This is a genomic window from Aminobacter ciceronei, assembly GCF_014138625.1.
Classification (GTDB): Bacteria; Pseudomonadota; Alphaproteobacteria; order Rhizobiales; family Rhizobiaceae; genus Aminobacter; species Aminobacter ciceronei.
Genome location: NZ_JACJHY010000002.1, coordinates 277,957 through 362,742, shown reverse-complemented (window position 1 = coordinate 362,742; position 84,786 = coordinate 277,957). Strand labels below are relative to the sequence as shown.

Here is an 84,786-nt window from a genome sequence, read left to right as displayed (position 1 = left end):
AGAGCCTAGGCTATGCCGATCCTGCTACCGCTACGTTACTGAAAGCATTGGTAAAAACTTGCTCACTCGGCATAGTTCGACGGTCGGCATAAACCTGCAAGCTCAATGGTGTCGAACCGCTCGGCTATCTCGCTGATGTCCTCACCAGGATCGTCAACGGCCACCCCAACAGCCAGATCGACGATCTCCTGCCTTGGGTCTACATCAACAAGCTCGAGCTCAAGGCCGTGGCCTGAGAACACCGCTTACGTCATGGCCACAGAACATGCGGAAGATTTGTCAGATCGCCCCTCGACGGCACGAAGGAAACGGTGCAAAAAGGCATCGCGGCCGGACAATTGTTTCTGGGAACATGTGCATGGCGGCGTACGAAGCGACCGCATCTTCCTCGAAATATCCGCGTCTCAGCGAACGCGTATGACAGAGGCATAGATGGGGTGACAGCTAAGGCACCCTCCCTCAAGCACGCATTCAAGAACATCCGTTTGGTCGTTTTCTCCGGCCACCCTTGCGGTCCGCTTTCGGGTGGCGACTGTCAGACGCATCGCAGACAATGCGGTAGGCCTCGTCAAGACATCCTCCCCCGAGATCACTGCACAGGCATTCAAGCGCGTGGAGCAGATGGTCGGCGATGTCGAGCCGACCAGTGTCATTGGCAATCTTGAAGGCCTTAAGTATGGCTTGGTCGAGGTCTTGCCTGTGGGCGATCATCGCATCGCTCCCTAGCTAGCTATCATCACTCTCCCAGCGACAGGAAGGTCAAGGTGATTGCTTGCAATTGCCGATGTCTGCGAGCTTGGCGCAGGCAGGCATGTATTCAACTCCATGGGCGGCCGAAAATCTTCCTCAGGCATTGCAACCCTCCCCGGGGAAGTCGCTCTTCCCAGGCTCCTGCACCGGAGGGCAAGGGACCGAACCGTAGGAGCAGTACACGCAACAGTCTCCCGATATTGGACGCAGCATTGTTCCGCAGCCCTTGCAGTCATAGAAGAACTGGCAGGCGTCGGTCGGCATCACTTCGGTTTCCTTATGCCCGCATTTGGGACAAGTGATTGTGCTGGTCAGGACGGTCATGTGCGATGTTTCCGAACGTCTGCGCTGTATTGGTCAAGCTTAACTCGGCGTTGATCAGCCAATCCGGATCCTGCTGTCGTCCAGAAAGACATAAGGTGGCACGTGAAGGTTGCGAGGCGCTGGTCCGCGTCTGACGCGCCCGGAAACGTCATATGCCGATCCATGACAGGGGCAGAACCAGCCTTTGTATGGACCGTGCGGCTCGTCCGGCCGCTGGCCGAGCGGAATGCATCCCAGATGCGTGCACACGCCAACGACCACCAGCCATTCCGGTCGTTGGACACGTTCGGCATCCGCCTGAGGGTCGAGCAGTCCGGAATTGAGATCGTCCGCGACGGCGGCCGCAACCATTTCCGGCGTGCGCCTGACCACGAAAAGCGGTTGGCTTCGCCATTTAACGGTCACCCGCTGGCCAGGCTCGATTGAAGACAGATCGACCTCGATCGTTGCCAGCGCGGTCACATCGGCCGACGGTCTCATGTTATCGATGAACGGCCAGAAGGTCGCGGCAGTACCGACGACGGCGGCCATTCCCGTTGCCACAAAGAGGAAATCGCGGCGGGTCTCTGTCGGCCCAGCCGGATGAATGGTTTCGAGTCCGTTGTCTTGCATCGCATCACTCCTCCCCCACCCGCGGCGGCTCACCCGATCCGCGTCAGGACGGGGAAATTCTCGAGAAGCCAGAACGAGAAGGCCGACAGGTAACCGACGATCATCGCAACCCCCATCATCACCATGACGCCACCCGCCGCTGTTTGCAGGACCATGCCCGCCCTGCCAATAGTCCGCAGCCGTTTGGTCAGCGCGTGCGTGAATAGGGCAGCACACAGGAAGGGGATGCCCAAACCCAACGAGTAGACCGCCAGCAGCGCTACGCCTTGAACGACCGTCGCCGACGCCGCGCCCACGGTCAGGATCGCTCCGAGGATCGGCCCGATGCATGGTGTCCAACCGAAACCGAACGCCAATCCAAGCAGATAGGCAGACATGGGGCGACCGCCTGGGAGATCAGTGTGAAATCGCAGGTCGCGCATGCCCCACATCGGGCGAATGGTTCCAATCATGAACAGCCCGAAGAGGATCACGACTGCGCCGCCTACGATATTCAGTTCGTAGCGGTAGGCGATCAGCAACTGGCCGAGGGCGGTAGCGCTGGCACCAAGCACGATGAAGACCGTCGAGAAGCCAACGACGAAACAGAGGCTTAGGCCGACTGCTGGCAATCGCTGCGAGACCGCATCGCCAGCCGCCCCGGAAATTGCCGTCCTCCCAGCCACGTAGGAAACGTAGCCGGGCACGAGGGGGAGCACGCAGGGCGACAAAAACGAGACGATCCCCGCGACAAAGGCGGACAGCAACCCACTGCTGGAAATTCCCGACATCGTTCAGTTCTTCCCTTCTTGCGCCAATGGCGTGTCCGTTGTGGCCCGCGCCTGTGCGATCAGGGTCTTCATTGTTGCGAGGTCGGTCGCGCCGCGCAAAACCTGGTCGCCGATAACGAAACCAGGCGTTCCATTGATGCGCAGGGACTGAGCCAATCCGACGTTGCGGTCGATGGCCGCTTGAACCTTCGGATCGTCCATATCCTTCCTGAGGCGATCGACGTCCAGGCCGACTTCCGCCGCGGCCTGAAGAACCGTAGCTTCCCCAACCTTGCCCTTGGCCTGCATCAAGGCGATGTGGAACGCCGTGTATTGCCCCTGGCGATGGGCGGCCAGCGCGGCCTTGGCGGCAAATACCGAGCCGGGGCCAAGGATCGGAAACTCCTTGTAAACGATGCGCAACTGCGGATCGCCGGATTCCGCTTCACGCATCACGGGCGCGACCTGGCGGCAATAGGGGCAATTATAGTCGAAGAACTCCACCATCGTGACATCGCCTTGCGGATTGCCGCCGACCGGACTGTCCGGGTCACGGAACACTTCGTTGGCGCGCGCCGACAGTGCGGCTTGGGCCTCTGTCGCTTCGGCTTCGCGTTGGCGCGCTTCGAGGCCCTGCATCGACTGGACAATGACTTCGGGATTGGCCAGCAAATAGTCTCGCAGTCGCTGGTCGAAGGCGGCCTGGGATACGATATTGTCTGCTGCCGACTCCTGCGGACTTCTGAACCCGGGATCGAGCGCGAACCAAGCCCAAGCGGCACCAACCACTGCTATCGTGAACAACAACCACGTCACTGTCGAAGAACGCTGTCGGTTTTCCGTCATGGCCGTTTCCGATCTTCTTTTAAAAAAGCTCCCACCAGTTCTTCTTGATGTGTTCGTGAGGACGACTGGTTCCGTTGGTAAGCGCGTTAACGAACGTCACGAGGTTGACTGAATCAAATTTCAGCCCGTGGAAGTTCGCCTTCCAGGTTCCATCCCTGTCGATCACATGCGTGACGATGCCGTGCATCTGAAAGCCGTCATCTGTTTTGGTGAACTTGTGGCCGAAGCCCTCCGCAAGCTTGCGGGTCGTGTCCTCGGGTTCGTCCTGGGTGGTGGTGAGGAAGAGCCAGTTCACGGGATCAAGACCATGCGCCGGGCCGTAGGCGCGCATCACCTCGGCCGTGTCCCTGGACGGATCGGTGGTGACGGTCACGAAGGTGATGAGTTCCTTCATCGGCGTGTCGTTCACCAGTTTCTGGACCTCGGCGATCTTTTCCGCGTGGAGAGGGCAGACGTCCGGACAGGAGGTGTAGATGAAGTGGAGGATGACAATCTTTCCGTGGAGGTCGGCAAGGCGCACCGTGCGACCACGCGCCAACCGCAGAGCGAAATCAGGAGTGGGCTTGTCGATCGGCTGGAAATACTTCTCCGTGCCGCCGATCATGGCCTCGACTTCATCGAGCGAGTGCGCATCGACAGTTGTCGCAATCGCTATGACCAGCACCAGGGCGGCGGCAACGCGTGCGAGCAAACGCATGGTCTTTCTGGCAACGAATCCGTCGGACAGTCCGTGGAAAAGGGCACTTAAGCTAGAGGTCGTCATTGCTCCTGCCTTTCGCCCTCTGATTTGCCGGATGGCTCATCAGCCACCGCATCGGAGTGGCACGAATTGCCCTTCATCCGGCTCATGCATAGGCCGAGGGCGCACATCGCAACGCACGGCAGCCCGGACAACAGCAGCGGCGTGATCCCAGCCGCTACCAGCCAGTTCCAGTTGGAAACGATGCCAACCGTCACCGCTGCGGCTGCCACCAAGACAAGACCACCTCGCCCATTGAAGAAGCGCTGCAAGGCGTCGGTCCTCGCAGCACTCCCAGATGCATCTGAGAGTTCGGATGCTTGGATGTTCGTCATGGGCGTTCCTTTCTCAGTCATTGTCAAAACGGTCGCGCAGGAAGGCGACCATTGCGGGAGAGTCCCATTCGGCCGGACCGATCAGCCGCCCGACTTCCCGGCCTTCACGGTCGATCAAGATCGTTGCCGGCAGGCCGATAATCCCAAGGGCGAACATCGCCTTGCCGGAAGCGTCGATGTTGAGGGCGAGATGTTGAATGCCGATCTCGGCGAAGAATTTGCGCACTGCATCCGGCCCTGCCCGATCGATCGACAGGGCCACGACCTCGAAGTCCGGTCCGCCAAGCTCGGTCTGCAATTGGTCGAGTGCCGGCATTTCTTTCCGGCAAGGGATGCAGCAGGCCGCCCAGACGTTGAGCAGCACGACTTTGCCGAGATGGTCCGCGAGTGTTCTCGGCTGGCCTTCGCCGTTCTCGAAATGGATTTCTGGCACAGGCTTCGGCGTTTCGTGCATCGCGAAGTTCGGCGGCGTTTCCGCAGCCAGAACCGGGTGCGCAAATATGAGCAGGACAAAGGCGAACATCCTCATGGCTGCCGCTCCTTCGCCTCGGCTCGAAGGCGTTCGACAAGCGGAAGGATCGTGCCGTTGAGGGCCGCCTCCGTCACCGGACCGATGTGCTTGTAGGCAATGCGCCCATCAACGCTAACGACGAAGGTTTCCGGCACGCCATAGACACCCCAGTCGATGGCGACGCGGCCATTCAGATCGGCCCCGGTGCGCGTGTACGGGTCGCCCAGCGTGTTGAGCCATTTCGCGGCGTCTTCTGGCCTGTCCTTGTAGTTGAGGCCGTGAAGCGGCACCCGCTTATCCAATGCGAGTCGCATGAACACGGGATGCTCCTCGCGGCAGGCGACGCACCATGAAGCGAAGACATTGACCAACGAGATCTCGCCAACGAGGTTGGTGCTCGACAGACCGAGCTTCCGCCCTTCAACAGGGGACAGGCTAAACTCAGGAACTGGTTTGCCGATCAATGCCGAAGGGATGTCCGCCGCGTTCCGGTTCAGCCCCCAGGCAAGCACGAAGGCGAGCCCGGCAAACACCGCGACAGGCAGAATAACCATCAGCCGCCGACTGACGGGATAAGCCGCATCGGTCTTGGGCTTTGTGGAGGCCATGTTATTGACCATCATGATACGCCTCGGCTGTCTGTCCGGAGGCCACCGCCTGACGGCCAACAGGTGGCAGGAGTTCGCGAGGTCCTCCCGCTAAGATGAAAGCCATGGCGGACGATGTTCCCGATCCTCTATTCGCATGCCATCCGACATGCCGTCACTCCGTCGTGTAGACAGTTGGCTGTTTGCCGTCCTTGGTGATGGCGTAAACCGTGAAGGGTTCAGTCTTGTCGCCGACCATCCCGGGTGAACCCATTGGCATGCCCGGGAGCGAAATTCCGGCAATAGCGGGCCGCTCTGTGAGAAGCTTTTCGACAGCCTTCACGGGCACGTGCCCGTCGATTACATAGCCATCGATGAACATGGTGTGGCAGCCTTGGAAATCTCCGGGCACCCCGGCCTTCCGACTGATCTCGCCCAAGTCATTCGTAGGCTTGACCTCGACTTCGAAACCATTCTTGCGCAGATAGTCCGCGTAGCCTTCGCAGCAGCCGCATTGTGGGTTCTTGTAAAGTACAGCCTTGTGCGCCTCACCTGCATGAACAGGGGGTAGGCTGGTTGCGAGAAGTACAGCGAAAGCGAGAATCCGAAGCATTGGTATTTTCCTTTCCAGGTTGTCGGCGGAATTGGCGAGTTGGTTCAATCTGGCTGTCACGTCGCGCGTCTCCATTCATGCCACCCTAATCACTGTCATCAGTCCGGCCGTCTGGTGATCGGTGACGTGGCAGTGAAGCATCCAGTCGCCGGGATTGTCGGCAACGAAGGCAATGTCGACAGTGTCCTTGGGAGCGAGCAGGACGGTATCGGCCCATTGGTTATGGGGGACTGGGGCTCCATTGCGATTGATCACGCGAAAGCTGAACCCATGCAGATGCATCGGGTGCCACCAGGCGGTCTCGTTGCGCATCGTTATGAAGTGACTACGACCCTGTTTAAGCGTGATGAGCGGGGGTATTTCGGCGTCGTGTCCGTCGCCTGTCATCGACGTACCGTTGATCGACCAGATGGCGGGGCCGTGTCCCGCCATGCCGCCTGACATTCGGCTCATTCCTTGCATCTTGCCGCCGCCCATCATGTCCCTCATGCTCGGCATGCCCCCTTGGAGGACCATTTCGTGACGTTCGGCGTTCGGAAGGTCCGGCACCGGGAGTGGATTGCGCGGCAGGCGCAGCGGAGCATTGAGCGGGTTTTTCCGCAGCGGCGATTGGCTCGCATAGGCGAGATTGGTCAGCTCATAGGCGAGCCCGTCATAGAAATCGTCGATGACAGCGTAGCGTTTGCCTGACTCGCCCTGCATGTCGATGACAAGATCGAGGCGCATTGCGGGGCCTAGTAGGAGGCGACCGCCCTTTGGCTCGTGAGGATCGCAGGGCTGGCCGTCCACAGCAACAATGACAGGCGTGTGCCCCTCAAAACGCAGCGCCATGATGCGGGCCAACGAGACGTTGATCAGGCGCAGGCGGACGCGCTCTCCAGCCCGTACACTCTGGTCCTCAGGCACCGAGCCATTGAGGGTCACCGAATTACCGACGCGACCTGACATGGCCGCTTCCATAGGGTTACCAAATCCAGGCGCGATCTTGCCGTCTGAATCCAATCGCCAGTCGGCGAGCACCCACAGGACGTCGCGGTCGACATGAACGGGCTCGGGTTCCTCGATAATCAGGGCCCCGGCAAGACCTCGGCCGAGCTGCTGCAGGCTGTTGGCGTGAGGATGGTACCAAAATGTGCCAGCATCGGGAGGCGTGAACTTGTAGACAAAGCGTTCGCCAGGCTTGATTGGTGGCTGCGTAAGCCCTGGCACGCCGTCCATGGCATTCGGCAGCCGGATGCCGTGCCAGTGTACGGTCGTGTCCTCCTCGAGGCGGTTTTCGACGACGATGCGGACGGGCTGTCCTTGGCGGATTCGAACCTCTGGTCCAGGAATGCGGGTGTTATATGCCCATACGCTGGTGGACTGACCTTGCTCCCCTTTCAGAAAGGCGCGACCTGGACCGGGCGCGATTTCGTAGTCGCTGGCAGCCGCAGCGAGAGAGAGCCGCGGCCATAGCATTGCCGATGCGACAGCAAGGCCTGTGCCTGCGCGGAGAAGCTCCCGGCGGGACACGGAGCAATTAGAATTGACGGACACTTCCAAATCCTTCGGCCGTAATCGCGGATGGCCGACACCGCAGGCACGGAGGCCCGCATATCGCCATCGGCACCCGACAGAGCGGGTAGATGCACACAGACACCGGGATTAGCCCAAAAGCGGATCCACTGTGTCAGGCAGCGCGGCTGGGTCTTGGAGGATAAGGGTCTGGCACGGCTGAGCGTCCGTGCAGATACGCAGACGGCATGGGTGTCAGGTGAGGCGTCAGAGCAACGACAACAGCGGCCAAGCCTTGCGGAACGATGGCAAGTACCGGAGCAATGCAGACCTGAGGACAAACTGTCATCTTGCCATCAGTGCCCACGTCGGGACAACCTGTGCAGCCGCCGTCGGCAGGCATGCCTATGTCGGAAGCCATGGTCATTTTGACCGCCATGTCGCTGGCTTGAACGGACGACAAGCTAAGCCCCGTGGCCACGAAGGCAGCGAGCAGCAAGGCGAAAACATGTCTGATCGACCAGCGCATTGACGCGCAATCTACAGCGCCGACGAGGCCTTCTCAATATGAGCGCGCCCTAATTGATGCGACGAAGCGGCGCGCCTCGATCACGGTTAGGTGTAGACCTCATGCCTAAAGGACTCGATTAGGAGAGCGGACTGCGGTTTACCGCGCCTTCACGCTTACGTCGTGCCACCATCGGCAGGAAAATGCAGACTGCGGCGGCAACGGTGGGCTAGGACTGCGGCGTCGGACTTGGGGGATTGCTCTGCATGCGCGCATCTCGCTGCAGTGTGCAAGGAACCGAAAAAAGACTTTGTGGGCTCGCCGCGGATTCGTCCAAAGAGTGTAACAGTCAGGATGAGAGCTAGCCTTTGATCGCCGTTCGTATGCTGGAGGCGGCCGGGAGGGTCAGCGTATGAGGTTGTGCACCAATGTGATCATGTGAAAGGCATCTAACCGCAGAAGTAAGGACGCGATGAACGGCCAATGGAGCTCCCGGCGGGTCAAGCCAAGCCCTCGATCAACTAGAATACCTCAGAGATCGGCCAAGCCAGACATGCCCAAGATCGCAGTGCGAATCTCAGGCAATGGCGCTGGCTGCTCCCTATTGTTGACCAACACGATTGGTTCCTTGGCCTGAACATCGGCAATCGGCAATCGGACGAGAGGCTTTCCATCGTAGCTTAGAGTCCCAGTTGGGTTGGTATAGCTGATGCCTACGCCCTCGCCGTTGGCCGCAAGACTACGCAGCACCTCAACAGAGGCAGCCCTATGAGCGACTTGTGGCGTTGCCCCAATCGATCGGAAGAGCCCGAGCATGTGCCGTATCGACAAACCTTGATCTGACAGGATCAAAGGTCGCTGGGCGAGATCAGAAAGGGAGATCTGATCGCGCTTCGCCAGCGGATCCGTAGGCTGAAGCCAAGCCTGCGGCGACACCTCCGCATAAAGCTCCCGCTGAAAACTGGCATCGAGCCCCAGATCATACGTTAAGGCCAAGTCTATATCGCCTGAGAGGACAGCTTGCGCGAGCACTTCAAAGGTGGCCACCCTTGTCCGGATTTCCAGCTCAGGAAACCGCGCCCGCAACAGCCTCAGCAATGGGGCGAGGTGACTTGGCGCCAGATCGTCGAACACGCCAAATACGATGCGACCAAGCCGCCGTTGGCTTAGCCCTCCAGGACTTTCAAGTCGAGCTGCCTCGGCCAAGAGTGCCTCTGCATCTGCGAGAAAGAGCCGACCGTACCCAGTGAGCGTCACGGGTGTGCCTTTCCGGCGATGGAACAGCTTCTGTTTCAGGTGCTCCTCGACCTGGGTGATGGCTACCGATAGCGCCGGCTGCGAAACGTTAACCTGCTGGGCCGCCACAGTCAGGCTGCCTGCGCGAGCTACGGCCACGACATATTCCAGCTGCCTCAACGAGATATATAACATGAACCTATATTATTGTTTTCAACATATTATTGGAACTTAAAAAGAGGCCCCGGCATGCTCCATCAATCAACAGGGAGACCGCCATGCCTCACCCACTTATCACTCAGGAACACATCGACAGCTATCAGCGCGACGGGGTCGTGCTCGTCAAAGGCCTTTTCCGAGACCATGTAGACGCTCTCCGACGGGGCGTCGAAACCAACATGGCCGAACCGGGGGAATACGCCGCAGAGAACCTCAAGGCTGGCGAAGGAGGACGTTTCTTTGATGACTATTGCAACTGGCAGCGGATTCCCGAGTTCGAGGAAGTGATCCGCGCCTCGCCCGCAGCCTTGGTCGCTGCCGATTTGATGCAGTCAAACACGGTACAGGTCTTCCACGACCACGTTCTGGTCAAGGAACCAGGCACATCGAAGCCGACCCCTTGGCATCAGGACTCGCCCTATTACTTCGTCGAAGGTCGGCAGACCGTCAGTTTCTGGTCACCGCTCGATCCGGTGCGGGAAGCCTCACTTCGCTGCGTCGCTCGATCTCATCTGTGGGAGAAGCCAGTCCTGCCGACGCGCTGGCTATCCGAGCAGAATTTCTATCCCGACGCGCAGGCCTACATGCCCGTGCCGGATCCGGACGCTGAAGGGATGACTATCCTGGAATGGGAGATGGAGCCGGGCGACGCGGTAGCGTTCAACTACAAGACCCTTCACGGCGCCCGCGGCAACCAGACCCAGTCACGCCGCCGCGCCTTCTCGCTTCGATTGCTTGGCGATGATGCACGCTACGTGGAACGGCCTGGTCGCACCTCGCCGCCCTTCCCCGGCCATGGAATGCGGCCAGGCGACAGGCTTCGCGAGGACTGGTTTCCTGTGATCTTGCGGCGCTAAAGCGCAGATTACAGCGTCGCGGACTGCGGGACCTTGAGTCAGCAGTTCGCGACTTCCCCTGCCCGAGAGGGAACCGCCAACTCAATCTCGGCTTGCCACGGGGTTTGCGGTTCCTGGGTGGCAGGTCAGGTACTGGTCCCTCATCGTGATCCAAGAACCTTGACCTGCCATCCAAGGACATTGGCTAGGCCCTCGGCCAGGCCTGATGTCTGTCATCGATAACGTAGCTATGCGAATGCTCGCATCCCCTGTGGTCCACATGGCATCGGCAAGATGCTCGTGATCAATCGAGGCCATCGCGGGCTTTGTGCTGTCGCGATAGCCTTTCACGAAATCCTGCTCACCTGATTGCGGAGAAAGGATATGTCCCCAAAACAGGAAACGCGTACTGCCCAATTGGCAATTCGTGTCCTTCCATCATTGAAGGAAGCGCTTGATCAGGCAGCGCACGCCGAAATGAGGTCTCCTAGCTCCATGGCTCAGCTCATCCTCACGCGCTGGTTAACAGAGAAGGGTTTCTTGAAAACCGACGATCAGCACACGGTGGCCACTGGCCCAGAGGACCCGACGGTCTCGTCGTAGGCCCTCTGGGTCAGACAGGCAGCCATCCGGTGCTCGCCAGGAAACTGACTGGGGGGCACGGCAGCCGGGCAGCTGCCGGAAGGGTCGACTTCCTGGGTCGTCGCACCGGATGGCTTCGTGGGTCCTGGTCAGGAGGGAACCAGGGCCCCAACACGCTCCGCATTCGCGTCCGCCTCCAGCAGGGCCGACCGCTTGCCGCGGTGCAGGTCCTTGGCGAACACGCATGCCGCATCGTGTCCTGGGGACAGCTTGAGGGCTGGCGGCACCTGCTGCCTGCAGTCGTCGACCGCCATGGGGCAGCGGGTTCGGAACCTGCAGCCTGACGGTGGATTCGTCGGGCTCGGCACCTCCCCCACCATCAGCGGGACCTTGCGCTGCCTCTCGGCGATCGGGTTGGCTTCTGGAACAGAGGCCAGCAGCATCTGCGAGTATGGATGGCTGGGATGGTCGTAGAGCTCCTGCGACGGGCCATGCTCCACGATCTTGCCGAGATACATGACATAGACGCGCGAGGCCGCCTGCCTGACGAGTTCGAGGTCATGGGCGATGAACAGGCAGGCCACGCCCAAGTCCTTCTGCAATCGCAGGAACAGGTTCATCACCTGGGCACGGATCGAAAGGTCCAGCGCGCTGACCGGCTCATCGCAGATCAACACCCGTGGATTGACCGCAAGCGAACGAGCAATGGCAACGCGCTGGCGTTGACCACCGGAGAGCTCGCGCGTATGGCGGTCCTTCACGACATCGGCCAGGCCGACCTGGTCGAGAAGCTCCTTGGTACGGCGGTCGCGGTCGGCCCTGGACCTGATCCCGTCGATCTGCAGGGCTTCGTCGAGGGCCTCCCCGACCGTCTGGCGATCGTTGAGGGACGAATAGGGATCCTGGAACACGTATTGCAGTGCCCTGCGGCTGTCGCGCAACGCCGCGCCCGAAAGCGTGCTGAGGTCGACGCCATCGAGCAGCACCCGTCCGGAGGTTGCCTTCTCGAGCCCGACGATCGTGCGCCCGAGCGTCGACTTCCCGCAACCAGACTCGCCGACCAGGCCAACGATTTCACCCGGATAGAGTTCGATGGAAACGTCGTCGACCGCATGCACAAACTTGCCGCGCTGGACGCTCTTGAACCTGGTTTGCAGGTTTTCGACTTTAAGAACGGGTCTGTGTGTCATGCTGCTGCCCTTCCTTCATTGACGACGGGACAAGCGACAAAGACCGAACCGTCCGCCGAAGGCACCAAGGGAGGCCGGCTGGCCGTGCATGTGGGGACTGCAAAGTCGCAGCGCGGCGCAAAGGCACAACCCTTGAACGGAGCTCCGAGCGTCGGCGGAATGCCAGGCAGTCCACGGAACTGCGAACCGATCGGGTCTTCCCGTTTCGGAATCGCGTTGATGAGGCCCCGTGTGTATGGGTGACGCGGTGTGACCAGGACCTTGTCCACCGGACCGCGTTCTGCCGCCCGTGCCGCATACATGACGACGATATTGTCGGCGGCACCTGCAACGACGCCCATGTCGTGGGTGATCAGCACCATGGCCATGTTGAGCCGGCGCTGCAGGTCCTTGAGCAGGCGAAGAATCTGCGCCTGAACCGTCACATCGAGAGCAGTCGTCGGCTCGTCGGCGATAAGGAGCTTGGGTTCGCCCGCCAGGGCCGTGGCAATGACGATGCGTTGCCTGAGGCCACCCGACAACTCGTGAGGATACTGGCGCAGCCGGGCAACTGGATCGGAGATGCCAACGAGCTTGACGAGTTCCAGCGCGCGCGCCTCTGCCGCACGCGGTGTCATGTCGAGGTGAAGCTCCGCCATCTCGGCAATCTGGCGACCGATGCGCCGCACGGGATTGAGGGCGCTCATCGGATCCTGGAAGATGAAGCCGATGGACTTGCCGCGTATCTTGCGGATCTCGGGCTCTGGCAATCCGATCAGTTCACGCCCGCCGAAGCGCACCGACCCGGACAGGCTCGTCGTTACGCCAGTCGGCATGAGACCTAGGGGGGCGAAATTCATCACGGTCTTGCCGCTGCCGCTTTCGCCGACGATGGCAAGGCACTCGCCCTGGCGGACGGTGTAGCTTACCCCGTCAACGGGACGGATAGCGGATTTGGCCGTCAGCAGATCGACAGTCAGATTGCTGACGCTCAGAAGCGGTTCGTCATGCATCGGAATTCTCCTTGCCCCAGCCGGCAACTTCGATCCGCCGCATGGCCAGCATGCGCCGCGTCAGTGGCTTCGGGATGCGATTGAGCGCTATGGCTTCGCCGAGCGTGTTGAAGCCAATGACTGCAGCCGTCAGAGCCAGACCGGGCAGGATGACCTGTCGCGGATCGGACTCGAGATAAGGCAATGCGTCGACAAGCATCTGTCCCCATTCCGGCGTCGGCGGCTGAATGCCCAGACCGAGGAAGCTGAGCGTCGCGACGGCAAGGGCTGCCGTGCCGGCGTCCGCCGTTGCATAGACCATCACCGCGCCGATGGTGCCGGGCAGCAGGTGGCCGAAGTAGATTCGCCAGGGGCTGGCGCCAAGCACACGCAGCGCTTCGATATGCGGCTTGCTCATGATGCTGACCGCAACCGCACGGCTGATGCGACCGCTCATCGGCCACCATGCCAGCGCAAGTGCCAGCACCATGGTCCAGTAGCCGGGGCCGACAATACCAATGACCGCCAGCGCAACAATCAGGCTGGGGACCGACAGGCCCACGTCAACGACACGCATCAGCAGGTCGTCGACCCAGCCACGGTGATAGCCGGCGATCGTGCCCATCAGGATGCCGATCGTCATCGCGATGATGAGGACCGAGCCGACGCTGACCAGCGAGGTGTTGGCGGCAATGATCAGGCGACTGAGGGTGTCGCGCCCGAGATGGTCGGTACCCAGCCAGTGGGCGACACTTGGTCCGGCGCCTCCTTGTAGCAGGTTCTGCGCGCTGGGATCCTGAGGCGCGAGCCAGGGGGCAAAGGTGCCCAGCGCAACGAACAGTCCGATGACGACCAGGGCCACGCGGGGGAACTTGTTCAGCCGGGCGAAAATAGGCTTGAGTTTGTCCATGATCAGCTCCATTGGCGCCGGATGCGGGGATCAGTCATCAAGACCGCAAGATCGACGATCAGGTTCACCACGATGAAGAAGGTGAGGAAGATCAGCAGGCATGCCTGCACGACCATGAAGTCGCGGAAGCGCACGCCGGCGAGGAAGTAGTCGCCAACACCCTGCCAGGCGAAGAGCGGCTCGACGATGATCCCCGTGGCCGTCATCAATCCCACCTGGGTGCCAAGTGCATTGATGAATACAGGTGTGATGTTTGGCAGCGCTTCGCGGAACAGGATGGCGGTGCGCCCCAGTCCCTTGCTCTTGGCTGTCAGCACGTAGGGGCTGGTCATAGCCTCCTCCAGTCCGACACGCACGACACGGCTGAGCACTGCTGCCGGCAGGACCGCAACGGTGAGCCATGGCAGCACCCAGCTTACGGGACCGTTGAAACCGAAGGACGGGAACAGTTGGAAGGTGACGGAGAAGCCGTAGATCATCAGCGCCCCGACGAAGAAAGTCGGTGTCGATGCTCCGATGAGGGCCAGACCGCGCGAAACGCGGTCTGGCAGTTTGTAGGGCCAGAAGGCACCCAGGAACCCGAGAAGCAGGCTGAGCAGAGTCGCAATCACGGCGCTGCCTGCGATAAGTGTTCCGGTGACCATCATACGATGCGGCAGGTCCGCACTGACCGCCTGGCCCGTTCTGTAGGAGATGCCGAAATCTCCGCGGGCTGCATCACCTAGCCAATCCACGTAGCGCATCAGCAGTGGCTTGTTCAGTCCTATCTCTTCTTCGACCTGAGCGACGTATCCTGGCACGGCAACTGCGCCGCGCAGTTCGGCAATCAGGACGGCAACATTGCCCGGAGCCGAAACGACGAGCGTGAAGCAGACCACGGAAGCCAGCAACAACAGTGCCAGGGAATGCTTCAGCCGCTTGCTGATGAAGTGGATCAAAGCACCCTCCCTTAGTCGGCCAGCACGATTTTTTCGTACGGCATGTCGTATTCGGTGACCGGGCTGGTGAAGCCCTGGACGCGCTTGGAGTGCGCCCAGATGGTCGGCACGTAGACCAGCGGCGCGATCGCGTCGTTGTCATAGAGCCAGTCGTAGACCTTCTGGATCGTCGGCTCGATCTGGTCCCCCGTCGCCGCCGTCGCCGCATTGATCAGCGGGTCCAGATTTGCAGCGTCAGTGACCAGCTTGCCTTCGACGTCGTTCTTGAAGGTCGACAGGCAGAGCTGCACAACGGATCCGAAAGGATCATAAGGAGCGCCATAGGTGAGGAAGAAACCGAGATCGTACTTCTTCTCGAGCATGTCGGTGTGCTTGGACGCGTGGTCGACCGTGCGGATCACCAGATCGATGCCGATCTCCTTCATCTCGGACTGGATCACTTCGGCGATCACGCGCGAGCCTGGAATGGCCTCCGGGCTGACGACCATCTCGAGCGTCAGCGGCTTGCCATCCTTGGAACGGATGGGACTGCCCGTCCAACCCGCCTTCTCCAGCAGCGCCGAAGCAGCAGCCACATCGAGGACAGGAGCGTCATGCTGCTTGCCGGCATATGGCAGCGCCGACGAAAACAGGTTGCCAGCCGGCTTGGCATAGCCAAGGTAAAGCGCCTGGGAGATTGCCGCGCGGTCAATGCCGATGCTGATCGCCTTGCGAACCTGCTGGTCCTTCAGCGCATCCGCACGGTCGGGGTTGAAGGCCATCACCAGTGAGACGTTGCCCGGATCGATGGCGACATTGAATCCCGCCGTCTCGAGCTGCTTGGCTTCTTCCGGGGTCAGCGCGGCAACCCAGAAACCACCGATCAGGTCGATCTCGCCGGCACGCAAGGCCGCAACCCGCGAACGTGGATCCGAGATAACCTTGGCTTCGAGCCGTTCATAAGACGGCTTGTCACCCCAGTAGCCGTTGTACCGCTCGAAGACACTCTGGGTGTCGTCGGCGCTGACCTGTTGCCACGGTCCCGTACCCACGGGCTCGATGAACTTGCCGTCGGCGCCGACAGACTTCGGACTCAGGAAGCGAACGGGGCGGGTGTAGGAGAGCTCCTGCATGAGCGCGAGCGGCGCTTCCTTGAAACGCAGGGTGATGTGATAGTCGTCGACCACATCAAGGGATTCGAAATACTTGGAGCAGTTCATCCAGCTGTACTGATCCTTGCCCATCCAGCGGGCGAGATTCCACTTGCACGAAGTCGCATCGAAGGCTGTGCCGTCCTGGAAGGTGACACCCTGGCGCAACGTCAGCTGGAGCGTCTTGCCGCCGTCTTCGATCTTCCAGTCCGTCGCAAGGCAGGGCTCGATCTGACCGCCCTTGCCGTACTTCACCAGCGGCTCGAACATCAGATCCTGGATCGCCCAGATGGCGTAATGGCTCTGTGGATCGAGATTGCCCGCCGGCTTGGCAATGGCGACGCGTAACGTGCCTGCCGCCCCTTGGGCATAGGCAATCCTGACAAAGGCGGCTTCGGCCGCGGCCAGCCCCACGGCCACCGACGATGCCTGCAAAAATGAACGCCTGTTGAGTGTCATTGGGTAGCTCCTCTCTTTGATGGTCGTTCCCTGGCGCCTTGAAACTTCCGTTACGGAAATAAGCGCTCTCTTGTATAGACATATCATTCTAGGCATGTATACAATCTTTCGTCAATATCGTATTTTTTGAAAGGAAGTTGCGCGGGCGGTCAGATCGCATGGCACGTTTGGTGGAGGAGGACGAACTCGTCACTGAGGCGTCTCGAGCGGAACCTGGAGGCTTGGCACCCTCCAGATTGACGGTGAAACTTGGCCAAAAACAGTTGCAGACGCTCTGCTGGCCGAAGCAAACGGTAGCCACGCAAGCATTCGGAGACGAGCTATCGCGCTCCGCAATGAATCCAAATCTTGTAAATAATTGTATACTCCAATGGAGGAACTAGTGCGAATTAAGCTGATAAACCCCAATACCACTGCTTCGATGACCGAGCTTATGGGCGAAGCCGCGCGTGCGGTTGCAGCACCCGGCACTGAAGTTGTTCTTGCAACATCTCGGTCTGGCGCAGCATCGATCGAAGGGCATTACGACGAAGCCTTGAGCGTCCTGGGCACCATCGATGAGATACTCGAAGGGGATGCCGCCGACGCATATGTGATCGGCTGCTTCGGCGATCCGGGGCTGCTCGCCGCTAGAGAGATCACCGCTGCTCCCGTCATTGGCATTGCGGAAGCGGCCATGTATGCGGCGGCATTTGTCGCCACCAGCTTCTCCATCGTCACGACACTCGAACGCACCCGCGTCATCTCCGAACATCTGGTTCGGAACTACGGCATGCAGGACCATTGTCGGCGCGTGCGGGCCACCGATGTCCCCGTGCTGGAGCTTGAAAAGCCGGGTTCCAGCGCTCGCGCCATCATCCTGGGCGAGTGCGAGGAAGCGCTGCGTCATGATCGTTCGGAAGCAATCATTCTCGGCTGCGCCGGCATGGCGGACCTGGCAAAGTATCTGGAGGAACGACTCGGCGTTCCGGTGATCGACGGCGTGGCCGCAGCCGTAAAATTTGCCGAAGCCATCGTCGGGATGGGCTTGCGCACGTCCAAGGCTGGCGACCTGGCGTACCCATTGCCGAAACCTTATGTCGGCAAGCTCTCCAGCTATGCTCCCACTAAGTTGTTTCCGACGACCAAGCGTCAATCAGCCGAACGCTTCGCGATTTCAGGGTAAGACCATGGATTTCGATTTCGCCGAACTGCCCGAAAATGACCGCTACCGGCTGCTCTCCAACTTCGTCGGGCCGCGCCCCATCGCGCTGGTCACCACCATCGACGAGCACGGCTGCAACAATGCCGCGCCGATGAGCTTCTTCAACGTCTTCTCGCATGAGCCGCCGCTGCTCATCCTCGGCATGCAGACCCGACGGCACCGCCAAGGACACCGTCGCCAACATCAGGCGTTCGGGTGAGTTCGTCGTCCACGGTCGCCGGCATCAACTTCCCCAGCGATGTCGACGAGATCGAGTTCGCGGGGCTCACCAGTACGCCGTCGGTCAAGCTCGCCGCCCCCCGCATCGAGGAAGCGCCTTGCGCCATGGAATGCCGGGTGTCGCAGATCCTCGACTATGGCCGCCGCACCATCGTCATCGGCGAGGTCGTGCAGATGTATGTGCGCGATGAATACCTCGACCGTGGCCGCTACGTCCGGCCGGAGGTCTACCAGCCGATCGCGCGTTTGCATGCCGACAACTATATCGTCGCCGACAACCAGTTTACCCTGAAGAAGCCTCATGAGCTTCTCCATCATGAGAGGTCAGCGGGCAGCGAAACAAAGGCCTAACTGCCGCCGCTGGCTATCTACCCATTGAGCAACCGATCGTGGATGGGCGATTTTAGGGGCCGCCCATCCACGATGGTTAGTTCAGCTCTAACCCTCATTCTAAGATCGACAAAGCAATCCTCTACCCGACCAGCGATCTGCGCTTTGAGACAAATCGATACTCGTTGTTTACAGGTCCACAGCCACACTGCGGCTCGAACAGGTGTCTCCGCCTGCAGCCGTTCAACCGATCTGAGGGCGCCAGCGAGAAAGATGAGCGCGAAATCCGTGCTCGACCTCGGTCGACTTGGGATAGGTCGCGAACTTCTTTGTCTCCGGATCGAAGGCGTGGACGGCGTTCCCCCCGAAATCGGAAAGCTAGACCGTGTCACTTTCGTCCACATAGACCGCATAGACGCGGGGATCGTCGCCGGGCACCCGCCACGCGTCCCAGCTTCCAACCTGCGGATCGTGCATCGACACCTGCCCCGAATTCCATTCCCAAATCCAGAGCCTTCCCCCGCTGTCCGACCAGACGCGGCGCGCGCCCTGTTCGCTGGTCGGGGGCTCGATCACCTGGGCCTCACCGCTTTCGCGGTCGATTCTTGCGAGATAGCTGCCGGCCAGCGACACGAAATAGACGTCTCCGCCAGGGGTTGCGGTAATGCCGTAGGGGCCGCGCCCCTCGGGAGCCTGGAAAACCTTCACGTCGCCCTTCGCGGGATCGAACCTCCCATAGATTCCGTTCTGCCCGGTGAACCAGAGGACGCCGTCGCCGTCGAAAGCTCCGGTATTGAGATTGGCGTGCCGATGTCCTCCGGAAGCGCCCAAACTTTTGTTTTCTCAGTCTTCGGGTCGAAGCGCACGATGGCGTTGAGCCCGCCGTCGGTGATCCAGGCTCCGCCATCCGGGCCCTGGATGACGCCATGCGGCCTGGAGCCTTCCCCAAGCGGGACCTGGCGGACTTTGCCCGTCTCGGGATCAAGGATGCCGAGCGCGCCTTGATGCTGGACCGTGTCCCAGACGTTTCCATCCGGCGCCGGCGCAACACCGTGCGGGTGTGCGCCTTGCGGAAGGTCGTAAACCTGACGTTCCTGTGCGGTGGCCGAAAAGGCTGCAAGGCTGGCGGCGAGAGCGACAAAGCGGACGAGGCGGTACATGAGAACCTCCGGGCTGCTGCGGCGCTGGCCAATACACTACCCGACTGCGCCGCAGTGATGACAGACCCCACAATCAGTCGATCACGATCGCGCGACTATCGCTTTTTGGCCATATCCATGCCGCTGATTGCCGTGACGTGATCGACCCTTGCTAAGGTAAAATATTGGTGACGTTGTGCAGCGTGAAGCCTAGAGCGATGAAGGAACCCAGCCCTGCCACGCCAGCTGGGAACGCAGCGTGCGCCGCGCATTTGGATTCCGAGCCTGTTCTTGGCTTCGTTGAGCGCCGTTTCTGATCCAGCTGATCAGCGGCGGCATGCAATTGTCCCCCTTTTGCTACATGCCAGGTCTGCGCGAGAGACGACCTACAGTCAGATCGTCCGAAGTTGATCAGCCGACGTTTTGCCGGACCTCTTGTCTTGTACGATCTCGTAGCTGACCTTCTGGCAATCGCTAAGAGAACGGAGTCCTGCCCTTTCAACGGCGCTGATATGGACAAAGACGTCCTGCCCACCATCATCAGGTTGGATGAAGCCGAACCCTTTCTGTGAAGCGAACCACTTCACCGTACCGGTGCTCATAACGAAGGCACTTCCCTGACAAATCCAAATCGGCGACCGTACGCTTGCACGCAGGTCCCCGAATAGGAAGCCTCATTCCGCTGCCGCAGCCCACTTCCAGTTGCGGATTTCGGGTATGTCTTCACCATGCTGCCTGATGTAACTGAAATGCTCGGCTAGCTTGTCGCGCATGATCTGGCCGAAATGCCCGGCGCGCGCGCCAAGGCGTGGGACGCGGGCAACGGCATCCGCCGCAAGGTGAAACCTGTCGATCTCGTTCAGTACCGCCATGTCGAACGGCGTCGTGGTCGTGCCCTCTTCCTTGTAGCCGTGGACATGAAAATTCTGATGATTGGCGCGCCGATAGGTCAGCCGATGGATCAGCGTCGGATAGCCGTGATAGGCAAAGATCACCGGCCTTTCCGTGGTGAACATCGCGTCGAAGTCGCCGTCGCTCAGGCCATGCGGGTGTTGGCTGGGCGGTTGCAGCGCCATCAGGTCGACGACGTTCACGACGCGGACCTTGAGATCAGGAACATGGCGCCGAAGCAGGTCAGCCGCGGCCAACGTCTCGAGCGTTGGCACATCGCCGGCGCAGGCCAGCACAACATCGGCCTCGCCATGGCCGTCATTGCTTGCCCATTTCCATACGCCGGCGCCTTTGGCGCAGTGTCCCGCCGCGGCGGCGACATCCAGCCACTGCAATGCCGGCGCCTTGCCCGCAACGATGACGTTGACGTAGTCGCGGCTGCGCAGGCAGTGGTCGGTGACCGAGAGCAGCGTGTTGGCGTCGGGCGGCAGATAGACCCGGATCGTGTCGGCCTTCTTGTTGGCGACATGATCGATGAAGCCGGGATCCTGGTGGCTGAAGCCATTGTGATCCTGCTGCCAAACGTGCGATGTGAGCAGATAGGTGAGCGAGGCGATCGGCTTGCGCCAGGGGACCTCGCGCGACACCTTCAGCCATTTGGCATGCTGGTTGAACATCGAATCGACGATGTGGATGAAGGCTTCATAGCAGGAAAAGAACCCGTGCCGCCCCGTGAGCAGGTACCCCTCCAGCCAGCCCTGGCAGAGATGCTCGCTTAGGACTTCCATGACGCGGCCGTCAGGAGCGAGTTGCGTATCGCCCTCGACGATCTCGCCGGTGAAGGCGCGGCTGGTGACCTCGAACAGGGCCGATAGCCGGTTGGATTCCGTTTCGTCGGGTCCGAACACGCGGAAATTGCGTTCCGCCATGTTGAGCTTCATGACATCGCGCAGAAAGGTCCCCGCAACACGGGTCGCTTGGCCGATGACCGTGCCGGGAGCAGGCACGTCGACCGCATAGTCGTGGAAATCTGGCAGTTGCAGATCGCGCAGGAGTAGACCGCCATTGGCATGCGGGTTCGCACCCATGCGGCGATCGCCTTGGGGCGCGAGTTCCCTCAGCTCGGCCAGCAGCCTGCCCGTCTCGTCGAACAGTTCTTGCGGCCGGTAGCTGCGCAGCCAGTCTTCCAGCACGGCAAGATGACCGGGGTCGCCGGCCAGACCGGCCAGCGGGACCTGGTGCGAGCGCCAAGAGCCTTCGGTCTTCTTGCCGTCGACCTGCTTGGGGCCGGTCCATCCCTTCGGCGTGCGCAGCACGATCATCGGCCAGGCGGGCCGGCCGGAAAAACCATTTGTCCGCGCGTCCGACTGGATCTGGCGGATTTCCGCGACAATCTGGTCGAGCGTTGCAGCCATGACCTGATGAAGCACGTCCGGGTCGTCACCTTCGACGAAATACGGCTTGTATCCATAGCCATGAAACAGCGCCTCGACTTCCTCATGGCTGATCCGGGCAAGGATTGTCGGGCTGGCGATCTTGTAGCCGTTGAGGTGGAGGATCGGCAGAACCGCGCCGTCTCGCGCCGGATTGAGGAACTTGTTCGAATGCCAGCTGGTGGCGAGCGGCGCGGTTTCGGCTTCGCCGTCGCCCACCACACAGGCGACCATAAGGTCCGGATTGTCGAAGGCGGCGCCATAGGCATGCATCAGCGAATAGCCGAGTTCGCCGCCCTCGTTGATCGAACCCGGAGTCTCCGCCGCGACATGGCTGGAAATGCCGCCTGGAAAGGAAAACTGGGTGAACAGTTTTTTCAGGCCGTCTTCGTCCTCGGAAATATCGGGATAGAATTCGCTGTACGTACCTTCGAGATAGGTGTTGGCCACCAAGCCAGGACCGCCGTGTCCGGGTCCCGCGACATAAATCATGTCGAGATCAAACTGTTTTATGATCCGGTTGAGATGGACGTAGATGAAGTTCAGCCCCGGCGTCGTGCCCCAATGGCCAAGCAGCCGCGGCTTCACGTGCGTTAACTGCAGCGGCTCGTCGAGCAGCGGATTGTCGCGGAGGTAGATCTGGCCGACCGACAAAAAATTGGCAGCCCGCCAGTAGGCGTGCACCTTACGGAGGAGGTCTGGCGAGAGCGGCTCGTTCATGTGCGTAGTTCCTTGTGAGAAGTGTGGTCCAGGACGCGGCCGACCGCCTTGGCGATTATCATTTCTTCATCGGTCGCGATAACGCGGACGCTGACGTGGTCCGCATCCATTGAAATGACCGCCTCGTTGTTATCGTTCCGCCTCGCGTCGAGATTAATGCCGAGGAAATCGAGATCGGTACAAATGCGCGCCCGGACAACCGGGGAATTCTCGCCGATGCCGCCCGTGAAGACCAGCGTATCGACGCCGCCAAGCGCCGCGGCCAATGCGCCAATGCTCTTCCTGAGCTGGTAGCAGAAGAGATCGACGGCTTCGGAAGCGCGCACGTCGCTCGCTTCGCGGTCCAGAAGATCGCGCAGATCCGAACTCGTTTCCGAAACGCCAAGCAATCCGGACTCGTGATTGACCATGCGGTGAAATCGATCGACCGTCATGCCCTCTGTGCGGACCAAAAACATAAGCAGCCCCGGATCGAGATCGCCGGCCCGCGTGCCCATGGGCACGCCGGCGGCGGGCGTGAATCCCATGGTCGTGTCGATGCCCTTGCCGTTCCGAACCGCCGACAGGCTGACGCCGTTGCCGAGGTGAGCCAGGATCAAGCGGCCCGAGGCTGCCTCTTCGCCCGCGACGCGCGTCAGTTCCTCGACGAGAAATTCATAGGAAAGGCCGTGGAAGCCAAGGCGTTCGACGCCCAACGGTCCGTAGCGCCGCGGAATCGGCAGGATTTTTGCCACCCGCGGCATGTTCTGGTGAAAGGCGGTGTCGAAGCAGGCGACCTGCGACAACGTCGGGGCGCGATTGCTGAACAGTTCGATCAGCGCTATCTCGGACGGCAGATGCTCGGCCGCATAGGCGCTGATGCGCCGCAATTCGCCCATCAATTCGTTTGTCACAGGTTGCGGTGCCTTGTAGCGCGCCCCGCCGTTTACTACACGGTGGCCGATCGCCTTCAACGAAGCCAGTCTGATGCGCTGGTCGAGCCAATCGAGAAGGAAGCTCGCGGCCGCCCGGTAATCCATCTCGCCGATTGGCTGGCTCTCCTTCTCGCCGCCGGCCAGATCCGTGAAGCTGAGCGTCGTCTCCCGCCCGCCGATCCGATCTATCTTGCCGTGCAGCCGCCGGGTGGTGGCCGCGCCTGTCTCGAACACAGCGAACTTGATGCTCGACGAGCCGCCATTGATCGTCAGCACCCATGGTTCGGGCATGCTCAGAGTACCAACACGGGGGCAAAGCCCCCGCCCGGCGTCCTGAAATTCGTGGTCTGGCCCTGATAGAGCCGCGCGGCCGCGAGCAGCACCCGGCCACTATACGTATAAAGCCGCACGTCCATTTTGCGCGGTGCGGGTGCGCCATCGATCTCGATCATGCGCTGCCCGGGTGCGGCGAAGGCTTGGGCCACGAAGCCACCCCGGGCGATCTCGGTCCATACTCCTTTCGTTACCTTGTCGCCGCGGTAGACCGCCTTGCTGCCATGGCCGGAGAGCGGCTTGAAGAACATGTCCTTACGGGAGTGCCAGAGTGCGTCCGCATTGTCGGGCGTGACTAGAACGGTCCGCGGAACACCGGCAAGCCGCAAGCGCATATCTGCAGAAAGGCCAAAGGCTTCCAGCGCGGCCGGATCGGACAGCAGCGTCAGATTGCGTTTGCTTGCAAAAAGCGCATGGTTGTGCGGATTGGGCGTGACCACCACCGCGCCGTCCCGATACGCCGCTCTGAGTACTGCATGCTCCGGGCGATCCAGCGCGAAATCGACCAGGCGATTGTAGACAAGGTCGATCTCGTGGCCGGCGAGCCGGAGCCTGCCGCTTTCATATTGCAGCTCGCTCGCGTCGCCAACCACGGCGTCGATGCCGTGCTTCAGCAACATCCACCTGGCGAGCACGAACTCAGGATAGAGATACTGATCCTCGGGCCGATCGTCGATGATCGCGATTCGTCGCGGCGAACTGGCGCCGCGCTGGCGTTGCCATTCGTCCCTGAACATTGCGACAACGCGGGTTTCGAAATCATCGTCTCTGGTGCCGATCAGCCCCTGCTCGACTTGCGCACAGCAAGCCTTCTGGGCTTTGGCCAGCAGCGCATTGAGGAACGCACCGCCGGCGTTGGTGTTCACTTCGATCAGCTTGGGGCCATCGTCACCGAGATGGAAATCGTAACCCATCAGCGCGCCGGCCGGACCGAAATCCCGCTGCGCGATTTCGGGGGCCCAGGAGAGGACGGCGTCGCGGTAGCCTGGCAATTTCGTCGCCGCCTCGATGGCATCGACGATCCCGCGCATCTCCTCGATGACGGATTTGGAGAGGAAGACCGGGACATTGGAAAACAGATGCGGCCGCGACTCGATGAAAGCTTCGTAGAAGCCGGTGACGCCGGCCTCGTGATCCAGCGCCGCCCACAACGCTGCGCGGTCGAGCGTAATGCAGAAGCAATTCCGGTTAAGCCGCTCTGTCACGGAACGGCTGGCCTCTGCCAGGCCGGGATCCTCGAGCACATTCATCTCGTCCTCGCCTTCGGGTGGTCGCTTTCCCAAGATAGGGCCGTGGTAGTTTGCGGCATTAACCAGCTTGCTATCGACACTGCGTGCCATCCAGCCGCATGAAACTCGTGACCCATTTTCGAAGCTTCCACGACTTCAGACCGACAATAGAGACATCCCATCAGCGTCCAATGATTGCCTAGCCACTTACGGCGCTTAACATGTTCTGACTTTGATTTGAGTCAAAGCGGTGATCGTGATGGGCTCTAGACTACAACAATGAAACTCACGCTGACCCACTTCCACGTCCTGCTCGCCGCGATCATCCTGATCGCCGGCAGCGCGATGGTGAGCAGTGCACCGGGACTTGCCGGAGAAGCTTGGGATACCGCTGTCGAATTCGGCGTTGCCGGTGACAGTACGGCTCTCCCCGCCAACGGTTTAGACCCAGTGACAAGTCACAATGCGGCAACAGCCCAGGACAGCCACCACAACGGTTGCAGGCAAGATTGCAGCACGAATTGCATGTCCTCGACCGGATCGGGTTGTTGCGGTGCCGCCGTTCCCGTGACAAGTGGGTGCGAGACTCTCGATCGTGCCTCAATCGCCGCATACGGCATGGATGCCGGGTTTCTGGGAACAGGCATCCATCCCGAGGCTCTCCTGCAACCTCCCCGTTTCTTCGCCTGACACCGCGATCCCGCGCCGCCGCGGGTATCTGAGGCTGTTCAAAGCTGCAGCACTCATCGACCCGCTGTCCCGCGAGCAATCCCGAAATCCAACTGTACCGGCGATTCTGGTTGCCTTTTCGCACCCAATGAGAGTTCGCCAGTCAGGTCACTTCGACAACAAGGAAACAGCCATGAAAACCCACCTTCGATTGATTCTACTTGCCGCATTCGTGGCCGCGGCCGGCGCGGCGTTCGCTCAGACGGATGAGCACCACCCAGACGCCGACGCGACACGTCCTCCGCTGGCGGCGCCGGCCCAGGAATCGACCCCGGGCAGCATGCCAGAGCAATGTACGGCGATGATGTCGATGATGCAGAAGATGATGCCGATGATGCAGGGCGGCATGATGCAAGGCATGCCGATGGACACCGCCAACATGTCCGATGCCACAAAGGCATACATGGAGGCCATGAAGAAAATGGACGGCCCGATGATGCAGGGCGTCCAGACCACCGACCCCGATGTCGCCTTCGTCCAAGCGATGATCCCGCACCATCAGGGCGCGATCGACATGGCCCGAGCCGTCCTGCAGTTCGGCAAGGATGACGAGGTCAAGGCTTGGGCCAATGAGATCATCACCGCCCAGGAATCCGAAATCGCCAAAATGCAGGAATGGCTCAAGCAGCACGCCAAATAGATGGAGAAGCCCAATGAACAGACTTAGCACTCTGTCGGTTGGCGTCGCGCTGGGCGCCACACTCGCCCTGATGAGCATGCTCTGTGCCCTGGCTTTTGCGCTCTGGCCGGACGCAACACTCGACTTCTTCGGCGCTTTCACCCACGGGCTTGATCTTGGCGCGGTCAAATCAACTGCTCCGATGAGCGCCGGTCGTAGTCTCTACGGTGTTGTCGGCTTGGGAATCGTCGGGCTCGTCGCGGGTGTCGTGTACGCCTCCATCTACAATGTCGTCGCGACCGGGAGCCGATAGATCCAAATGATTGAAGGTAAGCACCATTCTCTATCAAGCTACCAGTGGAAGGAGCCCAACGCATGAACACGCAAACACAATATCCGGCTGATCACCCGGTCGGGCACGGACCTGAACCCGAGTTCGAGCCAAGACCGCGTGGATTTTGGACTTCGAAGACCGGTCTGGTCACGATTGCGTTCCTGCTGATTGCCGCCTTTTTCCTTCTTTCCGAGCACCGGGCGCATGCCCTCGGCGTCCTTCCCTTCCTGCTGCTTTTGGCCTGCCCTCTGCTGCACATGTTCATGCACGGCGGGCATGGCGGCCACGGGGGGCACGGCGGTCACGGGCGGCATAGCCAGCAGAAGGAAATTGAGCCGAGCGCGCAAAAAGGTTCGACGCGCGGAAAAGGAGCATGACCATGGTCGCGCAATCTCAAGCCTATGGCCTTTGGGGTCTTGTCATCGTCAATTCGGCGGTCTTCATCCTGTTCGCCTTCAGCTTTTTCAAGCCGCGGACGGGCCGTGACTGGCGCTCCTTCGGTGCGTTCAGCGCCTTCCTGGTGGCGCTGTTCGCAGAGATGTACGGGTTCCCTTTGACCATCTACCTTCTCTCAGGTTGGCTGCAATCGTGGTACCCCGGCATTGACTGGTTCTCGCATGACGCGGGTCATCTCCTGGAGATGATGTTCGGTTGGCGGCTAAACCCGCACTTCGGCCCGTTCCACATTGTCAGCTTCATCCTGATTGGTGGCGGATTCGTGCTGATCTCGGCCGCCTGGCGCGTGCTCTTCGAAGCACAGCGCAAAGGCCGCCTCGCCACGAGTGGCCCGTACGCCTATGTCCGCCATCCGCAATATGTCGGCTTTGTCCTCGTTATGGCGGGTTTCCTCGTCCAGTGGCCGACGCTGCTGACGCTGGCGATGTTCCCGATCCTGGTAGCGATGTATGTGCGGCTTTCCTTCGTGGAGGAGCGCGAGGCGAGGAAGGAGTTCGGCGAGGCATACGACCGCTATGCAGCCAGCGTGCCCGCCTTCTTCCCGCACTTAGGTACGTTGTTTCGTTCTGCCGACGAGCGTCGCACGCGTTGATCGCCGCCGCTGCGTCATTGCTGGCCAAATGTGAGTCTTGTTGTCCCATCTAAACCCTGAGTTCCGAGATTTCGGAGTTCAAAACCGGAGGCGATCATGAAGCGCCGAGATTTCCTTAAAAGTGCACTTGCCGGCGCCGCAATTCTTGCGGCGCCATCGTTCCCGCTCAGGCCGGCCTTCGCCGGTCAGTCGGGCGGCCAGACGGCGCTTGGCATTGTCCGCCGCACGATCGAGGTGAACGGCAAGGCTGCCAGCGTATTCGGCCTCCAGCGGGCCGACGGTGCGCCGGGCCTCCGCTTGCGGGCCGGAGATGCCTTCAATGTCCTGCTTCGCAACGAGACCGCCGAGTCGACCATCATCCACTGGCATGGCCTGACGCCGCCCTGGCCAAGCGACGGCGTCGCCGATGCGCCGCTCCCGCTCATCGCCGCTGGAACGGATCGCGCCTACGATTTTCCGGTCGGCACGCCGGGCACGCATTGGATGCATGCCCACACCTTGCAGGAGCAGGCGCTTCTTGCCGCGCCGTTGATCGTCGCCGATCCCAACGCTGATGGACGGGACGAACAGGAGATCGTCATCCTGTTGCACGACTTCTCCTTCTCATCGCCGGAGGAGTTGCTGGCAGGGCTGCAGGGCAAAAATATCGCCCCCGCCATGCCGATGGACCACAGCGGCATGGACATGGCGGGGGCGCAAACGATGGCTCATGGCAACGAAGCCATGGCGATGGACATCAACGACATCGAATACGACGCCTATCTGGCCAATGATCGTACGCTGGACGATCCCGAAGTCTTCTCGATGGAAGCCGGCGGCCGCGCGCGGGTGCGCATCATCAACGGCGCTACCGCGACGGCATTCACGATCGACTTTGGCGAACTCGATGGAGAACTGATCGCTGTCGACGGTCAGGACATAGAGCCGCTCAAAGGCCGGCGATTTCCGATGACGATGGGACAGCGCATCGACGTCCGTGTGCAGTTGCCGCGCGAACCCCGCTCCTTCCCGATCCTGGCGCTGCGCGAGGGAAGCGGGGAGCGAACCGGATTCATCCTGCGTCCGACCGGAGCAGAAGTGGTGAAGATCGCTACGGAAGCGGACGACGCGGCTCCCGTCCTCGACCTCGCTCTGGAAGCTCAACTCCGAGCCATTGCACCACTGGCATCGCGCCCAGCGGACAAGACGTTCGACATGGCGCTCACCGGTGACATGGCCGCCTACCGCTGGGGCCTGCAGACGAACCCGCCGCTCGTCGTGGATCCGGGCGACCGTGTGGAAGTAACGCTGCGCAACACCAGCATGATGGCGCATCCAATGCACCTGCACGGCCATCATTTCCAGGTGGTTGCGATCGATGGGCAGCGCCTTGCAGGAGCGGTGAGGGACACGGTCCTGCTGCCGCCCGGTCGCTCGGTGACAATCGCCGTCGATGCCGGCAATCCCGGCCAGTGGGCCTTCCACTGCCACCATCTCTACCACATGGCGACCGGGATGATGTCGACGTTCGCCTATCGAGCCTAGGGCATCTGCAGGCCGCGGTGATTGTCCGCGGCCTGCACAACCAAACCGCAGCCATCTTGCTGCTAAAAAATAGGATCTGACCATGAAGAAGGCGACCCTGGAAGTACGCGACCTTGTCGGCATAATGGATTTCGCGGCAGTCGAAAAACGTCTCGCCGCTTTGCCCGGCGTTGCTAGCGTCGCCATGAATGCTGGCTCGACCAGCGCCACCGTCGAATTCGACGAGGCGCTGACGAATCCCCAGACTCTGGCGCGCGAGATCGAAACCTGCGGCTTTCATTGCCGGGGCGAGACCGTGCCACGGCACCTCTGCGTGCCGGGCGGCACAACCGTCCCGCCGGGGCATGCCCCGGCGCCCTCGGAACAGATGCATGGACACGCGGAGCACGCCACCGCGGTCGACGCGGCGCCCGGCAAGCGGGAAGGAACCGCCGCAGCCAAGGTGCCGCATGACGCAATGGCCCATGAGATGGGACACGGCGCCGGCAAGGACATGCAGGACATGGTCAGGGACATGCGCAATCGCTTCCTCGTCAGCCTGGTCTTCACGCTACCCATCTTCGCAATGGAGCCCATGGGCATGGGCGAGCCATGGCTCCTCCCGCCTTTCGGGCTCAGCGAAAACATTGCGATGTTCTTCCTTGCGAGCGCCGCGATCCTCTATCCGGTCTGGCCGTTCGTCGTCGCCGCCTGGCGCGCCCTGCGAAACGGCGTGCTCAACATGGCGGTACTGGTGGTGCTGAGCGTCGGCACCGGCTACCTCTTCAGTATAGGCGCGACATTCTTCTTCGAAGGCGAGCAGTTTTATGAAGCCGCGAGCGTGCTGCTGGTCTTCATCCTGCTCGGCCATTGGCTGGAGATGCGCGCGCGGGCTGGCGCGTCCGCCGCCATCCGTGCGCTGCTCAATCTCGCGCCGCCCAAGGCCAACGTCTTCCGCGATGGCAAGGAGGTTGAGGTTGCGACCGCTGACGTCGTTCTCGGCGACATCGTTGTCCTGCGGCCCGGCAACAAGCTTCCTGTCGACGGCGAAGTGATCGAGGGCGAGTCGACCATCGACGAATCGATGCTCACCGGCGAATCCATGCCGGTGACCAAGAAAGTCGGCGATGCCGTGATCGGCGCTACAATCAATAAGAGCGGCACGCTGCGCTATTGCTCGACAAAGGTGGGCGCCGACACTGCCTTGGCCCAGATCGTCAAACTGGTCCAGGAAGCACAGAATTCCAAGGCGCCGGCGCAACTGCTTGCCGACCGCGCCTCGCAATGGCTGGTGCTGGCTGCGATCGTCATTGGCCTCGTGACCTTTGCCGTCTGGTTCTGGTGGATTGGCCAGCCGCTGCTCTTTGCGATGACCCTGACCATCACGGTATTCGTCATCGCCTGTCCCGATGCTTTGGGCCTCGCCACGCCGATGGCGGTGATGGTCGGTACCGGTCTCGGAGCAGCCAACGGTATCCTGTTCAAGAATGCGTCCGCTCTCGAGGACGCGACAAAACTGAATGTGATCGTCTTCGACAAGACCGGCACGCTGACCAGGGGTCAGCCCAAGGTCGTCGAAATCGTTGCCGCGCCCGGTGTTTCGCCCGACGAAGTTCTGCAAATCGCGGCTGCGGTGGATCAGGGATCGGATCACCCGCTGGCCGTCGCCATCGTCGAGCGGGCCAAGGACCTGAAGCTTCCCAAGGTTTCGGGCTTTCTGAACATCGAAGGCAAGGGCGCCAGCGCCGCTATCGGTGGAGATCAGGTGTTCCTCGGCAACCGGCGTCTCATGGACGAGCAGAAGATCGACCTCTTGGCGCTCGGCGAGAAGGCTGAAGCGCTCAAGGGCGAAGGCCGCACCGTCATTCATGTGGCGCGATCGGGAAAACTTCTTGGACTGATCGCCATCGCCGATGCGCCGCGCCCGACCGCCATCGCGACCATCAAGAAGCTCCACGAGCAGGGCGTCCGCGTCGCCATGCTCACCGGCGACAATGCCGGCACCGCCAAGCGTATCGCCGGCATTCTCGGCATCGACATCGTCCTGGCCGATGTTCTGCCCGGCCAGAAAGCTGAAAAGATCAAGGAGTTGCAGGGACAGGGCCTCAAGGTCGGCATGGTCGGCGACGGTGTCAACGACGCGCCAGCCCTGACGCAGGCCGATGTCGGCTTCGCGATCGGTGCAGGCACCGACGTGGCGATCGAAAGCGCCGATATCGTGCTGATGAAGAGCGATCCCTATGACGTCGTCGGGGCGATGACCTTGTCACGGGCCACCCTTCGCAAGATGCATCAGAACCTGTGGTGGGCTGTCGGCTATAATGTCATCGCCTTCCCGCTCGCGGCCGGCGTGTTATATCCCTTCCTTTTAAGCCCCGAGATCGCCGCGCTGGCAATGTCGGGCAGCTCGGCGCTGGTCGCTGTTAATGCGCTTCTGCTCAAACGAACCAGGCTCGAGGGCATCCGTCCGGCCGCATCGACTGCCGCAAGCGCCGCTCATGAGCAGCCGACCGGCGCCCCGGCATGAGCGGGACCGCAAAACCTCCCCTGCCTTTGTCGTCGAGGGTTCTGGGCGCACTTCTGGCTTCGTCCTTCATCGTCGCGCTCGGCTATGGGATTGTCCTGCCGGTCCTGCCAACAATGGTCGAACGGCTCGCAGGCTCCGCAGATCCGACATTCGCTGCACGGCACATTGGCTTTCTGACTGCTGCCTATGTCGCCGCACCACTGGCTGTCGCGTTCCTCTGGGGACGGGTGTCGGATTTGATCGGGCGTCGACCCGTCCTTGTCGTTGGCCTGATCGGCTTCGCCGTCACCTTGGCGGCTTCGGCGCTCGCGCCGAACTTGCTGCTTCTTTATGTCGGACGAATCCTGAACGGCGGCTTCGCCGCCGCCGTAGTTCCCACAGCCCTTGCGTTCATTGCCGACACGGAAGGTGACGATGATCGGCGGGCCAGAACCTTTGGTTGGGTCAGCATGGCATCGATTGCAGGCTTCCTGCTCGGTCCCATGCTCGGTGGCCTCGCTGCCGGATGGGCTTTTGACTCGGGTAAGGCGGTGCCCCTCTTGCAGGCCGCCCCTTTTCTTCTTGCATCGGGCCTCGCCTTGGCCGCGGCAGGCGGCGTGAGGTTGATCCTGCCTGGAGGCCGAGTGACCGGCCAACCGGTAGACACGAAGAACCGCAAAACGTCGACTTTCGTGCCCGGGGAGATACGGCTGCTCGCCCTTGCCTCTGTAGCCGCGGCGGGACTTGGCGCATTCGAGGTCGGGCTCACGCTACGCAACGATGAGCTCGCAATGAGTCCCGCCGAACTGGGCTTTACGTTCGCGACCTGCAGCGTGGTGATGTTTGCGGTGCAGGGGCTTGTCTTTTCGCCGCTCGTCAAGCCGGCGGCGACGAAAGTCCTTGTCGCGCCCGCCTTCCTGGTGATGGCGATCGGTCTGGCGGTAATTCCATCAATCACCGCCTTCAGCGAGATGCTGTTCGCTGTGTCCGTCGTCGCGGCCTCCGCCGGGGTGATCAGTCCGCTGCTCGCCTTCTGGGTGTCGCGGATCACCGCGCGAAGTCAGGGCGTCGAACTCGGCATTCAGGCGGCAGCAGTGAGCCTTGGGCTGTCGGTGGGCTCCGCGGGCGCTGGTCTGCTGTTCGGCTTCAACGGCCTGCAAGGCGCAGGCTTCCTTACCGCAGCCCTGGTGATGGCACTCGCTGCGACGGCAAGCCTGAAGCTGCCGCGTCTAATTGCGCCTGTAACGGCTGATCCTCGTACCGTTCCCGCCGGGAGAATCCCGGAATGATCATTTTGCCAACTGTTCGGAGAGCCCCATGAACTCCCCAGCTTCCCTTCAATTTCTCGGCGCCGCGGGAACCGTGACCGGATCGCGGTACCTGCTCGAAACGAATGGGCGCCGCGTCCTCATCGATTGCGGCCTCTTCCAGGGTTACAAGCAGCTCCGCGATCGCAATCGCGCGGCGTTCCCGGTGCCGCCTGAAACGATCGACACGGTGCTGCTGACACACGCGCATCTGGATCATTCCGGCTACATTCCCGCGCTCGTGCGCAATGGCTTTCGCGGCAAGGTGATATGCACTCCCGCCACCGCGGAACTGTGCTCGCTTTTGCTTCCGGACAGCGGCCACCTTCAGGAAGAGGAAGCACGATTTGCCAAGAAGCGGGGCTATTCCAAGCATGCCGACCCTCAGCCGCTTTACACTCTCGAAGATGCCAAGGCCTCACTCGAACACATCGCGACCCAGGACTTCGACAAGGAATTTGAAGTCGGGCGCGGCATTCGCGCCCGCTTCCTTCACGCGGGGCATCTGCTTGGCGCCGCACAGATCAGAGTCGACATCGCCGGAACGACTGTGCATTTCAGCGGCGACATCGGACGCGCGCAAGACCCGCTGATGCGGCCACCACTACCGCTGGCTGAGGCGGACATACTGGTTTGCGAGTCCACCTACGGCAACCGCAAACACCGACGGATCGACGCGGAAGCGGAGCTTGCCCCGGTGATCCGGCGTGTCGCCGGTCGAGGCGGCGTGATCGTCATTCCGGCTTTCGCAGTGGGCCGCGCACAGGGCATTATGCTGCAAATTGCACGGCTTCGACAGCGCGATGAGATTCCGGCCGTACCCGTTTTCCTCAACAGCCCGATGGCAATCAACGCCACGGATATCTATCACCGCTTTCATGACGAGCACCACGTCAGCGTGGAAGAGTGCCGCGCAATGTACTCGATCGCGACGCTGGTGCGATCGGTCGAGGAATCGAAAGCGCTGAACCTCAGGCGGGGGCCGATGATCATCGTTTCGGCAAGCGGCATGCTCACGGGCGGGCGCGTGCTGCACCATCTTCAAGCCTTCGGATCAGATGCACGCAATGCGATCCTGCTCTCCGGCTTCCAGGCTGGCGGCACGCGAGGTGCTGCCCTGGCGGCCGGCGCCGACCACCTGCGGATGTTTGGACAAGACGTGCCTATCCGCGCGGAAGTCGTTCAGCTAGAGAGCTTTTCCGGTCACGCGGATGCAGACGAGATTCTCGACTGGATGCGGAATGCCCGCCGCGCACCGGCAATGACCTACCTCACGCACGGCGAACTGGATTCCGCCGATACGCTGCGCGGGCGCATCAATCGCGAACTCAAATGGCAAGCGCGTGTGCCGGAACACCTCGAGCGGATCGATCTGGAGCAGCCGGCATGAGTGACGCCCATAGCCGGCTACGCCTCGTCCGAGCCGGCATCGACACATACCAGCAACCGGTCGTCTATATGCATCGCGATTGCCACGTCTGCCGGTCCGAAGGCTTCACGGCGCTCACCCGGGTTCTGGCGCGTAGCGGCGATCGCGAACTGGTTGCCACACTCAACGTCGTTGTCGACAATCGCCTCGACCTGGACGTCGCTGCCTTGTCCGAAGCCGCCTGGGCATTGCTCCAGCCAAGCCCCGATGCATGGGCCCTCTTCAGTCACCCCGAACCGCCCGCGTCGGCGCCGGCTTTGCGGGCGAAGGTCTTCGGCCAGCGGCTCGGCGAGACGGATTTCCTCGCCATCATGCGCGACACCGTCAACAACCGTTTGTCAGACATCGAACTGACCGCGTTCGTCACGGCATGTGCCGGCGAGCGGCTCGATAATGAGGAGACGATTGCACTGACGAAGGCAATGCTCGCGGTTGGAGAGCGTATCGATTGGGGCAGCGGCGCGGTGCTGGACAAGCATTGTGTCGGCGGCCTTCCGGGGAATCGCACCACGCCCATCGTCGTTGCAATCGTTGCCGCCGCCGGCCACCGGATTCCAAAAACGTCCTCACGTGCCATCACATCTCCTGCCGGCACCGCCGACGCGATGGAGGTGATGGCGCCGGTAGCGCTCGATCTCGATGCCATGCGAAACGTGGTCGAGCGCGAAGGGGGTTGCATCGTCTGGGGCGGAAACGTCCGGCTCAGCCCAGCCGACGACATACTGATCCGCATCGAGCGTCCACTCGACTTCGACAGCGACGGACAACTCGTCGCTAGCGTGCTTTCGAAGAAGGCCGCCGCCGGCTCCACCCACGTGCTTATCGACATTCCCGTCGGGCCGACCGCCAAGGTGCGTTCCGTCGCGGCGGCAGCTTCTCTTGAAGCACGCCTGCGTGAGACGGCACAGGCGCTCGGACTTAACCTCTCTGTGCTGCGAACCGATGGAAGCCAACCTGTTGGCTACGGCATCGGTCCGGCTCTCGAGGCGCGAGACGTGCTGAGCGTGCTGCGCAATGACGTTGACGCCCCCCGGGATCTCCGAAGCCGTGCGCTCGACCTTGCCGCCGCCTTGCTCGATGCCGCACCCGGAGCCGTCCCCGGCAAAGGGCGGACCATTGCTCGCACTCTGCTCGACGGCGGCGCTGCGCTCACAAAGTTTCTCGCGATCTGCGAGGCGCAGGGCGGCTTTACCGAGCCGGGCGCGGCCCCTCACGCCAGGCCGGTTCTCGCCAACCGAACCGGCCAGATCCAGGCAATCGACAACCGTCGACTTGCCAAGGTAGCCAAGCTCGCCGGCGCTCCAGGCAGCGCCACAGCTGGAATCTACACCCGTGTTAGGATTGGCGACAGCATCCAGGCCGGTGAGCCGCTGTTTCACATCCATGCCCACTCGCCTGGAGAACTGGAATACGCGTTAGCGTATGCCGCGGCTCATCCGGACATATTCGGGATCGGAGCCGCCGAATGACCCGCATGCTGCTTCCTTTCCCACTGCAGCGTAGGCTGACAGAGGCGATGGCTCCAATGCTGGCCGCGCGAAATGGACGGCTCGACTGGCGTCATTTTCCCGATGGCGAATCCCTCGTCACGATCGAGGAAGACCTGGACGGCATTGATGTCGCTCTCGTCGCCAGCTTGCGCAATCCCGACGAACTTGCGCTTCCGCTACGGTTCGCCGCGGCGACAGCGCGCGAGTTCGGCGCCCGCTCCGTCGGACTGATCGCGCCCTATCTGGCTTACATGCGCCAGGATAAGCGGTTCAATCCCGGCGAAGCCGTCAGCGCGCCATTGTTCGCGCGATTTCTCGAAGAGAGTTTCGATTGGCTGGTGACGGCGGATCCCCATCTACACAGAAATCCCGAGCTTTCCGGGCTGTACCGCATCCCGGTCCGTCGTGTGGCGACAGCACCTCTGATCGCCGACTGGCTGCGAGACAATCTTCCCAACGCGATCCTCATAGGCCCAGACAGCGAAAGCGAACAATGGGTGTCCGACATCGCCAAGCGAGCCGGTTTTCCCTATCAGGTATTGACGAAAACCCGCCGGGGTGACCGTGACGTCGAGGTGAGCCTTCCCTCGATCGATGCCGCTGTCAGCCGAACACCCGTCATTGTCGACGACATCGTCTCGTCGGGACGGACCTCGATCGAAACCCTCGGTCACCTGAGGCGGCTGGGTCTTCCTCCAGCCGTATGCGTCGTCATCCACCCCGTATTCGCTCAGAACGCCTACGAGCAACTGCTCGCGGCCGGGCCTGCCCGGGTCGTAAGCACGGACTCAATTCCCCACCCATCAAATGCGATTTCCCTAGCCGGACTTCTGGCCCAGGCCGGCATCGAAATGTTCAAAGACGCTTCGCCAAAGGAAAGATCGTGACCATAATGCCCGCAGACCTGCATGTATCCAGATGGATCGACGTTGCACCAGGCGAGAACGGATAACGGCCATGTCCGACACCGTGTTCACCGCGAAAGCACTGACCAAAACCTATGTTTCCGGCGAAACGCAGGTGCTTGCCCTGCGCACAGTGGACCTGGAAATCTTTGCTGGAGAAGTGGTCGTTCTGCTCGGCCCGTCGGGCAGCGGGAAGTCGACCCTCTTCAACATCATGGGTGGGCTTGATCATGCCACCAGCGGCCAATTGTTCTTCAGGGATCTCGAGCTGACCAACCTCGATGATCGAAGCCTTACAGCCTATCGTCGCCAGCACGTCGGGTTCGTGTTCCAGTTCTACAATCTGATTCCCAGCCTCACAGCCTATGAAAACGTCGCACTGGTGACCGAGATCTCCGATCACCCGATGCGTCCCGACGAAGCCCTCGCGCTCGTCGGGCTCGAGGCGCGCATGCACCACTTCCCGGCACAGCTCTCGGGCGGCGAACAGCAACGCGTGGCCATTGCCCGGGCGATAGCCAAACGGCCTGAGGTGCTGCTCTGCGACGAGCCGACAGGCGCCCTGGATTCGAAGACAGGCATTCGGGTGATCGAGGCGCTGCTGGGCATCAATGCACAGCTCGGCACCACGGTCCTCATCATAACGCACAACGCCAGCATCCAGGATGTCGCCGACCGCGTCTTGTTCTTCGCCGACGGTCAAATCTCGAGAATTCACAAGAACGAGGCGCGCCGAACTGCCGCCGAGCTTGTCTGGTGATCCGATGCGCACACTGGATATAAAGCTCTTTCGGGATCTTGTACGGCTGTGGGCCCAGGCGCTTGCGATCGCTCTCGTCATTGCCGGCGGAGTGGCGACCCTCATTCTGGCTGTCGGCTCCTACCGGTCCCTCGACGAAACGCGTGCCGCCTACTACGAACGCTACAGGTTTGCGGACGTCTTTGCCGCGGCGCGGCGCGCGCCGAGGACCCTTGTCGACCAGATCGCGGAAATTTCAGGCGTTGCCAGCGTCGACGCGCGCATCGTCAAGCTCGCCCTGCTCGACATACCGAACTATTCCGAGCCCGCCACCGGACAAGTCATTTCGCTGCCAGAGCTCGGCGAGCCCGCGCTCAACCAGCTCTATATGAGAGAAGGTCGCGCGCCGGAACCGGGACGGGCCGACGAGGCCGTTGTCAATGAGGGCTTTGCCAAAGCCCATGGCTTCACGCCGGGATCCCGCTTCTCGGCAATATTGAACGGCCGCAAGCGCGAACTGGTGGTTGTTGGCATCGCCTTGTCACCCGAGTTCATCTACGCGGTCGGGCCGGGCGACATCATGCCGGACGACCGCCGCTTCGGCATCATCTGGATGTCGGAGAGGGCACTTGCCAGCGTCTACGACCTCGATGACGCGTTTTCGTCCGTGGCGGTGAAGCTGTTGCGGGGCGCTTCCGAGCGCGATGTTATCATGCGCCTCGACGCGATACTCGACCGCTACGGCGGACGGGCAGCCCACGGACGGAAGGACCAGACCTCCCATGCGTGGCTCGACCACGAACTCGACATGCTCAGCAATATGAGCCGGACGCTGCCGCCAATTTTCCTTCTGGTATCGGCATTCCTGGTCAATCTCACTCTCACTCGACTCGTGGCGCTGGAGCGCGAGCAGATCGGGCTCATGAAAGCGTTGGGATACCGCAACGCCAGCATCGTCACGCATTACCTCAAGTTCGTCATGGTCATCGCAGCCATCGGCATAGTGATCGGCGCCGCAACGGGCACGTGGCTGGGGATACGGATTACCAATCTATTCGGAGACTTTTTCCATTTTCCGTTTCTCGTGTTCACCAGAAGCCCGGATCTCTACGTCGTCGCCGCGGCGCTGAGCCTCATTGCCGCGGCAATAGGCGCTCTGCGCGCCCTTCGTGATGTCGTGAGGCTGGCGCCGGCCGTCGCGATGCAACCACCCGCGCCGCCGCGCTTTCGGCGGCTGCTGCCCGCCAATTTCACGCTCGACAAGTTCGTCTCGCAACCGACCATGATGATGTTGCGCAACATCACGCGCCATCCGGTCAGGTCTTCATTCACGATGCTCGGAATGGCGCTCGCGACGGCGATCCTCGTTGTTTCGCTTTTTACTCGCGATACGATGGAGGAACTCATCGATGTGACATTCTTCCTGGCCGATCGGCAGGACGCCACCGTCAGCTTCGTGGAAAAACGCCCGCAGGACGTTATCATGCAGATCGCGCGGCTTCCGGGTGTTCTCGCAGTTGAGCCCTCGCGGGAGGTCCCGGTCCGCATACGGAACGGAACTATCGAGCGTCGAATCGTGATCAGCGGCAGGCCGCTCAACGCTGATCTCAATCGCATTATCGACGCTGACCTGCGACCCGTCGTGCTGCCGGACATGGGTTTGGCGCTTTCCAGCATGCTCGCTCAGGTCCTCGGGGTCGAGCTTGGCGAGTCGGTCGAGATCGACCTGCTCGAAGGGACGCGGCGGACCGTCTCTCTTCGTGTGACCGCACTAATCGAGGACTATTTCGGCATCCGGGGCATGATGGACGCCGACGCGCTCGCCCGCCTCATGCGCGAAGCACCGACGGTGAACAGCGTCAATGTGAGCCTCGACGCAAGCGCACACGACATGTTCTATGCCGCCGTCAAAGGTATGCCGGTCGTCAGCGGTTTGGCTTTGCAGCGGGTCTCGCTGGCGAATTTCCGCGAGGCGATCGCCTTGCTCATCACAACTATGGCAGGCATCTACACGGGCCTTGCAGCCGTCATCGCTTTCGGCGTCGTCTACAATAGCGCGCGTATTTCGCTTTCGGAACGCGCGCGCGAGTTGGCCAGCCTGCGTGTCCTCGGCTTCACCCGGGGAGAAGTGTTGCGCATCCTGCTTCTCGAACTGGCCCTGCTGACATTGCTCGCGCAGCCACCGGGCTGGGTCATGGGTTACGGCCTTGCCTGGATCATGCAAACCAACCTGGCCGGCGAATTGATGAGGGTGCGCCTGGTCGTTGAGCAGCCCACTTATGTCTTCGCCAGCGCGATCGTGATTGCCGCAGCCGTGCTTTCCGCACTCGTCGTACGCCGGCGCATCAACAGACTGGACCTTGTCACCGTTCTCAAGACGCGAGATTGAACCATGCGCACGATTTCGATGAAGCGAACCGTAGGGGCTGTGGCCCTTGCGGTGTTGGCCGCCGGCGCGGTCTGGTTCGCGTGGCCACGGCCCGTCGCAGTGGATCTGGCAACGGTGGCGAAAGGTCCCATGGAGGTCACGATCGACGACGAGGCCAAGACACGCGTACGCCACGTGTATGTTGTGTCTGCGCCAATCGCCGGAAAGGTCCTCAGAATCTCTCCGCCTCGCCATGTCGGGGACCAGGTCGCCGTCGACGAAACGATGGCGGTGATGCAACCGTCTGTGCCAAGCTTTCACGATGCCCGCACGCACGAAGAGCTGCAGGCGGCGCTGGCGGCTACCGAAGCGACAATTACGCTCGCCGAAGCCGAAGCGCGCCGGATCGAGGCGGCGCTCAAATTTTCGCGCACGGAACTGCAGAGGGCGGAAGCGCTCGCGCGGACCGAGGCGATCTCTCTCAAGGTCCTGGACAAGGCGAGATTCGACGTCGAAATCAATCAAGCTGCTTTGGCGAGCGCGAAGGCGCAGGTCGAAGTCCGGCGCAACGAACGTGCCAGCGTCGCGGCGCGACTCGGCGAACCGTCCGGAGCCTTAGTTGAATCAGATCCTGCCTGCTGCATCCAGCTGCGCACTCCTGTTACCGGCCGTATCCTGAAGATCATTCAGGAGAGCGAAGCGGTGGTGCAAGCAGGCGCCCCGCTGATCGAGATCGGCGATCCGCGCGACCTCGAGATCGTCGCCGACCTTCTGTCGACCGACGCTGTCCGGATCAAGCCCGGCGCACCTGTCCGGATCGATGGCTGGGGCGGATCATCCATCCGTGGCCAGGTGACACGGGTGGACCCGGCGGGGTTCGTCAAGGTCTCCGCGCTCGGCATCGAGGAGCAAAGGGTCCGCACGATCATCGATTTCGTCGATCCTCCCGAAGCATGGTCGCCGCTTGGTCACGATTACCGGGTGATCGTGCATGTCACGACCTGGAGAGCCGAGGACGTCCTGACCGTACCGGTCGCGGCTCTCTTTCGAAAAGGCGAGGACTGGGCTGTCTTCGCAGTGAAAGACGGCGCCGCACGCGCCATTGCCATCAAGATCGGACAGCGCAACGGCCGAATGGCCGAGGTGCAGTCCGGCATCACCGCCGGGGACCATGTCGTGCTGCACCCAAGCGACAGGGTCAAGGACGGCGTGATCGTGACCGAGCGCGATACGTTAGATTGAAAAGCAAACATGGCGGCGCCTTCCGATGAGGCCTTCAGCCGGTATCGTTTTTCGCCGGGATTCGGTGCTGACTTTGATCTTGGACAACGCAGGACGGTCCCCATTGCGCCGGCCCGCGACCGGTGGATGGATTCAAACCGGTTGGCTCGAAACCTGCGGGAACTCCGTCAGCCAGCCGCCCTCGAACCCCGCCCTTTGCAAGCCGCTGCGGATGTGCGGGCATGAGCGCATCAATCGCCACAACAGGCTGCTGCGTTCGTTCTCGATCATCAGGACGATGGGGCCTTCGTTTAGGCCGAAGTGCCAAGGCGAGATCCACCAACCAAAGTTGTTATCCGGCGATCCCGGGTGCGTCGGATTGAAGGCTGCCTTGAAGCCATAGGCGTTGGCCGCCTTGAGCTTGGCCTGATGGATGCAGAAAGCGATCGCCGGTCGGACGATTTCCGGAGCGAACGGCAAAGAGGCTACGATGGCCCAGGGAGCCAGCGTGCCGTCGTCGGGACCATACGGGACGCCGCGCCCGACATAGTCCTCGAACCGGCGCTCGATACCGTTCAGCTTGAGTGTGGAGGGACCCGGTCCCTCGCTCGCGGTAAGGCCCCAGCAATGTTCGCCATAGCCGTCGAAACCACGCGGGTTTTCGATAGCGTAGCGTTGCTGGACGTGGGTGGCGCGCCGGCTGTTCTCGAAATAATCGCTTCCCTTGCTGCGCATGAAGGGATCCTGGAGACCGCGAAAGTCGATCCACACATGCGAGAGCTGATGGACGAACAGCGGTCCCGCATAGAGGTAGTCGTAGCCGTAGCAGTGCTCCCAGCGGAAGGTGGCCGTCCAGGCCGCGTAGCTGGTCGAGGGTAGAGGATGCGTCGGCGAGCCGAGCCCCAGGACATAGAGCAAAAGTGCCTCATCATATCCTTCCCAGCGGTACTTCAGGAATCCGCGCTCGGGTGTCCATCCGTGGCTGACGGTTTCTCCCCCGTCCTGCGCCCAGCGCCAATCGGCTCGGCGATAGAGCGCATCGGCCAATGTGCGGATCTCGGCTTCGGCTTGCGTGTTCGCATCGAAAAACGCCGCCGCGGCCAGCGCGCCGGCCAACAAAAAGGTGCTGTCAATGGTCGACAGCTCGCACTGCCAGGCTCGCCGGCCGGTCTGCATATCCAGGAAGTGATAGTAAAAACCGCGATGTCCCGTGGCGTCCGGCGCCGGCCCATGCGGGCTGTTCCAGAAGAAGCGCAGCGTTGCCAAAGTGCGTTCCGTGGCGGCGCTCCGGCTCATGAATCCGCGTTCGACGCCCACCGGATAGCAGGCCAGCGCAAGGCCGGTGGCGGCGATGCTTGCGGGCCAGTTCGTTTCGGTTTTATCGCGAATGAGGCCGTTGGCGGGGTTCGCTTCATGGATGAAGTAGTCGAACGTCTCCCGCTGTAGCGTTGCCAGGTCGTCTTGTATGGCGGAGTTGCTCACGATGTCACCTGGCAGGTTTTCGAAGGATGCTTTCGCCTAGCATCGGCCGCCTGTGTGGAGCTAGGCAAGGGACAGGTGGTCGAAGACACCCTTGACGCCCCTTACGCCCTCGGCAACCACGCGGACGGCATCTCGCTCACTTTGCGAGGAGACCGCTCCCGATACATGCACCAGGCCGTCGGCGACGGTAAGGTCCAACTCACCTCCTTTGATGCCTGCGTCTTCTCGCAGCCGTGTAAGGATGCTGCGACGGATCGCGTCATCACCGGGCGCCGTAGCGTCGAATGTCGCTGTGATGAGAATACGCAGGAGGTCGGTTCGGCTGACGATCCCAACCAGGTGCTCCTCTTTCATCATCGGTACGCGCTTGATGCCGCGCTCCACCATAAGCGCAGCGATTCGAGGCAGCGGCGTTTCCTCGTCGACCTTGGCTGGATCGGAGGTCATCACATCCGCCACTTTCCAGCTGTGGCTTTTCACGTAAGCGCCCGCGTGGTTCTCCTCCGTGCTGAACTGCCGATCGACCGGCGCCAGCGCCTGGGCACCAAGTTCTGATCTGCGCATCAGATCGCCCTCGGTGATGATGCCGACCACGCGGCCGGCATCATCAATCACGGGCAGACCGCTGATACGGTGGTTCAGCATTATCCGCGCTGCATGCCTGACACTGTGGTCGGTCGAAACGCTGACTACGTCCACGGTCATCACGTCTTTTGCCTTCATCTGCCTGATCCCTAAGCGTATGGAATTTGCTCTCGGCGTCGCGTAACCGACGTTGCCACTCACCGTTTCAAGCCGCGCCCCCGGTAAGAGGCAGACTAGCTCGGGATCGCGGAAGGTTTCTTGATACACGTCAAGGAAACGCGGCTGATTTACCAGCAGCTAGGGCGATTGCGGCTGAGAGAGAGCATAGAAAGCGGGAAGGACAACGGCGATGGTGTTCATTGGGGGCGAAGCCTGGGCGATCGCCTACCTGGCGGTTGAATGGTCGATCCGCCGCGTGATGATTGTGGTCGTGCCCTTGCGGCGTTCTCCCGACGCCTCGCGGAGTTGGCTTCTGCTGGTATTTTTCCTGCCGATTCCGGCGCTTGTCATCTACCTTCTCATCGGAAGACCTACTTACCCGCGCTGGCGTCGCCAACGCTTTGTCAGATTGCCGGCCGTCCTCGCGGCTGCGTCCAGGGAGATTGCCCATTCCCGCTTCTGCCGCCGTCCCGACCTGCCGGGCACACTGGCAGGGCCAGCTCTTCTGATCGAAAAGCTCGGGCAATTCCCGGCACTCGCCGGAAACGACGTCAAGCTTCTCTCCGAATATGAGGACGTGATCGACCGAATCGTCGCCGACGTCGACCAGGCACAACAAACAGTCCATCTTCTGTTCTACATCTTTGCCGACGACGAGACCGGCCGGCGCGTAATGGACTCGCTGGACCGGGCCGCGAGACGAGGTGTCAGGTGCCGGGTTCTGATCGATGCCATCGGGTCGCGGCAATGGGCGCAGCGGGTGTCGAAGCTGCTCGCCCCGGCTGGCGTTGAGGTTCGTCTCGCACTTCGGGTCGGCCTTTTCCGGCGCAGGTCGGCACGCGCCGATCTGCGCAATCACCGGAAGATTGCCATCATCGACAGCCGTGTCGGCTATGTTGGCTCGCAGAACATCACCAATGCCGTGTCTAGCTGGAACATCGCCAATGAAGAACTGGTCGCGCAAGTGGTCGGTCCGATAACGGCGGAACTCCAAGCCGTTTTTATCGCCGACTGGTTCATGGAAACTGACGAGGAACTGGCCATGCCCGCCTTGTTTCCGCACCATCATCCCGACGCCGGGGTCGTCGCGCAGGTTCTGCCAAGCGGCCCCGACTACCCGGATGCCGGCGTTGGACACCTCATGGCCGCGCTGGTTCACGGCGCGCGCGAGCGTGTCGTCATCACGACCCCGTACTTCGTCCCCGACGAGGCCTTCCTGCAGGCGCTCAAGACCGCGGTGTTGCGTGGAGTCGAAGTCCACCTGGTGGTTTCGTACCTGACGGATCACATTCTGGTGAAATTCGCGCAGCGATCCTATTATTCCGAACTTCTCCGGGCCGGTATCCAAGTGCATCTCTATAAGGGCCGCTTCCTGCACGCCAAGCATGTCACATTTGATGACGAGATCGCACTGCTTGGATCCAGCAACATCGACATCCGCTCCTTTGTCCTAAACGCTGAAATAAGCTTTGTTGCTTTTGACCGTGGCGTCACGGCTCAACTGCGGCGCGAACAAATCCGCTGCTTCGGCGCCAGCGAGACGCTAACGTTCGACGGTTGGGAAAAGCGCACGATCGCCCACAAGATCGGCGAGAACTTGGCGCGGCTGGCAGGTCCTCTTCTGTAAATCAGAGTTGGGGTTGATCGCTGCGTCTTTCCGTCACCAGTTGCGTCCTGCCGCCACCCTGTTTTTTCGGGATTCGGTTCTCTCTTTGACCTTGGACAAACTGGACCCTTGGCGTTCCTTCTATGATGTCGACGTATAACTTGCACATCCCGAGGACGGAATCAGGTGAGATCCGGTGCGATCCCTTTGGGGCAGTCCAGTGAGCGAGCTGGAACGCGGGCACTCGATGCGTCGCGATGGCTCGCCCTTGCCATGGCCATCCTCATGGCCGTTTCGACCATGTTTCACGACCGACACGCCCAAGCGGCTACCGCTGATGAGATTCGCTATGTCGTAGAGACCATTCACGCCGAGCCTGCGACCGGACACAGCCATGTCGGGTCCTGCGGAGAAGACCGAGCGCGGGACGACGGCAGTTGCCATGTTTCGCCATCCGGATGCGCCATCTGCGTCCCGGTATCCGCGCAGATCGTCATCGGCACAACGCTAAACGAGCCGCCGGCCTTTGCCCCATCTTCCATCTCATTGCCGGGTGACGTGCTGCTCCGGCTGCGGCCCCCCAAGGTCTCCGCGATCGCCTAAGCGCGCGCTGCCGTTCTGGTTCGTGCGCTCCACCATCAGCAATCCACGGAGTCACGGACATGAGAACCAAAGAGCACAAGGCATCTATCGCCATGCCAGTTTCTGGCACCCACCGGGCTCGGTGCGGCCACCGGCCCCGCCCCACCCCTGGTCACTTTAGCGGCGACAAGGAGAAAGCCATGAGAACTACTGCCGCATCGGTTTCGCGAAATGCCTCTCGCGTGACCCTCAGCGCCCTGGCGGCATCCATTGGCCTGGCGATTGCGATGTCCTTCGCACGTCCGGCTGTGGCGGAGCCCACACCTTCAGGCTTCGTCTACACGGCCGACGAATATGGCAAAACAGTCAGCCGTATCGATCTGAAGAGCGGAAAGGTCGACATCATTCCTGTCGATTTGACACCCCACAATGTGCAGTTCGTCCCGCGAGGAGGCCGCTTGCTTGCGGTAGGCATCTCCGCATCGGGTGGAGGGACCGAAAGTCATGATGGTGGTGGCCATGGTGGCAGCGAGGACGGCGACGGAGATAAGGGCGCAGCCGGTGGCGGCAAGCTGATAGTCCTCGACACGGCCGACATCGCCTCCGCCCAGACAGTTTCGATCGACGTTGGCACCCACCCGGCCCATGTCATCGCCGATGCCGAAGGCAACCGCGCATACGTGTCCAATTCCGAAGACGACACTCTTTCGGTGGTCGATCTGCAAAAGGGCGAAGCCGTCGCGACAATCGCCACGGGCGACTATCCGCACGGCCTGCGAATGAGTCCTGACGGCAAGTCGATCTACGTCGCCAATGTCGAGGACGGCACTGTCTCGGTGATCGATATCGCCACGCTTGCAGAAACAGCCAGGATCGCGGTCGGGGTCGCTCCGGTTCAGGTGGGATTCGTCCCGGATGGCAGCCGTGTCTACGTTTCGCTTCGCGATGCGAACCAGGTGGCAGTCATTGACACTGTCACGCGGGAGTTGACGGCGCGGATCGATGTCGGAAGGTCACCTATCCAGGTCCATGCAACGCCCGACGGCCGTTTCGTTTATGTCGCCAACCAGGGAACGGAAGCGAAACCGGACGACACGGTTTCGGTCATCGATACCGCCATCAACACGGTCGTCAAGACAATTCGGACCGGCCGGGGAGCGCACGGGGTGACCGTCAGCAGCGACGGGGACTTTGCTTTCGTGACCAATATCATCGACGGCACGGTTTCGCGGATATCAGTCGCAAGCCAGTCGGTCGTCGGCACCTACACAGTCGGCAAGGGACCGAACGGTATTACTTTTCAGACCCCTTGATACGCGACCGCAGGTGCCGAGACCGTCTCGGCGCCCGCGGGCATAACTAAAGCCAGAATTGAAGAACACAGCCGTAACTGCCTTTCGCAGGGGACCTTTCTTGTCGGGGTTCTACTCTGGACGTCCCTGCCCTGCTTTTCGGAGGACGCCACCATCCAATGAGCAGCGTACCGGAATACACCTCCGGCGGTCTTGAGCCTCGCATCACCTTGTTGAGGCGGCGGCCGAATTTCGGGCTCGAAACGGACAGCTGCCGCCGTGTTGCTACTCGCCGAGATCGGCGGGCCTGCCTGTCAGATAGCCGCGACCGCCTCGGCCAGCAGGTCGCGTACCTGACCCGCGACGGCATGCAGTGCAGGATTATCGATCGCCTGCATCGAGGCCACCGGGTCAATCGCGCTGACCTCGCCCCCCCTGCAACCTCGCGCAGGATCACATTGCAGGGCAGCATCGCGCCAACGCGCGGCTCGATGCCGATGGCCTGATGCGCCATCTTAGGATTGCAGGCTCCAAGGATTCGATAGGGTGGCATGTCCACGTCGAGCTTCTTCTTCATAGTCGCCTTGACGTCGATTTCGGTCAGGACGCCAAAGCCTTTGTCCGCAAGCGCTTTCCGGGTGCGGGCGTCGACCTCGTCAAAGTTCGCCCCGGTTACCAACCGATTGAACGTATAATTCATGGCGATTTCTCCCGTAGGTCATTTTCGTAAATACTTAATCAGGGCGGCGATTGTTAGACCCACAAGAACCAGAATGACGATTCGTCCCAAGCCAGCCGAACCCCATCCCCAAGCCCATACCGTAGTCGTTCATCATGATGGTTCTGCCCCCGACAACAGACCTGCGTCATAGCGGCGGGGGCAGCAGCACTCATGTCAGGTTCTTGTTCATCATGCCTTTGCCCGTTCCCGGCATTCCGCCTTGTTGCCCGGCCATGTGGCTCTGCATCATTTCAGCCATGGCCGCCATTTCAGCCTCGGTCACTTGCGCATCACCATCGGCGTCGTGAATCTGGAAGGCGCGCACCGTCATCGGCCGGGTGTGGGCCGCATGCATCACCGCGAATTCCTCCAACGACAGCTTGCCATTGGCATCGGTGTCAGCGGTCTTGAGTTCTGACTGAGCGCCTGCCGTCAGTTCTTCGGGGCTGAGCGTACCGTCCTTGTTGGTATCAAAGGCGGCCATGGCATAGCTCTGGTGCCCACCCATCATCATGCCCATACCGCCGCCCATCATGCCGTGATGGCCGGCATCCCGCATGCCGCCGTGCCCACGCATCATACCCATGCCATCGCCCATCATACCGCCATGCTGCATCTGCGCCTGCTGGGCAATGACGGGCACTGCAACCGCCGCAAGACCAAGGGCGGCAACGATTGAGAGGGTCAGCTTCGTTGAACGTTTCATGATCATCACTCCTGAATTGATCTGCGATGAGTTCAATCTGGGGTGCAGGTGTCCCACAGGTTTGTCAGGCGGGTCGGCCATTTGTATCAAACTGTCGCAAACACCGTTCCGGTGAAGGTTTGCGACAATCTTCCGCCCGCGTAACCCCCAGGATTGGCTAGGGTCAGGTGCGGGAGATATGATGATGACCGGTTCGCCCCATATCCTGATCGTCGATGACCACCGCGAGATCCGCGATGCCTTGGCGAAGTATCTGGAAAAGAACGGTATGCGTGCGACGGACGCGGCAAATGCCCTGTTGAAGGTGGGGCAGTTCGATCTGATCGTGCTGGATGTGATGATGCCGGGCGAAGACGGCCTGTCGGTCTGCCGCCGTTTACGCGCCCAGGGTGGCATACCGATCCTGATGCTGACCGCACTGGGGATGATACCGACCGCATCGTTGGACTTGAGGTTGGGGCCGATGACTATCTGCCGAAACCATTCAATCCGCGCGAGCTCCTGGCCCGGATCAAGGCAATCCTGCGGCGGTCCGAACGGGCGCGGATGCCGGGCGGCAACATTGCCGGGCACAGGCTGGCGTTCGACCGATGGGTTCTGGATACCGACCGGCGACTGATCGATACCGAAGGTGCCGAAGTCGCGCTGACCACATCCGAATTCCGCCTTCTGACGGTGTTTCTGGCCCGCCCACGCTTCGTGCTCAGCCGCGATCAACTACTCGATCTGACCTCTGGCCGGGCGGCACAGGTGTTTGATCGCACCATCGACAACCAGATCAGCCGAACGGGAGGATTCGGTGGCACGTCGAATTCCGTGGGCATCGCATCGAACTGACGACGGGCCAGATCAAGAAGCAGCCTACCTTCCGAAAGAAGATACTCGAACAGGCTGGTGTGCTGCCCCCCAGCGTGCCGGGGCCAACTACCGGCGATGGGCTATCGACCTGAGGAAGAATGCCATCGAGCTTCCCTGGCGGGACAGGCCGGTCGATGCCGGTTTCGCCATTGATAGGCTCGCCAGGCATGGGGATGGGCGCTGGACGATTGAATACCAAGGCAAGGCGATCAAGTTCACGACGACGAAACTTCGCAGGCAAGTCAGTTTCCGCAAACGCATGCTGGCCAAGGCCAAGGTGCTGCCGCCCCAACTGGACCCGGCTGCCTATCGGAAGTGGATGGACTGGCTCATGCAAAACGCCATAGAGGCTGCACCGCAGACCGGTGATGCCTCGATGGCAGAGAAAAGCTGGCTTAATGACCTACCAGAGCTAGCCGGCTGGCAAAATGAAGCACCGCCCCAAGCGACCAGCTAGGGCGGCGGTCCAGCGGACGGTACTTGCTCGATGCAAGTACGATCCGCTCAGATTGATATGTCTTGGGATTCGCCGTTGCTAGTTTCATTGTTTCTTCGAAACTTCGCCGGGGGATGCGCCGCAGCACAACAGTGCCGGTCAATTCATTCGAGCATTTGACCGGAAATTCTGTCTCCGTTGATCCTGGCTCGAATCCAGTTTCCCTAGGCAAACTGGACGCCGCGGCAGATAAATAGGAACGGATATCACGGCGGACATCCGCGTTGGAGCGGTCACAGCCTTCGGCAGAAGTGCGCCCGAAAAGGGCTGTCGGCGGGTCCCTCGTGGGAACGAAAAAAGAAGAGAAGCAGAACTTTCGCGTGCAATTTTTGCACACGAACACTCGTAACCAATTGATATTACTTACCTATCTTCCCCATCCATCATCGGTGCGACGGCGACGATTTTCGTGCCGTCGGCGTAGAGCTTGGTCATAAGGTCTCGAATGTATGTGGGGCGGCAATCGCCCTCTAGATAAGGCCGCTCCCTACCACAACAAGGCACGGAAGGCCAAATCCGACCGGTCCCGCCCAAAAGGCGGCGCGACAGCCTCGGACGTCAGCCGTCCGCTTGGCTTGGTTTGGGCTCGGGCCGCGTGCCGACATAAACGGCGCCTGCGACAAAGATCAGTGACACGCCGACCGCCACCCACGGACCAGGCTTGCTCAACCAGAACAGGCCGTAGCCGAGGGCCATGCCTGTCCAGGCCATGATCTTGGCCCGGCGCGGGATGGCACCCTGTTCGCGCCAGGCGCGTAAGGGCGGGCCGAAAGTCGCATGGCCGAGCAGCCATCCCTCGAAGCGCGGCGACGAGCGACCAAAGCACCAGGCAGCCAGGATAATGAAGATCGTGGTCGGCATGACGGGCAAGAAGGCGCCGACAATGCCGAGCGCCAGCATCAGCAGACCGAGCGCGAAATAGACGCCGCGCTTGGCGCTCGAACTCATCGCACCAGCGCGTCGCAAAAGCTGCTTCATCGCGTCGCCGCCAGCCCAGCCGAACCCTCAGCGCCGGACGATGATACGGCTGTCGACGTCCTTGATGTCGCGCAGGCCGCAGAAGGCCATGGTGATATCGAGCTCCTTGCGGATAATGTCGAGGCACGCGGTCACGCCCGCCTCGCCGCCGGCGCCGAGGCCATAGAGGAACGAGCGGCCGATGAACACGCCCTTGGCGCCAAGGGCCACGGCCTTGAGCACGTCCTGGCCGGAGCGGATGCCGCCATCCATCAGCACCTCGATGCGGTCGCCGACAGAGTCGACGATGCCGGGCAGCGCCGAGATCGAGGAAACCGCGCCGTCGAGCTGGCGGCCGCCATGGTTGGAGACGATCAGCGCGTCGGCGCCGCTTGCCACGGCCTTCTCGGCGTCTTCGGCATCGAGGATTCCCTTGAGGATCAGCTTGCCGCCCCACTGCTCCTTGATCCACTTCACGTCGTCCCAACTGAGCGCCGGGTCGAACTGTTCGGCGGTCCATGACGACAGCGACCGCAGATCGGTGACGCCCTTGGCGTGACCGGCGATATTGCGGAAGGTGCGCCGGTTGGTGCGCAGCATGTTGAGGCACCAGCGCGGCTTGGTCGCCAGATTGATGATGTTGGCAACCGTCATGCGCGGCGGCGTCGACAGGCCGTTGACGATGTCCTTGTGGCGCTGGCCGAGAATCTGCAGGTCGAGCGTCAGCACCAGGGCCGAGCATCTGGCAGCCTTGGCGCGACGGATCAGGTTCGAGACGAATTCGCGGTCGCGCATCACATAGAGCTGGAACCAGAATGGCTTCGACGTATTTTCGGCGATGTCTTCGATGGAGCAGATGCTCATCGTCGACAGCGTGAACGGAATGCCGGCCTTCTCTGCAGCGCGTGCGCCATGAATCTCACCGTCGGCATGCTGCATGCCGGTTAGGCCGGTCGGCGCGATCGCCACCGGCATCGACACCGTCTCGCCGGCCATCGTCGTTTCAAGCGTACGGTCGCGCATGTCGACGGCAACGCGCTGGCGCAGCTTGATCGGCACGAAGTCGCTCTCATTCTCGCGATAGGTGCTCTCGGTCCAAGAGCCGGAATCGCAATAGTCGTAGAACATGCGCGGCACCCGGCGCTTGGCGATGGCTCGAAGATCGGCGATCGAGGTAATCGGACGCGCCATTCCACTATGCTCCAGGATGCTGATGACCGGCGGCATGTAAGCCGCCTTCGCGACCGATGCCAAGGCCTGACCGGCAAGATGTCTGTCCGGAAATCGCAGACTTTCGTTCTATGCCCGGTGTTCGAGGATGTTGACGATGTTGCCGAACGGGTCGCGGACAAAAAACCGCCTGACGCCCCAGGGCTCATCGGCAAGATCGTAGACGATCTCAAGGCGCGCGGCCTTCACCCTGTCATAGAGCTCATCGACATTGTCGACCTCGATCGAAAGCAGCGGTACAGGCGTACCCGCCCCACCTTCGCTGGCAACGCCGAGCTGCGGTGTCATCGTGCCGCCGGTGCCGAAGGTCAGGATCCAGCCGTGATCCATGAGAATGTCGAGCCCGAGCAGGTCGCCGTAGAATGCTTGTGCCGCCCTGGGCTCCGCTGCGTGTAGATTGGCGACGATGCGACGAACGGCCATGTCGTGTTTCCTTTCTGACGTCAAAAGGGGCCCGGAGGCCCCTCTCGGCATTTTTTGCGTTTGCTGGCCCTCAGGCGTTGGCGGCCATGACCGCACGTTTGGCCATCACCACCACCAGGTTGGCGCGATACTCCGGTGTGGCATGGATGTCACCCATCAGGCTGCCTGACGGAACCGTCACCCCCTCCAGCGCCGATGCCTCGAACTTCCTGGTCAGCGCCGCCTCGATCTCCTTGGAGCGGAACACGCCATCGTCGCCTGCCCCGGTGACTGCCGCACGCACGCCATCCTTGCCCTTGGTTACGAACACGCCGGTCATGGCATAACGCGACGCCGGGTTCGGGAACTTGGCGTAGCCCGACCTGGCCGGCGCGGTGAAGGTGACGGCGGTGACGATCTCGTCGTCCTTGAGCGCTGTTTCGAACAGGCCCTTGAAGAATTTGTCGGCGGCGATCTGGCGCTTGTTGGTGACGATGGTCGCGCCCAGCGCCAGCAGCGCCGAGGGGTAGTCGGCCGCCGGATCGTTGTTGGCGACCGACCCGCCGATGGTGCCGCGATGCCGGACGGCGGGATCGCCGATGTGGCTGGCGAGATGCGACAAGGCCGGGCAGACCTTTTTCAGCTTCTCGTCATTGGCGACGTCGAAATGCGTCGTCGCCGCACCGATGGTGACGTTCTTGCCCGAGACCTTGATGCCCTTGAGGTCGGCGATGTGGTTCAGGTCGACCAAGTCCGAGGGGGCTGCGAGCCGTGTCTTCATCGCCGGGATCAGCGTCATGCCGCCGGCGAGATATTTGGCGTCACCGCTCTTGATCTTCTTGGCGGCGTCCGCGACCGAGGTGGCGCGATGATAGTTGACGGAATACATGGTGCGTCCTCCTCAGTGCTTCGTGCCGGCGCGCAATGCGGCCCAGACCTTGCCCGGCGTCGCCGGCATGGTCAGGTTGTCGTGGCCGAGCGCATCGGTGATGGCGTTGATGACCGCCGGCGGCGAACCGATGGCGCCGGCCTCGCCGCAGCCCTTGATGCCGAGCGGATTGCTCGGACAGGGCGTGTTCGACGTCGATATCTGGAACGACGGCAGATCGTCGGCACGCGGCATGGTGTAGTCCATGTAGCTTGCCGTCAGAAGCTGGCCGCTGGCGTCATAGACAGCGCCTTCCAGCAGCGCCTGGCCGACGCCCTGGGCGATGCCGCCATGCACCTGCCCTTCGACGATCATCGGATTGATGATGTTGCCGAAATCGTCGGCAGCGACGAACTGGACGATATCGGTCTTGCCGGTCTCGGGATCGATCTCGACCTCGCAGATGTAGCAGCCGGCCGGGAAGGTGAAGTTCGACGGATCGTAGAATGCCGTCTCCTTCAGGCCGGGCTCCATGCCTTGCGGCAGGTTGTGTGCGGTATAGGCGGCAAGCGCCATCTGGAACCACGGCACATTCTTGTCGGTGCCGGCGACCTTGAGCTGGCCGTTCTCGATGACGATGTCACCCTCGTCGGCCTCGAGCAGATGTGCTGCGATCTTCTTGGCCTTGGCCTCGACCTTGTCGAGCGCCTTGACGATCGCCGACATGCCGACTGCGCCCGAGCGCGAGCCATAGGTGCCCATGCCCATCTGCACCTTGTCAGTGTCGCCATGGACGATGGAGACACTGTCGAGCGGCACGCCGAAGCGTGAGTTGACGAGCTGGGCGAAGGTCGTCTCATGGCCCTGGCCGTGGCTGTGCGAGCCGGTCAGAACCTCGATGGTCCCGACGGCATTGACCCGCACCTCGGCGGATTCCCACAGGCCGACACCTGCGCCGAGCGACCCCACCGCCGCCGACGGCGCAATGCCGCAGGCCTCGATGTAGCAGCTCATGCCGATGCCGCGCAGCTTGCCTTTCTTGGCCGCCGCAGCCTTGCGCTTGGCAAAGCCGGCATAGTCGGCCTGCTTCATCGCAGCGTCGAGCGAGGCGCCATAATTGCCGGCGTCGTAGCACATGATGACGGGCGTCTGGTGCGGGAACTGGGTGATGAAGTTGGTTCGCCTGAGTTCGGCCGGCGACACGCCGAGCTCGCGCGCGGCAATCTCCATGGTGCGCTCGAGCACGAAGGTGGCTTCAGGCCGGCCTGCCCCGCGATAGGCATCGACCGGTGCGGTGTTGGTATAGACGGTGCGCACATTGCCGTAGATCGCCGGGATGTTGTACTGGCCCGACAGCAGCGTGGCGTAGAGATAGGTCGGCGTCGCCGAGGAAAATAGCGACATGTAGGCGCCGAGATTGGCGACCGTGTCGACTTTCAGCCCAACGATCCTGTTGTTCTTGTCGAAACCCATCTCGACAGTGGTGTGATGGTCGCGGCCATGGGCGTCGGTGAGGAAACTCTCGGTGCGATCGGCCACCCACTTGACCGGCACGCCGGTCCGCTTCGAGGCCCACAGGCAGACGATTTCCTCGGGATAGATGTAGATCTTCGAGCCGAAGCCGCCGCCGACGTCGGGTGCGATGACACGCAGCTTGTTTTCCGGCGCGACGTTGTAGAACGCGCTCATTACCAGTCGGGCGACATGCGGGTTCTGCGAGGTCGTCCAGCAGGTGTAGTGATCCTCGGCCTTGTCGTAGTGGCCAAGGGCCGCGCGCGGCTCCATCGCATTCGGAACCAGCCGGTTGTTGACGATGTTGAGCCGGGTGATGTGGGCAGCCGACTTGAGGGCGGCGTCGGTCGCAGCTTCGTCGCCGATGCCCCAGTCGAAGATCAGGTTGCCGTCGGCTTCGGGATGAAGCTGCGGCGCGCCCTTGGCGAGCGCATCGACCGCATCGGCAACCGATTTGCGTTCCTTGTAGGTGATCTCGACAGCTTCGGCGGCGTCGCGCGCCTGGCCCTTGGTGTCGGCCACCACCACCACGACGGCATCACCGACATAGCGCACCCGGTCGACCGCCAGCGGCGACCACGCACCCATCTTCATCGGCGAACCATCTTTGGAATGGATCATCCAACCACAGATCAGGTTGCCGATGCCGTCGGCCTTGAGCTGCTTGCCGGTCAGCACGCCGATGACACCCGGCATCGCCTCGGCCTTTTTGGTGTCGATCTTCTTGATGTCGGCATGGGCGTGCGGGCTGCGCACGAATGCCGCGTGTTTCATGCCCGGCACGACCATGTCGTCGACATAACGTCCGGCGCCTGTGATGAATCTCTTGTCTTCCTTGCGCGCAACCCGCGCGCCGATGCCTTCGATTCCCATTTCAGTTCCTCCCGAACTCAAAAAGCAGATGGCGAATGGTGGCTATGGAAGGAGATCGCGAAGGCGTAAGGGACCATGTCCCTGCGCCCTTCGCTCCCCGCCCCTATGCCGCCTTTTTCGCCTTGCTCTTGGACGCCTTCGACATCGTTTTCGAAGCGGCGAGGATCGCCTTGACGATGTTGTGGTAACCTGTGCAGCGGCAGATGTTGCCTTCGAGCTCCGCGCGCACGGTCGCCTCGTCGAGGCCTTCGGGATGCCTGCGGATCATGTCGGTCGCCGTCATGATCATGCCCGGCGTGCAAAAGCCGCACTGCAGGCCATGATGTTCCTTGAACGCCGCCTGGACGGGATGAAGGTCGGCGCCATTGGCGAGGCCTTCGATGGTGGTAACGGTCGAACCCGAGGCCTGTACCGCAAGCATCGAGCAGGACTTCATCGCCTTGCCGTCAACGTGGACGACGCAGGCACCGCATTGCGACGTATCGCAACCGACATGCGTTCCGGTCAGCCCCAAATGCTCACGCAGGAAATGAACGAGAAGCGTGCGGTCCTCCACCGCGCCGCTGACCTTTCGGCCATTCACGACCAAAGATACCTCCGACATGAAACCTCCCATGTTGCCGCGACCGGCTAGGCAGACCCCGCACCAGTCAGGTGAGCAAATCCTATCTGTGCAAATGCAGGCTGCAAGCGCCTTTTTGGATCCAGACACGCAATGCGTGCATGCCAGCGCAGAAAAGACGCCTGATCGCGGCCGCTTCGACTTCAGCCAACTTGCAGCCCAGCCAGCAACGGCCACTTCCCAGGCTGCAGATTGCAAGTGGCCAGACTGCAGATTGCAAGTGGAATGCGCGCGCGGATCGTGCCAAAAGCCGTCATCACGTTTGCGGGAGGCCCTGCTTGGTCAACTTCGTCATCTCTCCGCCCGAGCCAGCTTCGGTCGCCATTTCAGGATCTTCGCACCGGTTTCCGGTACGGCGCATCTTCTGCGTCGGCCGCAACTACGCAGCGCATGCCCGCGAAATGGGCAAGGATCCCGATCGCGAGCCGCCGTTCTTCTTCGGCAAGCCGGCAGATTCTGTCGTCGACAGCGGCACGACGATCCCCTATCCGCCGCTGACCGGCGACCTGCACCACGAGATCGAGCTTGTCGTCGCCATCGCCAAGGGCGGATCGAACATCGCCGCGGCCGACGCGCTCGACCACGTCTGGGGCTACGGCGTCGGCATCGACTTGACCCGCCGCGACCTGCAGGACGCAGCCAAGAAACTCGGTCGCCCCTGGGACTGGGGCAAGGGTTTCGACCGCGCGGCACCATGCGGACCGCTGGTGTCGGTGTCCGACATCGGCCACCCCGACAAAGGCCGGGTGTGGCTCGCCGTCAATGGCGAAACCAGGCAGCAAGGCGACCTCTCCGAACTGATCTGGTCGATCCCCGAAGTGATCGCCATCTGCAGTGAATCGATGGAACTGAAGGCCGGCGACCTAATCTACACCGGCACGCCGGCGGGCGTCGGCGCAGTCAAGCCAGGAGACCGCATGACAGGCGGTGTCGACGGCGTCGGCGAGATCGAGATTTCGATCGCTGCACGGTAACTGGCGGGCGGCGGCTCAGGCCGTCGCCTTCTTGCGCTTTTCGTAGAGCATGACGAGCGTTTCGGCGACGAGCGCCGGCTTGTCCTCGCCTTCGATCTCGATGGTGTTTTCGGCCTTGAGCAGATATTGGCCCGGGCCCTTGTCGTCCATCGACATCAGCACGGTGCGCAGGCGCACCCGCGAGCCGACCTTCACCGGCGAGATGAAACGCACCTTGTCGAGGCCATAGTTGAAGGCAGCAAGCGTATTCTCGGGCACCACGCCGATTTCCTGGACCAGCGCGCCAATCAGCGACAATGTCAGGAAGCCATGCGCCACCGTGGTGCGGAACGGACTGCGCCGTTTCGCCCTTTCGGGATCGACGTGGATCCACTGGCGGTCGCCGGTGCAGTCGGCAAAGGCATCGATGCGGCTCTGGTCGACAAGCACCCAATCGGAAACGCCGAGTTCCTGCCCGATATTTTCGCGCAATTCCTCATAGGTCTCGATGGGCTTCCGCACGCTTCCCTCTCCTCACATAAGCTGGCCAAGTGGGCGTTGGGGACCATAAACGAGGCGCGTTTGTCAACCTCCAAGCGCAGCGGAAAGGGCTATTCCGCAGCCTCGCGCTCTGGCAGATCGTCGGTTCTCTCGGGGTCGCCGGGGGCTGTTTCGCAGCCGAGTTCGGGGAACGCCACCGAGCGCTTGCCGTGGAAATCGGTGCGCACGACAACCAGCCCCTGCTCCTCGAAATAGGTCAGCAGCCGCCGTGCCCGGCGCGCCGAATGGCTGCCATAGGCATGCGCGATCGCAGCGTCGGATGGGCAAGGCGCGCCTTTGACCGCTGCCTGGGCAACGATCAGGAACACCGCCTGCAGATCCTCGGGAAGTGTCACGGACATGCCGAGGGCCTGTTGCCAGGTATCGCTCGACGCGGTTTCTTCATCGATGCCCGAACGCGCCACCGCGTAGCGGCGGCGGAACATCGACAGCGGCGGCGGCTCGCCCTGCATCCGCTTGATGCGGCAGCGGACGAGAAAATCCTGGTACAGCACGGCGTCCGTACGGAACGCCGCGTCGGGATCCTCGACCATCTCGCGCACGATGGTATCGATCAGGGCCTCGCGCTCGGCTTCATCGAACAGCGGGAAGATCGGCTCGGCAACGGGCGCCGAGGCCTCGGTGCGCACCTGGGAAAGCTGGGCGATGATGTCGGCCGTGGGCGTCGGCGCAGGCGGCGCCGTGCGCCGGACCGTCTGGCGCGTTTCCAGCGGCGCCGGCGCAAAGATCAGGTCGCGCGTGTCTTCGCTGGCGTCGGGCAGTGGCATCAGCTTGGGGCTGACCGAACGTGCCGAGGTCTCGACCGGGCCGATGGCGACCGGCAGCGGCCGGCGCGACATCGCCGGTCCGAGCGCGATGAAATTGCCGCGCGCCAGATCGCGGAACATTTCGGCCTGGCGCCGCTCCATGCCGAGCAGGTCGGCGGCGCGCGCCATGTCGATGTCGAGGAAGGTGCGGCCCATCAGGAAGTTGGACGCCTCGGCGGCGACGTTCTTGGCGAGCTTGGCCAGGCGCTGGGTGGCGATGACGCCGGCCAGGCCGCGCTTGCGGCCGCGGCACATCAGGTTGGTCATCGCGCCAAGTGAGATCTTGCGGGCTTCGTCGGAGACCTCGCCGGCGATGGCCGGCGCAAACAGCTGCGCCTCGTCGACCACGACCAGAACCGGGTACCAGAAATCACGCTCGGCATCGAACATGCCGTTCAGGAACGCTGCGGCACCACGCATCTGCTGCTCGACGTCGAGGCCCTCGAGATTGAGCACGACCGATACGCGATGCTGGCGGATTCGGCCGGCAATGCGGGTCAGTTCGGCTTCGGTGCGCTGGGCATCGACGACGACATGTCCGAACTTGTCGGCGAGCGTGACGAAATCACCCTCGGGGTCGATGACGCACTGCTGCACCCACGGCGCGCTCTGTTCGAGCAGGCGACGCAACAGATGCGACTTTCCCGAGCCCGAATTGCCTTGAACCAGCAAACGGGTCGCCAACAGTTCTTCGAGATCAACCTGAGCCTTCGTCCCCCCGGACGCCGCCCCCATCTCGATGCCTACCTTCATCCTCTACCCCAGTTGAACCCTGCTGCGCCGGTCCGCGAGTCCGTATCGATTCGCGGAAGCCACAATAGCCGGATTCAAAGTGTTAAAGCGTCTTTGTGCGCCCGGACGGACGCACCACGCTCCGATGGTGATCGCCCTTCAATAGCATCCGATCGCGGGCAATGCGCGAGCCCTCTCGCGAAACCCACAAGAGAGCTGAGGTCAGGACTGGATCGGCACGGCTACTTCTTCTTGTCGAAGCTGTCGCGGATTTCCTCGATCGATTCATGGATGCGGCTGCGCAGGATATCGACGGATTCCGTGCCCGACTTGCGTACGATGGAGGCTACCTCGCCGGCATTCTTGACGGCAGCCTCGAATGAGCGCTTGGCGAAGTCGGCCTGCCTGGAAATCAGCTCCTGCGGGTTGCCTGGCGCCCGAAGCCCCTGGGCGGCCTCGGTGATCTCATGCAAGGCTTCCTGCAGCATCTCGCGCTGCTTCGCCACCAGCGACGAGGCTCCGGAGGCCGTCGCCTTGACCGATTGTTCCAGCGCTTCGAGATTCTTGCGGTGATGGCCGATGATCGTGTCGACATCGACCGCGGGCATCTTCAGGTCGCGCCCGAATTTCGAAAACATGTCCATGAAGGATTCCGGTTCCGGCTTCTTCGCCATGGCTCGCTCCCGTTTGGCTCCGGGCGTCCCCCGGAGGTCGCCAGGTCAGCATAGACGAGCAAGGCGGCCGGTCAATTCGCAAGTACCAGCAACTCGAGTGAATACAGCGCGAGGCCGGCAAGACCACCGATCAGCATGCCGTTGAAGCGGATATATTGCAGGTCGCGGCCGATGTTGATCTCGATCAGCCGGGTCAGCTGGCCGAGATCCCAGCGCTTGACCTGTTCGGAGATGAAACCGGAAACACCGCTTTTCTGGCTTTCGACGAACGAGGCGAGTGCCACGACGAAACCGGCATTCATGTCGGCGCGGATATCGGGGTCGCGCGCCAGGTTCTGGCCGACTTCGACGAACAGGCTGGTCAGGTGCCTTCGCGTCATCGAATTGGGCGACGCGACATCCTGCTCGATGAAGCCGCGCATGCTTTTCCAGACATCCTGCGCCAGCCCGCGCAATTCCGGTCGGGCGAGGAAGTTGCGCTTCAGCTGCTCGGCCCGCCTGGCATAGTCAGGCGAATGGCGAAGCTGGTCGATGAAACCGTGGACGAACTGGTCGAACTCGCCGCGCAGCGGATGGTCGGGATCGCCCCTGACATCTTCAAGCAGCGTCGCTGCCGACGCCACGATCCGCTTGAGCAGATAGGCATCGGCCCGGAACAGATTGAACACCGACGGCAGCTCTTCCCTGATCTTCTCGCGCAGCACGGCCAGAGCCTGCTCGTCGCTGAGGAAATTGCCGATGATCTTGGTGAACTCGTCGAGCAGGCGCTGGTGGCGGCGGTCTTCGGTGAAGGCTGTCAACAGCTCCGCCACCAGCGGTGCGACCTCGACCTTGCCGATGCGCTCCAACATACGCCGCGTCGCGAAATCCCGCAGGCCCGAGCCTTCGATCGCCTGCAGCATCTGCGGCACCAGCCGGCCGACAAAAACCGACAGCCCCTCCGCTCTTTGGCGGTCCGACAGCCAATCGGCGACGAGCGCTGCGAAATCCACTTCCTTGAGCTTCTGCCGCACCGGCTCCGGCGCCAGGAAGTTGGATTCGATGAAACGGCCGAGATTGTCGGCGATCCGGTTTTGATTGGATGGAATGATTGCCGTATGCGGGATCGGCAGGCCGAGCGGCCGCTGGAACAGCGCCACCACGGCATACCAGTCGGCGAGGCCGCCGATCGTCGCCGCCTCGGCAAAGGCGGCGACAAAACCGAGCCACGGCCAGCGCCCCTGCAGCGACTTGGCGAGGGTAAAGATGGCAACGCAGACAACCAGTGCGCCGGTTGCGATGAACTTTGTCCGCCGCAGGGCGGACAGTTTTGCCGCCTCGTCGGCACTCAAGGCGCGCAAGGCCGTGGGCATGGCGTCGCCGTTTGCTGCAACCATTCCAGGTCCGTCCTTGCTCATATTCTACCCTCGCATGCGGCGGCGGGTCGACGCGACAAACATGTCTCATGCCGGTCAGATATCGAGACGGCGCGCCCGATTACAACCCTTCCGGCAAATCAGATGTCCTTCTCTTGAATAAACAGAGCACGCGGTTTATTATTAACCAATGCGCCCGATCCCGATTGCCCGACGCACCAACGCCATACGCCTCAAGGCCAGGCTGGTAGCTTTCGCCCGGCGTCATCCGTGGCTCCACGCGTCACGCCACGTGATACTGGCCACGACAGAAGTGCTGGCCGGCATGTTGGGCGTCGGTGCGATTTTCGCCTTGCTGATCCCGAACATCGACTGGTCGTGGATCCCCTGGCCAAGCCTCGACCTGTCGTGGATGCGCGGCTTCTGGCCGGAGTGGCTGACTTTGCGCAGGCTTTGGCCCTCATGGCTGCATGTCGATCTGCCGGACTGGCTTAAGCCCGTGCTTGCCTGCATGAAGTGGGTCGTCCCGATTATGGCAGCGATTGTCGTAAGCTTCACTGAAATCAAGCGCCGGCGCCGCCGCAAGACCTCACGCCAGTGGCAGTCGCAGGATGAATGAGCCGATGAACAAAAGCATCCGCATCTCGCTCACGGGAGCTGCCCATGCGCACGGTTGACCCCGCAAAGCACGAGGCGAAGCGCCGCCATATCCTTGCCGCAGCCGCCGAGTGCTTCGCCACCAAGGGGTTTGAAAGCACGCGCACTGCCGACATCTGCGCTTCGGCAGGCATGAGTTCGGGCAACCTGTTTCACTACTTCCCCTCCAAGCAGGCGATCTTCTTGGCGATCTTCGAACAGGACGGGCGCGACAATGCCGCCCTGTTCGAGCAGGCAGCGACCGCCCACGATGCGCTCGAGGCGCTTTTGGGTTTCGCCGAATTCATGGTCGCGCAGACAGATTACCCGCATCTGGCAGGACTGATGCTCGAGGTGATCGCCAACGCAAAACGCGACGCGGAGTTCGCCGCCCTGCTCGACCGCAACGACCGCGCAAACCGCGACGGCGTGACGATGCTACTGAGACGGGCAGCTGAGGCCGGCCAGATCGACCCGACGCTCGATCCAGTGGCGACCGCCAACTGGATCATGGTGCTGATCGAGGGGGCATTCGTGCGCTCCTCGGCCGACGCCGGCTTCCAGCCCTACAGAGAAAAAGCCAGCTTGCGGCGCATCATCATCCGCTTCCTGGCACCTGGAGCCGACACCGCGAGCTGACTGGGAGCCGACCAGGGATCGGCGACACAGGCTGAACAATGATGGAGATTGAATATGGCGAACGAAACCGTTCCGGCCAACAGGACAACTGCATCTGGACGCCGGCAGATCATCAAGGGCGGCGCAGCGATCACCGCCGGCCTGGCGCTGGTTTCTGTCGGCCTGAGCCGGGCCAAGGCGACCGGGACTTCAAGAGCTACGGCACCAGACAGCCGCAAGCCTTTGAGCCTATGCGGCATAGTCTACGACACTGGCACCAACTACTGGCCGGGCCAGCTGTCGCGGCAGATCTGGAACCGGGCAGTGGTGCAGGAGGAAATGCGCGTCATTCGCGCCCAGCTTCTCTGCAACGCGATCAGTATTTCTGGCACCAACATCCAGCGGCTCGAACAGGCTGCGACGGCAGCTTTCGGCCAGGGGCTTCAGGTATGGATGCAGCCGCGGCTGTTCGACGCCAGCAGGCAGGACATGCTGACCTATCTCGGCGAGATCGCAACGATGGCCGAGACACTTGGGCAGCGCCACGGAAAACTCGTCCTCAATGTCGGCTGCGAGCTTTCAATGTTCACCCAAGGCTTCGTCGAGGGCGGCAACTTCCAGGAGCGCATGGCGACGCTGCAAGCCTCTCCGGTTCCGCTGTTTCCTGACATCAACAAGGCGCTCGGCGAGCACCTGGCTCAGGCAAGTGAGATTGCCCGCAAGCACTTCAAGGGTGAGATCACCTACAAGCCCGATCCCCTGGGAGGACGTCGACTGGAAGCTGTTCGACATCGTATCGGCCAACTACTACCGCGACGCCGACAACCGCTCGACCTATGTGGAGGGCCTGCGCGAGCTGCGGCGCCACGGCAAGCCGGTGGTCATCACCGAATTCGGCTGCAGCACCTTCGAAGGGGCCGAACAGCGTGGCGGAATGGGTTTCGACATCATCGACTTTGAGCAGGACCCGCCACGGATCAAGGACGGTCATGTCAGGAGCGAGCAAACGCAGGCAACCGAGATAGGCAACCTGCTGCGCCTCTATAAGGAAGAAGAGATCGACGGGGCCTTCGTCTACCAATTCCTGTCGGAGGGTGAAGTGCATTCGCCCGATGCGCGCTACGACCTCGACATGGCCAGCCACGCCATCGTCAAATGTCACGGCATCGATCTCGCCAGAGGCAAGATCCGCTGGGAGCCAAAGCTGGCCTTCCACGACATCGCAAGGATTTATGGGCAGTCGTGAGCAGATCTTCTGACCCGCTCGGATGCAGTCAGGTAAGTGACGCTGCTCACCGAGACATGTGTCAGGCAGCAATGGCCTTGCCGGCACCGCGCCTGCCGAGAACGGCGGACGCGCGCCAATCGGCATCAAGGCCTGCCGCGCCGTCGAGTTCGATGATGCCGTTGGTTTCGCCCTGCTGGAAGCTGAGCTTGGCATCGAAACGCCGGGCCAGGGCCTTCATGGCGCTGTTGTTGGCGTGCGTCGTCACCTGCAGCCTGAGGTAGCCGAGCCCCCTCGCCTGGGCAACGAGGCGCTGGAACAACCGTCCGCCGATGCCCCGGTTCTGGATCTTGTGCTCGACACTGAAGGCAATTTCGGCCGTCGGCTCGCTCTCTTCGGCGCGTTCGTGCAGCTCGGCGGCGGCAAGTACCTTGTCGCCCTCGACATAGCCGATGACCGTCGCCCCCTCGCGGAAGCTGCGCTCGGCATAGGCTTGGAGAAAGCCGTCATGGGTCAGGCCGTTGAAGCGGTCGCGCCGGCTCTGGTCGTCAAGTCTCAGCAGATGTTCGGCAAAGCGGGGCAGATCGGACGGCCGCAACTGACGGATGACGCCCGTCAATGGCCTTTGTGTGCGTATGATCTGTTCCATGTCGCAGTCCTCATGGGTTCCTCCCTGAGTCTCCAACTCCCGACATCGCTAATATTGTGCAGCGCAGCATCAAAATCAACCGTTTTGACCTTTACGTAAATGCAAGGCTGCTATGCGCCACAAATATGACTATCTCCGTCATATATAATTTGAAACCCTGTCTGGAATTGTTCTAAGGTATGGGCCATATTAGCCGGACTCGCGGACTCAACGCAGAGCAAGGAACACGCAATGCGCCTCACACGCCAGACCAACTACGCCATGCGCATCCTGATGTATTGCGCGGCCAATGAAGGACGGCTGAGCCGCGTTCCTGAAATCGCCGCTGCCTATACGGTGTCGGAACTGTTCCTGTTCAAAATCCTGCAGCCGCTGGTCGAAGCCAAGCTGGTCGAGACGGTGCGTGGCCGCAACGGCGGCGTGCGCCTTGCCAAGCCGGCCGACCAGATCTCGCTCTTCGACGTCGTCCGCGTCACCGAAGAGAGCTTCGCCATGGCCGAGTGCTTCGAGAACGATGCCGCCGAGTGCCCGCTTGTCGACAGCTGCGGCCTGAATTCCGCCCTGCGCGAAGCGCTCAACGCCTTCTTCGAAGTGCTGGCGCGCTACACCATCGCCGATCTGGTCGCTGCACGTCCCAACATGCGCGACCTGCTCGGGCTGCACTTCCCCGAGCCCAGCGCCCTGGCCAGCTGACACGCCCTGGCCAAGTGCAAAGGCTTCAGGCCACGGCCGATTGCGGCAGCACGAACGGGATATCCCCCTGAGGCAGCGCACCGACGCGCAGCCGGCAGCCGAACACCTTTTCGATCAGACCATCGGTGAGCACGACCTGCGGGGCACCCGCGGCCGCAAGCTTGCCGCGATGCATGACGCAGATCTGGTCGGCATACATCGCCGTCAGATTGAGGTCGTGCAGGATCGCGACAACGCCGCCGCCGCGCCGCGCGAAATCGCGGGCGATGTTCATGATGATCAGCTGGTGCTTGATGTCGAGGCTCGACACCGGCTCGTCGAGGAACAGATAGCGCGGCTGCCCGTCCAGCACCGGCGCCCACACCTGGCACAAGACGCGGGCAAGCTGCACGCGCTGCTGTTCGCCGCCTGAAAGCTCCTGATAGAAGCGTCCGGCAAAGCCTTCGAGATCGACCCGGGCCAGCGCCCGCTCCGGCAGCCGGTCGTCCTCGCCCGCCAATGCGCCTGAGCGGCCGCCCGTCACGCCAAGCTTGACGATCTCGCGCACCGTGAAGGGAAATGACAGCGCCGTCGACTGCGGCAGCACCGCACGGATGCTTGCCGCTTCCCATGGCTTCAGCTTCACTGCGTCGCGCCCATTGAGCGATACCTGGCCCGAATAGGCCAGTTCGCCCGTCAGCGCTCTCAGGAAGGTCGTCTTGCCGGAACCATTGGGTCCGACGATCGCTGCCAGTTCACCCGGACGTACGGTGAAATCCACATCGCTGACGATGCGCGTGCTGCCGATCGACACCGAAACCTGGCGTGCTTCGATCATGAGTACCTCACAGTTCGCCGCATCAAAGATCGACGACGCCGCGCTTGCGCAGCAATATCCACAGGAAGAACGGGCCACCGACGGCGGCGGTGACGATGCCGATCGGCAACTCGGCGGGTGCTACGATGGTGCGGCTCACCGCGTCCGCCAGCAACAGCAGGCATGCGCCCAGAAGCGCCGACGCCGGCAAGAGGTAGCGGTTGTCGGGTCCGATCGCCAGGCGCAGCAGATGCGGCACGACGATGCCGACAAAGCCGATGCCGCCGCTGACCGCCACCGATGCGCCGATCGCCGCCGAAACTGCAACGATCGCCACGTATTTCAGCCGCTGGACCGGAACGCCGAGATGGCTTGCCGTCGCCTCGCCCAAGGCAAGTGCATTCAGCCCCTTGGCCATGAAAGGCGTCGTCGCCAGGGCCAGGACGATGATCGGGCCGGCACCCGCGATCTTCAGCCAGGTCGCGCCGGCCAGCGAGCCGAGCTGCCAGAATGTCAGGTCGCGCAATTGCCTGTCGTCGGCGATGTAGACCAGCACCCCGGTCAGGGCCATGGCCATCGCGCCCAGCGCGATGCCGGCCAAAAGCATGGTGGCGATCGAGGTGCGCCCCTGCCGCGTGGCGACATTGTAGAGGATGATGGTGGTGAGCAGGCCACCGCCAAATGCCGCGAATGGCAGCGCGTAGCTGCCGAGCAGCGCCGTGAACGGTGCAAGCACGGTCGCGCCCAGCACGATCACCGAGACGGCGCCAAGGCCCGCGCCTGCCGATACACCGACCAGGCCGGGATCGGCCAGCGGATTGCGGAACAGGCCCTGCATGACCGCGCCCGATATGGCAAGCGCTGCGCCCACCAGCATGCCCAGCACGATGCGCGGCAGGCGAATGTCGTAGACGATGACGCTGTCGCGCATCGACAACGCCTCATTGCCCGGCGTCGCGCCGAACAGCCAGCTGCGAACGAGCCCAAGCGCCGAGGCGTCGGATGCGCCCCATGTCAGGCTGAACAGCGCCGTTGCGGCCAGCGCCAGGGCAAGCAGGCCGATGACCAGCAAAGCACGAGCGGAGCGGTCGCCGTCGACACGGCGACCTCTCTCCTGCACGCCGGCGCCGCCGGCGATCGTTTCATCCACCACTGTCCTGGCCTTACTTCTTGACGGCGTCGCCATAGAGCGCAACGGCGAGGTCCTTGATCGCAGCTGCCGTGCGCGGGCCGAAGCCGAGCAGATAGGCGCCGTCCATGCGGATAACTCGCCTGGCCTGACCGGCCGGCGTCGAGGCGATAGCTGGATGGGCGAACAGCTCGTCGTCGGGGACTGCGGTGCCGCCGCCACGATCCATCATCAGGATCACATCGGGCCTGGCGGTGATCGCCGCCTCGTCGGTGAGCTGCTTGTAGCCAGGGTAGCCTTCGACCGCATTGACGGCACCGGCCAGCGCGATGATGCCGTCGGCAGCGGTATGGTTGCCGGACGCCAGGATTTTGCCGCCCTGCATGCTGAGGATGAACAGCACGCGTTTGCGCTCGCCTTGCGCAATGTTCTTGGTCAGCGCCTCGGCTTCCGACAGCTGCTTGCCGACGTCGGCGGCGAGCGCCTCGGCCTTGGCGTCGGCGCCGAGCGCTTTGCCGACGACACGGATCTTCTGGAGGATGCCGTCGTGGCTGAAGCCTTCAGGCACCTGGATGTAGGGAACGCTCGCCTTCTTGAGGACGTCGATCGCTTCCTTCGGCCCACTGCCTTCGAGCGCCAGGATGCCGGTCGGATTGACCGACAAGACGCCTTCTGGCGACAGCGCCCTCATGTAGCCGACGTCGGGCAGCTTGAAGACTGCTTCCGGATAGACGCTGGTCGAGTCGCGGGCAACCAGTGCCTTCTCTTCGCCGAGCGCATAGACGATCTCGGTGATCGAACCGCCGACGGAGGCGACGCGGGCGCGGTCAGGGAAAACAGTGGCGCCCTCGACCGCCAAGGCGGCGGTCCCGGTTGCCAGAAGCAACGACAGGCCTAGTGCGGCTGAGCGAAGCAGCCGTTGGGGTGTCGACATCATCATGCTCCTCAGGCCGCGTTCTGCTGCGCAACAGGCAGCGCTTCGACCAGCTCGCGCCAATCCCCGCGCTCGTCGTGGCCTTCCTTACGCTTGCCGAAGAACTGGATGATCATCTCGCCATTGGCGTCATAGGCCTCGACCGAGGTGACATGGCCATCCTTGGTCGGCTTGCGAACCGCCCAGAGTTCCTGGACGTGATCGGTTCGGAGATGCAGGTGGAACGTCTCGTCCATCACGTTGAGCCACGGGCCCATCGGCTTGATGTTCTGCACCGAGCCGGAATGGATCTGGATGCAGCCATGGTTGCCGACGAAGCACATGATCAGCTGGCCGCTTGCCGCAGCCTTGTCGAAGACGGCCGGCAGCGCGCCATGTTCCAGCTTCCAGGCATAGTCCTGGCCGACCATGCGCATGGCCTGCTGGCGGCCGAGCTTGAGCGACTTCAGCATGCCGAAGAACTCATGCGTGTCGGTCAGCTTGCTCCAGCGGTCGCGCAACTCCTCAACACCGGTCGACGTCTCCTCGTCCGGCGACTTCACCACTGAAGGAACCGTCACGATCGACGGGTCTTGATTGTCGCTGATCAAGGTTTCGACCAGCTTCTGATATGCGTAGAGGTTAGAAGCCGGACGCAGGTGGATCTTGTGCACCGCCGTGCCGGCGGCGTCGAAGAACTGCAGGCTGCGGCGGATGTCGTCGCCGTCGCGCTTTTCGACGGCGAAGCCGTGAACCCAGGCCCTCGGAAAGATCCTGAGGTCGATCTGTTCACCGAGCACCATTGCGGCCTGGGTGCCGGGCACGACCTTGTCGTAGATGCCGATCTTTTCATGGACCGCGCTTTCGTTGCGGGTCAGGGCCATGACCTCGCCGACGGCCTCGATGCCGGCGAGCAGATCATTGACGCGCGGTTCGATGCGAACGACACCCTCGCCGCAATGCGCGGCCACCAGCTCAGCCTCGGAAATGCCGAGCTGGCTGGCGAGATCGCGCTCGCGCATCTTGGGGTTGTCAGTTCGCGCCCGCCTGATTTCGTGTGGGTTGGGCCTTACGCGCTGGTCCATTTGAAAACACCTACTTGTTGAGAATGAGCTTGCCCTGACGGGTAATCTTCAGGCGGTAGAGAGCGCCGCCATGGTCGATGCCGATCTCGAAATCACCGAGAAACAGCGACTCGCTGGTCAATGTTCTGACAGCGAGGGAACCGGCGATCGGACGCGCCGCAACCTGGCCTTCAGGCCGGCGGTATCCGTGCCGGAATTGGCCAGAACGGAAATGGTTCGGATTGTGCGAATTCATCTCATTCCACTCCTTCATCCGTCCGCCGCGCCGGAAAAGCCCGGACGAGGCCCTCATGCTTGAATCTATTAGTTGACTCGAACATTCATGTTTATTAGTCAATGCAATACCGGAGTGATCAAGTCAAGATTTAAGACGCAGCCGGCGAGCGAAAAATTGCTAGCGAGCGAAAAGCAAGCCAGCACGAGACATTTTTGGAGTGGGACATGGGGCTAGTTGGTCGGAATAAGGCCGCTCTGCTGGGCGGAGCGGCAATGGCGGTGTTCGTGGGCGCGCATGCGGCTCACGCGCAGGAAGCCAAAACCACTGAGCAGGACAGGAAGCCGCGAGTCACAGTCCTGCAACGTCTCGTCGTCAGCGCCGGCGTCGCCAAGGTCGCCATCGATACGCCGCAGGCGGTGACCGTCGTGGAGCAGGAAGATATTGACCGCCTTCAGCCCGAGACGATCGGCGAAATCATCCGGGCGACGCCCGGCGTCAACGTGACGGGCTCCGACAGACTGCTTGGCCAGAGCTTCAACATCCGCGGCATCGGCGCGCCGGAAAACACCGGCGACGGCGGCCGCATCATCGTCAACGTCGATGGCGCGCAGAAGTTCTACGAGCAATATCGCCTGGGATCGTTCTTCTCGGACCCGGAACTCTACAAGCGCGTCGCAGTGCTCCGCGGGCCGGCCTCCTCGACGCTCTACGGTTCGGGCGCCCTCGGCGGCGTCATCAATTTCGAGACCAAGGATGCCTCCGATTTCATCGCCGAGGGACAGACCGGTGCCCTGCGCCTGAAGAGCTCTTGGAACAGTAACGGCAATGGCTACCTGGTGAATTCCGTGCTTGCCCAGCGGCTTGGCGACAACGCCGAGTTCCTTTTGACCGGCAACTACCGCGCTTCCGACCCTTACGAATCCGGCAACGGCAAGGAAGTCATCGGCACCAATTTCAAGGCCTGGTCCGGGCTCGCCAAGGGCACGTTCAATGTCGGCGACGAGGGCAAGCTTCGGCTTTCCTACCAGCAGTGGGATTCCGAGCTCGAAGATCAGCAGCTGTCGCAGACGAGCGGCGATGCGGGCTTCGGCCTGGTCGACCGCCACGTCGTCGACCGCACTGCTGCCGTGTCCTATGAAAATCCGTTCGCCGATAACGACGTGCTCGACCTGAAGGTGTCGGCGTCCTACTCCAACACCACCAACAAACAGCGCAATGCCAGCCTGCGGTCGTTTTGCAGCGCCGGCACGTTCGCGGTGGTCTGCGACTCGAACTATGGCTACGAGACCTGGCAGTTCAATGCCCAGAACACGATGGACTGGACTGGCGACGACTGGGCCAACCACCTGACCATCGGTTCCCAGTCGAGCTACCAGACCCGCAAGGCCGAGGCGTTCTTCAACAACGGCAACCTGTTTCCAGTCACCTTCCACCCGGAAGGCACCGACGTAAAAACCGGCGTCTTCGTCCAGAACGAGTTCATCTGGGACGAGCGGTTGACGATCACGCCCGGCATGCGCCTTGACTGGCACAAGCTGACGCCAGATGGCGCGCTGAACGCCCCTTCCAGCGACGACACGGCCTTCTCGCCGAAGATTGCAGCCCTTTACAAGTTCAACGATAGCGTATCGGTCTTCGGATCCATCGCGCACACGGAACGTTTTCCGACCATCGACGAGGTCTTTTCAACAACCAGTTCCTCTTCGCAGTTCAAACCAAGCCTCAGCCTGAAGAAGGAACAGTCGAACAACTTCGAAGCAGGCTTCGCCCTCTCCGGCTATGATCTGGTTCAGGACGGCGACGCGGCCCAGTTGAAGTTCACGGGCTTTTATAACGACATAACGAACCTGATTGCGCTGAACAGCGAGCTTGTCCCGGGCTTCAATCCCACGCGCGAAGGCTATGTCAACCTGAACAAGGCGAACATCTACGGCTTCGAAATCGAAACTGCCTACGATTCCGACTACGTTTTTGCCAACGCCGCATATTCATTCGTCGTCGGCAAGGACAAGTCGACCAACAGCTATCTGACCACAATCGCGCCGCACGAACTTGCACTGACTCTTGGCGGCAAGCTGTCGGACTACGATCTCAAGTTCGGCTGGAAGGCCCGCTTCGCCGCCGCTCCGCAGGATGCAAGCAGGCGGTCTTCGGCCCCCGTCGTGATCCCGCCAAGCACACGTCCGTCGTCGCGTTATGCGCAGGCCTTCGACGTCCACGACATCTTCGTCACCTGGAAGCCGCAGGACGGCCAGCTCGCCGGCTGGGAAGCCAATTTCGGCGTCGATAACATCTTCAACAAGCAGTACAAGGAGTTCCTGATGAACGACGATGCCAAGGGCCGGACGTTCAAGGTCTCCCTGTCCAAGCAGTTCGGGTGGTAATCGTGCGCTTTGGCGTGAACGCGTTGTCACCCCTGGTCACGGCAGCACTGCTTGCCGCCACGGCCATGGCGGGCGCCCAGAGCGCCCCGTCGGCCCCGGCACTTGTGCTCGAGCTCAACGCAGCCCAACCCTCCGACAAGGGCTGCCGCTTCACCTTCGTCGTCACCAACAATCTCGGCGCCGCGCTGTCCAAGGCGGCGTTCGAGATTGTGCTGTTCAACGAGGCGGGCGTCGCCGACAGGCTGACGGTGCTCGATTTCAAGGACCTGCCGGCCGGCAAGACCAAGGTCACGCGCTTCGACCTGTCGGGCACCGACTGCACCAAGGTCAGTCGTGTCCTGATCAACCAGGCCACCGATTGCACCGGCGGCGGGATCGACGCGACGGCCTGCCTCAAGGCGCTGCGGACCGAAACCAGATCCGGCATCGCCTTCGGCATCTGAGACCAGCCTTGCCCAGACTCCTGTCCCCCGGCGCGCGGCGCATCGAAAGGCATAAACGCATGTTCGGACTGAACAAATTCGATCAGATGGTGAAACGCCAGGGCGACGGCCTGCTGCCCGAGATGCGCGAGCTGTTCGACCGCCTGGCAGCGATAAGGACGAGCGAAAACGTGACCGACCTTGCCAGCTACCGTGCGCAGTCGACGACCCAGGCTGGCCCGAATCCAAGAGCCGCCGGTGACGGTACCGGCGCCAATGTTGTGTCGCTACGCAGCGCTCAAAGGACTACAACAGCGCAACGCAAGGCCCGTTGAAAGGAAGACAATGTACATCGCAATGAACCGCTTCAAGGTGCAGAACGGCTCCGAGACCGCCTTTGAAGACGTCTGGAAGAACCGCGACTCATCGCTGAACGAAATGAAGGGTTTTCGCGAATTCCACCTGCTGCGCGGCCCGGTGAACGAAGCCGAAGGCTATACGCTCTACGCGTCGCACACGATCTGGGCGAGCCAGGACGACTTCGTCGCCTGGACCAAGTCGGAAAACTTCCGCAACGCCCACAAGAACGCCGGTTCGTCCAAGGCATCCTATGTCGGCCATCCGCAGTTCGAGGGCTTCTCGGTCGTCGAAGGCGCCTGACGATTGACCGACCTCGCCCGCAGCATTCCGGTCTTGCCCTCGCCTGACATCGGCGAGAGCCGCGATTTCTATCGCGACAGGCTTGGTTTCGAGGGCATCGGTCCCGAAATGGACGACTATCTGATCGTGCGGCGCGGCGAGATCGAGATCCATTTCGGGAGGTCGGACGACCGCAAACTGCCGGTGGTGACATCCTGCCACATCAGGGGTGGCGAGGTTCCCGCCCTTCACGCCGAGTTTTCGGCGCGCGGCGTGGAACGACTCAGCCCGTTCACCGTGCGGCCATGGAACATGAAGGAATTCTACGTCCACGACCCGCATCGCAATCTGCTGCGCTTCGGCTGCGCGCAGGAAGAAAGTTGAAAGGGGCAGGCCCACGCCTGCCCCTTTCGTATTGTGCGAGCGTGATCCTGCTCGGCTTTAGGCCGAGGCCAGCAGGCTAGCGTTGCCGCCGGCGGCCGTGGTGTCGACGCAGACAGCGCGTTCATGTGCGTAAGCCGCCGGATAGATCACCTCGCTGATCAGCGGAACGATCGGCCCCTTGCGCTCGGCGATGACCTTGCGGACGATGCGCATGCTCTCTTCCGTGCCCGAATAAGCCACGACATCGACGGCCAATGCGCGCGCTTCCACCGGGTCGGGGCGACCGTCGATCGCGGCGATCGGCAGATCCTTGCCCATCAGGGCATGGACGGCGGCCGGCGCACCGGGCGCAACGGCCAGGACCGCATTGCCGGCGGCCAGCGCCTGGATCGCCTGGGCAAGCAGGGTCTCGGCGTCAGGGCCAAGGCACAGAACGCGCCCGCGCGGGTTGAGCGACAGCGTGTTCGCCTCGCCCGTCGGTCCGGGCAGGTCGACCTGGCCGAAGTCGATGCTCGCCGCTGCCGCGATGGCCGCGGCACCCTTGCCGCGCAGATGCTTGCGCAGCATGGCGATGCGATCGGTCCGCGTCGCCCACTCCCCGGCATCGACGAGATTGTCGACCAGCTCGGTCGCCGTGACCTTGCGGCCTTCCGGCAGCACTGCGCCCGCCTCGGGCGACTTGCGGAAACGACGGAGATAGTGCGGTCCGCCGGCCTTGGGCCCGGTGCCCGACAGCCCCTCGCCGCCAAAAGGCTGCGAGCCGACGACGGCGCCGATCTGGTTGCGGTTGACATAGATGTTGCCGGCGTGGATGCCGTCGACCATGTGCTGGACGCGGCCCTCGATGCGGGTGTGCAGGCCGAAGGTCAGGCCGTAACCCTTGCGGTTGATCGCCGAAATGATGTCGTCGATCTCATCGGCCTCGAAGGTCGCGACATGCAGCACCGGTCCGAAGACCTCGCGCTCCATCTCCTCGATGCCTTTGACCTTGAAGACATGCGGCGCGACGAAGCGGCCATCGGCCGGCGCGTCGAGCTTGGCGATCAGCTTGCCCTTGGCTTCCATCGCAGCGCAATAGTCGCGGATCGAGCTCTGCGCTTCCTCGTCGATAACCGGGCCGACGTCGGTCGACAACTGCCACGGATCGCCGATGGTCAAGGCATCCATCGCGCCCTTCAGCATCTCGACCATCTTCTTTTCGACGTCGGTCTGGACGTAGAGCACGCGCAAGGCCGAGCAGCGCTGGCCAGCACTCTGGAACGACGAGGCCAGCACGTCGCGGATCGCCTGCTCGGGCAATGCGGTGGAATCGACGACCATCGCGTTGAGGCCGCCGGTCTCGGCGATCAGCATCGCGTCGGGCGCCGCCGTCTCGGCCAGCTGCTTTTCGATCAGCTTGGCAACGTCCGTCGAGCCGGTGAAGCAGACACCGGCGATGCGCGGATCGGCCGTCAGCGGTGCGCCGACGGTCGGGCCGTCGCCCGGCAGGAGCTGGATCACGTCTTCCGGCACGCCGGCCTCGCGCATCAGGGCCACCGCACGCGCGGCAATCAGCGGCGTCTGCTCGGCCGGCTTGGCAATGACCGAATTGCCGGTGACCAGGGCCGCCGCGATCTGGCCGGTGAAGATGGCGAGCGGGAAATTCCACGGCGAAATGCAGACGATGGCACCGCGCGCCTCGGTGCCGGCCTCGGTCTTCTCAGCCTCGGCAGCGTAGTAGCGCAGGAAGTCGACCGCCTCGCGCACCTCGGCGACGCCGTCCGACAGCGACTTGCCGGCCTCGCGTGTGGCGAGCGCAAAGAACTCGGCGGCATTGGCCTCGTAGAGATCGGCTGTGCGGCGCAGGATGGCGGCGCGTTCGGCAACGGGCTTCTTCGCCCAGGCCGGCTGTGCTTCGATGGCAAAACGCACTGCCGTCGGCACCTGCTTGGCCGCAGCCTCGGTCACCGTGCCGACGATGTCGGCGGGCTTGGCCGGATTGGTCACCTTGCGCGACGCGCCGTAGCCGGCGGCGCGGGTAACCGGCTTGGCGCTCCAGCGGTCCGGCCCCCTGAATTCCGCCTTGGCCTTGTCGAGCGCTGCCAGCGTCACCGGGTCGGTGATGTCCCAGCCCTTGGCGTTGACGCGGCCAGCGCCGAAGATCGCCGAAGGCGTCGGGATCGACGGATTGGATGCCGTCCCTTGCGTCTCCACCGTGTCGAGCGGGTCGCGGGCGATGTCCTCGGGGGCGACGTCCTCGTCGGTCAGTTGGTGGACGAAGGACGAGTTGGCACCGTTCTCCAGCAGGCGGCGGACCAGATAGGCAAGCAGGTCGGAATGCGCACCGACCGGCGCATAGATGCGGCAGCGCGTGCCCTCTGCCTTGCGCACCGTCTCGTGCAGCGCCTCGCCCATGCCGTGCAGGCGCTGGAACTCGAATGAGGTGCGGTCCGTGGCCATCGACAGGATGGCGGCGACGGTGTGGGCGTTGTGGGTGGCGAATTGCGGGTAGATGCGGTCCGTCATCGACAACAGCTTGCGGGCGCAGGCCATGTAGGAGACGTCGGTGTTGGCCTTGCGGGTGAACACCGGATAGCCCGGCAAACCCATCGTCTGGGCGCGCTTGATCTCGGTGTCCCAATAGGCGCCCTTGACCAGGCGCACCATGATGTTGCGGTCGAGCTTGTTGGCGAGCGCATAGAGCCAGTCGATGACAAAGGCCGTGCGCGGGCCGTAGGCCTGGACGACGACGCCGAAACCATTCCAGCCTTCGAGCTGCGGACTGGCCAGCACGCCCGCAATGACGTCGAGCGACAGGTCGAGCCGGTCAGCTTCCTCGGCATCGATGTTGAGGCCCATGCGCGCATGCTTGGCGGCGAGGCACAGCGACAGCAGGCGCTCGGTCATGACAGGCAGCATCTCGTCCTTGTGCGAGACCTCGTAGCGCGGATGCAGCGCCGACAGCTTGACCGAAATGCCGTGATTGTAGCGGATGTCGGGGCCGTTGGTGCCATTGTCGAGCGACGAGATCGCCTCGGCATAAGCGCGGTGGTACCGCAGCGCGTCGGTCTCGGTGCGGGCGGCCTCGCCCAGCATGTCGAAAGAATAGAGATAGCCCTTCTGGATCATCGAGCGGCCGCGCTTGACGGCCTCGGTGATGGTGCGGCCGAGGACGAATTGTTCGCCCATCTCGCGCATGGCAGCCGCGACCGCGGTGCGGATCACCGGCTCGCCGAGGCGGCGGACCATGGAGCGCAAGGTGCGCTCGATCGAACCCTCGCCTTCGTCGAGCACGCGACCGGTCAGCATCAGCGCCCATGTCGACGCATTGACGAAGATCGAGCTAGAACCGCCCGAATGCGACGACCAGTCATGCGGCGCGATCTTGTCCTTGATCAGGTCGTCCATCGTCTCGGTGTCGGGCACGCGCAGCAGCGCCTCGGCCAGACACATCAACGCCACGCCTTCCTTGGTCGACAAGCCGTAGGCAGAGAGGAAAACCTCCATCAGCCTGGGATCGGTCGAGCCGCGCACGGCACGCACGAGATCGGCGGCACGGGCCGAGATCGCCTTGCGGTCGTCCTGGGAAAGGTTGGCGAGAGCTGCCAGCCGCTTCACAGCGGCGGCTTCGTCGGGGAGATAGTTGGCGCGGATTTCCTGGCGGATGGCGTCGAGCGCGGGCATGGCGATCCTGTAGAGCTGTTGCGGCTGCGCCGGGCGAACCATCGCTCCCGGCATTTGGTCGAAAACTACCACATCGTCGTGAAACCAGCCGGTCCAAACAATTCGACTCTGCAGACCAAAACGCCTAGTGTTGGCGCAATTCATTCGCCAAACGAGCCGCTACTTTCATGCCTGAAGACCAATTGGACCGCATCGACCGCAACATCATGTTCGCCCTTTCGCGCGACGGCCGCTTGTCGATGGCAGAGCTTGCCACAAAAGTGGGACTTTCCAAGACCCCCGTACAGGCGCGCGTCAAGCGGCTGGAGAAAGAGGGCTTCATCCGGGGCTACCAGGCGGTCATCGACAGCGAACGCATGGGCGAAGGCCACGTCGCATTTGTCCAGGTCAAGCTGTCCGACACCCGCTCGGCTGCCCTCGACGATTTTAACCGCGCCGTGCATGCGGTGCGCGAGATCGAGCAGTGCCACATGATGGCGGCAAGCTTCGACTATCTGCTCAAGGTGCGAACTCGCGACATCGCTGCCTACAGGCGCGTGCTCGGCGAGCGCATATCGGCCCTGCCCCATGTCGCCCAGACATCGACCTTCGTTGCCATGGAAACGGTCAAGGACCGCTGACTAGTCACTGAGCGTCTTCAGGAACGCCACGAGTGCCGCCCGCTCCCCCTCGGACAGCGCCACGGCATGTATCTCGCTCTCGCCTTCTACCGATTTCGGCGCTGTCGCGTAGTGGTTCACGACCTGCTCCAAAGTGGCGAACTGCCCCGCATGCATATAGGGCGGACGCCCGGCGACATTGCGCAGCGATGGGGTCTTGTAGGCGCGGACGAGCTCGGGCGAACTCTTCTGCATGAAGCGCAGCTCACCGCAGGCCTCCTCGCCGCCGTCGCGAAATTTTCCCACGCAATTGAACGGATCGGCCAGAACCTCGTCGACAACTGCGATGCGTCCACGATCGGCGGGCAATCCGGCGACCGGCGGCACAGCGGTGTTGTGGAAGTGATTGTCGGTGAAACGTGGCCCGGTATGGCAGGTCGAGCAATTGGCCTTGCCGATGAAAAGCCTGAGGCCTTGCCCTTCCTCGGCCGACAGAGCGTCTTCCGCGGACGGCGCCCGTCCCTGCGCCACGGCATCGGCGAAGCGGTCGAAGCGGGTCTTGCCGTGGACCAGCGAGCGCTCGAAGGCAGCGATGGCCTTGCCGATGTCGGAAAAGATGCGGTCGACACCCTCGCGCTGCGCATCGCTCATCCCGGCCCAGGCGGCCTTCTCCGCCGGCGTGCCGAACGGCCCGGCACTGGCCGGCAATGTCGACAGGTCGGGCAGAGGCCGGAAAATGCGTTCGTAGCGCTCGCCGAAGCGGCGCTTGAGATAATGCGCATAGGCGGTGCGCGTGCCGGCATGCTCGAGCACATTTTCCAGCGGCACCAGCGCCTGTGACCACAGGCTGTCGCGCCGGCCGTCCCAGAAAAAGAACGGATCGCGCGCCACGCCGGCCAGCGGCATGGTCCTTCGATTTGTCTCGCCGACTCCGACACCGCGCGGCAGGTCGTCCTGGAACTGTCTGTCGATCTTGTGGCAGGTGCCGCAGGCGACATTGCCGTCGCGGCTCATGCCGGTGTCGAAGAACAGCGTTGCACCAAGTGCTGCAGCCCCGGGATCGTCGGCGAAGCTGTTGGTCGGATCCGACGCCAGGGGGGCAAGTGCCGACAGCGACATCGATACGATGGTGCGCTTTTCGGCGTCGGTGAAATCGGCTTCGCTGCAGCCTGCCAGCGCTGCCGTTATCGTCGCAGCGGCGATCAGATTGGTGAGCAGGCCGCCCGCCATCGCCTCACAGCACCAGGTTGAATGTGGCTTCGTCGGTGCCGGCAGGCGCGCTGACGCCAAGTTTCAGCTGCCACCAGCCGGGCATGGAAAACTTCATCCCTTCGATGCGGTAGCGGCCATCGCCGAGATAGGCCGTCGCTTCAGGGCTCGTCGGCAGGCCATGCGCATGCTCGGGCATGCCGCCGCCGACGCTGATCGCAGCCCCCTCCACCGGCGCCCCTTGCCGCGTCTTCACCGTCACCACCCACGCATGCAGCTCGCCTTGCCTGGGCTCACCGGCCTCTGGCGCGATGGACAATGCATAGAGGCCCTTGGCCGAATTCTTGGAACGCGCGAGGTCGGGCCCCGGCGCCGCAGGCGCTGTCAGGAAAACGACCGAAAGAAAGCCGATGGCCAGCGCCACCAGCCCGAACGCCCCGACGACCATGCGCCACGCTGAAGTCATTCCTGTTCCTCCCGCCTGCCGACAACGTTTTTCCGACAGCGCGCTTTCCCGGCGACATCAGATTAGCGGCACCGCAAGATGGCCCGTTCTCGAGCACTTGGCCATTCCAAACGCGACACCGAAACAGAACCAGCCGAACATAACGATTGCAGCACGTTATGCCGATTTCCGGATTCTTCCTGTCAAAGATCCAAGAGAAAACGCGCGCGCCCTTCGGAGCGCGCGTTCGATCATTCCAGCGGCCAGATGGATCCGGAGCCCCTTAGAGGCCCAGCCCGCCGATGCAGACATATTTGGTGTCGAGATAGTCCTCGATGCCCTGATGCCCGCCTTCGCGGCCGAGGCCGGACTCCTTGACGCCGCCGAACGGCGCTTCCGGCGTGGTGATAAGGCCTTCATTGACCCCGACCATGCCGTATTTCAGCCCTTCCATGACCCGGAAGGCACGACCGAGATCGCCGGTGTAGAAGTAGCTGGCGAGGCCGAACTCGGTGTCATTGGCGAGCGCAATCGCCTCCTCTTCGGTCTCGAATTTGAAGACCGGAGCGACCGGGCCGAAGATCTCGTCCTTCATGAACAGCATGGCAGGCGTCGCGCCCGAAATGACCGTCGGCTCGAAGAACGAGCCGCCGAGCGCGTGGCGCTTGCCGCCGGCAACCACCTTGCCGCCCTTGGCGGTGGCGTCGGCGATGAATTCCTCGACCTTTTCGACGGCCTTTTCGTCGATCAGCGGGCCCTGCTGCACGCCGGCGTCGAGACCCGAGCCGACCTTGAGCTTGCTGGACGCCTCGGCCAGCTTGGCCACGAACCTGTCGTAGATGCCGGCCTGCACGAAGAAGCGGTTGGTGCAGACACAGGTCTGGCCGGAATTGCGGAATTTTGCGGTGATCGCGCCTTCGACGGCACGATCGATGTCGGCGTCATCGAAGACCAGGAACGGCGCGTTGCCGCCCAGTTCCATCGAAACCTTCTTCACCGTCGAGGCCGACTTGGCGATCAGCATCTTGCCGACTTCGGTCGAGCCGGTGAATGTGATCTTCTTGACCAGCGGGTTGGCGCAGATTTCGTCGCCGATCTCGCCGGCCGACCCCGTCAGGACGTTGACCACGCCCTTGGGGAAGCCGACTTCCTCGCACAGCGCACCCCAGGCCAGGCCCGAATAGGGCGTCTGCGACGCCGGCTTGACCACGGCGGTGCAGCCCGCGGCAAGGGCCGGTCCAAGCTTGCGCGACAGCATAGAGGACGGGAAATTCCACGGCGTGATGGCAGCAATGACGCCCACCGGTTCCTTCGTGACGAGGACACGGCGATCCGCCCAAGGCGATGGCACGACGTCGCCATAGGTGCGGCGCGCCTCTTCGGCAAACCACAGCACATAGGCGGCCGACGAGCCGATCTCGCCCTTGGCTTCGGTCAGCGACTTGCCCTGCTCGATGGTGAGCAGTTCGGCCAGCGCGTCCTGATTGTCCATGATGGCGTCGTGCAGCTTGCGCAGCAGCTTCGAGCGCTCGAGCGCCGAGGTCTTGCGGAAGGTCTTGAACGCCTCGTTGGCCGCTTCGATGGCGCGACGCGTCTCGGCCGCACCCGAACGCGGCACGGTGCCGATCTTGAGACCCGTCGCCGGATTGGTGACGTCGATGGTCTTGCCGGAATCGGCCTGGACCCATTCGCCGTTGATGAGATTGGCCTGCCGCATGAAATGACTGGTTTTCTGAAGCATGGCTTCACCTCCTGAAATGGCGTCCGTTGCGACGCAGGCTACTCTGAAAATCGTCGAAAAGCGCGCGTCCGGGATAGCTGACGGCCCGATGCGCCAGGCAGTTTAGTAGCGTGCCGCCGGGTCGGCGATCAACCGCATTATGGCACAGATGCGTTGGTCCAGCCTAACCGCATACCCGGCTGCCCTTCTACCCGAACACCGCCCATCTACCCGAAGACCATCGTCGCAATCGTCAGCCAGAATGCGGTCGTGACCACGGCACAGGCGGTGGCGATCGTCATCTGGTTGGAGGCCAGGGCCTGGCCGGTGCCGAACTGCGTGGCGATGAGATAGGAATTGACGCCCGAAGGCAGGCTGGCTGCCGCCACGGCCACCTTCGCCGACAAGGGCGGCAGACCGAACAGCCAGGCAAACAGCAACGCTACGGCCGGCATCAGCATCAGCTTGAGCACCGACAGCGCCAATGCCGGCTTGATGTTGCCCGAAATGCCGAACTTCTTGAGCCCGAGCCCCATCGCAAACAATGCGACCGGCCCGGCGATGTTGGCAAGCGCGTCGACAAAGCGGGTGGCAAGGCCCGGCAATGGCACCCCGGTCGCCCGCCAGGCAAGCCCGGCCACGATGCCGACGATCAGCGGATTGGTCAGGATCTTGCGCAGGAAATCACGAATGATCACAACAGGATGCATCGGCTCGCTGCGTCGTGGCCCGAATATTTCGAACAGGATGATCGACGCCATCATCATGGTCGGCAGGTGCACCGAGACGATCAGCGACAGGATCTCGAACCCCTCCTGGCCGAAGACGCCGAGCATGAAGGGAATGCCGAGCAGCACGAGATTGGAAAAGGCCGAGGACACGCCGCCGACCACGCCGGCCTGCCCGTCGCGGCCGAACATGCGCGTCGTCACCAGATGTCCCGCTGTCCAGGCGACCGTAACCGCAATGAAATAGGTCGCCCATAGCAACCAGGGCGCCGAACCGTGGAAATCGGCGCCAATCATGGTCCTAAACAGCAAGAGCGGCAGCGCCACGCCGATGGCGAACTCGGAAAGCGCGTCCCCGGTTTCGCTGCGCAGATAGCCGCTGGCACCCGCGAGATAGCCCAGCGCCACCAGGCCGAAGACGAAGAGCACGGTTTCTACGAGAGGTGACATCGGCACTCGGCAAATGGGAATCGGCTTATCCGAGCATTGCCCCGCGGTCACGTTCGATCAAGGCACGACACGAGTTCAGCAGTCGGCGCACGGTATTTGGCGTCACCTTGCCTTTCAATCCACTTTGGCCTCCCTATATCCGCATCGCCTGTTCGGGATCACTCATGCTCAGATTCATCATTGCGATCATGCTGTTGCTCGGCGCCCTGCCCGCCCAGGCCACGGAAGCCGGCTGGGCGCTGCTGCGAAATGGCGGCCATGTCGTGCTGCTGCGCAACGCCATGACAACCGGCACGGTCGAGCCGCCCAATTTCGACATCGAGAAATGCGCCTCCCAGCTCAACCTGTCCGACCGCGGCCGCCAGCAGGCGCGCAAGATCGGCGCGCTGTTCGACGCCCGCGCCGCGCCGGTCGAGCGCATCCTGGCCAGCCGCTATTGCCGGACGCTGGAAACCGCCCGCCTCGCCTTCGACGACCGCAAGGTCGAGCCGACTGCGGCCCTCGACAAGCCGACGGATGCCACCCGCGAGGCCGACGTCGCCGCCGTGCTGGACATCATCCGCAACTATTCCGGCTCCGACAACATCGTGCTCGTTACCCATCTCGAGAACATCCAGGCATTGACCGGTGCGGCCGCACGCGAAGGCGAAGCGCTGATCGTCGGCCTGCAAGGAGAAAAGCTGCATGTGCTTGGCCGCATCGTCTTCTAGAGCTTCAGGCGGCCTGCCTTCCCTTGCGTTCGGGGCCGGACGCCTTAACGAAAGCGCAGGATTTGGCCTTTTCCTGTCCGGAAAAACCGATTAGACAGCCCCTCAAAACTATGCGCGTAGAATCTGTCCCGGGTTCATGATCGCCCTCACCAAAGGAAAAACCGTGTCCACGACCTTCGACAAAGTCGCCAAGATCATTGCCGAGACCAGCGAGATCGACATCGACACCATCACGCCCGAGAGCCACACCATCGACGACCTGGGCATCGACAGCCTCGACTTCCTCGACATTGTCTTTGCGATCGACAAGGAATTCGGCATCAAGGTGCCGCTCGAGAAGTGGACGCAGGAAGTCAACGATGGCAAGGCTTCGACCGACGAGTACTTCGTCATGAAGAACCTCTGCGCCAAGATCGACGCGCTCGTCGCTGCGAAGAACGCCTGAGCACGCTGAAGCCGCCCATGGCCAATCGCAACGTCGTCATCACAGGCATCGGCCTCGTCTCCTCGCTCGGAGAAGGCGGTGCAGCCCACTGGGACAAGCTGACAAAAGCGGGCACCGCCCCGGTGATCGACGCCGAGCGCTTCCAGCCCTATGCCATCCATCCGCTTCCCGAGATCGACTGGGGCCTGCAGATCGCCAAGCGCGGCGACCAGCGCCAGATGGAAACCTGGCAGCGGCTTGGCACCTATACGGCCGGCATGGCGCTGGATGATGCCGGCATCAAGGGCAATGACGAACTCAGCGCGACCATGGACATGGTGGTGGCTGCAGGTGGCGGCGAACGCGACGAAGTGGTCGACGCCGGCGTGCTTGCAGCATCCGAAAATCGCACCGACCGCGATGTGCTGATCAATGAGAAGCTGACGACGGAACTCCGCCCGACGCTGTTTCTGGCCCAGCTTTCCAACCTGCTCGCCGGCAACATCTCGATCGTCCACAAGGTCACCGGCTCTTCGCGCACCTTCATGGGCGAGGAAGGTGCCGGCGTTTCGGCGATCGAGACGGCAGCGGCCCGCATCCGCTCGGGCCAGTCGACGCATGTGCTGGTCGGCGGCGCCTTCCAGACCGAACATTCCGACATGCTGCTTGGCTACGAACTGGCCGGTTATCTCCATCGCGGCCCGTGGAAGCCGGTATGGCAGCGCCAGGGCTCGGAAGGCGGCGGCGTCATCACCGGCTCCGGCGGCGCGTTCCTGGTGCTTGAATCGCGCGATCATGCCGAAGCACGCGGCCAGAAGATCTATGCCGAGCTCGGCCCGGTCCTTTCCGGTCGCAGCAGGCGTCGGAATGGTGGCCTCGCTGAGAACATTGCCGAACTGTTGGCCAAAGCCGAGTTGCCGGAGGGCGACCTGCTCGCGATTTCGGGTGCATCGGGCGCACATGCCGCAACGGCTGCCGAAAAATCGGCACTCGACGGCAATCCGGCGATTGCGGCACGCGCCCTTTCGTCGCTGACCGGCCACATGAAGGAAGCACAGTTTCCGTTCGCGGTGGCGCTTGCCGCCCTGGCCGTCGACCGTGGCGCCGGCTATCCGGCGTTCGAGGTGGGCGAAAGAGATTTCTCCGGCCAGCCACGCAATGTTCTCGCAACGGCGATCGGCTATCACCAGTTTGAAGGCATGGCGCTCGTCTCCGCGCCGCGCTGAAGGGTGTCAGGACAAAACATGGCCAATCTGAAGGATCACCTCGGCAGACCCGTCGTCGCCGTCACCGGCATCGGCGTCGTCACCTCGCTTGGCGTCGGCAAGGCCGACAACTGGGCCGCGCTGACCGCTGGCAAGTCGGGTATTCATCCGATCACCCGCTTCCCCACCGATCTGCTCAACACCCAGATTTCCGGCATGGTCGACTTCCTGCCGTCGAGCACCAAGGGTGCCAGCGCGCTGACTTATGAGCTGGCCGAGACGGCCGCACTCGAAGCCGTCGAGGAGGCCGGTTTTGCCGGCGCCGACTTCGACGGGCCGCTGTTCCTCGCCTCGCCGCCGGTCGAGCTCGACTGGCGAGACCGCTTCACGCTCTATGCCGGCGACGATGAAGGCTCGGCCTCCGAGCGCCTGCTCAAGGTGGCGCGCAGCCAGAACTCGCTCGACATGTTCGACACCTCTCAATTCGGCTCGATCGCCGATCGCCTCGCCGACCGGTTCGGCACGCGCGGCCTGCCGATCACCACCTCGACCGCCTGTGCATCGGGTGCCACCGCCATCCAGCTCGGCGTCGAGGCCATTCGTCGCGGCGAATGCGACCGCGCATTGTCGGTCGGCGCGGACGGTTCGGCGACGGCCGAAGC

General features: G+C 62.3%; 84 protein-coding genes and 4 pseudogenes (1 of these 88 only partly in view). 42 read left to right on the top strand and 46 right to left on the bottom strand.

Features of this window, described 5'->3' with window-relative positions; genetic code table 11:
- Positions 1–92 precede the first annotated feature (92 nt).
- Together HNQ95_RS03910 and HNQ95_RS33375 are read left to right on the top strand one after the other, a co-directional pair.
- Positions 93–236 (top strand): annotated as a pseudogene (locus HNQ95_RS03910) (transposase domain-containing protein); the annotation flags it as partial.
- Positions 237–525: 289 nt separating this feature from the next.
- The gene (locus HNQ95_RS33375) at positions 526–726 is read left to right on the top strand and encodes a hypothetical protein (RefSeq protein WP_210289144.1); all 201 of its coding nucleotides are present in this window, start codon (positions 526–528) and stop codon (positions 724–726) included.
- Between the two features lie 120 nt (positions 727–846).
- Here the strand turns inward: HNQ95_RS33375 and HNQ95_RS33535 are convergent, their stop codons facing one another.
- The 11 genes from HNQ95_RS33535 to HNQ95_RS03855 form a co-directional block, all read right to left on the bottom strand.
- Positions 847–1,074 (bottom strand): GDCCVxC domain-containing (seleno)protein, encoded by a 228-nt coding sequence (locus HNQ95_RS33535; protein WP_246340530.1) that lies wholly within the window; start codon positions 1,072–1,074, stop codon positions 847–849.
- 54 nt (positions 1,075–1,128) lie between these two features.
- Positions 1,129–1,686 carry a ubiquinol-cytochrome c reductase iron-sulfur subunit gene (gene petA / locus HNQ95_RS03900; RefSeq protein ID WP_182573349.1) on the bottom strand — a complete coding sequence of 186 codons (558 nt, stop codon included), beginning with the start codon at positions 1,684–1,686 and terminating at the stop codon, positions 1,129–1,131.
- A 29-nt stretch (positions 1,687–1,715) separates the two neighbouring features.
- Entirely contained in the window at positions 1,716–2,456 is a 741-nt protein-coding gene (locus HNQ95_RS03895) for a cytochrome c biogenesis CcdA family protein (protein WP_182573350.1), read from the bottom strand.
- Between the two features lie 3 nt (positions 2,457–2,459).
- Positions 2,460–3,281 carry a DsbA family protein gene (locus tag HNQ95_RS03890; protein WP_182573351.1) on the bottom strand — a complete coding sequence of 274 codons (822 nt, stop codon included), beginning with the start codon at positions 3,279–3,281 and terminating at the stop codon, positions 2,460–2,462.
- A 19-nt stretch (positions 3,282–3,300) separates the two neighbouring features.
- Entirely contained in the window at positions 3,301–3,978 is a 678-nt protein-coding gene (locus HNQ95_RS03885) for an SCO family protein (protein WP_182573508.1), read from the bottom strand.
- Positions 3,979–4,040: 62 nt separating this feature from the next.
- On the bottom strand, positions 4,041–4,292 hold the full coding sequence (locus HNQ95_RS03880; protein ID WP_182573352.1) for a hypothetical protein: 252 nt from the start codon (positions 4,290–4,292) through the stop codon (positions 4,041–4,043).
- A 76-nt stretch (positions 4,293–4,368) separates the two neighbouring features.
- A complete protein-coding gene (locus HNQ95_RS03875) occupies positions 4,369–4,884 on the bottom strand; it encodes a TlpA family protein disulfide reductase (protein WP_182573353.1) in 516 nt (171 codons plus the stop codon).
- Positions 4,881–5,486: a DsbE family thiol:disulfide interchange protein gene (locus HNQ95_RS03870; protein ID WP_376769245.1), complete on the bottom strand. Its 606-nt coding sequence runs from the start codon at positions 5,484–5,486 to the stop codon at positions 4,881–4,883. Before HNQ95_RS03870 ends, HNQ95_RS03875 begins: the two co-directional genes overlap by 4 nt.
- A 142-nt stretch (positions 5,487–5,628) precedes the next feature.
- Positions 5,629–6,066, bottom strand: a complete 438-nt coding sequence (locus tag HNQ95_RS03865) for a DUF411 domain-containing protein (protein ID WP_182573510.1) — start codon at positions 6,064–6,066, stop codon at positions 5,629–5,631.
- Positions 6,067–6,141: 75 nt separating this feature from the next.
- Complete coding sequence (locus HNQ95_RS03860) at positions 6,142–7,602, bottom strand: multicopper oxidase family protein (RefSeq protein ID WP_312870903.1); 1,461 nt, start codon at positions 7,600–7,602, stop codon at positions 6,142–6,144.
- Positions 7,603–8,599: 997 nt separating this feature from the next.
- A complete protein-coding gene (locus HNQ95_RS03855; protein WP_182573354.1) occupies positions 8,600–9,499 on the bottom strand; it encodes a LysR family transcriptional regulator in 900 nt (299 codons plus the stop codon).
- 83 nt (positions 9,500–9,582) lie between these two features.
- Between HNQ95_RS03855 and HNQ95_RS03850 the strand changes: the two genes are divergently transcribed.
- Entirely contained in the window at positions 9,583–10,380 is a 798-nt protein-coding gene (locus HNQ95_RS03850) for a phytanoyl-CoA dioxygenase family protein (RefSeq protein WP_182573512.1), read from the top strand.
- A gap of 710 nt (positions 10,381–11,090) precedes the next feature.
- Here HNQ95_RS03850 and HNQ95_RS03845 read toward each other — a convergent pair.
- Genes HNQ95_RS03845 through HNQ95_RS03825 form a run of 5 tightly spaced genes read right to left on the bottom strand, consistent with a single transcriptional unit; the run spans position 11,091 to position 16,539 of the window.
- Positions 11,091–12,131, bottom strand: a complete 1,041-nt coding sequence (locus HNQ95_RS03845) for an ABC transporter ATP-binding protein (RefSeq protein ID WP_182573355.1) — start codon at positions 12,129–12,131, stop codon at positions 11,091–11,093.
- Positions 12,128–13,123 (bottom strand): ABC transporter ATP-binding protein, encoded by a 996-nt coding sequence (locus tag HNQ95_RS03840; RefSeq protein ID WP_182573356.1) that lies wholly within the window; start codon positions 13,121–13,123, stop codon positions 12,128–12,130. Before HNQ95_RS03840 ends, HNQ95_RS03845 begins: the two co-directional genes overlap by 4 nt.
- The gene (locus HNQ95_RS03835) at positions 13,116–14,024 is read right to left on the bottom strand and encodes an ABC transporter permease (RefSeq protein WP_182573357.1); all 909 of its coding nucleotides are present in this window, start codon (positions 14,022–14,024) and stop codon (positions 13,116–13,118) included. Before HNQ95_RS03835 ends, HNQ95_RS03840 begins: the two co-directional genes overlap by 8 nt.
- Entirely contained in the window at positions 14,015–14,950 is a 936-nt protein-coding gene (locus HNQ95_RS03830; protein ID WP_182573358.1) for an ABC transporter permease, read from the bottom strand. The genes HNQ95_RS03835 and HNQ95_RS03830 overlap by 10 nt, the downstream gene beginning before the upstream one ends.
- Before the next feature lie 11 nt (positions 14,951–14,961).
- Positions 14,962–16,539 carry a nickel ABC transporter substrate-binding protein gene (locus HNQ95_RS03825; RefSeq protein ID WP_182573359.1) on the bottom strand — a complete coding sequence of 526 codons (1,578 nt, stop codon included), beginning with the start codon at positions 16,537–16,539 and terminating at the stop codon, positions 14,962–14,964.
- 382 nt (positions 16,540–16,921) lie between these two features.
- Here HNQ95_RS03825 and HNQ95_RS03820 point away from each other — a divergent pair, with 382 nt between their 5' ends.
- Positions 16,922–17,704 (top strand): aspartate/glutamate racemase family protein, encoded by a 783-nt coding sequence (locus HNQ95_RS03820; RefSeq protein ID WP_312870904.1) that lies wholly within the window; start codon positions 16,922–16,924, stop codon positions 17,702–17,704.
- 4 nt (positions 17,705–17,708) lie between these two features.
- Positions 17,709–18,313 (top strand): annotated as a pseudogene (locus tag HNQ95_RS03815) (flavin reductase family protein).
- A 357-nt stretch (positions 18,314–18,670) separates the two neighbouring features.
- Here HNQ95_RS03815 and HNQ95_RS03810 read toward each other — a convergent pair.
- Positions 18,671–19,123: a Vgb family protein gene (locus HNQ95_RS03810; RefSeq protein ID WP_182573361.1), complete on the bottom strand. Its 453-nt coding sequence runs from the start codon at positions 19,121–19,123 to the stop codon at positions 18,671–18,673.
- A 95-nt stretch (positions 19,124–19,218) separates the two neighbouring features.
- On the opposite strand from HNQ95_RS03810, the gene HNQ95_RS03805 reads away from it, so the two are divergent.
- Complete coding sequence (locus HNQ95_RS03805) at positions 19,219–19,593, top strand: hypothetical protein (RefSeq protein ID WP_182573362.1); 375 nt, start codon at positions 19,219–19,221, stop codon at positions 19,591–19,593.
- Positions 19,594–19,823: 230 nt separating this feature from the next.
- On the opposite strand, the gene HNQ95_RS03800 is transcribed toward HNQ95_RS03805, so the two are convergent.
- The 4 genes from HNQ95_RS03800 to HNQ95_RS03785 form a co-directional block, all read right to left on the bottom strand.
- Positions 19,824–20,033 (bottom strand): cold-shock protein, encoded by a 210-nt coding sequence (locus HNQ95_RS03800; protein ID WP_182573363.1) that lies wholly within the window; start codon positions 20,031–20,033, stop codon positions 19,824–19,826.
- Between the two features lie 72 nt (positions 20,034–20,105).
- A complete protein-coding gene (locus HNQ95_RS03795; RefSeq protein ID WP_182573364.1) occupies positions 20,106–22,475 on the bottom strand; it encodes a phosphoketolase family protein in 2,370 nt (789 codons plus the stop codon).
- On the bottom strand, positions 22,472–23,665 hold the full coding sequence (locus HNQ95_RS03790) for an acetate/propionate family kinase (protein ID WP_312870905.1): 1,194 nt from the start codon (positions 23,663–23,665) through the stop codon (positions 22,472–22,474). The genes HNQ95_RS03795 and HNQ95_RS03790 overlap by 4 nt, the downstream gene beginning before the upstream one ends.
- A gap of 17 nt (positions 23,666–23,682) precedes the next feature.
- On the bottom strand, positions 23,683–24,972 hold the full coding sequence (locus HNQ95_RS03785; protein WP_182573513.1) for an ATP-grasp domain-containing protein: 1,290 nt from the start codon (positions 24,970–24,972) through the stop codon (positions 23,683–23,685).
- A gap of 258 nt (positions 24,973–25,230) precedes the next feature.
- Here HNQ95_RS03785 and HNQ95_RS03780 point away from each other — a divergent pair, with 258 nt between their 5' ends.
- The 14 genes from HNQ95_RS03780 (at position 25,231) to HNQ95_RS03715 (ending at position 41,170) form a co-directional block, all read left to right on the top strand.
- On the top strand, positions 25,231–25,641 hold the full coding sequence (locus tag HNQ95_RS03780; RefSeq protein WP_182573366.1) for a hypothetical protein: 411 nt from the start codon (positions 25,231–25,233) through the stop codon (positions 25,639–25,641).
- A complete protein-coding gene (copM, locus tag HNQ95_RS03775) occupies positions 25,574–26,320 on the top strand; it encodes a CopM family metallochaperone (RefSeq protein ID WP_246340533.1) in 747 nt (248 codons plus the stop codon). The genes HNQ95_RS03780 and copM overlap by 68 nt, the downstream gene beginning before the upstream one ends.
- A gap of 13 nt (positions 26,321–26,333) precedes the next feature.
- Complete coding sequence (locus tag HNQ95_RS03770; protein WP_182573367.1) at positions 26,334–26,612, top strand: DUF5676 family membrane protein; 279 nt, start codon at positions 26,334–26,336, stop codon at positions 26,610–26,612.
- A gap of 62 nt (positions 26,613–26,674) precedes the next feature.
- Positions 26,675–27,010: a DUF2933 domain-containing protein gene (locus HNQ95_RS03765; RefSeq protein ID WP_182573368.1), complete on the top strand. Its 336-nt coding sequence runs from the start codon at positions 26,675–26,677 to the stop codon at positions 27,008–27,010.
- A gap of 2 nt (positions 27,011–27,012) precedes the next feature.
- Positions 27,013–27,681, top strand: a complete 669-nt coding sequence (locus HNQ95_RS03760) for a methyltransferase family protein (protein ID WP_182573515.1) — start codon at positions 27,013–27,015, stop codon at positions 27,679–27,681.
- A gap of 96 nt (positions 27,682–27,777) precedes the next feature.
- A complete protein-coding gene (locus tag HNQ95_RS03755; RefSeq protein WP_182573369.1) occupies positions 27,778–29,205 on the top strand; it encodes a multicopper oxidase family protein in 1,428 nt (475 codons plus the stop codon).
- A gap of 82 nt (positions 29,206–29,287) precedes the next feature.
- Positions 29,288–31,711 (top strand): heavy metal translocating P-type ATPase, encoded by a 2,424-nt coding sequence (locus HNQ95_RS03750; RefSeq protein WP_182573370.1) that lies wholly within the window; start codon positions 29,288–29,290, stop codon positions 31,709–31,711.
- The gene (locus HNQ95_RS03745) at positions 31,708–32,979 is read left to right on the top strand and encodes an MFS transporter (RefSeq protein ID WP_246340534.1); all 1,272 of its coding nucleotides are present in this window, start codon (positions 31,708–31,710) and stop codon (positions 32,977–32,979) included. The genes HNQ95_RS03750 and HNQ95_RS03745 overlap by 4 nt, the downstream gene beginning before the upstream one ends.
- Positions 32,980–33,007: 28 nt before the next feature.
- Positions 33,008–34,387, top strand: a complete 1,380-nt coding sequence (locus HNQ95_RS03740) for an MBL fold metallo-hydrolase RNA specificity domain-containing protein (RefSeq protein WP_182573371.1) — start codon at positions 33,008–33,010, stop codon at positions 34,385–34,387.
- A complete protein-coding gene (locus tag HNQ95_RS03735) occupies positions 34,330–35,895 on the top strand; it encodes a thymidine phosphorylase family protein (RefSeq protein ID WP_446680308.1) in 1,566 nt (521 codons plus the stop codon). Before HNQ95_RS03740 ends, HNQ95_RS03735 begins: the two co-directional genes overlap by 58 nt.
- Entirely contained in the window at positions 35,892–36,803 is a 912-nt protein-coding gene (locus tag HNQ95_RS03730; RefSeq protein ID WP_182573373.1) for a ribose-phosphate pyrophosphokinase, read from the top strand. The genes HNQ95_RS03735 and HNQ95_RS03730 overlap by 4 nt, the downstream gene beginning before the upstream one ends.
- A 70-nt stretch (positions 36,804–36,873) precedes the next feature.
- Positions 36,874–37,581 (top strand): ABC transporter ATP-binding protein, encoded by a 708-nt coding sequence (locus HNQ95_RS03725; RefSeq protein ID WP_182573374.1) that lies wholly within the window; start codon positions 36,874–36,876, stop codon positions 37,579–37,581.
- Positions 37,582–37,585: 4 nt separating this feature from the next.
- Positions 37,586–39,949 carry an ABC transporter permease gene (locus HNQ95_RS03720; protein WP_182573375.1) on the top strand — a complete coding sequence of 788 codons (2,364 nt, stop codon included), beginning with the start codon at positions 37,586–37,588 and terminating at the stop codon, positions 39,947–39,949.
- Between the two features lie 3 nt (positions 39,950–39,952).
- Positions 39,953–41,170, top strand: a complete 1,218-nt coding sequence (locus HNQ95_RS03715; RefSeq protein WP_182573376.1) for an efflux RND transporter periplasmic adaptor subunit — start codon at positions 39,953–39,955, stop codon at positions 41,168–41,170.
- 132 nt (positions 41,171–41,302) lie between these two features.
- On the opposite strand, the gene HNQ95_RS03710 is transcribed toward HNQ95_RS03715, so the two are convergent.
- The gene (locus tag HNQ95_RS03710; RefSeq protein ID WP_182573377.1) at positions 41,303–42,631 is read right to left on the bottom strand and encodes a glucoamylase family protein; all 1,329 of its coding nucleotides are present in this window, start codon (positions 42,629–42,631) and stop codon (positions 41,303–41,305) included.
- Between the two features lie 60 nt (positions 42,632–42,691).
- The gene (locus HNQ95_RS03705; protein ID WP_182573378.1) at positions 42,692–43,354 is read right to left on the bottom strand and encodes a CBS domain-containing protein; all 663 of its coding nucleotides are present in this window, start codon (positions 43,352–43,354) and stop codon (positions 42,692–42,694) included.
- A gap of 211 nt (positions 43,355–43,565) precedes the next feature.
- On the opposite strand from HNQ95_RS03705, the gene cls reads away from it, so the two are divergent.
- The 3 genes from cls (at position 43,566) to HNQ95_RS03690 (ending at position 46,876) form a co-directional block, all read left to right on the top strand.
- Entirely contained in the window at positions 43,566–45,002 is a 1,437-nt protein-coding gene (gene cls / locus HNQ95_RS03700) for a cardiolipin synthase (protein ID WP_182573379.1), read from the top strand.
- 252 nt (positions 45,003–45,254) lie between these two features.
- Positions 45,255–45,584 (top strand): hypothetical protein, encoded by a 330-nt coding sequence (locus HNQ95_RS03695; protein WP_182585760.1) that lies wholly within the window; start codon positions 45,255–45,257, stop codon positions 45,582–45,584.
- A 179-nt stretch (positions 45,585–45,763) separates the two neighbouring features.
- Positions 45,764–46,876, top strand: coding sequence for a YncE family protein (locus HNQ95_RS03690; protein WP_182573517.1), 1,113 nt, complete (start codon positions 45,764–45,766; stop codon positions 46,874–46,876).
- A 293-nt stretch (positions 46,877–47,169) separates the two neighbouring features.
- On the opposite strand, the pseudogene HNQ95_RS03685 reads toward HNQ95_RS03690, so the two are convergent.
- Both HNQ95_RS03685 and HNQ95_RS03680 read right to left on the bottom strand, forming a co-directional pair.
- A pseudogene (locus HNQ95_RS03685) lies at positions 47,170–47,555 on the bottom strand (DUF302 domain-containing protein).
- A 190-nt stretch (positions 47,556–47,745) separates the two neighbouring features.
- Complete coding sequence (locus HNQ95_RS03680; RefSeq protein WP_246719223.1) at positions 47,746–48,363, bottom strand: EF-hand domain-containing protein; 618 nt, start codon at positions 48,361–48,363, stop codon at positions 47,746–47,748.
- A 103-nt stretch (positions 48,364–48,466) separates the two neighbouring features.
- Between HNQ95_RS03680 and HNQ95_RS03675 the strand changes: the two genes are divergently transcribed.
- From HNQ95_RS03675 to HNQ95_RS03670, 3 genes and pseudogenes are all read left to right on the top strand, one after another.
- On the top strand, positions 48,467–48,901 hold the full coding sequence (locus HNQ95_RS03675; protein ID WP_446680307.1) for a response regulator: 435 nt from the start codon (positions 48,467–48,469) through the stop codon (positions 48,899–48,901).
- On the top strand, positions 48,829–49,119 hold the full coding sequence (locus HNQ95_RS34280; protein ID WP_446680306.1) for a winged helix-turn-helix domain-containing protein: 291 nt from the start codon (positions 48,829–48,831) through the stop codon (positions 49,117–49,119). Before HNQ95_RS03675 ends, HNQ95_RS34280 begins: the two co-directional genes overlap by 73 nt.
- Positions 49,068–49,597: pseudogene (locus tag HNQ95_RS03670) on the top strand (hypothetical protein); the annotation flags it as partial. The gene HNQ95_RS34280 and the pseudogene HNQ95_RS03670, both read left to right, overlap by 52 nt.
- A 597-nt stretch (positions 49,598–50,194) precedes the next feature.
- On the opposite strand, the gene HNQ95_RS03665 reads toward HNQ95_RS03670, so the two are convergent.
- The 6 genes from HNQ95_RS03665 to HNQ95_RS03640 form a co-directional block, all read right to left on the bottom strand.
- Positions 50,195–50,614, bottom strand: coding sequence for a YbaN family protein (locus tag HNQ95_RS03665; RefSeq protein ID WP_067961175.1), 420 nt, complete (start codon positions 50,612–50,614; stop codon positions 50,195–50,197).
- A gap of 27 nt (positions 50,615–50,641) precedes the next feature.
- Positions 50,642–51,784 carry an alpha-hydroxy acid oxidase gene (locus HNQ95_RS03660; RefSeq protein WP_067966396.1) on the bottom strand — a complete coding sequence of 381 codons (1,143 nt, stop codon included), beginning with the start codon at positions 51,782–51,784 and terminating at the stop codon, positions 50,642–50,644.
- Between the two features lie 108 nt (positions 51,785–51,892).
- On the bottom strand, positions 51,893–52,246 hold the full coding sequence (locus HNQ95_RS03655) for a VOC family protein (RefSeq protein WP_067961170.1): 354 nt from the start codon (positions 52,244–52,246) through the stop codon (positions 51,893–51,895).
- A gap of 70 nt (positions 52,247–52,316) precedes the next feature.
- Complete coding sequence (locus tag HNQ95_RS03650; protein ID WP_067961167.1) at positions 52,317–53,114, bottom strand: FAD binding domain-containing protein; 798 nt, start codon at positions 53,112–53,114, stop codon at positions 52,317–52,319.
- Between the two features lie 12 nt (positions 53,115–53,126).
- Positions 53,127–55,478: a xanthine dehydrogenase family protein molybdopterin-binding subunit gene (locus HNQ95_RS03645; protein ID WP_067961162.1), complete on the bottom strand. Its 2,352-nt coding sequence runs from the start codon at positions 55,476–55,478 to the stop codon at positions 53,127–53,129.
- A gap of 103 nt (positions 55,479–55,581) precedes the next feature.
- Positions 55,582–56,082, bottom strand: a complete 501-nt coding sequence (locus HNQ95_RS03640) for a (2Fe-2S)-binding protein (RefSeq protein ID WP_067961159.1) — start codon at positions 56,080–56,082, stop codon at positions 55,582–55,584.
- A gap of 296 nt (positions 56,083–56,378) precedes the next feature.
- Between HNQ95_RS03640 and HNQ95_RS03635 the strand changes: the two genes are divergently transcribed.
- Positions 56,379–57,074 (top strand): fumarylacetoacetate hydrolase family protein, encoded by a 696-nt coding sequence (locus HNQ95_RS03635; RefSeq protein WP_067961157.1) that lies wholly within the window; start codon positions 56,379–56,381, stop codon positions 57,072–57,074.
- A gap of 15 nt (positions 57,075–57,089) precedes the next feature.
- Here HNQ95_RS03635 and HNQ95_RS03630 read toward each other — a convergent pair whose 3' ends face one another.
- From HNQ95_RS03630 to HNQ95_RS03615, 4 genes are all read right to left on the bottom strand, one after another.
- A complete protein-coding gene (locus HNQ95_RS03630; protein WP_067961154.1) occupies positions 57,090–57,575 on the bottom strand; it encodes a MaoC family dehydratase in 486 nt (161 codons plus the stop codon).
- Positions 57,576–57,664: 89 nt separating this feature from the next.
- Positions 57,665–59,173 carry a helicase HerA domain-containing protein gene (locus HNQ95_RS03625; RefSeq protein WP_182573380.1) on the bottom strand — a complete coding sequence of 503 codons (1,509 nt, stop codon included), beginning with the start codon at positions 59,171–59,173 and terminating at the stop codon, positions 57,665–57,667.
- Between the two features lie 221 nt (positions 59,174–59,394).
- A complete protein-coding gene (locus HNQ95_RS03620) occupies positions 59,395–59,826 on the bottom strand; it encodes a phasin family protein (protein WP_067961147.1) in 432 nt (143 codons plus the stop codon).
- A gap of 71 nt (positions 59,827–59,897) precedes the next feature.
- Positions 59,898–61,202: a DUF445 domain-containing protein gene (locus HNQ95_RS03615; RefSeq protein ID WP_376769243.1), complete on the bottom strand. Its 1,305-nt coding sequence runs from the start codon at positions 61,200–61,202 to the stop codon at positions 59,898–59,900.
- 169 nt (positions 61,203–61,371) lie between these two features.
- Here HNQ95_RS03615 and HNQ95_RS03610 point away from each other — a divergent pair, with 169 nt between their 5' ends.
- Genes HNQ95_RS03610 through HNQ95_RS33365 form a run of 4 tightly spaced genes read left to right on the top strand, consistent with a single transcriptional unit; the run spans position 61,372 to position 63,681 of the window.
- On the top strand, positions 61,372–61,800 hold the full coding sequence (locus HNQ95_RS03610) for a hypothetical protein (protein WP_067961144.1): 429 nt from the start codon (positions 61,372–61,374) through the stop codon (positions 61,798–61,800).
- A gap of 44 nt (positions 61,801–61,844) precedes the next feature.
- Positions 61,845–62,456 carry a TetR/AcrR family transcriptional regulator gene (locus HNQ95_RS03605; RefSeq protein ID WP_067961142.1) on the top strand — a complete coding sequence of 204 codons (612 nt, stop codon included), beginning with the start codon at positions 61,845–61,847 and terminating at the stop codon, positions 62,454–62,456.
- 54 nt (positions 62,457–62,510) lie between these two features.
- Positions 62,511–63,395: a plant Invertase/pectin methylesterase inhibitor family protein gene (locus tag HNQ95_RS33370; RefSeq protein ID WP_210289143.1), complete on the top strand. Its 885-nt coding sequence runs from the start codon at positions 62,511–62,513 to the stop codon at positions 63,393–63,395.
- Entirely contained in the window at positions 63,370–63,681 is a 312-nt protein-coding gene (locus HNQ95_RS33365) for a hypothetical protein (RefSeq protein ID WP_210289142.1), read from the top strand. Before HNQ95_RS33370 ends, HNQ95_RS33365 begins: the two co-directional genes overlap by 26 nt.
- Positions 63,682–63,742: 61 nt before the next feature.
- Here HNQ95_RS33365 and HNQ95_RS03590 read toward each other — a convergent pair whose 3' ends face one another.
- A complete protein-coding gene (locus HNQ95_RS03590; RefSeq protein WP_067961137.1) occupies positions 63,743–64,309 on the bottom strand; it encodes a GNAT family N-acetyltransferase in 567 nt (188 codons plus the stop codon).
- A gap of 231 nt (positions 64,310–64,540) precedes the next feature.
- Between HNQ95_RS03590 and rirA the strand changes: the two genes are divergently transcribed.
- Positions 64,541–65,002 carry an iron-responsive transcriptional regulator RirA gene (gene rirA, locus HNQ95_RS03585; RefSeq protein WP_067961133.1) on the top strand — a complete coding sequence of 154 codons (462 nt, stop codon included), beginning with the start codon at positions 64,541–64,543 and terminating at the stop codon, positions 65,000–65,002.
- Between the two features lie 25 nt (positions 65,003–65,027).
- On the opposite strand, the gene HNQ95_RS03580 is transcribed toward rirA, so the two are convergent.
- Genes HNQ95_RS03580 through hemP form a run of 5 tightly spaced genes read right to left on the bottom strand, consistent with a single transcriptional unit; the run spans position 65,028 to position 69,160 of the window.
- A complete protein-coding gene (locus HNQ95_RS03580) occupies positions 65,028–65,819 on the bottom strand; it encodes a heme ABC transporter ATP-binding protein (RefSeq protein ID WP_067961130.1) in 792 nt (263 codons plus the stop codon).
- A 22-nt stretch (positions 65,820–65,841) separates the two neighbouring features.
- The gene (locus HNQ95_RS03575) at positions 65,842–66,951 is read right to left on the bottom strand and encodes a FecCD family ABC transporter permease (RefSeq protein WP_182573383.1); all 1,110 of its coding nucleotides are present in this window, start codon (positions 66,949–66,951) and stop codon (positions 65,842–65,844) included.
- Between the two features lie 10 nt (positions 66,952–66,961).
- Positions 66,962–67,864, bottom strand: a complete 903-nt coding sequence (locus HNQ95_RS03570) for a heme/hemin ABC transporter substrate-binding protein (protein ID WP_376769242.1) — start codon at positions 67,862–67,864, stop codon at positions 66,962–66,964.
- Positions 67,865–67,872: 8 nt separating this feature from the next.
- Positions 67,873–68,925, bottom strand: coding sequence for a hemin-degrading factor (locus HNQ95_RS03565; RefSeq protein WP_182573385.1), 1,053 nt, complete (start codon positions 68,923–68,925; stop codon positions 67,873–67,875).
- A gap of 10 nt (positions 68,926–68,935) precedes the next feature.
- Entirely contained in the window at positions 68,936–69,160 is a 225-nt protein-coding gene (gene hemP, locus HNQ95_RS03560) for a hemin uptake protein HemP (RefSeq protein WP_067966393.1), read from the bottom strand.
- A gap of 254 nt (positions 69,161–69,414) precedes the next feature.
- Here hemP and HNQ95_RS03555 point away from each other — a divergent pair, with 254 nt between their 5' ends.
- The 5 genes from HNQ95_RS03555 to HNQ95_RS03535 all read left to right on the top strand — a co-directional run bounded on the left by HNQ95_RS03555 (position 69,415) and on the right by HNQ95_RS03535 (position 72,971).
- Positions 69,415–71,526 (top strand): TonB-dependent receptor domain-containing protein, encoded by a 2,112-nt coding sequence (locus tag HNQ95_RS03555; RefSeq protein WP_210283702.1) that lies wholly within the window; start codon positions 69,415–69,417, stop codon positions 71,524–71,526.
- A gap of 65 nt (positions 71,527–71,591) precedes the next feature.
- Positions 71,592–71,969 carry a hypothetical protein gene (locus tag HNQ95_RS03550; RefSeq protein WP_182573521.1) on the top strand — a complete coding sequence of 126 codons (378 nt, stop codon included), beginning with the start codon at positions 71,592–71,594 and terminating at the stop codon, positions 71,967–71,969.
- A gap of 59 nt (positions 71,970–72,028) precedes the next feature.
- Complete coding sequence (locus tag HNQ95_RS03545; protein WP_154383944.1) at positions 72,029–72,283, top strand: hypothetical protein; 255 nt, start codon at positions 72,029–72,031, stop codon at positions 72,281–72,283.
- Between the two features lie 10 nt (positions 72,284–72,293).
- Positions 72,294–72,608: a heme-degrading protein HmuQ gene (gene hmuQ / locus HNQ95_RS03540; RefSeq protein WP_067961110.1), complete on the top strand. Its 315-nt coding sequence runs from the start codon at positions 72,294–72,296 to the stop codon at positions 72,606–72,608.
- A 3-nt stretch (positions 72,609–72,611) separates the two neighbouring features.
- Positions 72,612–72,971, top strand: coding sequence for a bleomycin resistance protein (locus HNQ95_RS03535; protein WP_182573387.1), 360 nt, complete (start codon positions 72,612–72,614; stop codon positions 72,969–72,971).
- A gap of 57 nt (positions 72,972–73,028) precedes the next feature.
- On the opposite strand, the gene putA is transcribed toward HNQ95_RS03535, so the two are convergent.
- Entirely contained in the window at positions 73,029–76,634 is a 3,606-nt protein-coding gene (putA, locus tag HNQ95_RS03530; protein ID WP_182573522.1) for a bifunctional proline dehydrogenase/L-glutamate gamma-semialdehyde dehydrogenase PutA, read from the bottom strand.
- Between the two features lie 167 nt (positions 76,635–76,801).
- Between putA and HNQ95_RS03525 the strand changes: the two genes are divergently transcribed.
- Positions 76,802–77,254, top strand: coding sequence for an Lrp/AsnC ligand binding domain-containing protein (locus HNQ95_RS03525; protein ID WP_067961104.1), 453 nt, complete (start codon positions 76,802–76,804; stop codon positions 77,252–77,254).
- On the opposite strand, the gene HNQ95_RS03520 is transcribed toward HNQ95_RS03525, so the two are convergent.
- The 4 genes from HNQ95_RS03520 to HNQ95_RS03505 all read right to left on the bottom strand — a co-directional run bounded on the left by HNQ95_RS03520 (position 77,255) and on the right by HNQ95_RS03505 (position 81,785).
- Complete coding sequence (locus tag HNQ95_RS03520; protein ID WP_182573388.1) at positions 77,255–78,463, bottom strand: cytochrome-c peroxidase; 1,209 nt, start codon at positions 78,461–78,463, stop codon at positions 77,255–77,257.
- A gap of 4 nt (positions 78,464–78,467) precedes the next feature.
- Positions 78,468–78,908, bottom strand: coding sequence for a FixH family protein (locus HNQ95_RS03515; RefSeq protein ID WP_182573389.1), 441 nt, complete (start codon positions 78,906–78,908; stop codon positions 78,468–78,470).
- A 262-nt stretch (positions 78,909–79,170) separates the two neighbouring features.
- The gene (locus HNQ95_RS03510; protein WP_154383941.1) at positions 79,171–80,628 is read right to left on the bottom strand and encodes an NAD-dependent succinate-semialdehyde dehydrogenase; all 1,458 of its coding nucleotides are present in this window, start codon (positions 80,626–80,628) and stop codon (positions 79,171–79,173) included.
- A 206-nt stretch (positions 80,629–80,834) separates the two neighbouring features.
- Positions 80,835–81,785 (bottom strand): AEC family transporter, encoded by a 951-nt coding sequence (locus tag HNQ95_RS03505; RefSeq protein ID WP_154383940.1) that lies wholly within the window; start codon positions 81,783–81,785, stop codon positions 80,835–80,837.
- 164 nt (positions 81,786–81,949) lie between these two features.
- Here HNQ95_RS03505 and HNQ95_RS03500 point away from each other — a divergent pair, with 164 nt between their 5' ends.
- The 4 genes from HNQ95_RS03500 to HNQ95_RS03485 all read left to right on the top strand — a co-directional run.
- On the top strand, positions 81,950–82,495 hold the full coding sequence (locus HNQ95_RS03500) for a histidine phosphatase family protein (RefSeq protein WP_154383939.1): 546 nt from the start codon (positions 81,950–81,952) through the stop codon (positions 82,493–82,495).
- Positions 82,496–82,631: 136 nt separating this feature from the next.
- Positions 82,632–82,940, top strand: a complete 309-nt coding sequence (locus tag HNQ95_RS03495) for an acyl carrier protein (RefSeq protein ID WP_154383938.1) — start codon at positions 82,632–82,634, stop codon at positions 82,938–82,940.
- A gap of 17 nt (positions 82,941–82,957) precedes the next feature.
- Complete coding sequence (locus HNQ95_RS03490; RefSeq protein ID WP_182573390.1) at positions 82,958–84,145, top strand: beta-ketoacyl-ACP synthase; 1,188 nt, start codon at positions 82,958–82,960, stop codon at positions 84,143–84,145.
- An 18-nt stretch (positions 84,146–84,163) separates the two neighbouring features.
- Positions 84,164–84,786, top strand: partial view of a beta-ketoacyl-ACP synthase gene (locus tag HNQ95_RS03485; protein ID WP_154383936.1) — the start only. 649 nt of this gene lie beyond the right edge of the window; 623 of the gene's 1,272 nt are visible here — the first part of the coding sequence; its start codon is at positions 84,164–84,166; its stop codon lies off the right edge, out of view.

Bases quoted from the DNA above. Each gene is read 5' to 3' on its own strand.
- HNQ95_RS33535 (WP_246340530.1), bottom strand. From the start codon at position 1,074: ATGACCGTCCTGACCAGCACAATCACTTGTCCCAAATGCGGGCATAAG.
- petA (WP_182573349.1), bottom strand. From the start codon at position 1,686: ATGCAAGACAACGGACTCGAAACCATTCATCCGGCTGGGCCGACAGAG.
- HNQ95_RS03895 (WP_182573350.1), bottom strand. From the start codon at position 2,456: ATGTCGGGAATTTCCAGCAGTGGGTTGCTGTCCGCCTTTGTCGCGGGG.
- HNQ95_RS03890 (WP_182573351.1), bottom strand. From the start codon at position 3,281: ATGACGGAAAACCGACAGCGTTCTTCGACAGTGACGTGGTTGTTGTTC.
- HNQ95_RS03885 (WP_182573508.1), bottom strand. From the start codon at position 3,978: ATGCGTTTGCTCGCACGCGTTGCCGCCGCCCTGGTGCTGGTCATAGCG.
- HNQ95_RS03875 (WP_182573353.1), bottom strand. From the start codon at position 4,884: ATGAGGATGTTCGCCTTTGTCCTGCTCATATTTGCGCACCCGGTTCTG.
- HNQ95_RS03870 (WP_376769245.1), bottom strand. From the start codon at position 5,486: ATGGTCAATAACATGGCCTCCACAAAGCCCAAGACCGATGCGGCTTAT.
- HNQ95_RS03865 (WP_182573510.1), bottom strand. From the start codon at position 6,066: ATGCTTCGGATTCTCGCTTTCGCTGTACTTCTCGCAACCAGCCTACCC.
- HNQ95_RS03855 (WP_182573354.1), bottom strand. From the start codon at position 9,499: ATGTTATATATCTCGTTGAGGCAGCTGGAATATGTCGTGGCCGTAGCT.
- HNQ95_RS03850 (WP_182573512.1), top strand. From the start codon at position 9,583: ATGCCTCACCCACTTATCACTCAGGAACACATCGACAGCTATCAGCGC.
- HNQ95_RS03845 (WP_182573355.1), bottom strand. From the start codon at position 12,131: ATGACACACAGACCCGTTCTTAAAGTCGAAAACCTGCAAACCAGGTTC.
- HNQ95_RS03840 (WP_182573356.1), bottom strand. From the start codon at position 13,123: ATGCATGACGAACCGCTTCTGAGCGTCAGCAATCTGACTGTCGATCTG.
- HNQ95_RS03835 (WP_182573357.1), bottom strand. From the start codon at position 14,024: ATGGAGCTGATCATGGACAAACTCAAGCCTATTTTCGCCCGGCTGAAC.
- HNQ95_RS03825 (WP_182573359.1), bottom strand. From the start codon at position 16,539: ATGACACTCAACAGGCGTTCATTTTTGCAGGCATCGTCGGTGGCCGTG.
- HNQ95_RS03805 (WP_182573362.1), top strand. From the start codon at position 19,219: ATGCGGCCTGGAGCCTTCCCCAAGCGGGACCTGGCGGACTTTGCCCGT.
- HNQ95_RS03800 (WP_182573363.1), bottom strand. From the start codon at position 20,033: ATGAGCACCGGTACGGTGAAGTGGTTCGCTTCACAGAAAGGGTTCGGC.
- HNQ95_RS03795 (WP_182573364.1), bottom strand. From the start codon at position 22,475: ATGAACGAGCCGCTCTCGCCAGACCTCCTCCGTAAGGTGCACGCCTAC.
- HNQ95_RS03785 (WP_182573513.1), bottom strand. From the start codon at position 24,972: ATGAATGTGCTCGAGGATCCCGGCCTGGCAGAGGCCAGCCGTTCCGTG.
- HNQ95_RS03780 (WP_182573366.1), top strand. From the start codon at position 25,231: ATGAAACTCACGCTGACCCACTTCCACGTCCTGCTCGCCGCGATCATC.
- copM (WP_246340533.1), top strand. From the start codon at position 25,574: ATGCCGGGTTTCTGGGAACAGGCATCCATCCCGAGGCTCTCCTGCAAC.
- HNQ95_RS03770 (WP_182573367.1), top strand. From the start codon at position 26,334: ATGAACAGACTTAGCACTCTGTCGGTTGGCGTCGCGCTGGGCGCCACA.
- HNQ95_RS03765 (WP_182573368.1), top strand. From the start codon at position 26,675: ATGAACACGCAAACACAATATCCGGCTGATCACCCGGTCGGGCACGGA.
- HNQ95_RS03760 (WP_182573515.1), top strand. From the start codon at position 27,013: ATGGTCGCGCAATCTCAAGCCTATGGCCTTTGGGGTCTTGTCATCGTC.
- HNQ95_RS03755 (WP_182573369.1), top strand. From the start codon at position 27,778: ATGAAGCGCCGAGATTTCCTTAAAAGTGCACTTGCCGGCGCCGCAATT.
- HNQ95_RS03750 (WP_182573370.1), top strand. From the start codon at position 29,288: ATGAAGAAGGCGACCCTGGAAGTACGCGACCTTGTCGGCATAATGGAT.
- HNQ95_RS03745 (WP_246340534.1), top strand. From the start codon at position 31,708: ATGAGCGGGACCGCAAAACCTCCCCTGCCTTTGTCGTCGAGGGTTCTG.
- HNQ95_RS03740 (WP_182573371.1), top strand. From the start codon at position 33,008: ATGAACTCCCCAGCTTCCCTTCAATTTCTCGGCGCCGCGGGAACCGTG.
- HNQ95_RS03735 (WP_446680308.1), top strand. From the start codon at position 34,330: ATGGCAAGCGCGTGTGCCGGAACACCTCGAGCGGATCGATCTGGAGCA.
- HNQ95_RS03730 (WP_182573373.1), top strand. From the start codon at position 35,892: ATGACCCGCATGCTGCTTCCTTTCCCACTGCAGCGTAGGCTGACAGAG.
- HNQ95_RS03725 (WP_182573374.1), top strand. From the start codon at position 36,874: ATGTCCGACACCGTGTTCACCGCGAAAGCACTGACCAAAACCTATGTT.
- HNQ95_RS03720 (WP_182573375.1), top strand. From the start codon at position 37,586: ATGCGCACACTGGATATAAAGCTCTTTCGGGATCTTGTACGGCTGTGG.
- HNQ95_RS03715 (WP_182573376.1), top strand. From the start codon at position 39,953: ATGCGCACGATTTCGATGAAGCGAACCGTAGGGGCTGTGGCCCTTGCG.
- HNQ95_RS03705 (WP_182573378.1), bottom strand. From the start codon at position 43,354: ATGAAGGCAAAAGACGTGATGACCGTGGACGTAGTCAGCGTTTCGACC.
- cls (WP_182573379.1), top strand. From the start codon at position 43,566: ATGGTGTTCATTGGGGGCGAAGCCTGGGCGATCGCCTACCTGGCGGTT.
- HNQ95_RS03695 (WP_182585760.1), top strand. From the start codon at position 45,255: ATGGCCATCCTCATGGCCGTTTCGACCATGTTTCACGACCGACACGCC.
- HNQ95_RS03690 (WP_182573517.1), top strand. From the start codon at position 45,764: ATGAGAACTACTGCCGCATCGGTTTCGCGAAATGCCTCTCGCGTGACC.
- HNQ95_RS03680 (WP_246719223.1), bottom strand. From the start codon at position 48,363: ATGGCCGACCCGCCTGACAAACCTGTGGGACACCTGCACCCCAGATTG.
- HNQ95_RS03675 (WP_446680307.1), top strand. From the start codon at position 48,467: ATGACCGGTTCGCCCCATATCCTGATCGTCGATGACCACCGCGAGATC.
- HNQ95_RS34280 (WP_446680306.1), top strand. From the start codon at position 48,829: ATGCCGGGCGGCAACATTGCCGGGCACAGGCTGGCGTTCGACCGATGG.
- HNQ95_RS03665 (WP_067961175.1), bottom strand. From the start codon at position 50,614: ATGAAGCAGCTTTTGCGACGCGCTGGTGCGATGAGTTCGAGCGCCAAG.
- HNQ95_RS03660 (WP_067966396.1), bottom strand. From the start codon at position 51,784: ATGGCGCGTCCGATTACCTCGATCGCCGATCTTCGAGCCATCGCCAAG.
- HNQ95_RS03655 (WP_067961170.1), bottom strand. From the start codon at position 52,246: ATGGCCGTTCGTCGCATCGTCGCCAATCTACACGCAGCGGAGCCCAGG.
- HNQ95_RS03650 (WP_067961167.1), bottom strand. From the start codon at position 53,114: ATGTATTCCGTCAACTATCATCGCGCCACCTCGGTCGCGGACGCCGCC.
- HNQ95_RS03645 (WP_067961162.1), bottom strand. From the start codon at position 55,478: ATGGGAATCGAAGGCATCGGCGCGCGGGTTGCGCGCAAGGAAGACAAG.
- HNQ95_RS03640 (WP_067961159.1), bottom strand. From the start codon at position 56,082: ATGTCGGAGGTATCTTTGGTCGTGAATGGCCGAAAGGTCAGCGGCGCG.
- HNQ95_RS03625 (WP_182573380.1), bottom strand. From the start codon at position 59,173: ATGAAGGTAGGCATCGAGATGGGGGCGGCGTCCGGGGGGACGAAGGCT.
- HNQ95_RS03620 (WP_067961147.1), bottom strand. From the start codon at position 59,826: ATGGCGAAGAAGCCGGAACCGGAATCCTTCATGGACATGTTTTCGAAA.
- HNQ95_RS03615 (WP_376769243.1), bottom strand. From the start codon at position 61,202: ATGGTTGCAGCAAACGGCGACGCCATGCCCACGGCCTTGCGCGCCTTG.
- HNQ95_RS03610 (WP_067961144.1), top strand. From the start codon at position 61,372: ATGCGCCCGATCCCGATTGCCCGACGCACCAACGCCATACGCCTCAAG.
- HNQ95_RS03605 (WP_067961142.1), top strand. From the start codon at position 61,845: ATGCGCACGGTTGACCCCGCAAAGCACGAGGCGAAGCGCCGCCATATC.
- HNQ95_RS33370 (WP_210289143.1), top strand. From the start codon at position 62,511: ATGGCGAACGAAACCGTTCCGGCCAACAGGACAACTGCATCTGGACGC.
- HNQ95_RS33365 (WP_210289142.1), top strand. From the start codon at position 63,370: ATGGGTTTCGACATCATCGACTTTGAGCAGGACCCGCCACGGATCAAG.
- HNQ95_RS03590 (WP_067961137.1), bottom strand. From the start codon at position 64,309: ATGGAACAGATCATACGCACACAAAGGCCATTGACGGGCGTCATCCGT.
- rirA (WP_067961133.1), top strand. From the start codon at position 64,541: ATGCGCCTCACACGCCAGACCAACTACGCCATGCGCATCCTGATGTAT.
- HNQ95_RS03580 (WP_067961130.1), bottom strand. From the start codon at position 65,819: ATGATCGAAGCACGCCAGGTTTCGGTGTCGATCGGCAGCACGCGCATC.
- HNQ95_RS03570 (WP_376769242.1), bottom strand. From the start codon at position 67,864: ATGATGTCGACACCCCAACGGCTGCTTCGCTCAGCCGCACTAGGCCTG.
- HNQ95_RS03565 (WP_182573385.1), bottom strand. From the start codon at position 68,925: ATGGACCAGCGCGTAAGGCCCAACCCACACGAAATCAGGCGGGCGCGA.
- hemP (WP_067966393.1), bottom strand. From the start codon at position 69,160: ATGAATTCGCACAATCCGAACCATTTCCGTTCTGGCCAATTCCGGCAC.
- HNQ95_RS03555 (WP_210283702.1), top strand. From the start codon at position 69,415: ATGGCGGTGTTCGTGGGCGCGCATGCGGCTCACGCGCAGGAAGCCAAA.
- HNQ95_RS03550 (WP_182573521.1), top strand. From the start codon at position 71,592: ATGGCGGGCGCCCAGAGCGCCCCGTCGGCCCCGGCACTTGTGCTCGAG.
- HNQ95_RS03545 (WP_154383944.1), top strand. From the start codon at position 72,029: ATGTTCGGACTGAACAAATTCGATCAGATGGTGAAACGCCAGGGCGAC.
- hmuQ (WP_067961110.1), top strand. From the start codon at position 72,294: ATGTACATCGCAATGAACCGCTTCAAGGTGCAGAACGGCTCCGAGACC.
- putA (WP_182573522.1), bottom strand. From the start codon at position 76,634: ATGCCCGCGCTCGACGCCATCCGCCAGGAAATCCGCGCCAACTATCTC.
- HNQ95_RS03525 (WP_067961104.1), top strand. From the start codon at position 76,802: ATGCCTGAAGACCAATTGGACCGCATCGACCGCAACATCATGTTCGCC.
- HNQ95_RS03520 (WP_182573388.1), bottom strand. From the start codon at position 78,463: ATGGCGGGCGGCCTGCTCACCAATCTGATCGCCGCTGCGACGATAACG.
- HNQ95_RS03515 (WP_182573389.1), bottom strand. From the start codon at position 78,908: ATGACTTCAGCGTGGCGCATGGTCGTCGGGGCGTTCGGGCTGGTGGCG.
- HNQ95_RS03510 (WP_154383941.1), bottom strand. From the start codon at position 80,628: ATGCTTCAGAAAACCAGTCATTTCATGCGGCAGGCCAATCTCATCAAC.
- HNQ95_RS03505 (WP_154383940.1), bottom strand. From the start codon at position 81,785: ATGTCACCTCTCGTAGAAACCGTGCTCTTCGTCTTCGGCCTGGTGGCG.
- HNQ95_RS03500 (WP_154383939.1), top strand. From the start codon at position 81,950: ATGCTCAGATTCATCATTGCGATCATGCTGTTGCTCGGCGCCCTGCCC.
- HNQ95_RS03495 (WP_154383938.1), top strand. From the start codon at position 82,632: ATGATCGCCCTCACCAAAGGAAAAACCGTGTCCACGACCTTCGACAAA.
- HNQ95_RS03490 (WP_182573390.1), top strand. From the start codon at position 82,958: ATGGCCAATCGCAACGTCGTCATCACAGGCATCGGCCTCGTCTCCTCG.